68 protein-coding genes, 1 tRNA gene and 2 pseudogenes (2 of these 71 cut by a window edge) are annotated in these 115,343 nt (G+C 70.7%); 36 read left to right on the plus strand and 35 right to left on the minus strand.

Annotated elements, in window-relative coordinates; genetic code table 11:
* Positions 1-497, minus strand: a pseudogene (locus tag FOF48_RS11220) (aldo/keto reductase); it reaches 469 nt to the left of the window's first position.
* A gap of 251 nt (positions 498-748) precedes the next feature.
* Positions 749-1,528 carry a glucose 1-dehydrogenase gene (locus tag FOF48_RS11225; protein WP_235685504.1) on the minus strand — a complete coding sequence of 260 codons (780 nt, stop codon included), beginning with the start codon at positions 1,526-1,528 and terminating at the stop codon, positions 749-751.
* A gap of 291 nt (positions 1,529-1,819) precedes the next feature.
* Here FOF48_RS11225 and FOF48_RS11230 point away from each other — a divergent pair, with 291 nt between their 5' ends.
* Together FOF48_RS11230 and FOF48_RS11235 are read left to right on the plus strand one after the other, a co-directional pair.
* Entirely contained in the window at positions 1,820-2,512 is a 693-nt protein-coding gene (locus tag FOF48_RS11230; protein ID WP_143900779.1) for a DUF1361 domain-containing protein, read from the plus strand.
* 637 nt (positions 2,513-3,149) lie between these two features.
* Positions 3,150-6,497 carry an Ig-like domain-containing protein gene (locus tag FOF48_RS11235; protein ID WP_143900781.1) on the plus strand — a complete coding sequence of 1,116 codons (3,348 nt, stop codon included), beginning with the start codon at positions 3,150-3,152 and terminating at the stop codon, positions 6,495-6,497.
* A gap of 79 nt (positions 6,498-6,576) precedes the next feature.
* Here the strand turns inward: FOF48_RS11235 and FOF48_RS11240 are convergent, their stop codons facing one another.
* Positions 6,577-7,290: a DUF4476 domain-containing protein gene (locus tag FOF48_RS11240; protein ID WP_143900783.1), complete on the minus strand. Its 714-nt coding sequence runs from the start codon at positions 7,288-7,290 to the stop codon at positions 6,577-6,579.
* A 981-nt stretch (positions 7,291-8,271) separates the two neighbouring features.
* Here FOF48_RS11240 and FOF48_RS11245 point away from each other — a divergent pair.
* Entirely contained in the window at positions 8,272-9,861 is a 1,590-nt protein-coding gene (locus FOF48_RS11245; RefSeq protein WP_143900785.1) for an MBL fold metallo-hydrolase, read from the plus strand.
* Between the two features lie 40 nt (positions 9,862-9,901).
* On the opposite strand, the gene FOF48_RS11250 is transcribed toward FOF48_RS11245, so the two are convergent.
* Together FOF48_RS11250 and FOF48_RS11255 are read right to left on the minus strand one after the other, a co-directional pair.
* Entirely contained in the window at positions 9,902-12,301 is a 2,400-nt protein-coding gene (locus FOF48_RS11250; RefSeq protein WP_143900787.1) for a M20/M25/M40 family metallo-hydrolase, read from the minus strand.
* Positions 12,302-12,548: 247 nt separating this feature from the next.
* Complete coding sequence (locus tag FOF48_RS11255; RefSeq protein WP_161664584.1) at positions 12,549-14,225, minus strand: protease pro-enzyme activation domain-containing protein; 1,677 nt, start codon at positions 14,223-14,225, stop codon at positions 12,549-12,551.
* Positions 14,226-14,317: 92 nt separating this feature from the next.
* Here FOF48_RS11255 and FOF48_RS11260 point away from each other — a divergent pair, with 92 nt between their 5' ends.
* The 4 genes from FOF48_RS11260 to FOF48_RS11275 are packed head-to-tail and all read left to right on the plus strand — an operon-like array spanning position 14,318 to position 21,016.
* Positions 14,318-16,498, plus strand: a complete 2,181-nt coding sequence (locus FOF48_RS11260; RefSeq protein ID WP_143900791.1) for a TOMM precursor leader peptide-binding protein — start codon at positions 14,318-14,320, stop codon at positions 16,496-16,498.
* An 8-nt stretch (positions 16,499-16,506) separates the two neighbouring features.
* Positions 16,507-18,459, plus strand: a complete 1,953-nt coding sequence (locus FOF48_RS11265) for a radical SAM protein (protein ID WP_143900793.1) — start codon at positions 16,507-16,509, stop codon at positions 18,457-18,459.
* 3 nt (positions 18,460-18,462) lie between these two features.
* Positions 18,463-19,620, plus strand: a complete 1,158-nt coding sequence (locus FOF48_RS11270; RefSeq protein WP_143900795.1) for an amidohydrolase family protein — start codon at positions 18,463-18,465, stop codon at positions 19,618-19,620.
* Between the two features lie 10 nt (positions 19,621-19,630).
* Positions 19,631-21,016, plus strand: a complete 1,386-nt coding sequence (locus tag FOF48_RS11275; protein WP_143900797.1) for a SagB family peptide dehydrogenase — start codon at positions 19,631-19,633, stop codon at positions 21,014-21,016.
* A gap of 41 nt (positions 21,017-21,057) precedes the next feature.
* Here FOF48_RS11275 and FOF48_RS11280 read toward each other — a convergent pair whose 3' ends face one another.
* The 6 genes from FOF48_RS11280 to cysD form a co-directional block, all read right to left on the minus strand.
* Positions 21,058-21,477, minus strand: a complete 420-nt coding sequence (locus tag FOF48_RS11280) for a BMA_0021/BMA_0022 family TOMM bacteriocin (protein ID WP_143900799.1) — start codon at positions 21,475-21,477, stop codon at positions 21,058-21,060.
* Between the two features lies 1 nt (position 21,478).
* Complete coding sequence (locus FOF48_RS11285; RefSeq protein ID WP_255442067.1) at positions 21,479-25,570, minus strand: TOMM system kinase/cyclase fusion protein; 4,092 nt, start codon at positions 25,568-25,570, stop codon at positions 21,479-21,481.
* Positions 25,571-25,578: 8 nt separating this feature from the next.
* Positions 25,579-27,369 carry an FHA domain-containing protein gene (locus tag FOF48_RS11290; protein WP_143902100.1) on the minus strand — a complete coding sequence of 597 codons (1,791 nt, stop codon included), beginning with the start codon at positions 27,367-27,369 and terminating at the stop codon, positions 25,579-25,581.
* Between the two features lie 141 nt (positions 27,370-27,510).
* The gene (gene cysC, locus FOF48_RS11295) at positions 27,511-28,071 is read right to left on the minus strand and encodes an adenylyl-sulfate kinase (protein ID WP_143900803.1); all 561 of its coding nucleotides are present in this window, start codon (positions 28,069-28,071) and stop codon (positions 27,511-27,513) included.
* Positions 28,072-28,083: 12 nt separating this feature from the next.
* Positions 28,084-29,349, minus strand: coding sequence for a sulfate adenylyltransferase subunit 1 (locus FOF48_RS11300; RefSeq protein ID WP_143900805.1), 1,266 nt, complete (start codon positions 29,347-29,349; stop codon positions 28,084-28,086).
* Complete coding sequence (cysD, locus tag FOF48_RS11305; protein ID WP_221938228.1) at positions 29,349-30,254, minus strand: sulfate adenylyltransferase subunit CysD; 906 nt, start codon at positions 30,252-30,254, stop codon at positions 29,349-29,351. Before cysD ends, FOF48_RS11300 begins: the two co-directional genes overlap by 1 nt.
* Before the next feature lie 225 nt (positions 30,255-30,479).
* Here cysD and FOF48_RS11310 point away from each other — a divergent pair, with 225 nt between their 5' ends.
* Both FOF48_RS11310 and FOF48_RS11315 read left to right on the plus strand, forming a co-directional pair.
* Entirely contained in the window at positions 30,480-31,250 is a 771-nt protein-coding gene (locus tag FOF48_RS11310; protein ID WP_143900809.1) for a thioesterase II family protein, read from the plus strand.
* A 73-nt stretch (positions 31,251-31,323) separates the two neighbouring features.
* Positions 31,324-32,076, plus strand: a complete 753-nt coding sequence (locus FOF48_RS11315; protein WP_143900811.1) for a hypothetical protein — start codon at positions 31,324-31,326, stop codon at positions 32,074-32,076.
* Positions 32,077-32,080: 4 nt separating this feature from the next.
* Here FOF48_RS11315 and FOF48_RS11320 read toward each other — a convergent pair whose 3' ends face one another.
* Positions 32,081-32,863, minus strand: a complete 783-nt coding sequence (locus tag FOF48_RS11320) for a 4'-phosphopantetheinyl transferase superfamily protein (RefSeq protein WP_186001869.1) — start codon at positions 32,861-32,863, stop codon at positions 32,081-32,083.
* A 29-nt stretch (positions 32,864-32,892) separates the two neighbouring features.
* Here FOF48_RS11320 and FOF48_RS11325 point away from each other — a divergent pair, with 29 nt between their 5' ends.
* The 10 genes from FOF48_RS11325 to uraH all read left to right on the plus strand — a co-directional run bounded on the left by FOF48_RS11325 (position 32,893) and on the right by uraH (position 43,515).
* Positions 32,893-34,194 (plus strand): phosphatase domain-containing protein, encoded by a 1,302-nt coding sequence (locus tag FOF48_RS11325; RefSeq protein ID WP_255442068.1) that lies wholly within the window; start codon positions 32,893-32,895, stop codon positions 34,192-34,194.
* Positions 34,195-34,437: 243 nt separating this feature from the next.
* Positions 34,438-35,697: a glycosyltransferase family 2 protein gene (locus FOF48_RS11330; protein WP_143900814.1), complete on the plus strand. Its 1,260-nt coding sequence runs from the start codon at positions 34,438-34,440 to the stop codon at positions 35,695-35,697.
* A complete protein-coding gene (locus FOF48_RS11335; protein ID WP_143900816.1) occupies positions 35,694-36,794 on the plus strand; it encodes a hypothetical protein in 1,101 nt (366 codons plus the stop codon). Before FOF48_RS11330 ends, FOF48_RS11335 begins: the two co-directional genes overlap by 4 nt.
* A gap of 31 nt (positions 36,795-36,825) precedes the next feature.
* Entirely contained in the window at positions 36,826-37,956 is a 1,131-nt protein-coding gene (locus FOF48_RS11340) for a hypothetical protein (protein ID WP_143900819.1), read from the plus strand.
* Positions 37,957-38,066: 110 nt separating this feature from the next.
* Positions 38,067-38,744: a hypothetical protein gene (locus tag FOF48_RS11345; RefSeq protein WP_255442069.1), complete on the plus strand. Its 678-nt coding sequence runs from the start codon at positions 38,067-38,069 to the stop codon at positions 38,742-38,744.
* A gap of 88 nt (positions 38,745-38,832) precedes the next feature.
* On the plus strand, positions 38,833-40,275 hold the full coding sequence (locus FOF48_RS11350; protein ID WP_143900821.1) for an FAD/NAD(P)-binding protein: 1,443 nt from the start codon (positions 38,833-38,835) through the stop codon (positions 40,273-40,275).
* A complete protein-coding gene (gene allB, locus FOF48_RS11355; RefSeq protein WP_143900823.1) occupies positions 40,272-41,618 on the plus strand; it encodes an allantoinase AllB in 1,347 nt (448 codons plus the stop codon). Before FOF48_RS11350 ends, allB begins: the two co-directional genes overlap by 4 nt.
* 27 nt (positions 41,619-41,645) lie before the next feature.
* Positions 41,646-42,668, plus strand: coding sequence for an allantoicase (alc, locus tag FOF48_RS11360; protein ID WP_143900825.1), 1,023 nt, complete (start codon positions 41,646-41,648; stop codon positions 42,666-42,668).
* Positions 42,665-43,177, plus strand: coding sequence for a 2-oxo-4-hydroxy-4-carboxy-5-ureidoimidazoline decarboxylase (gene uraD / locus FOF48_RS11365; protein ID WP_143900827.1), 513 nt, complete (start codon positions 42,665-42,667; stop codon positions 43,175-43,177). Before alc ends, uraD begins: the two co-directional genes overlap by 4 nt.
* Complete coding sequence (gene uraH / locus FOF48_RS11370) at positions 43,174-43,515, plus strand: hydroxyisourate hydrolase (RefSeq protein ID WP_143900828.1); 342 nt, start codon at positions 43,174-43,176, stop codon at positions 43,513-43,515. The genes uraD and uraH overlap by 4 nt, the downstream gene beginning before the upstream one ends.
* Positions 43,516-43,517: 2 nt before the next feature.
* Here uraH and FOF48_RS11375 read toward each other — a convergent pair whose 3' ends face one another.
* Together FOF48_RS11375 and FOF48_RS11380 are read right to left on the minus strand one after the other, a co-directional pair.
* Entirely contained in the window at positions 43,518-45,170 is a 1,653-nt protein-coding gene (locus FOF48_RS11375) for a Rieske 2Fe-2S domain-containing protein (protein WP_143900829.1), read from the minus strand.
* Positions 45,171-45,415: 245 nt separating this feature from the next.
* Positions 45,416-46,459, minus strand: coding sequence for a carbohydrate-binding protein (locus tag FOF48_RS11380; RefSeq protein WP_143900830.1), 1,044 nt, complete (start codon positions 46,457-46,459; stop codon positions 45,416-45,418).
* A gap of 467 nt (positions 46,460-46,926) precedes the next feature.
* On the opposite strand from FOF48_RS11380, the gene FOF48_RS11385 reads away from it, so the two are divergent.
* The gene (locus FOF48_RS11385; RefSeq protein ID WP_370456583.1) at positions 46,927-47,856 is read left to right on the plus strand and encodes a TerC family protein; all 930 of its coding nucleotides are present in this window, start codon (positions 46,927-46,929) and stop codon (positions 47,854-47,856) included.
* A 120-nt stretch (positions 47,857-47,976) separates the two neighbouring features.
* On the opposite strand, the gene FOF48_RS11390 is transcribed toward FOF48_RS11385, so the two are convergent.
* The 7 genes from FOF48_RS11390 to FOF48_RS11420 form a co-directional block, all read right to left on the minus strand.
* On the minus strand, positions 47,977-48,267 hold the full coding sequence (locus FOF48_RS11390; protein WP_186001870.1) for a hypothetical protein: 291 nt from the start codon (positions 48,265-48,267) through the stop codon (positions 47,977-47,979).
* Positions 48,268-48,506: 239 nt separating this feature from the next.
* Positions 48,507-48,578, minus strand: a tRNA-Val gene (locus FOF48_RS11395).
* An 82-nt stretch (positions 48,579-48,660) separates the two neighbouring features.
* Entirely contained in the window at positions 48,661-48,945 is a 285-nt protein-coding gene (locus FOF48_RS11400) for a hypothetical protein (RefSeq protein ID WP_143900832.1), read from the minus strand.
* Positions 48,946-48,962: 17 nt separating this feature from the next.
* Positions 48,963-49,388, minus strand: a complete 426-nt coding sequence (locus FOF48_RS11405) for a hypothetical protein (RefSeq protein ID WP_143900833.1) — start codon at positions 49,386-49,388, stop codon at positions 48,963-48,965.
* Between the two features lie 9 nt (positions 49,389-49,397).
* Positions 49,398-51,020 (minus strand): Hsp70 family protein, encoded by a 1,623-nt coding sequence (locus FOF48_RS11410; RefSeq protein ID WP_143900834.1) that lies wholly within the window; start codon positions 51,018-51,020, stop codon positions 49,398-49,400.
* Between the two features lie 155 nt (positions 51,021-51,175).
* On the minus strand, positions 51,176-53,242 hold the full coding sequence (locus tag FOF48_RS11415; protein WP_143900835.1) for an ATP-dependent helicase: 2,067 nt from the start codon (positions 53,240-53,242) through the stop codon (positions 51,176-51,178).
* Positions 53,243-53,287: 45 nt separating this feature from the next.
* A complete protein-coding gene (locus tag FOF48_RS11420; RefSeq protein ID WP_143900836.1) occupies positions 53,288-54,976 on the minus strand; it encodes a HEAT repeat domain-containing protein in 1,689 nt (562 codons plus the stop codon).
* A gap of 134 nt (positions 54,977-55,110) precedes the next feature.
* Between FOF48_RS11420 and FOF48_RS11425 the strand changes: the two genes are divergently transcribed.
* Positions 55,111-55,977 carry a CHAP domain-containing protein gene (locus FOF48_RS11425; RefSeq protein ID WP_143900837.1) on the plus strand — a complete coding sequence of 289 codons (867 nt, stop codon included), beginning with the start codon at positions 55,111-55,113 and terminating at the stop codon, positions 55,975-55,977.
* Positions 55,978-56,014: 37 nt separating this feature from the next.
* Here FOF48_RS11425 and FOF48_RS11430 read toward each other — a convergent pair whose 3' ends face one another.
* From FOF48_RS11430 to FOF48_RS11445, 5 genes and pseudogenes are all read right to left on the minus strand, one after another.
* On the minus strand, positions 56,015-57,205 hold the full coding sequence (locus FOF48_RS11430; RefSeq protein ID WP_143900838.1) for a glycosyltransferase family 2 protein: 1,191 nt from the start codon (positions 57,203-57,205) through the stop codon (positions 56,015-56,017).
* A gap of 155 nt (positions 57,206-57,360) precedes the next feature.
* Entirely contained in the window at positions 57,361-58,767 is a 1,407-nt protein-coding gene (locus FOF48_RS37015) for a hypothetical protein (RefSeq protein WP_235685509.1), read from the minus strand.
* A 744-nt stretch (positions 58,768-59,511) separates the two neighbouring features.
* Positions 59,512-59,610: pseudogene (locus FOF48_RS37715) on the minus strand (zinc-ribbon domain-containing protein); the annotation flags it as partial.
* A 9-nt stretch (positions 59,611-59,619) separates the two neighbouring features.
* Entirely contained in the window at positions 59,620-60,003 is a 384-nt protein-coding gene (locus FOF48_RS11440) for a helix-hairpin-helix domain-containing protein (protein WP_255442073.1), read from the minus strand.
* Positions 60,004-60,041: 38 nt separating this feature from the next.
* On the minus strand, positions 60,042-61,319 hold the full coding sequence (locus FOF48_RS11445; RefSeq protein WP_143902111.1) for an aspartate kinase: 1,278 nt from the start codon (positions 61,317-61,319) through the stop codon (positions 60,042-60,044).
* 145 nt (positions 61,320-61,464) lie between these two features.
* On the opposite strand from FOF48_RS11445, the gene hutH reads away from it, so the two are divergent.
* From hutH to FOF48_RS11465, 4 genes are all read left to right on the plus strand, one after another.
* Positions 61,465-62,991 (plus strand): histidine ammonia-lyase, encoded by a 1,527-nt coding sequence (gene hutH / locus FOF48_RS11450; RefSeq protein WP_143900840.1) that lies wholly within the window; start codon positions 61,465-61,467, stop codon positions 62,989-62,991.
* Positions 62,992-63,293: 302 nt separating this feature from the next.
* Positions 63,294-79,736 (plus strand): SDR family NAD(P)-dependent oxidoreductase, encoded by a 16,443-nt coding sequence (locus FOF48_RS11455; protein WP_143900841.1) that lies wholly within the window; start codon positions 63,294-63,296, stop codon positions 79,734-79,736.
* A 24-nt stretch (positions 79,737-79,760) separates the two neighbouring features.
* Complete coding sequence (locus FOF48_RS11460) at positions 79,761-80,561, plus strand: hypothetical protein (RefSeq protein WP_143900842.1); 801 nt, start codon at positions 79,761-79,763, stop codon at positions 80,559-80,561.
* The gene (locus FOF48_RS11465) at positions 80,558-82,192 is read left to right on the plus strand and encodes an FAD-dependent monooxygenase (RefSeq protein ID WP_143900843.1); all 1,635 of its coding nucleotides are present in this window, start codon (positions 80,558-80,560) and stop codon (positions 82,190-82,192) included. Before FOF48_RS11460 ends, FOF48_RS11465 begins: the two co-directional genes overlap by 4 nt.
* A 24-nt stretch (positions 82,193-82,216) precedes the next feature.
* Here the strand turns inward: FOF48_RS11465 and fabD are convergent, their stop codons facing one another.
* Positions 82,217-84,505: an ACP S-malonyltransferase gene (gene fabD / locus FOF48_RS37020; RefSeq protein ID WP_143900844.1), complete on the minus strand. Its 2,289-nt coding sequence runs from the start codon at positions 84,503-84,505 to the stop codon at positions 82,217-82,219.
* A 131-nt stretch (positions 84,506-84,636) separates the two neighbouring features.
* Between fabD and FOF48_RS11475 the strand changes: the two genes are divergently transcribed.
* Positions 84,637-85,854, plus strand: a complete 1,218-nt coding sequence (locus tag FOF48_RS11475; protein ID WP_161664603.1) for a cytochrome P450 — start codon at positions 84,637-84,639, stop codon at positions 85,852-85,854.
* A 25-nt stretch (positions 85,855-85,879) separates the two neighbouring features.
* Here the strand turns inward: FOF48_RS11475 and FOF48_RS11480 are convergent, their stop codons facing one another.
* Positions 85,880-91,189: a beta-ketoacyl synthase N-terminal-like domain-containing protein gene (locus tag FOF48_RS11480; protein WP_370456567.1), complete on the minus strand. Its 5,310-nt coding sequence runs from the start codon at positions 91,187-91,189 to the stop codon at positions 85,880-85,882.
* A 455-nt stretch (positions 91,190-91,644) separates the two neighbouring features.
* On the opposite strand from FOF48_RS11480, the gene FOF48_RS11485 reads away from it, so the two are divergent.
* Entirely contained in the window at positions 91,645-92,730 is a 1,086-nt protein-coding gene (locus FOF48_RS11485) for a serine hydrolase (RefSeq protein ID WP_186001871.1), read from the plus strand.
* A gap of 2 nt (positions 92,731-92,732) precedes the next feature.
* Positions 92,733-94,118, plus strand: coding sequence for a serine hydrolase (locus FOF48_RS11490; RefSeq protein WP_186001872.1), 1,386 nt, complete (start codon positions 92,733-92,735; stop codon positions 94,116-94,118).
* Positions 94,119-94,179: 61 nt separating this feature from the next.
* On the opposite strand, the gene FOF48_RS11495 is transcribed toward FOF48_RS11490, so the two are convergent.
* Positions 94,180-94,695 (minus strand): OmpA family protein, encoded by a 516-nt coding sequence (locus tag FOF48_RS11495; protein ID WP_143900849.1) that lies wholly within the window; start codon positions 94,693-94,695, stop codon positions 94,180-94,182.
* Positions 94,696-94,987: 292 nt separating this feature from the next.
* Here FOF48_RS11495 and FOF48_RS11500 point away from each other — a divergent pair, with 292 nt between their 5' ends.
* Positions 94,988-95,863: a flagellar motor protein MotB gene (locus FOF48_RS11500; RefSeq protein WP_143900850.1), complete on the plus strand. Its 876-nt coding sequence runs from the start codon at positions 94,988-94,990 to the stop codon at positions 95,861-95,863.
* Positions 95,864-95,944: 81 nt separating this feature from the next.
* On the opposite strand, the gene FOF48_RS11505 is transcribed toward FOF48_RS11500, so the two are convergent.
* A complete protein-coding gene (locus tag FOF48_RS11505) occupies positions 95,945-96,856 on the minus strand; it encodes a LysR family transcriptional regulator (protein ID WP_143900851.1) in 912 nt (303 codons plus the stop codon).
* A 168-nt stretch (positions 96,857-97,024) separates the two neighbouring features.
* On the opposite strand from FOF48_RS11505, the gene FOF48_RS11510 reads away from it, so the two are divergent.
* Together FOF48_RS11510 and FOF48_RS11515 are read left to right on the plus strand one after the other, a co-directional pair.
* The gene (locus FOF48_RS11510; RefSeq protein ID WP_255442074.1) at positions 97,025-97,828 is read left to right on the plus strand and encodes an inositol monophosphatase family protein; all 804 of its coding nucleotides are present in this window, start codon (positions 97,025-97,027) and stop codon (positions 97,826-97,828) included.
* Entirely contained in the window at positions 97,829-98,506 is a 678-nt protein-coding gene (locus FOF48_RS11515) for an NADPH-dependent F420 reductase (RefSeq protein ID WP_255442076.1), read from the plus strand.
* 47 nt (positions 98,507-98,553) lie between these two features.
* Here FOF48_RS11515 and FOF48_RS11520 read toward each other — a convergent pair whose 3' ends face one another.
* The 3 genes from FOF48_RS11520 to FOF48_RS11530 all read right to left on the minus strand — a co-directional run bounded on the left by FOF48_RS11520 (position 98,554) and on the right by FOF48_RS11530 (position 104,860).
* Positions 98,554-99,501, minus strand: coding sequence for a DUF808 domain-containing protein (locus tag FOF48_RS11520; protein ID WP_143900854.1), 948 nt, complete (start codon positions 99,499-99,501; stop codon positions 98,554-98,556).
* Positions 99,502-99,643: 142 nt separating this feature from the next.
* Positions 99,644-103,810, minus strand: coding sequence for an MG2 domain-containing protein (locus FOF48_RS11525; protein ID WP_143900855.1), 4,167 nt, complete (start codon positions 103,808-103,810; stop codon positions 99,644-99,646).
* Positions 103,811-103,945: 135 nt separating this feature from the next.
* On the minus strand, positions 103,946-104,860 hold the full coding sequence (locus FOF48_RS11530; protein WP_235685513.1) for a LysR family transcriptional regulator: 915 nt from the start codon (positions 104,858-104,860) through the stop codon (positions 103,946-103,948).
* Between the two features lie 127 nt (positions 104,861-104,987).
* Here FOF48_RS11530 and FOF48_RS11535 point away from each other — a divergent pair, with 127 nt between their 5' ends.
* From FOF48_RS11535 to FOF48_RS11550, 4 genes are all read left to right on the plus strand, one after another.
* The gene (locus FOF48_RS11535) at positions 104,988-105,908 is read left to right on the plus strand and encodes a pyridoxal-phosphate dependent enzyme (protein ID WP_143900857.1); all 921 of its coding nucleotides are present in this window, start codon (positions 104,988-104,990) and stop codon (positions 105,906-105,908) included.
* Between the two features lie 312 nt (positions 105,909-106,220).
* A complete protein-coding gene (locus FOF48_RS11540; RefSeq protein ID WP_161664611.1) occupies positions 106,221-107,132 on the plus strand; it encodes a right-handed parallel beta-helix repeat-containing protein in 912 nt (303 codons plus the stop codon).
* 7 nt (positions 107,133-107,139) lie between these two features.
* Positions 107,140-109,008 (plus strand): Ig-like domain repeat protein, encoded by a 1,869-nt coding sequence (locus FOF48_RS11545; RefSeq protein ID WP_143900861.1) that lies wholly within the window; start codon positions 107,140-107,142, stop codon positions 109,006-109,008.
* Between the two features lie 432 nt (positions 109,009-109,440).
* Complete coding sequence (locus FOF48_RS11550; RefSeq protein ID WP_186001873.1) at positions 109,441-110,799, plus strand: carboxypeptidase-like regulatory domain-containing protein; 1,359 nt, start codon at positions 109,441-109,443, stop codon at positions 110,797-110,799.
* Positions 110,800-110,861: 62 nt separating this feature from the next.
* Here the strand turns inward: FOF48_RS11550 and FOF48_RS11555 are convergent, their stop codons facing one another.
* The gene (locus tag FOF48_RS11555) at positions 110,862-111,197 is read right to left on the minus strand and encodes a putative quinol monooxygenase (protein ID WP_143900865.1); all 336 of its coding nucleotides are present in this window, start codon (positions 111,195-111,197) and stop codon (positions 110,862-110,864) included.
* Between the two features lie 78 nt (positions 111,198-111,275).
* Entirely contained in the window at positions 111,276-112,370 is a 1,095-nt protein-coding gene (locus FOF48_RS11560; RefSeq protein WP_143900866.1) for a hypothetical protein, read from the minus strand.
* Between the two features lie 182 nt (positions 112,371-112,552).
* Here FOF48_RS11560 and FOF48_RS11565 point away from each other — a divergent pair, with 182 nt between their 5' ends.
* Positions 112,553-115,343, plus strand: partial view of a tetratricopeptide repeat protein gene (locus FOF48_RS11565; protein WP_143900868.1) — the 5' portion only. The gene runs 2,282 nt beyond the window's last position; only the first 2,791 of its 5,073 coding nucleotides appear in the window; the start codon lies at positions 112,553-112,555; its stop codon lies beyond the right edge, outside the window.

Here is a 115,343-nt window from a genome sequence, read left to right on the forward strand (position 1 = left end):
TGGACCGCGGTCACCGGCTGAACCGCATGGGCCCGACGGATGGTCTGCGCGCCAACTTCGCAGAGTCCAAACCGCTTCACCTTGCCCTCTTGAATCAGGTCCTTCACCACACCGGCGACGTCTTCGATCGGCACCTCAGGGTCGACGCGATGTTGGTAGTAGAGGTCAATCGCTTCGACGCGGAGGCGCTTGAGCGAGGCCTCCGCGGCCTTTCGAATGCCGTCGGGCCGGCTGTTCATCTGTCCTTCGAGATGCTTGCCGTCGACGATGCGGTGGCCGAACTTCGTCGTGACCCAGACGCGACCTCGGTACGGCGCAAGCGCCTCTCCCGCGAGCTATTCGTTGATGAACGGGCCGTACACCTCAGCGGTGTCGAAGAGCGTGACGCCACGCTCCACGGCCTGACGAATCAGGGCGATCATGGCGCTCCGCTCGGGGGCAACGCCACGATGATGGTTCAGCCCCATGCATCCAAAGCCAAGCGCGGACACCTCCATGCGGAAACGCCCCGAGCCCAGTCCGCGGCGTTCGCTGATGACCGCCAGGCTCAAGGCCGACGACTGGGGCGATGGAAAACGCCCCGACGAGACCTGCTCGCTCCGGGAGGCGGAGAGGGACGGCGCCGCGCATGCAGCGGTTCCGAGAATCGCTCCCGTGAGCAAGGCACGGCGCTCCAGCCGCCGTGAGTCGTCACGCTGATCGCTGTCCATGTAGATGCCTCCGTGTTGTTGACGATGGGGTCTGAAGCTCAGTGCGCCGTGAATCCGCCGTCGACGGCGAGCGCATGACCGATGACAAAGCTCGCTCCCGGGCCGCAGAGCCAGAGCACCGCCGAGGCGATCTCCTCGGGGCGCCCGAGCCGGCCAATAGGCTGGTCACGAAGGATCTCCTTCATCGCGGCCGGCTCTTTCTCCAGCATCCCCGCGACCATGGGCGTCTCGATGACGCCCGGACAGACGGCGTTGATCCGGATGCCCTTCGACGCGACCTCGAGCGCCGCGCTCTTGGTCATGCCAATCACGCCGAACTTCGACGCGTGGTAGGTCGCACGCCCCGGGATGCCGATGAGCCCACCGATGGACGAGCAGTTGACAATGGCGCCGCTCCCCTGTGCTTGCATCCGCACCAGCTCGTGCTTCATGCAGTTCCAGACGCCGCGCAGGTTGGTGGCCTGGATTCGTTCGAACTGGGCGCCCTCCTCGTCGACGACATCGGTCGCCGGACCCTGAATGCCTGCGTTGTTGAAGGCCGCATCGAGTCGCCCGAAGGACGACACCGTGCGCTCGACGAGCGCCTTGACCTGCGCCTCATCGGACACGTCACATCGCACGAAGAGGGTCTTGTCGCGCCACGTGCTGAACTGTTCAGTCACGACCCGGGCCGCGTCTTCACGGATGTCCGCGAGCACGACGGCCGCGCCCGCCTCGGCGAAGGCTCGTGCGGTCGCCAGGCCGATCCCCGAGCCCGCCCCCGTTACCAACGCCACCTTCCCTTCGAACCACGAACGCATTGACGCATCGCTATTCATTTGGACTCCTTCACGAGGCTCACGAACAAACGAATAGGCGCGACGGCGGAGGCACACTAGGTGCGCTCGGACTGAAGGCCCCTTAAGCCCCGCTGGACAATCCTCGACGGGGCTCGCGGTGCATCTCGAACCCGCTCGCGAGGGTCGCGTCGCCAGCAGGTTGGCCCGCGGATTGCTCCAGGTCGGCCTCTCGGATGGCTCCGGCGACGGACCTCCGGGTCAACGCCCTGCCTGGGGCCGCCCACCGTGGCCATTCCGCCACGGCGCGCGGCTCGCTCGCCACACGCCACCATGCCTCGACCCCACCCCACCCTCCTCTCCGTCCTGCACCGCCACGGGCTGCTGCCCGCGACCCTGTGCAGCGTCCTCGCCGTGGGCCTGCTGGCCTTTCGACTCGAATGGAGCGAGCGCGCCAGCTTCGCCTTCCTGACGTGGAACCTGTTCCTGGCGTGGGCGCCCTACTCCCTGGCCTTGCTCGCACGGGTGCTCATGGTGCGGGGCCTCGGGCGGACCTGGCTCCTGGCACCGCTGGCCCTCGCCTGGCTCGCGCTCTTTCCCAACGCGCCCTACCTCGTCACCGACTTCATCCACCTGCACCCACGCCCCGTGGTGCCGCTCTGGTTCGACGCGGCCCTCCTGGCGCTGTTCGCCGCCACCGGGTGGTTGCTCGGCCTGCTGTCGCTGGAGATCTGGAAGCAGTGGCTGGAGGCGCGGTGGGGCCGGACGGCGGCGTGGGGCTTCGTTGGCGTCACCTCGCTCCTGTGTGGCTACGGCATCTACCTGGGCCGGGTGGAGCGCTGGAACAGTTGGGACGTGCTGACGGATCCGGGACGCCTCTTGGCCACCATCGCCTCCCACGCGAGCGCCCCCCTGTCCCATCCCTATCTTCCGAGCATCACCGTCTTCTTCGCCCTGCTGATCCCCCTGTCCTACGCAGGCTACGAGGCGCTCACCTCCCGCCTGTTCTCTTCATCCACTCGCTGAAGCGGCGTGTCATCCGCCGGAGGAACTCCTGGGCCGGCGTCCATGGCACCTGTTCGTCGCGCCCCTCCAAAAAAACAATCACATCCAAATGGTCTCATGATTTCATCACGGGCCGCTTTTCAGGCACTCCCCGCGAACAGCCCTGGTAAAGCCAGCGCACTCAACGTCTGGCATTCACCGACCCCGGCGCCAGAGGGCTCCGGGGTCCCTCGCGGGATGTCCTCTGATCATGCCTCGCCCCTCCGCCGCCTTGTCGCGGTCACTCCTCGGAGTGCTCGTCGCCGTGACACTGCTCTCCTGTCTGTCCTCTTCCACGCCAGAGAAGGATCCGCCAGAGGTGGCGCCATCATCGCCTCTCACGACCCAGGCTCCCTTTGATGTCTCCGCGGTCATGCGACAGGTCCACTTCGCCTTCCGGCCCGACGGACAGGCGTGGAGCGGGGGCCACTCCACCTACGCTGTGACGGCAGGACCCGAGGGGCTGACACTGTCGCCCTTCATGTCCCCTGGCGCGGTGCCCCCCGCGCAGCGCGCCCCTGCGCAGAGAGCGAACACGAAGGGTGCGCCGCTCAGGCTGGGCGCCATGCGCTGGCATCGTGGAGTCCAGGGCGCCGCGCAGAGGGCGGAGCCGGGACGATTGGAGCGAACCGGAGACCTCACCCTGGTTCGGGACGGCGTCGTCGAGCACCTGCGCAACACGGAGGACGGCCTTCAGCAGGAATGGGTCTTCTCCTCGGCGCCCACGGGCGCGGGGGAGCTGGTGCTGACGCTGCCCGCGAAGGGGTTGACCTATGTCGGAGCCACGGAGAAGGGCCTCCACTTCAAGGATGAGCAAACAGGGCTGGGGGTTCGCTACGGCCATGCGGCCTGGGTAGAGGCTTCCGGCCGAAGCACGCCGCTCCAGGCGTGGTACGTCGCGGGAACCCTCCAGCTCCGCGTACCCACGGAAGTGGTGTCCTCGTCCGTGTTCCCCGCCACCGTGGCGCCCGTCATCTCTCCGGAGTTCGGCATGGATCAGCCCGTGCCAGGGCCGCAGACCTCACTCCATGAAAAGCCGGCCGTGGCGTCGAATGGCGCTGACTCCCTCGTCGTTTGGGAGGACTACCGAGAGGGCATCATGCAGGTCTACGGGACCCGCGTGTCGAACTCCGGGGCGGTGCTGGACTCCTGGGGCCTCGACATCTCTCGCGGCACCAGTTCCGTCTCCGATGTCTCCGTGGCCTCCAACGGTACGGACTACCTGGTCGCCTGGATTGACCGCACCGGGACCACCACTCGCGCCATGGCCGCGCGGGTGACCGGAGGAGGAGGGCTGCCAGACACCGCGCCGTTCATCCTCACCCAGCAGCACTCGTACTCCCCAGCCGTGGCGTCCAATGGGACGGCCTACTTCGTCACGTGGATTGGCACCAACGGGGTGTTCGGTTCACGGGTGACAAGCGCGGGTGGCGTCGAGGATCCGATGGGGATCGCCATCTCCACGTCGGCGGGCGCGAAGAGCCGGCCCGCCGCGGCCTCCAACGGCACGGACTATTTCGTGGTCTGGGAGGATGAGCGCAACGACGGAGTGGGCGACATCTTCGGGGCACGGATCTCCGGCCTGGGCGCCGTGCTGGACGCGCAAGGAGTCGCGCTGGCCACGGGGACGCATTCACAGCGGACGCCCTCGGTGGCCTCCAATGGCAGTGACTACCTCGTTGCCTGGAAGGACACGGTCAATGACGAGTCGGACATCTTCGGGACGCGGGTGACAAGCACGGGTGCGGTGCTGGACGGCCCCGGGTTCGCGATCTCCACCGCCGAAAAGATGCAGGCCAATCCATCCGTTGCTTCAAACGGGGAGGACTATTTCGTTGTCTGGACGGACAATCGCTCGGGCTACAACGGCCTCCGTGGGACACGCGTCACGAATGCGGGGACCGTGGTCGATGTGGCCGGACAGGCCCTCTCCCCGAGCGGCGACTCTCCGGCGGTGGCCTTCAACGGGACGGACTACTTCATCGCCTGGGAGAGCGGTTGGGACGCCTTCGGGATGAGGGTGACGCAAGCAGGCGCCATCCTCGATTCAACGGGGATCATCCTCGCCATGGCGGCCAGCACACAGACCGCACCCGTGGTGGCATCGAATGGCACGGACTTCCTTGTCGTCTGGTACGACCGGCGCAATCTCGGGGAGAGCATCGTCGGCGTGCGGGTCGACCCCCGGGGCGAGGTCCTGGATCCGTCGGGACTCGAGATCGCCTTGGGAATGGCCGAAGGGATGGCCTACTACCACCCCACGGTGGCGTCCAATGGGACCGACTACCTGGTTGGATGGGTGGGCTTTGACTATCCACAGGGTCGGATTCTCGGTACACGGATTACCCGCACAGGCGAGGTGGTGAATCCACGGGGCCGTCCCCTCTCCCCCGCGCCCCTTGAGGACGCCACCTCCCCCAAGCTGGCCTCCAATGGCACGGACTACCTCCTCGTCTTCGAGGCGTCCGAGGAGCAGTGGACCCCCCGATTCCTCGCGGGAGTGCGGGTCTCTGGAGCAGGCGAAGCCCTGGATGCCTCGGCATTCCTCATCACCCCCTCCCTCGGTGAATACGACACCCATGCCGTGGCGTCCAACGGCAAGGACTATCTCGTCGCCTGGTCGGCGACCGGCAGCAGTGATTGGGACATCCATGCCTCGCGGGTGACGAGCACGGGAGCGGTGCTGGACCCTGAGGGACTGGTCATCTCCGCGGAGCGATACAACCAGCGATTCCCTTCGGTGGCTTCGAATGGAACGGACTACCTGGTCGCATGGGCAGGCTTCAGCGGGAGGAACATTCCCCATATCTATGGAGCCCGGGTGACGAGCGCAGGGGCACGGCTCGACCCAGCGGGGTTCGTCATCGCCACGGAGCGCTACCAGCGCTACCCCTCGGTGGCCTCGATGGGGACGGAATACCTGGTCACATGGCAGGACAGCGTGGTGAGCAGCCCTGACTCCAATGTCTACGGGGCGCGGGTCACGAGCGCGGGCATCGTTCGTGAGCCTCAGGGGTTTGTCATCGCGGGGAGCACTGACAACGAAGAGACGCCCGCGGTGGTGTTTCTGGGATCCGGCAGGACGGCCCTCGTCGCCTACTCGCACGACGACAGGACCGCGCCCTACTGGGGCTACCGGATCCGAGGACGGCTCGTGACATTCAATGACAACCGTCCGCCCGCGGCCGTGGGACAGTCCGTGTCCACGCCAGTGGATACCCCCCTGGCCCTGACGCTCCAGGGCACGGATCCGGATGGACAGAGCGTGACCTATCAACTCTTGACGCCGCCCCAGCACGGCACGCTGACTGGCTTTGGAGTCAACCCGACCTATCAGCCCGCGGCCCGCTACTCCGGCCCGGACAGCTTCTCCTTCCGTGTGTCGGATGGAGAGTTCTTCTCCGCCGTCGCCACCGTCTCCATCCAGGTGACGAACATCCAGCATCCGCCGTCCGCGCCCGTGCTCATCTCGCCGGAGGCGGACGCCCACCTGACAGGAGGGCTCGTCACGTTCCGGTGGGGCGCTTCCACGAATGTCGATGGTGATGCCCTCGCCTACGACCTGGAGATCCTCCAGGAGGGCACCCGCCTTCGCCTGTACAGGACGACGGAGACGACCAGGACCCTGGCCGTGAACGAGGCGCTCGCCGTGGGGAGCTACTCCTGGCGCGTGAGCGCCGTGGGTCCCCAAGGTGCCTCCAGCACCCCATCCCCCGAGCGAGGCTTCTCCGTCGTCGACGAGGCCCCTCAGGATGGCGGCAGCGGCACGGATGGCGGTGAGCCCGACGGTGGGTCCGACGCAGGGTCCGTGGACGCGGGCGTTCCGGATGCCGGCGCTCCCGTGGATGAGACGCCCGAGCCAGCGTCGGGCTGCGGTTGCAACCCCGTCGCCGGTTCGACGCCCACGGCGCCCCTCTTCCTGGCGGCGCTCGGGGCGTGGGTGCGGTGGTCCCGCCGCCGCCGCTGAAGCAGTAAACGCGCCGCCCCCTGCCTCGTTCACACGAGCAGGGGGCGGGAAGGTTCGGAGGGCGCTGGAGCGCTCCCGTCTACTGCTCCGTGATGAGGTCGGTGTACTCGCTGCCGCTGATGGAGTTCCTCCACTTGGACGAGAAGCCCAGCGCGTGCTGCGGATCCACCACGTGGGGCGCGGCCATCTTCGCCACGTCCAGGCGGGTGATTTCATTGTGGAACAGATCCAACACCAGGCCGAACTGCGCCGCGGTCAGGTAGACCCGCCGGAGCATCTTGCCCGCCTTCTCCTCCCGGACGATCTCGTTGTTCTCGCTCTTGAGCGACTGGTAGAAGCCGCGCCAGGTGCTGGCGTCCATCGGGAACTGTCCGTCCCGCCGCATGTTGCAGCCTTCGTCCGAAGGCGTGCCACAGTCGCGGTACGAAGGCTCGGCGTGGACCTCGCGCCCCCCCATCCGCTCCCCGTGGTCACGTCCCGAGTGCGTCGTCGTCCGCGTCTCCGTCGTCGTCCGCGTCTCCGTCATCGTCCCGCCCGTCACCTTCACGTCCATCCGGGTGCCGCCGCCGCGCACCTTCACGGTGGCCCCCTCCTCGCCGTCCATGCCCGACGCCCTGACCTTCACGGAGGCCCCCTCCTCGCCGTCCATGCCCGTCGCCCGGATGTTGATGCGCGCCGAAGGCATGTCCTGATCATCGACGTCCACCTGCATGTTCACCTCCGCCCCCTGGGCGAAGGAGAGGGACGAGAACAGCAGGGATGAGGCAAGCGCTGCGCGAACCATCGGGTGCATCGAAGCTCCTGGAGTCAAAGCGGATGAGGGGACGCCTGAAGGGCGTCACTGCCGCCGTCGCCCTCTCCACGGCCCCACGGTACATTTATTCAACGGAAGTGGACGGTTTAGATGCGACAAGCCCGCGAGGGGGGGCACGGACCGGGGGGACCGATGCCCGCGGCGGCCAGGGTCCTCCCCCAGCCTGCGTCGTTTCGCTCCAGGCGGGCATCGCGGGGCCCCACGTCCAATCCCTTGCGTCCCCCGGTGCCCCAGGAATAACAAACGTTTGTTTTCACCAGAGCCATGGCGAGCATCCATGTCCTCAGTGTCTCTCCCCCGGCCGGGGACACTGGAGACAGGGGGGAGCGATGTCATGAACGCTGGGAAGCGGGTGTGCTTCGGGTTGGTGGTGATGGGCTCCTCATTGGCACCGGGCGCGCGGGCGCGGCGGAGCTGGGGGGCCCGGTCCCTCGCGGGAGTCCTCCAGTGGGCCTTCCCGCTCACCGGGCCGAATGAGGAGTTCGGAAAGGTCGTCAGCGCCCGGGATGGAGGGACGCCGTGGCTCGACACTCCGGGCGCTGGCGCTCGCCCACGATGATGCCCAGGGCCGAAGCTCCCCGAGGGTCGACGCTGCGCTGGCGAGCCGCCGCTCCGCCTGGACACCCAGCGAGGGCGAGGGTGGCAGAAGGCACGCGAAAACGAGAATATGCAGCCTTGCTGGTGATTATGCCGAGGACGCCACAATCCATGAACCATTGACTTCAGTGCCATCAGCCATGGAGCGGCTCCTCCGGCAGGGCGTTCAACACCGCCCAGCCGGAGGATGAAGAAAGACCGGCCATCCCAGAACGTCAGCACCTTGAAGTCAGCGCGGGATTCATCAAAATGGGCGCGATGCGCATGCTTCCGGAGTTCCCCGGATGCCTGCCTGCCTCCATCGGCAGCCCCATTTCCTCCGCCCGGGTCGAACCTCTCCGGGCACCCCTCGCGAGACCCTCCATGCTCGACCGCCCGATGTACCTGAAGCCCGATGTCGCCATCGAGCCGCTGTTCAACCAGTGGTACGTCTGGTGGTACCTCATCTCCCCCGCCACCGCGCCGCTGTTCGTGTCCCGACTGCACCTGAAGCTGATGCAGTCGTTCGTCGCGAACCCGGACGTGCACGTCGCCGCGCTCCAGAACCCGGCGCTGATGGGTGGCCCCTTCATCAACCACCCCGTCTCGCGCGTGGGCGACGTGAAGGCGCTCCTCGACCGCACCACCCGCGACCACGCGGACATGCTGGCCTACACCAAGGCCGTATCGGACCTGGAGCAGCTGCTCGCCAGCTCCAAGGGTGAGTCGCTGGAGCCGCTGTACGCCAAGGTGCCGGACCTGCTCCGCGGCTACGTGGAGCTCAACTACGACCTCGCCCACCGAGCCAACGCCCGCATCATGGAGCCGCTGCTCTACCGCAGCAGCCTCTACAAGGAGTCGTCGCAGAGCATCTCGCTGATGCGCGTCTCCGGGGACGCGCGCAAGTACGTCTTCAGCACGCCTCGCCTGGAGGGCGACTCGCCCCTGTGGCTCCAGGTGCCCTTCCGGCACGAAGGCATCGACGCCCTCTTCCGCATGCGCCACACCCCGGGCAGCCCCGGGCAGGTCGCGGAGATGCTCGGGGTGCCCTCGTCGGCCGCGGAGGCCTTCGCGGACCTCTTCACGGAGACGGCGCCGCGCAAGCCAGAGCCGTACACCGGCCCGGGCGTGCGCGTGCGCTACTTCGGCCACGCGTGCGTGCTGATGGAGACGCGCGAGGTGTCCGTCCTCACCGACCCCGTCATCAGCTACGAGTTCCCCACGGAGCAGGGGCGCTTCACGCACGCGGACCTGCCGGAGAAGATCGACTACGTCCTCATCACCCACGGTCACGCCGACCACCTGATGATGGAGACGCTGCTGCAGCTTCGCCACCGCATCGGCACCATCGTCGTGCCCCGCGCGAACGCGTACTCGCTGGCGGATCCGTCGCTGCGGCTGGTGTTGGAGCAGACGGGCTTCCGCAACGTGGTGGAGATCGACGACCTTCAGGAGATCCGCATCCCCGGCGGTTCGCTGATGGGCATCCCCTTCATTGGAGAGCACAGCGACCTGGCCGTGCAGGCGAAGACGGCGCACCTGGTGCGTCTGGCCGGCCGGTCCCTGCTGATGGCCGCGGACTCCAACGCGCTGGAGCCGCGCCTGTACCAGCACCTCACGCAGTTGGTGGGCCCGCTGGATGCGCTCTACCTGGGCATGGAGTGCGAGGGCGGCCCGATGAGCTGGATGTACGGCCCGCTGCTCAGCCAGCCGCTGCCGCGCAAGATGGACCAGTCGCGGCGGCTCAACGGCTCCGACAGCGCCCGCGCCACGGAGATCCTCAACCACCTCAAGCCGAACGAGGTGTTCATCTACGCCATGGGCCAGGAGCCCTGGCTGCGCCACGTCATGGTGCTCCAGTACGACGAGACCGCGCCCCAGATGATCGAATCGAACAAGTTCATCGACGTCTGCCGCGCCCGGAACATCCACGCGGAGCGCCCCTTCCTCCGCATGGAGCGCATCCTGGAGTGACGTGGTGGAGGTGTGACGCCCGGCGGACGACGCCGGGCCGTCAGGGGGTCGGGCCAGGAGCCACCGGGGTGGCCGCGGCCTCCAGCCGCAGCGTCCGCGTCACCCGCATCCCCTCATCCAGGCCCTCTCCGAAGGGCACGGACATGCTGGCCTCCGGCCGCGCGGGCAGCCCCCGCGTCACCGACGGAGGCACCGCGTAGGTGTGCTCCCCCACCCTCACGGTGGGATTGCCGTCCGCCGTCAGCTCCAGCTCCAGGTCGAAGCCCCCGGCGGGCGGAACCCAGTAGCGGAGGAGGACGCCCTGGGCCGCGTTGCGCGTTCGCAGCGCCTCGCCCGTGGCCTGCTGACCCGCCAGCCGCGCGGACAGGACCGCATCCCCCGGCAGCACCTGCACGTCCACGAAGGCCGCGTCCGGATGGGCGGCGGTAATGCGGAGCGACACCTTCCGGCGCCCTCCTTCCAGGGGCTCCACCCGCGAGTCGACCGTGGGGCCCCGAGGCGCGTCCTCCAGCGCGGGCGCGGGCGCGGTCCAGAACGGCCCCTTCACCTCCGGCAACGCGTCCACGGCTTCATGCGCCGGGCCGCTTCCAAGGTACGCCCGCGTCCAGTCGTTGAGCACGGCATCCGAAGTCACCCAGCGCGCGGTCCGCGTGTCCGCGTCCACCAGGTACAGCAGGCCCGTGGGGCGCGGGTGCTCCGCGTCGAAGCGCTGGCCGACGGCCAGCGACCCCAGCAGCCCCAGGCCCACCAGCGCCGCGCCCCCCGACGCCCACGGCAATCCCCTGCCCCAAAGCCAGACCCAGCCGGGCGCCAGCAGCGAGATGCCGAGCACCAACAGGTCGGAGGGCACCGCGGCCCGCTCCAGCGGGAGCACCGTGAAGAAGGTGGCGAGCACGGACGGCAGCAACAGCAGGAGCGGCAGCGCCGCCAATCCCCACAGCGGCACATGCCACGGGGTGAGCGGCTCCGGCCCACGGCCTCCCAGCCACAGCAGCAGCAGGACCATGCCCGCGAGCGGCCAGAGGAACAGCCCGCTCGCGCCCGGCAGCACGATGCTCACGAGGACGCAGATCACCGCCCACGGCACGCAGCCGCCCGCGGCCACCTCCAGGACCGGCGCCCGCCGCCGGATGAACAGCACGACGCCCATCACCGCCATCACCAACAGCACCACCGCCAGGACGAACCGCGCGTTGTCCTGCGTCTCCGAACGGTTGACCGCGCGGAACGCGGGCTGGAGCGCGCGCAGCAGGGGCCACGCGACCCGCGCGAGGCTGCTGGCCAGGAAGCCCACGAACACGAGCAGCAGCGCCTCCCGCACCACGGCCCACAGGCGCAGCTGCTTGCGCTGACGGGCCCGGATGACCGCGAACACGAACAGCAGTCCCCAGAACGCCGCCAGGGGGACGGCCCACGCTCTCGGGTAGTGGACGCGCACCGGCCCGGCATTGAAGTAGATGAGCTCTTCGCCCTCCGGAACGGACGCCTCGCGGGAGATGCGCCGGGTGAGCGCGAGCAGCGTGTCGCCCTGCTGCTGGAGGAGCCCGTCGGACACCGCGTCCACGGTCTCCCGCCGCGTGTGATAGGCCTGCGTCCCCTCCACGTTGGCGAAGTTCAGCCCCTGCCAGCCTCCCTGTCTCAGCGCCGTGAAGTCCGTGGCGTTGTGCATGCGCTGGTAGACCGCCGTGAAGAGCGAACCGGCGCCGACGTCCGGGGCCTCCTCGGCGAGCCTGCGCACGAGCCAGCCACCGCCCGGAGAGACCTCGAACATCAGGAGCGGCCCCGCGTCGCCGCGCGCATCCACGTTGAGGACCACGCCCGTCTCGCGGGCCCAGGGGTGGGAGGCCGCGAAGGCGGTGCTGCCCAGCAGGTGCTGCTCCTCCGCGTCCGTGAAGAGGACCACCACGTCGCCAGCGAGCGCGGGCCCCTGCTGGAGCGCCCGCGCCACCTCCAGGATGGACGCGACGGCGGCCCCGTTGTCGGACGCCCCCGGGCCCGTGGGCACGGAGTCGTAATGGGCCACGACCATCACGGTCGTGCCCTTCGCCCCCTCCTTCGCCCGCAGCCGCCCCACGACGTTCTCCACGGTCGCGGCGGGCCGGGGCACGCCCTGCGCGGGTGCGAAGACGGGCTCGCGCTGGAGCTGGACCTCCGCGCCTGCGTCCCGCAGGCGGGCTTGCAGATAGTCCCGCACCTCCGCGTGGCGCGGCGTTCCAATGGCGTGGGGGCCGGCGCCAATGAAGCGCAGGTGCTCCCGGGCGCGTGCGGCGGAGAAGCGCTCCGCCGGAGCGGTGGCGGTCAGCGGCTCCGGCAGCGGGCTTCCGCGAAGGACGAGCAGGAGCACGCCCAGGCCCAGCACCGCGGTCCCAAGCCGCGCCACCCAAGCCGCGCGGTGAGAGGCACTTCGTTCCAGGGCCGCGGTCGCGGCGGTGTCGCTCATGGTTCAGTCCTTCAGGCGCCATCCCTTCAGCAGGGGGCGCGGGTGTTCGCGGATCACCGCCGGGGTCCCCGCCGCGCCAACGCACGCACCACCGGGGGCACCGCTCCCAGCGGACCGAAGGACCGCGGAGTCCCCGACGGAGGGGGGCCATCACGCGGCCACTCTACGTCACCCCGGATTCCGCGGACACGCCACTGTCACGCGACGGGGGCCGGGCGGCGCGGGCCCCGGCGGGTGCTCGAAGTCTTCAGTGCTTGCGGCGCTGGAGCTTGCGCAGCCCCTTGAGCAGCGCCTCTCCATCCGGCGAGCCCAGGCCGGTGCACGCGTTCCACAGCGCGTCCTCGCGGGCGAAGTACGCGCCGTTGCCGCCGTGGGTGATGCGGCGGACGACGGGCTCGCCCTCCGCGACGAGCGCGTACAGCCGGGGATGGAGGAAACCCACGCGCTGGCCCAGGGACTCGTTGAGGAGGACGACGAGCGAGGCCCACATGGGCGCGGCGGCGCTGGTGCCCGCGGCGACGCCCTTCTGCCCCTTGAAGTAGATTTGGTAACCGGTGTGGAGGTCGGCGTTGGCCGCGACGTCCGGCACGCCTCGGCCCGACGTGGACGAAACGAACTCGAACACCCCGCTCGTCCATGACGTCATCACCTGGTGCGGCACGTTCATCCCGCGCTGGTAGGGAGGCAGCGCGTTCATGGCGCTGACCCCGCCGCTGCTCGCGCCCGCGGACGCGGAGGCCCCCAGCGCGCCCATCGACATGACCTCCCCCAGCCGGTTCCACACCCGCTCGTGGAGGATGGCGTCCCCGGCGGCCTGAAGCGTCGTGCCGCCGCAGCCCAGCACCAGCGCGCTCGCGGCCGGGTAGCTCGTCGCGGCCAGGGTGATGGCCCGCGTGGGAGAGCCGCCCGGCACGGGCACCTGCGAGCCCAGGTCCCCGGAGGCCGCGCACACGGTGATGCCCAGCAGCGCCGCCTCGCGGAAGAGCCGCTCGAAGGCCGCTTCATCGCCCTGCTGGATGAGCGAGCCTTCGTAGAAGGACCAGCTGGTGGTGAGCACCGACGGCAGGTTCTCCCGGTCGCTGATCGCCATGGCCAGGACGCGGTGGTAGTCGGTCAGCGAGTAGTCCTTCGAGCCCGCGTTGTAGACGACCACGCGCGCCTTCGGACACAGCGCGGACACCAGCTCCACGTCCAGGGTGACTTCCGCGTTGGAGGCCGTGCTCAAGGTCGGCTTGTTGGGCCCCACCGTCACCGGGGGCTCGCGCTCCACACCCATCCACGCGAGGTACGCGTCCAGGTCTTCGGGGCGATATCCGCCCGTCAGCTCGATGACGCCCACGCACTGGCCAGCGCCCTGCGTCGCGGGATAGCGGTACATGCGCGCCACGTCCGGCGGTGGGTAGGAGCGCAGACCGGCCTGCGCCGCCGCCTCCACCGGCACGGGCAGCGCCGACATGCTGTGCGTGACGAGCGGACGCGTGTCCAGGCCGAACACCCACTCCACCACGCCGTGCAAGGAGCGCGGGAGCTCGACGGGCTTCGTGTGGCTCAGGTAGGACGCGTCGCCGTGCCGGTAGCGCCACAGGTCCACGCCGAAGGCCTTCCGGACCGCGGCCGCGTCCCCCTCGAGGCGCACGAGGCATCGGTCGCGCTGGACGGACGCGACGCGCAGGGCGTGGGACTTCGCGAAGCGCTGGAGGGTGGCCAGGTCCTTCGAGGACATGCCGTACTTCGCCTCGAACTCCTCGTGGGTGAGCGCGCGGCGCGGAGGATCCACGCACAGCTGCTCCACCGTGGGCAGGGGCGAGCCGTGGCGCACCACCAGCGTCACCTCCACGAGGCCGGTGGCACCGCGGCGCCGGAGCGGCGGGTGCATGGACTCCGGAGACACACGCGCGCTCGTCGACAGGGAGATGCGGGCCATGCGCGGCGTTCTACCACGCGCGTCCGTGCCCCCTTCGCGGCGGCCGATCATATCCACCGGCACGGGGCCCGGGTAGGCTCGCCCGCCTGCCCATGGACCGAGTCCTCCGCCTCAAGCCCCACCTGCGTGCCGAGGTGATCGACTCGCGGCGCGTCTTCCTCGTCGGGGAGCGCGCCCAGTTCCTGCTGGAGGGCGAGCTGCACGCGAGCATCGTGCCCCTGCTGGATGGCCAGCGCTCCGTGGCGCAGGTCATCTCCACCCTGGTGGGACGGGCCTCCGCCCCGGAGGTGCTCTACGCGCTGTCGCTCCTGGAGGAGCGCGGACACGTGGAGGAGGCGCACGACGTCTTCGACGCCGGGGTCGCCGGCTTCTGGGAGTCCCTGGGCCTGGACGCGGCGGTCGCGGCCGGGCGGCTCCTGGACACGGCCGTCGCGGTGCGCGCCGTGGAAGGCGAGGACGGAGCGCGGCTGGAGGATGCGCTCGCGGACGCGGGCCTGGACGTGCGCGAGGACGCGGACCGCCACGTGCTGCTGGTGGACGACTACCTGTCACCCGAGGCGGAGGTGCTCGCCCGCGAGGCCCGGCACGCGGGCGCCGCGTTCCTGCCCGTGAAGGTGTCCGGCACGGCGTGCCATGCGGGGCCCGTCGTCGGGCCTGGGGATGGCGCCTGCTGGGCGTGCCTCACCGCGCGGCTGCTGGACAACCGCCCCATCGAGAAATACCTCGCGCGGCGCGGGAGCCCGGCCCGCCCGCCCCGCACGGGCCTGCCCACCACCGCGCAGGCGGGACTCTCTTTCGCCGCGACGCTCGTGGCCCGCTGGGTGGTGAGCGGGACGACCGGCGTGGACTTCTCGCGGCTGTGGACGCTCGACTTCTCCACCTGGAAGCTGGAGCCGCACGCGGTGAGTCGGCGCCCGCAGTGCCCGGAGTGCGGCGACCCGGCCTGGCTGGACGCGCGCGCGAAGCAGCCGCTGGTGCTGGCCTCGCGCCCCAAGCGCTTCACGGACGACGGCGGCCACCGCATCCTCACGCCCGAGGAGACCTGGGAGCGGCACCGTCACCTGATCAGCCCCGTGACAGGCGTGGTGAGCGACCTGCGCGCGGTGCCGGGCGACGCGCCCCTGGGCCACATCCAGTCCGCCGTCTTCCGCGTGTGCCCGTGGACGGACGCGCCCGCCTCCGACGACTTCCACCGCGTGGCCAGCGGCAAGGGCCGCACGGAGGCCCAGGCCCGCGCGGGCGCGCTGTGCGAGGCCCTGGAGCGCCACAGCGCCGTGTTCCAGGGCGACGAGCCCCGCGTCCACGCCACCGCCTCCTCCCTGGGCCCGCGCGCCGTGCACCCGGACGCGCTCCAGCACTTCAGCCCCGCGCAGCTCCAGGCCAGGACCGAAGGCGGCGCGCGCCGCGACGCGCGCACGGCGGTGCCCCAGCCCTACGCGGATCAACCCATGGACTGGAGCCCCGCGTGGTCGCTCACGCATGGCGAGCGCAAGTACGTGCCCACGTCGTTCGCGTACCTCTTCGCGCCCGCGCCCCCGGGCGGCCCGTTCTGCCTCTTCAACTCCAACGGGAACGCCGCGGGCAACTGCGTGGAGGAGGCCATCCTCCAGGGCTTCCTGGAGCTGGTGGAGCGCGATGCGGTGGCGCTCTGGTGGTACAACCGCCTGCGCCGCCCCCGGGTGGACCTGCACGGCTTCGGCGATCCGTGGTTCACCTCCGTGGAGGCGCACTACCAATCGCTGGGCCTGCGCTCATGGGTGCTCGACCTCACGCACGACCTGGGCATCCCGGTGTTCGTCGCGCTCGTCTGGTCGCCGGAGCGCGGCCGGGCCTGGGCCGGGTGCGGCAGTCACTTCGACGCGAAGCTCGCCGTGCAGCGCGCGCTCACGGAGGTGGCCCAGTGCTACGACCCGAAGGACACGTCCCCGTCGCCCTGGGACACCGGCGCGCACGAGGACCCCTCCTGGCTCTTCCCGGAGGAGACGGCCGCCGCGCGAGGCGCCGCGGACTTCCCGCGCGTGTGGCACGGCGACCTGCGGGACGACGTGGCCGAGTGCGTGGCGCGGGCCGCGCGCGTGGGCCTGGAAACGCTGGTGGTGGAACAATCCCGGCCGGACGTAGGCGTCTCGGCGGTGAAGGTCGTCGTCCCGGGCCTGCGGCACTTCTGGCCCCGGCTGGGTCCCGGGCGGCTGTATGACGTCCCCGTGCGGATGGGGTGGCTCTCGGCCCCGCTGACCGAAGCGCAGCTCAACCCCGTGCCGTTCTCTTTCTGAACCGGTCCATGGCCCCGTCCTCCCCCGTCCAGCCGCGCGTCCTGCTCGTCCAGTGTGGACCGGACCGGCGCCACGTGGACCGCGAGACGGAGGACTTCGATCCCGAGCGCGGACTCGTGAAGCGCGCGACCATGACGCCGCTGGCCTGCGCGACGCTCGCGGCGCTCACGCCCGCCCCCTTCAGCGTGGACATCTGGGACGAGGAGCTGCACGGGCAGATCCGCGCGGACACGGTGCTCCCCGACTACGACATCGTCGGCGTGTCGGTGATGTACTCCGCGCTCACGTACCAGGCGCGCTTCCTGGGCGGCTTCTTCCGCGACCAGGGCGCCACGGTGGTCGCGGGCGGCCCCGCCGTCTCCGCGGCGCCGGAGGACTACCGGGGCTTCTTCGACGCCCTCTTCGTCAACGAAGCCGAGCGGACCTGGCCGCGCTTCCTCGCCGACTACCTCCAGGGCGAGTACGCGCCCGAGTACCGGCAGATCGACAAGCCGGCGATGAGCGAGAGCCCCATGCCGCGCTGGGACGCCGTCGCGGCGGACTTCCCGCGCTACGCCTGGGGCTCCGTGCAGACCACGCGGGGCTGTCCGTTCGACTGCGCGTTCTGCGACGTCATCTACCTCTACGGCCGCAAGCAGCGGCACAAGCCCGTGGACCGGGTGCTGGAGGAGGTGCGCGGCCACGCGGCGCTGGGGGCGGAGGGCGTCTTCTTCGCGGACGACGAGTTCATCGGCGACGCGGCGTACGCGAAGGAGGTGCTCGCGGGGCTGGTGCCGCTCAACCGCGCCCTGCCCCGCCCGCTGCGCTTCTTCACCCAGGTGACGATGAACCTGAGCCGCGACGCCGCGCTGCTGGAAGGGATGGCGGACGCCAACTTCTACACCGTCGTGCTGGGCATCGAGTCCTTCGACCCCGCCGCGCTCAAGGAAGCGCAGAAGCATCAGAACGTGCGCGCGGACCTGATGGGCGACCTGCTGCGCATTCAAGCCCACGGCGTCGGGCCCCGGGGCAGCTTCATCGTCGGGTTCGACCACGACACGCCGGCCGTCTTCGACTCGCTGCACGCCAACATCCAGCGCGCCCACCTGCCGTGGGTGGTGGTCGCGCCCCTCCAGGCTCCGCGCGGCACGAAGCTGTGGACGCGGCTGCGCGCGGAGGGCCGCCTCGCCACGCCCCGCAAGGCGCACGCGAAGGATCGAGGGGCCATCGTGCTCAACGTGATGCCCCTGGGCATGACGCGGCCCCAGCTGCTCGAGGGCTTCCGCGACCTGGTGGAGCGGCTGTCCACGTGGGACGCGGCCTGTGAGCGCATCCGGGCGTTCATCGCCGGCATCGAGCGCCCACCGCGCGTGCGGGAGCCCGAGTGGCCGGAGCCCGTCACCGACCGCTTCCTGCGCGAGGCCACCGCCTCGTGGGCCCTGACGCCCGGGGAGCGGACGGCCATCGGCGACACGCTCTCGGGCATCCGCCGCGCCGCGCCCGCGATGCTGCCGCGCGCGGTGTTCTTCCTCGCGCGCAACCAGAACGAGCGCCGCCGGCACGAACGCCTCTTCACGGACTTCGACGCCGTGCTGGCCCTGGAGCGCCAGGGCGACCTCGTCCCGGACACGCAGCCCGTGTACGTGCCGGCCCCCTTCGCCACCGCGCTGCGCGACGTGTTCCCGGACCTCTACGTGCGCCTGAGCCGCGACCTGCCCGACCGCCGCGACGTCCCCGAGGCCTCGCGAGACGTCCTGGTGGACTTCGTCGCCCGCTGGGGCGAGGGCTTCCAGGCGCTCCAGCCGCAGCACCACGAGTTCCTGCGCGAGCTGTGCGACCGCGCCGTGGAGGCCCGCGGAGGACACCCGGGCGCCCTGGAGTCCGGGGAGGAGCAGGCCCTGCGCACCCAGGCGCGCCGCACCGGCCTGCTGGAAGCGCTGCTCAAGGACGTGCGCGACGAGCTCGCGAGCTGGGGACCCTGACGCATGCGCGACGGCCTTCGCATCTTCGACGCGGACCGGCACGTCCTGGAGCCCCTGGGCCTCTGGGCGGAACAGCTGGAGCCCGCGCTGCGCAAGCACGCGCCCCGGCCCGGACGCCTCCCGGACGAACCCCTCCAGGCGCGGCTGGAGCGGCTGGGCGCCCTGGGCCTGGTGCCCGTGCAGCCGCTCCCGGAGGTCCACGGCAAGCCGCTGTGGAACCACATGCCGGAGCGCGCGTGGGTGGAGTTCTCCGCGCGCGCGTACGCGCAGCTGGGCCGCAACGAGCTGCTCCAGCGGCCCGACGTGTACCTGGCCCAGATGGACCGCGACGGCGTGGACATGGCGGCCCTCTTCCCCACCCATGCCCTGCTGCTGGAGGGCTTGTGGCCCCTGAAGCCGTCCGTGGCCACCGCGTTCGCGTCCGTCTACAACACCTGGCTGCACGGCTTCTGCGCGCACCAGCCGGAGCGCCTGCGGGGCGTGGGGCTCATCAGCCGGCACGAACCGGAGGCCATGGTGGCGGAGGCGCGCCGGGTGGCGGGCTTCGGCTGGCGCGCGGTGATGGTGCGCCCCAACCCCATCGGCGGCCGGCTCCTGTCCGACGCCGCCTACGAGCCCTTCTGGGCGGAGTGCGAGGCCCGCTCCCTCGCCGTCGTGCTGCACGGCAGCGGCCATGTCTACGTGCCCTCCGCGGGCGCGGACCGCTTCGACACCCGCTTCGCCAACCACGCCTGCGCCCACCCCATGGAGCTGATGATGGGGCTGCTCGCGCTCCTCCAGGGAGGCGTGCTGGAGCGCCACCCCGCGCTGCGCATCGGCGCGATGGAGGCCGGCTGCGGCTGGCTGCCGTACTGGGCCTGGCGTCTGGACGAGGAGTACCGGGCGGTGGGCGCGGAGGTCGCCGCCACCGTCCGGCAGCCGCCATCCGCCTACCTGCGCCGCCACTGCTTCGTCTCCGTGGAGCCGGATGAACCCTACCTGCCTGACGTGGTGCGGCACCTCCCCGAGGAGCGGCTGCTCTTCGGAAGCGACTTCCCGCATCTGGACCACGGAGAGGATGTGCTGGGTTCCCTGCTGTCATTGCGTGACGCAATGACCGAAAGTCGTCTACGAAAGGTTCTCTGGGAAAACCCGACCCGGTTCTACGGTGTGGAACCGTGAGGCCGCTCGCATGAGATTGTCGCTCGCCGAAGGCGTGGCGCTGCGTTGCCCCGACGCGGAGGACGCGCGCGTGGAGGGCCCTGGCCGCTCGCTGCGGCTGGGCCCGCTGGCCCCGGGTGTGCGCGCCGTCTTCGAGTCGCTCGCGGACGGGGGCATCCACGAGTCGGAGGTGCCGACCACCGCGGGCTCGGACACGACGCTCGCGTGGTACTGGCTGGACCTGGCCAGCGACGGCGGCCTCCTGTCGTGGACGGTGGAGGAGCGGGGCAACCTGTTGCTGACGTTGACGCCGGCCTCCGCGTCCTTCCTGCGCCACCGCGCGACCTTCGACGCGACGGTGCCGCTGCAGCTGTCGCGCTTCGCGCACACGCGCATGGCGGAGGGCCGCGCGGTGCTGGACTGCCCCACCGTGCACGCCACCGCGGCGGTGCATGACCGGCGCGTGGTGTCGCTGCTGTTCGACATGGCCCGCCCCACGCTGCTGGCGCGGCTCAACCAGTTCAACACCGGCATCGAGTCCTTCACGCTCCGGGAGCTGGTGCGGCTGCTGGCGGAGACGGGCATCCTGGTGCCGGACGGCCTGGACGTGCCGGCGTCGGAGGAGACGCTCACCGCCCTGCGCCAGTGGGAGCCGCACGACCTGCTCTTCCACCTGCGCTCGCGGGGCTGGGGCCACCAGACGCGCGCGGGGGCCACCTACCGCTTCCGGGGCGAGCTGCCCAACCCGCCCGCCCTCAAGCCGCCGGTGACCCAGGAGGCGGTGGAGCTGTACCGCCCGGACGTGGAGGCCTTGCGCGCCGGGGACCGCACCTTCACCGAGGTGCTGGAGGCCCGCCGCAGCCTGAGGGGCCGGGGCGCGTCCCCGCTCACGGTGCGCCAGCTGGGGGAGCTGCTCTTCCGCGCCGCGCGCGTGCGCGACGTGCGCACCACGCAGGACGGAGAGGTGACGGACCGGCCCTACCCGGGCGCGGGCGCGGTGTACGCGCTGGAGCTGTACCCGCTCGTCGGCGAGTGCCAGGGGCTGGCGCCGGGCGCCTACCACTACGATCCGCTGGGCCACCGGCTGGAGCGGCTGTGCGGCCCCACGCCGGAGTTCCACGCGCTGCTGGACGAGGCCCGCGCGCCGGTGGAGCCCTTCGAGCGGCCGGAGGTGCTGATGGTGGTGGCCGCGCGCGTGCCCCGGCTCGCCTGGAAGTACGAGACGCTGGCGTACGCCCTGGTGCTGCAGGACACCGGAGCCCTGGTGCAGACGCTCTACCTGGTGTCCACCGCGCTGGGCCTGAGGCCCTACGCGCTGGGGCGCAGCGACCCGGACTTCTTCCAGCGCGTGGCGGGCGTGGACGGCTTCGGGGAGGCCTCCGTGGGCGCCTTCGCGGTGTCGGGGGGAGACCCGTAGGCCTCATCCCCCGGACCCCACCGGGCCTCACGGGAAGGCGGTCAGCAGCAGGGGCTGCCGCAGCAGTGCGAACGGTTGTACGTGTCCGTGAGGCTGGAGAGGGCGACGGCGTGGTCCGCCACGTTGGCCGGCTTCTTGGGCAGGGGCAGCTCCACCTCCGCGCTGTGAAGCAGCCAGTCGGAGGCCTTGGCCGTGTCCTGCGCGGTGGCGGGGACGACCTTCAGGTGGATGCCCGCGGGCAGCTCGAAGTCGAAGCGCTGCTTGAGGGCGTGGCGCGGGTCCTCCTGGAGGGCCTTCTCGAACGCGGGCTCCTTCCACGCGAGCGCGACGGCGCGCATCCACACGGCCTGCCAGTCATTCACCGTGGCCTGGGCCCCCGCCTTGCGCGGGAGCTTGCGCGCCACGGGACGGGCCCTGGCCGGCGCGGGCACGGCCTTCGACTCCGGCTTCTTCTTGCTCATGTCAGCAATCTCCTCCCAGCGCCGCCAGCAGCGCCCGGGCCTCCGAGACGGGCGGGGTCGCCAGCCCCTCGGTGAAGGTACTGTAGACCGTTTGCAACCGCAGCCGGGCTTCTTCCTGCCGCCCCGTCGCCTGGAGCACCCGCGCCAGCGCGGTGACGGCCTGGAGCTCGCGCATCCGGGCCCCCTGCGCCTGGGCCCCCTCCGCCGCCTGCCGGAAGCACGCCTCCCCGGCGGGGGCCGTGGGCCCGTCACGCCGCAGCAACACCTGGCCCTTGACGCGCAGCAGCTTCGACTCGTGATAGCCCTCGCCCAGGGCCTGGGCCCGCTGCCGGCCGCGCTCCACCGTGTCGAGCGCCGCGTCCACATGGCCCAGCTCCAGCTCCAGCTCCGCGAGGATGGCGTAGTAGGCCGGCTGGTCCATCTCCGTGCCGAAGGCCTCCCGCATGGCCACGCCCCGCCGCGTCGCCTCCAGGTCCTTCACCGCCCACCCCCGCAGGATGCCCACATAGGCGGACTGCTCCAGCAGGCCATGGCGGTGCGACAGCTCCGCGTGCTGGTGGATGAGCTGAAGCGCCTCCGTCCGGTCGCCGTGCTCCTGGGCCATCAGCAGCAGGTAGATGAACGACAGGCCAATGCTGGTGCCGTGGTTCAGCTCCCGGCCCCACGCCACCGCGGCCTCGCCGTGCGCCTTCGCCTGGTCCGCGAAGCCCAGCAGCCACAGCCCCCGGCACAGCACGGACTCGCCGCCCACCCGGGTGTCCTGCCCGTAGAGGATGCGGTGCATCCGGTGCGCCACCGGGTCGAACAGCGACAGGCACCGCTCCGCCCTCGCCTTCGCCTCGCCCAGCCGGCCCTCGAGCAGTTCGATGTTGGACAGGATGGTGAGCGCCACCGCCTCCTGCCCCGTGTCGCCGGTGCGGCGCGCCAGCTCCACCAGCCGGTCGAGCAGGCCGCGCACCCGGCGCTGGTCTCCCCCCAGGTGGTAGTAGATGGAGAGGATCCACAGGGTCGGGGCCGCGTACGGGCTCTCCCCCACCGTGAGGAGCAGCTCCAGCGAGCGCTCGGCCACGGTGCGCAGCTCCTGCGAGCGCCAGCCCTGCGTGGACATCAGCGCCGGCGCGAGCACGCCGTTGAGGCTCAGCTCCAGCTGCGCGCGCTCCAGCGGGTCCTCGATGGCCTCCAGCCAGGACAGGCCCAGCCGCGCGAACAGGATGGCCTCCACGTAGGCGGAGCGCACCAGCGCGTTGAAGGCGGCCTTCTGCGCGTAGCCGATGGCCTTGCGCTTGAGGTTCGCGGACGACAGGTGGTGCGCGAGCAGATCCGGCCGCGACTCCACGACGTCCGGGAAGTGCGCCTCCAGCGCCTCCGCTGTCTTCGCGTGCATCTGCTGGCGGTACCGCTTGAGCATGGAGTCGTAGGCCGCGTCGCGCACCAGCGCGTGCTTGAAGAGGTACACGGGCCCCTTCGGCCGGCGCTTGCGGTGCAGCAGCCCCGCCCCCACCAGCCGCTCCAGGTCCGCCTCCAGCGCCTCGGGCGTGAGGGGGCTCACGTGGCGCAGCAGCTCGTGCGTCAGCTCGCGCCCCAGCACGGACGCCACCTGCGCGGTCTCCTTGCCGCGGCCCAGCCGGTCCAACCTTGCGACGAGCAGGTCGCGCAAGGTGCCCGGCACCGCGGGGCCCGCCTTGCCGGCCTCCAGCGCGAAGCGGCCCTCGCGCTCCACCAGCGCGCCGGACTCGCGAAGCGAGCGGACCAGCTCCTCGACGAACAGGGGGATGCCGTCCGTGCGCGAGGCGATCTCCTCCAGCGCCTCGGGAGACAGCGGGCCTCCCGCGGCGGCGGTGGCCAGCCGCTCCACCTCGCCGCGCGCGAGGGCCCCCAGCCCCACCTGCGTCACCGAGGACGCGGGCCACGGCGGCTCGAACTCCGGCCGCGCGCTGAACACCGCGAGCAGGCGCGACGAGGACACCTCCGCCACCAGCTCCTTGAGCAGCTCCAGCGTGGACGGGTCCGCCCAGTGCAGATCCTCCAGCGCCAGCACCACCGGCTGGCGCTCCGCCAACGCGGCGAGGAACGCCAGCAGCGCGTGGCGCGTGAGCTCCCGGTGCTTCAGCGGTGACACGTCCAGCGGAGCCCAGCGCTCCGGCGGCAGCGGCAGCGACAGCAGCGGCGCGAACAGCGGCAGCGTCTCCGCCAGGTCGAAGCTGTAGCCGGAAAGCAGCGCCTCCAGTCCCTTCAGCCGGCCTTCGGGCGGCAGGTCGCGGTGGGGGTCCAGCATCCGCGTGAGCAGATCCACCACGGGGAAGTACGCCTGACTGGAGCTGTCCGCCGTGCAGCGCGCCTCCAGCCACGTGTGCGGCTCCACGCCCAGCCGGTCGCCCAGCTCGCGGGTGAGGCGCGACTTGCCGATGCCCGGCTCACCGGACACGAGCACCGCCTGCCCCTGCCCGGCGCGCACCTGCTCCCAGCGCGCCAGCAGCAGCTCCAGCTCCCGCGCGCGGCCCACCAGGGACAGCGCGTCGTCCTCGCCGCTCCACGTGGCGTCCGCGCCCTGGAGCACGAACGTCTCCAGGCCGGGCGGCAGCAGCTCGTCGGGGGATGTGGGGACCGGCTCCAGCGGGAAGTGCTTGCGCACCAGCTGCTGCGTGTCCCCGGTGACGAGGATGGCGCCCGAGGGCGCGGAGGTGGACAGGCGGAAGGCCAGCTTGGGCGTGGTGCCCACCACGAAGCCCAGCCCGGACAGCGTCGGGTCCCGCTGTTCGCGCGACACCACGAGCCCGGTGTGCAGGCCCACGCGGATCTCCACCCGCGTGCCGTGCTCGGACTCGATGGCGCGGCCCCGGCGGCGCACCTCGGCCACCATGTCCAGCGCCGCCTGCGCGGCCCGCCGCGCGTCGTCCTCCCGCGCCGCCGGGTAGCCGAAGTAGAAGAGGACGATGTCGCCCAGGGCGCTGGCGATGTGGCCGTTGTAGCGCCGGGCGATTTCAATGCAGACCTCCTGCTGGGCGCCCAGCACGTGGTCCAGCTCCTCGATGTCCACCGGGCCCGGCGCCGTCTGGGTGGCGGACAGCGTGCAGCACACCACCGTCAACTGCCGGCGCTCGCCCTCCGCCCACCTCCGGCCACGCGTGGACAGGGCGTTGGGCGTGCGGCTGGACAGCTCCACCGTCGCCGTCTCCGCGTTGGGCGCCGCGGGCTGGATGCGCACGGGCGTGGGCCGGCGCGGCAGGTTGGAGACGTCCACCGCCTCCAGCTGGCGCAGCAGCACCTCCGCGGTCACGGTGCGCTGCGAAGGATCCTTGGCGGTGACGCGCTGGAGCAGCTTGCCCAGCGGGTGCGCGGCGATGACCGGGGGAACGGGCACCGGCTCCGCGGAGAGCTGCTGGAAGATGACCTCCGCGACGGTGGCGCCCTCGAAGACGCGCCGGCCGGTGAGGCACTCCAGGAACACCAGGCCCCAGGCGTACAGGTCCGAGCGCGGCGTGGGCGCCTGCCCGCGCAGCTGCTCCGGCGCCGCGTACGACGGCGTGCCCAGCGATTCGTTGGTGGAGGTGATGCGCGGCTGCGCATCCGCGCGCGCCAGCTCCTCCGTCACCGACCCGATGCCGAAGTCCAGCACCAGCGCGTTGCGGCGCGCGCCCGTGGGCACCACCATGACGTTCGCGGGCTTCAGGTCGCGGTGCACCACGTTCTGCGCGTGCGCGCACGCCAGCGCGTCCAGCAGCTGGAGCATCAGGTGGCGCGCCTCCACCGGATCCAGCACGCCCTCCTCCGCGAGCACCTGCGCCAGGTTCCTGCCCGGGACGAACTCGAAGATGGAGTAGACGGCGCCGCCCTGCGCGCGCCCGGAGTCGATGAGGCGCACGATGTTCGGGTGGTGCATCTGCGCGCACAGCTTCATCTCGCGCTCGAACCGCGCGCTCCTGCGCTCCACCGACTCCGGCGTCGCGCCCTCCGTCAGCCGCAAGAGCTTCACCGCGACGCTCTGGCCGGTGGTCACCTGCCGGGCCTTGTAGACGCGGCCGAAGCCGCCCTCGCCCAGCTCGGACAGGATTTCGTAGCGGCCCTGGAAGGCGTCCAGCAGGTGGGGGTCCATGGGGTTCTTCATCGCGTTCCCGAGCCTCGCTCCATTGACGACCGTGCACCGCCCCGCCGGGGCAGCGTGATGACGAACTCCGTGAACTCGCCCGGCACCGACTCCATGCGGAAGGTGCCCTGATGGCCCTGGACGATGATGTCATGGCTGAGCGACAGCCCCAGCCCCGTCCCCTGCCCGGGCGGCTTCGTGGTGAAGAACGGGTCGAAGATTCTGCCCGCGCTCTCCGTGGGGATGCCGGGACCGTTGTCCCGCAGCCGCACTTCCACCTGATCCAAACGCGCCAGGGTGCGCACCTTGAGCACCGGCACGTACGCGGCGCCCTGTGCCTGTCGCTTCTGACGCATGGCGTAGAGCGCGTTGTCCACGATGTTGATGATGACGCGGCCGACCTCCGCGCGGATGAGCTCCAGGCGTCCGACGTCCGGGGCGTACTCCGCGTCCAGACGCACCGGCAGGGGCTCGCCGCGCATGCCGCCCTGGCCCAGGGCGACGCTCTCCGCGACCAGGGTGTTGAGGTCCACCTCCTCGCGCGGGCCGGGCGCGCGGCGCGCGTGCTGGAGCATGCCCTGGATGAGCGCGTCCGCGCGGCGGCCGTGCTCGTATATCTTCTGGACGTTGGTGCGCAGGCACGCGAGCGCCTCGTCCACGTCGCGCGCGGAGGCCGGCGTCAGCTGTCCCCGCTGCGGCTCCAGCACCCCGGCCAGGTCCTCCGTGAGGCCCACCGACAGGCCGGCGAAGTTGCTGATGAAGTTGAGCGGGTTGCGCAGCTCGTGCGCCATGCCGCCCACCATGGCCGCCAGCGAGGCCAGCTTCGCGTCCATGATGAGCTGCATCCGCTGCACCGTCTCCTCTTCGATGCGGCGATAGAGCCGGGCGTTCTCCAGCGCGAGCGCGGCCTGTCCCGCGAACGCGACGAGGAAGTCCAGGTCGTCCTCGGAGAAGCTCCGGGGCGCGGACACGTTGTCCACGTACAGCACGCCCAGCACCTCGTCGCGCGGCTTGAGCGGCACGCACATGGAGGCGCGGATGGAGCTGAAGATGACGGAGTCGGCCGCGCCCAGGCGCGGATCATTCACCGCGTCGGAGAACAGGGCCGCCACGCTGCGGCGCAGGACGAAGTCCACGATGTTCTGGCTGAAGATGGGGCCGCGCACGGCCGCGCCCTCCGCCGTCTTCGACACGCGCGGCTCCAGCTTCCCGGAGCCCTCGTCCAGGAGCAGGATGACGCCCCGGTCCACGGGGAGGATCTGGAACGCCAGGTCGAGCACCCGGCCGGGGAGCGCGTCCAGGTCGTCCGTGACGGACAGCAGCTTGGCCACCTCCTGGAGGAGGCGCATGCGCTCGCGGGCGCGCCGGGCCGCGCTGGCGGCCTCCTCGGCGGTTGGCTCCTGGCCGGACACGGCTTGCACCAGCGTCTTCAGCGGCACGCGGGTGAGCGCGCGCGTGAGCTGGGGACGGGGCTCGTCGGAGGCACCGGACGGCTCGCCAGGACGGCCGGGGGCCACCCCGGGCGGGGGGTCGCGGGTGAGCAGGAAGACGAGCTCGCCCAGGGTCAGCGTGTCGCCGGGGCGCAGCTCCTTGCGGCGGATCTGCACGCCGTTGACGAAGGTGCCGTTCTTGCTCTGCAGGTCGGTGACGATGAAGCGGCCGTCGGCGGACTCGATGCGGGCGTGTTGGCGCGACAGGCTGCGGTGCGGAATGCAGATGGCCTGATCGTCGGCGCGGCCAATGGTGATGGTCGCGTCCCCCAGGGGGTAGGTCAGCTCATCCGACTGACCGGGGTTGTAGACGAGCATCGGCACGGCGCGGACCCCCTCCAGTGTCGAAGCCTAGCCGAAAAGCCCCCGCGGCCACCCTGCCCTGCCCGCACGTCCCAGGGAGTCGTTCGCCGGGACAACGACGCATCCCGGCGCGAAGCGGAGGCCCACGGCGGTGTGCTAGGCGGCGCTCGCGGCGGGGACCAGCAGCCCCCGGTCCCGAAGCGTGTCGAGGATGCGCTCCAGCCCCGCCTCGACCGTCTCCGCGTCGGAGCGCACGATGATCTCCGGCGCTTCCGGCGGCTCGTAGGGATCCGACACGCCGGTGAAGTGGGGGATCTCCCCCGCCAGGGCCTTCTTGTAGAGCCCCTTCACGTCGCGGGCGATGAGGGCCTCCAGGCTGGCCTGGACGTAGACCTCCAGGAAGGGGATGCCGGCCTGGGTGGCCAGGGCCCGCACCTCGTCCCGGGAGCTCTTGTACGGAGAGATGGCGGCGGTGATGACGCCCACCTCGTGCCGGGCCAGCACGCGCGCCACGTAGCCGATGCGACGGACGTTCTCCTCGCGGTCCTCGCGGCTGAAGCCCAGGCCGCGGGACAGGTACGTGCGCACCTCGTCCCCGTCGAGCAGCTCCACGCGCTGCACGGGCGAGAGCTGGCGCGCCACCGCGGTGGACAGCGTGCTCTTGCCCGCGCCGGACATGCCAGTGAACCAGAGGATGAAGCCCGGACGCTGTTGCATCGCTGTCTGCTCCTACCTGTCCACCGCGGGACCGTTGATCATCCCCGCGCCCACGGTGGCGTTGGTGCTCTCGTCGATGAGGATGAAGCTGCCGGTGCTGCGGTTGCGCCGGTACTCGTCGAAGAAGAGCGGCACCGTCGTGCGCAGCGTCACCCGCCCCACTTCGTTGAGCTTCAGGCCCTGGCTCTGGTCGTCCCGGTGCAGGGTGTTGACGTCCAGCCGGTAGTGCAGCTGCTTCACCATCGCGCGCGCCATGCGGGTGGTGTGCTTGATGGCCAGCCGAGACCCGCTGTTCAGCTGCGTCTGGTCCGACAGCCAGCACACCATCGCGTCGATGTCCTGGCTCGCGACGGGAGGGTTGCCCGGGCGGCACAGCATGTCGCCGCGGCTGATATCCAGCTCCTCCTCCAGCGACACGTTCACCGACATGGGCGGGAACGCCTCCGTCAGCGGCTTGCCGGCCAGCTCCAGCGACTTGATGCGCGTGGTGAAGCCGGACGGCATCACCATCACCTCGTCGCCCGGCCGCATCACGCCGCCCAGGAGCTGCCCGGAGTACGCGCGGTAGTCGTGGAACTTCTTCGCGGACGCGGGCCGGATGACCCCCTGCACGGGGAAGCGCAGGTGGATGAGGTCGCGGTCGGACGCGATGTGCACGTTCTCCAGGTGGTGCAGGAGCGTGGGCCCCTGGTACCAGGGCATCCGCTCCGAGCGCGTCACCACGTTGTCCCCGCCCAGCGCGGAGATGGGGATGAACGACAGGTCCGTCACGTCCAGCTTCATGGAGAACTGGCGGAACTCCTCGCGGATGCGCTCGAAGACGCTCGCGTCGAAGTCCACCAGGTCCATCTTGTTCACGCACAGCACCAGGTGCGGCACGCGCAGCAGCGACGCGATGAAGGCATGCCGGCGCGTCTGCTCCAGCACGCCCTTGCGCGCGTCCACCAGGATGAGCGCCAGGTCCGCCGTGGACGCGCCCGTCACCATGTTGCGCGTGTACTGCAGGTGCCCGGGCGTGTCCGCGATGATGAACTTGCGCTTCACCGTGGAGAAGTAGCGGTACGCCACGTCGATGGTGATGCCCTGCTCGCGCTCGGCCTTGAGCCCGTCCAGCAGCAGCGCCAGGTTGACGTACTCGTCGCCCCGCGCGTGGCTGGTGCGCTCCACCGCGGCGAGCTGGTCCTCGAGGATGGACTTCGTGTCGAACAACAGCCGCCCGATGAGGGTGCTCTTGCCGTCATCCACGGAGCCCGCGGTCGCGAATCTCAGCAGTTCCACTAGAAGTATCCCTCGCGCTTGCGGTCTTCCATCGCCGTCTCACTGAACTTGTCGTCCGCGCGGCTCGCGCCGCGCTCGGTGACGCGGGACGCCTGCACCTCCGCGATGACCTGCTCCACCGTGGACGCGGTGGACTCCACGCAGGCGGTGCACGTCATGTCGCCCACCGTGCGGAAGCGCACCGTCTCCGTCGTCACCTGCTCCCCGGGCAGCATGGGCAGGAAGGGCGACCAGGCCATCAACATCCCGTCGCGCCGGAACACCTCGCGCCGGTGCGTGTAGTAGATGGACGGCAGCGCCACGTTCTCCCGGCCGATGTACTGCCAGATGTCCAGCTCGGTCCAGTTGGACAGCGGGAAGACCCGCAGGTGTTCGCCCCGGCGGTGGCGGCCGTTGTAGAGCGCCCACAGCTCCGGCCGCTGGTTCTTCGGATCCCACTGGCCGAACTCGTCGCGGAAGGAATACACGCGCTCCTTGGCGCGGGCCTTCTCCTCGTCGCGGCGGGCGCCACCGAAGACGGCGTTGAAGCCGTTCTTCTCGATGGCCTCCAACAGCGGCTGCGTCTGAAGGCGGTTGCGCGAAGCGCGGGGGCCGCGCTCCTCCGTCACCTTCCCCGCGTCGATGGACTCCTGGACCGACGCGACGATGAGCCGCGCGCCCAGCTCCGCCACCCGTTCGTCGCGATACTGGAGGACCTCCGGGAAGTTGTGCCCCGTATCCACGTGCATCAGCGGAAACGGCAGCGGCGCGGGCCAGAAGGCCTTCACCGCCAGGTGCAACATCACCGCGGAGTCCTTCCCACCCGAGAAGAGCAGCACCGGCCGATCCAGCTCCGCCGCGACTTCCCGGATGATGAAGATGGACTCGGCTTCCAGCGCCTCAAGATGTGAAAGCTCGTAGCTCACGGCCAAGCAAGGTACCACAACCGTCCCTCCACCCAACCGTGGCTGTGAAAGTTTCCGTGAGACACGCCAGATGAGACATGCGGGGGCCGGTGATGAAACACGACGGCCCGACCTGACGGGGTGGACGCCTTCACGGGGCCGCACTCCGGGTGGGTGGCGCGGGGGCTCGCGCAGTGTGCGGGAAGGCGTTCCGCCCCGACGGCACATGGTATAGACGGCCGCGTCATGGCAAGCGCTTCCACTCCTGTCCTGGATCGTTGGTTTCCGTCCCGCAAGCCGCAGCCCGAGCCTCGGCTGCGCCTGTTCTGCCTGCCGTTCGCCGGCGGGAGCGCGGCCATCTACACGCCCTGGAGCATGGCGCTGCCCACGGGCGTGGAGCTGTGCGCGGTGCAGCTGCCCGGCCGCGAGCGGCGCCTGATGGAGCCGGCGCTCAAGTCGCTGCCGGAGCTGATGGCGGTGCTGATGCCGGCGCTGACGCCGCTGATGGACCGGCCCTTCGCGCTGTTCGGCTACAGCATGGGGGCGCGCATCGGCCTGGAGGTGGCGCGGACGCTGAAGCGCCAGGGCGGGCCCCAGCCCCTGGGCTTCATCGCGGCGGCGGCGCCCCCGCCGGCGCACAACGAGCGGGAGGCCATCCACAAGCTGGACGACCCGGGCTTCATCGCGAAGCTGCGCGACTACGACGGCACGCCGGAGGAGGTCCTTCAACACAAGGAGCTGCTGGAGCTCATCCTCCCCACGCTGCGCGCGGACTTCGCGCTGGCCTGGTCCGAGGACGGCAAGGACGCGGTCCCCCTGGACATCCCGCTGTCCGTGTACGCGGGCAAGGGGGACAAGCACGTGGGCCTGGACACGATGGAGCACTGGCGCGCGGAGTCCACCGCCGACGTGCGCATCCGCCACTTCGAGGGGGGCCACTTCTTCATCCGCACGCACGGGCCGCCGGTGCTGGCCGCCGTGCGCGAGGACCTGACGCGCTGGATGACGACCCCCTAGGCCTCCGCGGAGGACGGGCCCTTCGCCCTCCGGCCGCTCGCGCGTGAAGCCGGGCCGGCGGATACTTCCGCGCATGGCTCAGCACCGCATCCATGCCGGGACGGACATCGCGTGCGTGGGAATCTGGGACGCGGGGCTCCCCCCTTCGGAGCGCCCCCTCTCGGACAAGATGCTGGACGCGAGCGCGGCGCGCGGAGAGCTGCTCGCCATCCACACCAGCGCGGACGGCGGCTACCTCCTCCAGGTCCACGTCGACGAGCCGTTCGTTCCGCCGGCCTCGCCGCCGTTCGAGACGCTCGGACGCGAGTTCGGGCTCCACCTGGGGTCGGGAAGCGCGCTGGCGGGTGGGTGCGAGGACTTTCGCAGTCCCCGCCCCCAGATCACGTCCGCGGATGACCGGTTCCAGGTCGAGCCGTCCTGGTATCGCGTCCGGGTCCACCTCAACCGGATGGAGTCGGACGAGGACGAGCAGCGCGCCCATGAGGAAGCCGCGCGGGCCCTGACCGAGGAGGAGCTCGCGCGGTACCGCTCGCAGGGGAAGGCCCTCCGCACCAACGCCCTCATCACCGGGGCGGCGGTCGCCACCGTCGTGGCCACCGTGCTCTTGCGAGGCGGGCTCGTCCTCGGCGCGGCCGCCGCGCTCATCGCCGCCGCGACGGGCTGGAGGCGCCTGCGCGTCAAGCGGGAGGGATACGACGCGCTCCACGTGCGCTACCAGCGCGCCCTCGATGCGGCCACCCCGCCGGACATCGTCCTGGAGTTGTACCGCGCCGAGGGTCCCCTTCCAGGGGGCAGCGTGGCGCTGGACGACGCGACCTTCACCTGATCCGCTAGGCCGTCACGATGCGCGGGGGCGCGTCACCGGAGAGCGGCACGGTGTGCTGCCAGCGCACCGTGAGCGCCCCACCGCGGGGCCTGCGGAAGGCCACCGCTGCCTGGTGACGGGCGGACGGCCGGTGCTGCATGAACTGCCACACGTCCGGCAGGTCCTGCATCCGAGGGTCGAAGCTGATGCGCGGCATCTGCCCCGGCACCAGGTCGAAGGCGAATTGATCCAGCGGCAGCGACAGGCCCGCGCCCCTCGCCTTGATGTAGGCCTCCTTCAGGGTCCAGTACTCGAAGAAGCGCTCGCGCTGGCGCTCCTTCGGCAGGGAGCGCAGCGCCTGCACCTCCGCGCGCGCGAAGTAGTGGTCGGCGATCTCCACGCTCTCCCCGGGGCGCTCCGCGTCCTCGATGTCCGCGCCCAGGTCCACGTCCCGGCCCACCGCGACCAGCGCCATGCCGTCGGTGTGGCTCAGGTTGAAGCGCAGCCACTGCCCCTCCGGACCGGCGATGGCCGGGCGCCCGTATTCGTTGGGGACGAAGCGCCACGCCTCTGGCGCGACGGGCGCGTAGCGAGACAGGGTCAGCCGCACCAGCGCGTGCGACACCAGGTACTGACGCTGGTGGCGCTCGAAGTGGAAGCGCCGCTGCCGCTCGCGCTCGCCACCGTCCAGCAGGGCCTTGTAGGCCTCCAGCAGGCGCGGGTCGTCGATGCGCTCGGGCTCGACGAGCCACACGTGGACCTCGTCGGAACCCAGGGCCAGGGGCGAGAAGGAAGAGGACACCGTCATGCCGCGCAGGGAAGCAGGAACCGCCGCGCATGTCACGGGGGCTGGTCCGCCCGTGCCGGGGCCGCGTAGGCTCCGCGGGCCGCGCGCTCGCGCCGGGCCTGTCGCACCTGGGGGAGAACAGCCGCATGGACCTGTCCGCCGCGACGACCAAGCTCCAGGCGCTGCGCCGGGACATGAACGGCCACACGGACCGGACCGACGAGCGCCGCATCCTGGACCTGCTGGAGGGCGCCACCGGCGAGGAGCTGAACTTCCTGCTCGCCAACGTGGATCTGGTGCGGCTGCTGTCGGACCTGGACGACCGGCTCCTGGGCCCCGACCACCGCACCGCGCTCCTGGAGCTGCTGTGCGCGCGCCGGGCGGCGGAGCTGTCCCTGCCGGTGCGCGCGTCGCTGGCCACCGCGCTCCAGAAGGGCGCCACGCGCGCGAAGGCGGAAGCGCGGCTGCGCGACCTGTTCCTGGGCCTGAAGGGCCGCGAGCTGACCGCGTTCAAGAACCTGCTCGACGCGGGCGGCGACTCCCACGACCTGCACCATCTTGTGTTCGACGACGTGGACGACCCGGCGGTGCGCGAGGCGCTGCTCACCCACTTCCAGCGGGAGGCCGCGGCCTTTCCCAGCGGTGAGAACAAGGTCCTGAGCGACATCGACGACACGTTCTTCCGCAACTGGGTCGACCCGCGCTATCCGCCGAAGACGGTGTACCCAGGGGTGCTCGCGTTCTACCAGGAGCTGGACCGGGGGCCGGGCATCATCCCGGGCCGCGCGGGCGACCTCGTCTTCGTGAGCGCCCGGCCCCGCGATCCGCTGGGCCTCATCGAGAACGCCACGCTGGAGTCCCTGCGCGAGCGCGGCGTCCCTCTGTCGGTGATGCTCTCCGGCAGCTTCTTCCATCTCGTGGGCAACACGCGCATCGCTCAGAAGAAGTTCGAGAACTTCGAACAGTACGCCCGCCTCTTCCCCGAATACGGCTTCGTCTTCGTGGGCGACAGCGGCCAGGGCGATGTGGAGTTCGGCGCCCGCATGCGGGCCACCCACCCCCAGGCGGTGCGCGCCGTGTTCATCCACGACGTGGTGGCGACCCCGCGGCCGGTGCGCGACGAGTGGCGCGCACGGCACCTCTTCTTCTTCGACACGTACGTGGGCGCCGCGGTGGAGGCCTTCCACGCGGGCGTCATTTCCCGCGACGGGGTGGACCGCATCGCCGCCGCCGCGAGCGAAGCCCTGGCGGCCATTGCCTTCCCCTCCCCCGCGCGGCGCCATGAGCGAGAAGCGGAGCTGGCCCACGACCTCGCCCGGGCCCAGGCGCTTCCCCGCGCGTCGGCTGTCTGAAGGTCGACCCGGGACGGCCCGGGCCGCATGGCTCGGAGCGTGAGCATCCTGGCCCCCAAGCCCGGGGTGGCGCCCACTTCCCATCAGCCGCCACGTCCGAGGGTCCCGGGCAGTTGGCGTGCTGCTTGAGGAGCCCCAACCTTGCCACCGCTTCACAGGGGTGGAGCGGGCCGTCTGGGGACGGAAGGAAGGGCTCCGGCGAGGCCGGGGCCCTTCCGGGGCGTGAAAAGGCACGCGGGTCCGATGGAACTGTTTCCCATCCATTTGTTGTTCATCGTCGTCCTGATGAACCGCTACATCCTCGGCCCCTTCCTCCGGCGGCTGAAGGGTCAGCGGTTCGAACGGGTTGATGACACCTACCGTCCCCGGGTCGCCATCATCATCCCCCTCTTCAACGAGGGCGAAGGCATCTTCCACACGGTGCGGGCGCTGCTGGCACAGGACTACCCCCGCGAGCTCACGGAGATCATCGTCGTGGATGATTGCTCACGCGACGACAGCGTCGCGTGGGCGACCAAGGCCGCGGAGGGGCACCCCAACGTCCGGGTGATGCGCAACCCGGAGAACATGGGCAAGCGCAAGGGCATCAACCGGGGCGTCCGCGCCGCGACGAACGCGGAGATCATCGTCTCGGTGGACTCCGACGTGCTGGTGGACAGGAGCGCCGTGCGCCAGCTCATCCGCCGCTTCGTCCACCCGAACGTCGCCGCCGTGGGCGGACGCACCTTCGTCAGCAACCGTCATCAGAACTGGATGACGCGGATGATTGAAATCAAGTTCCACTTCGCCCAGTGCTGGCTGAAGGACCTGGAGCGCTCCTTCCGTCAGGTGATGTGCCTGTCCGGCTGTCTCACCGCGTACCGCCGGACGGTGCTGCTCCAGTTGGAGCCCATCCTGGAGACGCGCGCCATCGCGGGCGTCCCCATCAAGTACGGCGAGGACCGCTTCCTCACGCGGCAGATCGTCAAGCACGACTACGAGACGGTCTACACGCTGGACGCGTACTGCTTCACCGCCGCGCCCTCCAACCTGACGGGCTACTTCTCCCAACAACTGCGCTGGCGACGCTCCAACCTGGTGGACCTGCTCTCCGGCCTGTCACACGCGTGGCGCCTGCACCCGGTCATCACCGTGCACTACGTGTCGCAGCTGGCCCTGCTCCTGTCGTACCCCGTGGTCATCGTCCACAACCTGCTCAACGGCGAGTTCTGGGACATCCTCTCGTTCCACTTCCTGGTGATTGGCCTGCTCGGCTTCGTCTACCGGATCGAGACGCGCAACCTGCCGGAGGACCGGCGCGTGGCTGGGGCGAGCTTCCTGCCCATGGCCCTGCTCATGCCGGTGACGTACGCGCTCTTCACCCCCCTGGCCCTGCTGACGCTCGACTCCGGGAGCTGGGAGACGCGCGGCAGTCCCACCACGGCGCCCGCGCCCTCCCCTGTCGCCAATCCCGCCCCCGCGAAGCTCACCTCCAACTCCGCAGGAGAGGGAACCTCGTCATGAATCAGCAGATCGCCAACCGGCTCAACTCCGTCGCCGTGTCCACCTACAAGGTCATGGGCTCGGTGCTCCTGGGGTTGATCCTGGTGGGCCTGATGTCCTTCCTCGCCGTGCAGGGCTTCTTCCTGGCGAGCAGCGGCTGGGTGACGCCCACCATCCTGTCGCCCACGGATCCCAACGTCCTCCAGCTCAACGCGCAGGCGGCGCAGCAGGAGTCGGAGCGCGACGCGCTCATGGCCAAGCGGCGGGAGACCGCCGACCGGCTGCAAGAGGCCGAGCGCACCGCGGCCACGGAGCGGTCCTTCCAGCAGCGCTTCCTCGTGGCCCTCCGGGGCGAGAAGATCTCCCGCGAACGGCTGTCGCGGCGGCTGTCCGCGCTGCGCCAGGAGTACCTGCGCGCGGGCGGGGAGATCGCCGAATCCAACCGCGCCTACAGCGGCCTGGCGCGCACGCGCACGAGCGCGCTCTTTGGCGCGAAGCTGCTGGAGCGCGAGGACGTGCTCACCGTCAACCACCACCTGGCGCAGATGGCGCAGAGCAACCTGTCGCTCGCGCAGGAGACGGTGGACCTGGACATGCGGCTGGACACGCTCCGGCGCGAGCGCCAGGGACTCACCGCCGCGGAGAACGGCCTGGGCCAGGACGATGCGCCGGAGGGCCTGACGACGGACACGCTGCTGCTGGAGCGTGAGTACACGCAGTCGGTGCTCGCGCTGGCGCGCGCGGAGGCCCAGCGAAAGAGCCTGGAGGAGGACGTGCGCGCCCTGGACGATCGCATCCGGCGCTTCAACCAGCTGCTGCTGGTGCTGCACGGCTCGCCCTACCTGAAGGCCCTGGAGCAGAACCTCACCGTGGCCTTCGTGCCCTACGAGAACCTGACCAACGCACGCGCCGGCACCCCGCTCTACACCTGCGCGCTGAAGCTGCTGTGGTGCCGCGAGGTGGGCGTGGTGGGGCCCGTCCTGGAGGGTGAGGTCAGCCAGCAGCACCCCATCCGCCAGTACCACTTGCGAGGCGTGATGGTGGAACTCCAGCTTCGCGATGCTCCCAGCGCACGAGAGCCGCTGCTCCACCTGGGCCACCCCCCGTTGATGTTGTGAGCCCTTCTTGAGAATGGAAATGGAGCGGAGGATGCGGACGAGCTTCGCGACAGGAGCCCTGCTGGGCCTTGGGCTGTGGGCGAACATGGCCGCGGCGGCCGGGGAAGAAGGGACGGTGCGGACCCACGCCGACCCGGCGCGTGGTTACTGCGAGCGCGTGCGCGGCACGTCCCGCGCGGAGGCCGCGCTGGAGCTGGCGCCGGAGGTGTTCGCCAGCATCGGCGCGGTGAACGCGGGCGACGCGCAGGGCGGCTCGGACGAGACCCCGCTGGGCTCGCCCAAGCTGCGGGTGACGGCGGGGCTGGGCTATGACTTCGTGGGCATCTACCGCGGACGCACGTTGCACTCCCGCGCGGAGGCCGAGTGCCGGCGCTACCAGGCGCTCGCCGCGCTCCAGAGCGCCGTGGAACAGGGGGCGCGGCTGGGCGAGGCGGCGGCGCTGGACGCCCGGGCCCAGGCGCTGGCCACCTCCCTGCCTCGCGCGGAGGCGCTGGTGGCCGCTGTGCGGGACGACCTGGTCGGCGGTGGCGCCACGCTGGAGGAGCTCAACGCGCTCCAGGTGCGCCTGGACCACCTGCGCTCGCTCGCCCGCGACACCATCCGCGCCCGGGAGCAGCTGGCGCTCCAGCCGGGGCCGCCCGCGGGCCAGTCCCTGGGCGCGCTCCTCACCGCCTTCGAGGCCGCGGATGATCAGGTGGAGGCGTTGACGGGAGGCCTGCGCAAGGCACGGGCATGGCGGGTGAGCGCGCGCGGCGGCTACGACGAGGTCTTCAACGTCGACCAGAAGACGCCGCTCTTCGGCCAGCTCACGCTGGGCTACAACCTGGGCAACCTGTGGCAGGGCAAGGCCAACGCGCAGGCGCGCGAGGGCCGCCGCCAGGAGGCGCGCGACGCGGTGGACGGCGCGCCCCGGCAGGTGCGGCAGCTGCTGGGCGAGCTGCGCATCTCCGAGCGGACCGAGCAGCAGCGGCTGGGCGAGGTGTCCACGCTGGTGTCGGACCTCCAGGGGCAGCTGCGCGAGGTGGAGCAGCTGGAGACGCATCAGGTGCGCCGCTTCCGGGACTACCTCCACCTGGAGCTGGCGCGGCTCCAGGCCGAGCAGGCCTACCTGGGCGCGCACCTGGAGACGCTCCGGTCCCTGCTCGCGGGAGCGGACTCGTGAGAGAAGCCCGGCAACGGCGGCTGGTTGCGTTCGGAACGTCGGGCGTCTTGATGCTGTGGGCGGGCGGGCTGCTCCTGAGCCACGGCGCGTGTAGCGGAACGAGGTCTTCCATGAAGCCACCGGTGACCTCCCGCGAGCCGGCACCGCCCGCGCGCCCTCCGCCCCCGGGAGACGGCAGGTGGGCGTCCGTCACGCGGGAGCAGCTGCACATCACGCAGGGCGCGGTCGCGGAGCAGGCGCAGGCGCGGCTCGTCGCGGAAGGGACGCAGTTCACCATCGAGGGCCCCCGCCAGCGCGCGGTCATTCCAGAGACGACGGGCGACGACGTGGAGCTGCGCTTCACCTGGCTGGGCGTCACCGACAAGGTGATTCCCCTGGCCTCCGGCGAGCTGCGGGAACAGGTGGGCCTCAAGCTGCGCGCGCAGGACGGCTGCAACGTCATCTACGCCATGTGGCGCATCGCCCCTTCGGCGGGCATCGTGGTCAACTTCAAGCGCAACCCCGACGACCACCAGAGCGGCGAGTGCGGCAACGCCGGCTACACCACCATCCGCCCGCGCTTCATGGAGCCGCTGGACAAGCTGGCCCAGGGGGATGCGCACTCGCTGCGCGCCCGCATCGCCGCGGACGTGCTGACGGTCTACGCGGACGGCATCCGCGTCTGGGAAGGCATCCTCCCCGCCGACGCCCTCTCCCTGGAGGGCCCCGCCGGGATGCGCACCGACAACGCGCGCGTGCGCTTCGAACTGCTCGTCCCCCAGGCGGCCGGGCCCACCTCTCATCTCTGAAGGGGGCTGTCAGGAAGTACCCCAGACCGGGCGAATCTCCGGCCAGCCCCCCTTGCGTGGGAAATCCGGGCGTGGGTTCCTGCGATGGATGCACGACCGCGACTCGCTGGTTTCGTTGCTCCGTCCCCCTCAGGGCCTGGATGCGCTGGAAGACGCGCTCCGCCGGGACCTGGACATCCTCGCCTATCCGTCCCGGAGCTGGGTGCCGCCCCGCTCCGCGCCGGACGGACGCCCCATCCTGGACGCGCTCATCGTGGGCGGAGGCCAGAGCGGGCTGGGCGCCGCGTTCGGGCTGATGCGCGAGCGGGTGACGAACCTCCGCGTGCTGGACGACGGCAGGGATGGGTTCCACGGCCCCTGGAAGACGTTCGCGCGGATGCTCACCCTGCGCACGCCCAAGTACCTCACCGGTCCGGACTACAACATCCCCAACCTCTCCTTCCGCGCCTGGTACGAGGCGCAGCACGGCGAGGAGGGCTTCCGGCAGGTGGCCCTCATCCCGAAGGAGCTGTGGGCGGACTACCTGCTCTGGTACCGCCGCGTGCTCGGCATCCCCGTGACGTGCGGCACGAAGGCCGGCGCGCTGCACTGGCGCGCGGACCTGGACTGCTTCGAGGTGCCCGCCACCCACGCCGGCGAGACGCAGACGCTGCTCGCGCGCAAGGTGGTGCTGGCCACCGGCATCGACGGCTCCGGCCGCTGGGAGGCGCCCCCGGAGGTGCGCGCCCTGCCGCGCTCGCTCTGGGCGCACACGCATGACCCCATCGACTTCGAGGCCCTGCGGGGCAAGCGCGTCGGGGTGCTGGGCGCGGGGGCGTCCGCGTTCGACAACGCGTCGGTGGCGCTGGAGACAGGCGCGGGACAGGTGGACCTGTTCTACCGGCGCAAGAAGCTGCCCAACGTGAACCCCTACCGCTGGGCGGAGTTCGCGGGCTTCCTGCGCCACCACGGCGACCTGCCGGACGCCCAGCGCTGGCGCTTCATCCGGCAGATCATCGAGATGGGCCAGCTGCCGCCGCGCGACACCTTCGAGCGCGCCCGCCGCCACCCCCATTTCCACCTGCACGCGGCCAGCCCCTGGGTGGAGGTGCGGGAGCAGGAGGGACAGGCCGTCGTGCACACCCCGCATGCGACGCACACGTTCGACTTCCTCATCATCGCGTCCGGCTTCACCACGGACCTGTCGCTGCGCCCGGAGCTGGCGGAGCTGCACCCGCACATCGCGCTGTGGCAGGACCGCTTCACGCCGCCGGAGAACGAGCAGCACGCGGACCTGCTGCGCCACCCGTACCTGGGCCCCGCCTTCCAGTTCCAGGAGAAGCGGCCGGGCACGGCGCCCTGGATTGGCGGCGTGTTCAACTACACCTTCGGGTGCCTGCTCTCGCTGGGCTTTGGCGGCGCGAGCATCTCCGGCATGAAGTACAGCCTGCCCCGGCTGGTGGGCGGCATCACCCAACAGCTCTACCTGGATGACAGCGAGCGCCACTTCCGCGCGCTCGCGGACTACGCCCTGACGGAGTTCGAGCCGTGAGTTCTTCCCTGACGGTGTTTCGCAGCGAGCGCGTGGTGACGCCCGAAGGCACGCGCGCCGCGGCGGTGGTGGTGCGCGACGGGCGCATCGAAGGCATCCACGCGACGGTGGACGTGCCCAGGGACGCGCAGGTGGTGGACCTGGGCCGGGACGCGCTGCTGCCCGGCATCGTGGACAGCCACGCGCACATCAACGAGCCCGGCCGCACGGACTGGGAAGGCTTCGCCACGGCGACCGCGGCGGCGGCGGCGGGCGGCATCACCACCGTGGTGGACATGCCGCTCAACTCCATCCCGGCGACCACCTCGCTGGGCGCGCTGCGCACCAAGGCCGAGGCCGCGGCGGGCCAGTGCGCCATCGACTACGGCCTGTGGGGCGGCGTCATCCCGGGCAACGCGGGCGAACTCCAGGCGATGGTCGACGCGGGCGCCCCCGGCTTCAAGTGCTTCCTCGTGCACTCGGGCGTGGACGAGTTCCCCGCCGCCACGCGCGAGGTGCTGGACGTGGCGATGCCCCTCCTGGCGAAGGCGGGCGTGCCGCTGCTGGTGCACGCCGAGCTGACCGACCACGAGCCCCCCTTCGCGGGCGACGTGCGCGCCTACGCCAGCTACCTGGCGTCGCGCCCCGCCGCGTGGGAGGTGGACGCCATCCGGATGATGATCGACCTGTGCCGGAAGCACCGGGCGCCCGTGCACATCGTCCACCTGTCCGCGGCGGACGCGCTGGACGACATCGCGAAGGCGAAGGCAGAAGGGCTGCCCTTCACGGTGGAGACGTGCCCGCATTACCTGACCTTCAGCGCGGAGGAGATTGAAGCGGGCGCCACGCATTTCAAGTGCGCCCCGCCCATCCGCGAGGCGGCGAACCGCGAGCGGCTGTGGAGCGCGGTGAAGAGCGGCCTCATCGACCTGGTGGTCTCGGACCACTCGCCCTGCACCCCCGCGCTCAAGAAGCTGGAGGCCGGGGACTTCTCCGGCGCCTGGGGCGGCATCGCCGGGTTGCAGCTGAGCGTGTCGGCGGTGTGGACGGGCATGCGTGCCCATGGGCTGGGCCTGGACGTGCTGGTGGAGCGCATGGCGCACCGCACCGCGAAGCTGGCCGGTCTGTCGGGGCGCAAGGGGGCCCTGAAGCCCGGGCTGGACGCGGACTTCGTCGTCTTCGCCCCGGAGGCGCGCTTCAAGGTGGCCCCGGAGGACATCCGCCACCGGCACCGGCTGACGCCCTATGCGGGACGTGAGCTGGAGGGCCGCGTGATGAGGACATACCTGCGCGGCCAGCGTATCTTCGACGCCACCGAGGGACTGACGGGCCCGCGCATCGGGCAGTGGCTGCCGCGCGGCTAGCCCCAGCAGTCCGGGAGAGGAAAACCGATGCAAGCCGAAGCACCCGGGGCGATGCACGTCGCCTTCGCCGACCTGATTGACCTCGCCGCACGCAAGGTGGGTGGCAGAGCCCTCCTGGCCAACGATGAGTTCTTCGCGCCCAAGGAAGCGATGCTGGAGCCCGGGCGCGGCGTCTTCATCGCGGACAAGTACACGGAGCGCGGCAAGTGGATGGACGGCTGGGAGACGCGCCGCAAGCGCGTGCCCGGCTACGACTGGTGCATCGTGAAGCTGGGCCTGCCCGGCGCCATCCACGGCATCGACGTGGACACGAACCACTTCCTCGGCAACTTCCCGGAGTACGCCTCCCTGGAGGCGTGCGAGGTGGACGGGGACCCGACGCCGGAGTCGCTGGCGGAGGACGTGTCGCGCTGGACGGAGCTGGTGCCGAAGTCGCGGCTGCGGGGCGGCTCCCGCAACCTCTTCGCGGTGGCGAACGAGCGGCGCTTCACCCACGTGCGCCTCAACATCTTCCCGGACGGCGGCGTCGCGCGCCTGCGCGTGCACGGGCAGGTGCTGCCGGACTGGCACGCGCTGAAGAAGGCGGGGCTGGTGGACCTGGCGGCGGCGGCGAACGGCGGCTCCGTCGTCACGTGCAACGATCAGTTCTTCGGCACCAAGGACAACCTCATCTTCCCGGGCCGCGCGGCGAACATGGGCGAGGGCTGGGAGACGCGCCGCAAGCGCGTGCCGGGCTTCGACTGGATCGTCGTGAAGCTGGCCACGGCGGGCACGCTGCGCCGCGCGGAGGTGGACACCCACTACTTCAAGGGCAACTTCCCGGACCGCTGCTCGCTGGAGGGCATCCACCTGGAGGAGCCGCTGCTGGACTTCGCCAACGCGACGAACCTGGCGTGGAAGGAGCTCTTGCCGCAGTCGAAGCTCCAGGCGGACCACTGCCACGTCTTCGAGAAGGAGCTGAAGGACGTGGGCCCCATCACCCACGTGCGCCTCAACATCTTCCCGGACGGCGGCGTCAGCAGGCTGCGCCTCTTCGGAGAGCCGGCGTGAGCACACCGCTGGAGCGCCTGAACACCGCGACGACGGAGGAGGCCACCCAGGCGCTCACCCGCTGCTGCGGCAGCACGCGCTGGGTGCGGCGGATGCTGGCCGTCCGCCCCTTCCGCGACGCGGAGCACCTGTACGCGGAGGCCGCCGACGCCTGGGCGCTCACGGGGCCGGAGGACTGGAAGGAGGCCTTCACGCACCACCCGCGCATCGGCGACGTGGCGAAGCTGCGGGAGAAGTTCGCCTCCACCGCGCAGTGGTCATCCCAGGAGCAGCAGGGCGTGGCCGCCGCGGGCGAGCGCGTGCTGGAGGCGCTGGCCCAGGGCAACCGCGACTACGAGGCCCGCTACGGCTTCATCTTCCTGGTCTGCGCCACGGGCAAGAGCGCGGCCCAGATGCTCGAGCTGCTCCAGGGCCGCATGGACCACGCCCCCGACGTGGAGCTGCGCATCGCGGCCGGGGAGCAGGCGAAGATCACCCGCATCCGACTGGAGAAGCTCCTCGCGTCATGAGCACCCTCAGCACGCATGTCCTCGACACGAGCACGGGCCGCCCCGCCGAAGGACTCTCCCTGGTCCTGGAGGCGAAGGCGGGCGAGTCCTTCCAGGAGCGCTCCCGCGGCGTCACCAACGCGGATGGCCGGGTGAAGGACCTGTCGGGCGCGAACACGAAGCTCGAGCCCGGCGTGTACCGCCTCACCTTCGACACCGGGGCCTGGTTCCAGGCCCGGGGCCAGCGGGGCTTCTACCCGTACGTGCAGGTGGTGTTCGAGGTCACCGCGACCGACGAGCACTACCACGTCCCGCTGCTCCTGAGCCCCTTCGGCTTCTCCACCTACCGGGGAAGCTGAAGTCAGACGCGCGCCGGTTCGGCGGAGGCCTTGTCCACGGAGGTGTGCGGTTCGGCCGGGGCCTTGTCGCCGCCCCGGTCCGTCCTGCCGCCCTCCGGCTTGTCCACGACGGGCTCCGCGCAGAGCGTGGACTTGTTCGTCTTGCACGCGCCGCCGTTCTGCAAATCAAACTGCCAGCGGTGGCGCGGGCACACCACGTAGCGGCCCTCCTCCACCCACCCCTCCGCGAGGTCCGCCCCCTGGTGTGGGCAGAAGCGCTGGATGGAGAAGCGCTGGCCGCCGGCCTCCACCACGGTGCGCTCCTTCTGGGACTCCGTGGCGCGGATGCCGTCGCAGAACTCGCGGATGTCCTCCACCTCCACGCCCAGGAAGCCGTGGAGCACCGGCTCGTACACGTCCGGGTTGCGGGACAGGCGCAGCCGGAAGGACAGGAGGAAGTCCTCCCAGTTCAGCTTCCGGTCCAGCACGCGCACGATGTCGCTGGCGCTCACCTTCATCGCGTAGCGGGTGGTGTCGCGCATCTCCGGCACCACGTCCACGCGGCGCTGCTTGAAGTCCACGCGCAGCAGCCGCGTCGGGGCCTCCGTCAGCTCCACGTAGAAGGGCATGCCCACGCGCTCGTGCAGGTCCAACAGGTCCAGCTTGCGCTGCAGCTCCACCCGCAGGCGCCCGAGGATGTCCTCCACCTCCTCGCGCATCAGGTTGCGGCGGCGCTCGCGGAAGACGTGCGCCATGTCCTTCGCGTACTTCTGGAGGTAGTCCCGGAAGTTCTCCGTCGTCACGCGCTCCGGCGCCTGGGAGACGTACTCCAGCGTGCCCGCGTCCAGCACGTCCCCGGGCATGGGCTCCAGGTAGCGCGTGGGCGCGGTGGGCAGGCGCTTCTCCAGGAAGGAGAAGAGGGTCGGCGCGCGCGGGAAGATGTTCACGTCCTCGAAGTTGAGGGAGAAGAGCGATGGGTCCAGGAAGGCCGCGGGCCCCGCCGCCGCGACATAGGCGCGGGGCTGCACCGCCTCCAGCGCGCGCGCGACCGCCTCGAACTTGCTGTCGCGCTTCTTCAGGGAGATGGCCGAGTACGTCTCGCGCGGATACTCGTAGCAGGTGGGGTGCCAGATGGCGCCGGAGAACTGCGCGGAGAAGACGTCGATGGGGCCCTCCTCCGCGATGACCCGCACCAGGCGGTCATGCATCTTGCAGTCGTTGATGTTGAGGAAGCACTGCCCGTCGCCGCGCACCATCACGCTGGAGTCGCGGTTGGTGCCCTGCTCGGACACGAAGAGCTTGATGTAGCCCCCCTTGATGGGGATCTCGCGCGAGTCCTCGCACGCGATGACGCGCTTGCACCCGTACTTCGCGAAGATGTCCTGCAGCTCCGAGCGCTTGAACTTCGGCACCAGCACGGTGAAGTCGCGCTGGGCGATGGTGGCCAGGAACTCCGGATCGAAGTGGTCCTTGTGCTCGTGGCTGACGTAGAGGAAGCGCTCCTTGCCCGGCGTCTCCAGGAGCTCCCGCACGTGGGGCGCCAGGTGGTGGTTGCGCGGCAGCTGCATCCACGCCGAGTCGAAGGCCCCCTGGGGCGTGAGCCACGGGTCCATGACGACGAGCGCCCCAGCGGTCTCCACCGCGAAGCCCGCATGACCCAGGAAGGTGATCCGCATGAACGTCGTCCCTCGAATGAAAGGGGCGGCCGGGAGGACCGCGCCCACGGGTGGAAGACCGCGGGCGGCAGTGGCCCCGGCGCCAGCTAGGCTGCGAAGCTAGGGCGTCTCCCGCCACCGGCATCCCGGCGCCGGCCTCGTGTCGGAAAGCCCACGCAACCCGCGTCGGCCCGACGACAAAAAGGGAGGGAGGCCCCCCGAGGCCCCCCTCCCCTTTCACTTCCGCGCGGCGGCGTCCGGCCCGACTAGGGCTGGATCTCCCGGACGCTCAGCCACTTGAAGTCCACGTCCTGGGCGCTGTCCCACCGGAACGTGGCGATGGGGCCGCCCCAGGTGATCGGCATGGCGCCCACGGAGCCGCCGCAGTGCTGCGCGTCCCCGCCCCAGTCACCCGCGTCCGTCACGTCGTAGACCTTGGTCCACGTGACCTTGTCCGCGTTGTCGTTGAGGTACAGCTCCAGCTTCACCGCCTCCGCGCCCTTCGCGTCCGGCACGTTGCGCATCACCGCCTTGAAGCCCACCCAGCGGCCCAGCAGCGAAGTGGTCGCCGTCTTGTAGGGCGTCTGGTCATACGACACGTGCCAGGTCTCCTTCTCCCAGCGCACGCGGCCGTCGTAGTGCAGACCGCCCTTGTAGCTGCTGCCCTCACAGCCGGAGTGGTCGTCGTTGTGCTTCCCACCGCGCGCGTACCAGGCGAAGTTGTCCTGGATGTCGGCCACCGCGTTGACCTTCACGAAGCCGGTCATCTCGATGTTCTTCCAGTCGTTCGGCGCCTGCATGTAGCCGCGGCTCGCCAGCGTGTCGCGGTCGTAGGTGGCGATCTGCTTCGGGTCGTACCCCGTGGACGTGTAGGCGCTCATCCGGACCTTCGTGCTCTTCATCTTCCAGGAGCCGTCGGCGTTGCGGGTGATGGTGTCCTGGGGCACGAAGCGCGCGTCCGCCGTCGCGTTGTCCGCCAGCGTCCAGGACTCGCCGTCCGGCTTGGACGGATAGAGCATCGTCACGCCAAAGGCATCCACGCCCTGAGCCCCCAGGTTCGGCCCTGAGGGCTCGGTGGGCGTCGGCGTGGGCGTCGGAGTAGGCGTCGGCGTGGGCTCCGACGGAACAGGCTCGGTCGTGCCCTCGTCCGGCACGGGGGAAGGCACGGGCGCCGTGGGGTCCGTGGGGGCTGGCGCGGGAGTGCTCACCTCGTCGGTCGGGGTCGGATTACCGTCAGGGCTCGCGCTGCAGCCCAAGGTATGGAGCGCCAACAGCAGGGCGCTGGACGTGAGGACGAATCGGTTCCGCATCAGGGAGGGGGTTTCCGTGGACGGGGGCCACGGGGCGGGCAGCAGCCGTGACGCCTTCGCCGACGGCCGACTTCACCCGCGCACGCCTCCAGGGCTCACGGGCCGGGGGAGGAGCGAGCGCCTGGCTGGGTCCCAGTGGCCCGGTGAAAAACAATCTCAGCCGGGGCCTCTGAAAACCCTGAGGGGAGTGAACACTTCCCGTCACTCCCCCTGCGTCCGAAGCCCCTGGACGACCGCCTCCCCCCGTGGTCCGCACACCTGCCCTGGGGGATGCTTCTGTTTTTCCGAAGCTTCGCGTCCGGATTCCCTATTTGCCGAAGTTTTCGCGCGCTCCTATTTGAGAGGGGTTGGTTCCCCGTCGTGAGGGGGGCGGCCCCCCGTGCCTCCCCCAGGTGAACACCTTGGACTCCATACAAACCGTCGGCAGTCCCGCCTTGTGGGGCGGCTTCATCGCCTTTGTCTTCGCGATGCTCGCGCTGGACCTGGGTGTCTTCCACCGCAAGGCCCACGCGGTGAGCTTCAAGGAGGCGGGGGCCTGGAGCGCGGTGTGGGTGAGCCTGGCGCTGACGTTCAACGGCTTCCTGTGGTGGCGCTATGGCGCCGGGCCGGGCATGGAGTTCCTCACCGGCTACCTCATCGAGAAGTCGCTCTCCGTCGACAACATCTTCGTCTTCGTCGTCATCTTCTCCGCGATGAAGGTCCCGGCGCTCTACCAGCACCGGGTGCTCTTCTGGGGCATCCTGAGCGCGCTGGTGCTGCGCGCCGCGATGATCTTCGCGGGCGTGGCGATGCTGGAGCGCTTCCACTGGCTCATCTACGTCTTCGGCGCGTTCCTCATCCTCACCGGCGTGAAGCTCTTCGTGCAGCGCAACGCGGAGGAGCACCCGGAGGACGGCTGGCTGATGCGCACCGCCCGCCGCGTCATCCCCTCCACGCCGCGCTTCGACGGGCAGCGCTTCCTCACCGTGGAGAACGGCCGGAAGCTGGCGACGCCGCTGTTGATGGCGCTGATGCTGGTGGAGGCGTCGGACGTGCTCTTCGCGCTGGACTCCATCCCGGCCATCTTCGCGGTGACGCGCGACCCGTTCATCGTCTTCACGTCGAACATCTTCGCCATCCTGGGCCTGCGCTCGCTCTTCTTCCTGATGGCCGGGGCGATGGAGAAGTTCACCTACCTGAAGGTGGGCCTGTCCGGCGTGCTCGTCTTCGTGGGCGCGAAGATGGCGCTGGTGGACGTGGTGCACCTGTCGCCCGCGGTGTCCCTGGGCGTCATCGGGCTGGTGCTGGGCGCCAGCATCGTGGCCTCGCTGGTGAAGGCCCGCCACACGCCGCCGGAAGTCACGCCGCCGGGTCCGAAGGAAGGTTCGCCGGAGGCACCTGCCGCGACCAAGGCCTGAGCGCGCGGCGCCGGTCGCCGAAAGTTTGTGAAGGACGTGGGTCCCATGGGGTGTGGGGCTCCGGGCCCGGGCCCCCGAAGCGCGTGGGGGCTCGGGTCTTTTTTCACGGGCCCGGCCACATCAATGGACCCGCGACAGCTCCATGAACTCCAGCCAGGAGCGGATGGCGGCCTCGAACTCCTCCAGGGGCAGGTCCTGGGAGCGCCCGGGGATGGTGTCCTCGCTGTGGATGGAGGCCCGCGCGCGGTTGAGCTCCAGGCTCCAGGCGTCACCGGTGACGTCCCAGCGCTCGCGCTTGCCCTGCCGCAGGGCCACCAACAGCCGCAGCATCCCCTGCGCCCGGTTCGGATCCGGCCGCAGCTCATAGGCGAGGTAGTCCGCCAGCACGTCGTCGGGCGGCAGGCCACTCACGACCGCCCGTCCCTGCTGATCCCACGTGAAGCGCAATGTCCTGGGCACGGCCGTGACGGTCCCACAACCGGTGGATCGCGGACACGTGCCACCCAGGGCGATTCCACCGGAACCCGACACTGCGGCCCCTCGCGCGTGCGGCACCCAACGGCGCCCTCCGCCCTCGGAACGGCGACTGTCGGGCGGTGGAAAAGAGAAAGGCCGTGAGCCCTTGAGGGACTCACGGCCTTTCTTTGAAGTGGGCGCGGCAGGTTTCGAACCTGCGACCCCTGCCGTGTGAAGGCAGTGCTCTACCGCTGAGCTACGCGCCCGACTGGGTGCTGCCCGCTGCCACCGCTGCGCAACGAACGCGGCGATAAGTGCCATCCGCCCGCGCGAGTGTCAACGCAATTCCTAGGGGGATTCTTCCGACAGCTCCGCCAGCTTCTCGTCCAGCTCGCGCAGGCGGCGCTTGAGGCCCGCGAGCTGCTTGCCCACGGCCTTGAAGTCGCTCCGGGGCGCGAAGTGCAGGGCCTTCATCACTTCGTCCTGGCCCCGGTCCAGGGCCTGCTTGCCGCGCTGGACCCGGCCAATGGCCTCGGCCACGGCCAGGGCGCGCTTCTCGTCGGCCATGAGCTTCTCCATGGCCCTGTTGGAGAACCCCAGCGCCTGCCTCTTCAAGTCGTCCCGGATGCCCATGGAGGTGTCCTTCCGGCTCAGGGGCCGTCGGGGAACTCGGTCTTCAGCGCGGCGAAGACGCGGTCCGCGATGCCCTTGTAGCGCATGCGTTCGATGAGCGGCTGCAGGTCGCCCCGCATGGAGATGCGGCGCTTGAGCACCGCCTCCACCGGATCCAGCGTGCCCAGCAGCAGCTGCTTCCAGACAGAATAGGGCGCGCGGGCCAGGTACACCGGCTCCAGCTCGTCCAGGTCGTCGGGATCCGACAGCACGCGGGCCCGCTGGATGTTGCAGTCCCCGGGCACCACGTGGACGACGAAGGACTTGTCCAGCTTGCCCTTCTCCGCCTCGATGATGGCCCCGAAGTCGCCCTTCCAGCCCTTGCCGGCGATGGCGCACTCGGGATCTGCGTTGGTGAGCCGGACGGCCTCGTCCAGCCATTCCTTCGACGGAAACTTCGGCATCGCGCCTCCCTACCCCCTGCGGAAGATGCTCTTGATGCTGGAGAAGAGGCCGCGGTCGTCGCTCGTCGCGCTGCTGCTCGACGGGGCGGCCTGCGCGTTGCGCGAGGCGACTTCCTGCAGTGCCTTCTTCAGCTGCTCCGGCGTATCGCGGGTGGCCAGATCCACCTTGCGCGACATGCCGCTGGCGTCCTCCACCTGCACCTGGAGGAGACACTCCTCGGTGAGGCGGAAGTCGATCTTCCGGCCCGCGGACGCGGCCGGCACGCGCACCGTGCCCAGGTACTCGTTGTCCACCATCAGGTCGCTGTCGCCCTGGTAGATGTCCAGCTCGATGAAGGGCGAGCCCGGATCCTTGGGCGGCGGCAGGCGGAAGCTCTTCACCAGCGGGATGAGCGAGTTCTTCTCGATGATGCGCTTCACGCGGCCGTTGGGCATCGCGTAGCCAATGGGCATGGACAGCGCGTCCAGCAGCGTCACCGCGTCGATGCTGCCCAGCGAGTCGCCCAGGAGCGCCGCGCCCAGGGCCACGCACTCGTCCGGGTGCACGCCCTTGCGCGGCGCCTTGCCGAAGTGGGCCTGGATCTTCTGCTGCACCAGCGGCATGCGGCTCTGGCCGCCCACCAGGATGATCTCGTCGATCTCCGAGCGGGAGATGCCCTTCTCCGCGAGCACGCGGTCGCAGATGTCGAAGGTGCGGTCCACCAGGTCGCCCGTGAGGTTGTTGAGATAGTCGCGGGTGAGCGGGATGCGCAGGTCCAGCGGCTTGCCCTTGCGCTCTTCGATGTAGGGCAGGTCGATGACGACGTTCGGGATGAGCGTCAGGTCGATCTTCGCCGCCTCTGCGGCGTTCTTGATGCGCTGCAGGGCGATGGGGTGGTCCGCGAGGTCGACCTTGGTCTCGTCGCGGAAGCGCTCCAGCACGTACTCCATGATGCGGTTGTCGAAGTCCGCGCCCCCCAGGAACGAGTCGCCGCCGGTGGCCAGCACCTCGAAGACATTGCCGGCCAGGTGCAGCACGCTGACGTCGAAGGTGCCGCCGCCCAGGTCATAGACGAGGACCTTCTGATCCAGGCCCCGGTTGAAGCCGTACGCGAGCGCCGCGGCGGTGGGCTCGTTGACGATGCGCTTGACGTCGAAGCCGGCCAGGCGCCCGGCCTCCTTCACCGCGTTGCGCTGGTTGTCGTTGTAGTAGGCCGGGACGGAGATGACGGCCGCGTCGATGGGGCCGCCCAGGAACTGCTCGGCGATCGTCTTCAGCTGCGACAGCACGAAGCTGGAGACCTGCGGCAGCGTGTAGAGCTTGCCGCCCATCGTCACCGCGGCGTCCCCGTTGGGGTCCTCCACGATGTCGTAGGGGAAGTACCCCTTGAGGTCCTCCACCGCCTTCGAATGGTACTTGCGGCCGATGAGCCGCTTGGTGCCCCAGAGCGTATTCTTGGGGTTGGTCACCATCTGGTCCTTGGCGACGCCGCCGACCAGCAGGTCGTCCTTGGCCGACAACGCCACCACGGAGGGCAGGATGAGGTTGCCTCGGTCCGTGGGGACGATCTTCGGGATGCGGTTGCGCACGGACGCCACCAAGGTGTTGGTGGTGCCCAGGTCAATCCCGACGATGCGAGGTCTGTCCGCCATGAAGGTCAACGTGCGCTGCTCAGGGGGAGGCCGCGCCCGTTCTCACTCTCTAGCACGTCATGCCGTCGCGTGCGCGTTTCTAGGCGGACGCTTCCTCCCTGGCTGTAGTTTCAACCGGCCGGCACGCCAAGGGCCCTGGCTCCTGGCCGTTCCGCTCACGGCTCCGGGTCCGGATCCGGCCCCAGCTCGCGGACGCGGATCGGCCCGTCTGGCTCCGGGGGCGGAAGCGCCTCGCACACCGCGTCAGGCCCCGAGGGCAGCTCGGACAGGAAGCGCGAGGGCGTGAGGAGCAGCCGCCCGTCCTCCCGGGGCAGCGAGGTGTGGGGGTAGACGAGCCAGAGCGCTTCCCGGGCCCGGGTGACGGCGACGTAGAAGAGGCGGCGCTCCTCCTCCTCTTCCTCGGGCGCGAGCGTGACGCGAGAGAGGGGGAAGCGGCCGTCGGTGAGCCCCAGGACGAAGACGGTCCGCCACTCCAGGCCCTTGGCCTGGTGGACCGTGGTCAGGGTGAGCACGTCGTCGGGCGCCCCCCCCTCCCCGCCTCCGTCCAGGGCCGCCCGGGCGGAGAACTCGGAGACCAGGGCGATGTCGGACAGGAAGCGGGGCACGTCCTCGAAGCGCCCGGCGAACTCCTGGAGCTGGCGCAGGTCCTCCGCGTGGGTCTCCACCACGTCCGGGCCGGCCGGAACCTCGCGCGCCGCCAGCACCTCCGCGAGCAGCGCGCCCGGTCCACGGGGGCCCCCGGCCGACAGCGAGGACATCAGCGACTGGAAGCGCTGGAACCCCGCCTGGGCCTTGCGCGGCACGTGCGCCTGTACGTCCGCGTGCGCCAGCGCGTCCGCCACGGGCAGCTCCGGGGGCAGCGCGGCCAGGGCGGTCCACAGGTGCTCGGTGCTGGCCGAGCCCACGCCGCGAAGCCGCCGCGCGAGCCGCTTGAAGGCCAGCTCGTCCGCGCGGTTGTGCGCCCAGCGCAGGTGCGCGAGCGCGTCCTTCACGTGCGTCTGTTCGAAGAAGCGCACCCCGGAGCGCACGCGGAACGGCAGGCCGTGACGGGCCAGCTCCAGCTGGAGCTCCAGCGAGTGCAGGTGGGCGCGGTAGAGCACCGCCATGGACTCCAGCCGGTGGCCCTCCGCGCGCAGCGCGAGGACGCGCCCGGTGACGAAGCCAGCCTGGGCCTTCACGTCGCGGGTGGGGACCACCTGGGGCACGGGGCCCGGCGGGCCGTCGGACTGGAGCGCCTTGGGGAACTGCCGGGTGTTGCGCGCGATGACCGCGTTGGCCAGCCGCAGCACCTGCGGCGTGGAGCGGTAGTTGCGCGTGAGGGGGTAGATGCCGCAGCCGGGGTAGCGCTGGGGGAAGTCGATGATGTTGGTGAACGCCGCGCCCCGGAAGCTGTAGATGGACTGGCAGTCGTCGCCCACGACGGTGACGTTCTTGCGCTCGCCCGCGAGCAGGTCCACGAGGTCGCCCTGGAGGCGGTTGGTGTCCTGGTACTCGTCCACCAGCACGCCCTGGAAGCGCGCCGTGAGCTCCGCGCGGACGGACGGATGCTCCTCCAGCAGGCGCTTCAGGTGCGCGAGCAGGTCGTCGTAGTCCATCAGGTGCAGCTGCGCCTTGCGCTGCTGGAAGCGGCGCGCGGTGGCGAACACCTCGGGGGCGACCGGGAGCAGGTGCCGCCGCCGCTCCACCAGCACCTCCGACACCGGCTGCTGAAGGTTGGTGGCGAGCGACACCAGGTCCAGGAGCGCGTCCGGACGCGGGAAGCGCTTGTCGCTGCGCAGCTTGCGCTCGGCGAGGCACGTGGCCATCAGGTCGCGCGCGTCCTCGCGATCCAACACCGTGAAGCCGGTGGAGAACCCCAGCGCGCCCGCGTGCTGGCGCAGCAGCACGTGCGCCGCGTGGTGGAAGGTGCCGCCCATCAGGCGGCCCACGTCCGCGAAGCCGCCCGCCAGCTCCTCCACGCGGCGGAGCATCTCCCTCGCGGCCTTGTTGGTGAAGGTGAGCAGCAGCAGCGCCGCGGGCGGGACGCCCCGCTCCAGCATGCGCGCCACGCGGTACGTGAGCGTGCGCGTCTTGCCGGAGCCCGCCCCGGCGATGACGAGCACCGGCCCCTCCCCCGCCTCCACCGCCGCGCGCTGCGCGTCGTTGAGCGCGCCCTCCAGGTCCAGACGGCGTGCGGGCGCTCCGGCGGGGACGGCGAGGTTCAGCGGAGAGGGCGCGGCCATGGGGGGCGGGACTCTAACCGCCGCGACCGGGTGCGCCAGTCCGTCTCAGGGAGGGGTGGATCCGGCCAACCGGGAGGCCGCCACGGCCCGGACCTCCGGGGAGGGATCGCGCTCGCGTGCCAGCTCCATCAAGAGCGTGCCCACCGGCTTCGGCAGCTTCGCGCTCGACGCCTGCTGGAGCGCCTGGGTGCGCTCCTTCACTCCCTGCGACAGGCGCTCGGCCACCTGTTGATCCGCGCAGGTCCGGACGCCGGGGTGCTGCTGGCGCAGGAGCAGCTCCGCGTCCGCGAGCTTCGCCTCGGAGAGGCGCACCGCGTCCTGGGCGGCGCGCTCGAAGGTGGCCAGGTCCTCCGGGAACTCCGTCTTCATCCCTCGGGCGCGGGTGATGGCCTGGGCGGCGAAGCGCGCGTCCACCACCGCGGCGCAAAGCTGGCGGGCCGCCGCCAGGGGCACCCCGCCCTCCTCGGACACCGCCTCCTCGCGCGCGGTCGTCTGGGCCCACACCGCCAGCTGACGGGCGGCCACCGCGGCGGAGAAGGCCTGGCGGCGCTGTTCGCGCAGCTGCACCCAGCGCCAGAGGATCAGCGGATCCGTGCCGCCCGCCTCATAGACGCGCTGGTACTGGCTGGCGGCCTGCTCCACCTGGCCGCTCAGGTCCAGGAGCACCGCGACCGTCAGGTACAGCTCCGAGCTGGTGGCGCGCTCGCGCAGGGACTCCAGCCGGACGGCGACCTCGTAGGCCGCCACCGGGGCGGGCAGCGCGGAGAGCACCGAGCGAAGGGCCTCGAGCGCGTTCTGGCGGATCAACGGATTGCGCGCCGTGCGCAGGGCCTCCAGCAGCGGATCCACCGCGCGCACCGACACGTGCTGGCCCAGCTCCTCCGCCGCCTGCCAGCGGTCCAGCGGATCCGGCGCGACGAGGGCGCGCTTCAGGTCCTCCAGGTCGCGCAGGTAGTGGCCCGCCTGCATCGCACGGGCGGCCGGCTCGGTGCGGGCCAGGGCGCCCTGCTCGGCCCGGGCCCGGGCCAGGCGCGCGGAGAAGCCCGTCAGCTTCGGCCCCAGCGGGTGGGTCTTCACCTTCGCCTCGGCCTCGTCCACGAGCCCGGAGACGAGCAGCCCCTCCACCTCCAGCTCCAGCAGCTTGACGCGGACCTCCTCGCGGTGGACGCCCGCGGTGAAGTCGCGCAGGTAGGCGAAGAGCTTCCCGGCGTCGCGGGCCTGGGCGTAGCTCTCGTCGTCCAGCTTGCGCTCCAGCTCCTCGCGGCGCGCGCCGGAGGGCTCGACCTGCAGGAGCTGCGTCACGCGCTGGAGGTCGGTGGTCGTCTGGGTGTCGCGCTCCTGGACCCCCTGGAGCCGGGTCCGCGCCTCTTCCTTGTGGCTGCCGTCGGGGTGCTCCGCCAGGAACTGCCGCCACCCGGACTCCGTGTCCGCCGCCTTCGCGGCGTTGAAGCGCAGGCCCTCCAGCAGCGACTGCGCCACCCGCCGCTGCGGCGCGTCCGGATACGTCTCCAGGAAGCGCTTGTAGGCGATGACCGAGTGCAGCCGCTTCGCCTCGTCGAACTCCAGCCCCTCGATGCGCCCCTGCGCCGTCGTGGCCTCGGGATCATCCGGGTGCTCGCGAAGGAAGGTCTGATAGGCCTGCACGGTGTCCTGCTCGCTGGCGCGCTCGAAGGACGTGTGCGAGCAACCAGTGGCCAGGAGCACGAGGGCGAGGGCGCGGCGGAAGGTGGGCATTCCCCTCCAGCAATACCCCACCCGCCCCCTGTCGAAAACCCGAGCCGCCCCGCCCGGTTGCCTGGGTGGTTTTCTTGCCTACACCGCCGGACGGGGGGAGCCTGTGCCCCAGGACGCTACAGGAAGAGGTGGCCATGAAGCTGGGCGCGTGGATGGCGATGCTGGCGATGACGACGGGCTGTGCGACCGGCTCCCCCACGGGGGCCTGGGTGGCATCGGATCCGGTGCGCTACCGCTCCGCTTCCCCGCCGGCCTTCCCGCGCGCCGCCCTGTCCTCGGAGGTGGCGTCCCGCGAGAGCCCGCGCCCGGCCGCCGGGCGCCCGCCGAAGGCCCCCGCGAGCAAGAGCCCGGCGGTGGCGAAGGCCCCCACGGCCCCGGCGAAGGCGCGGCTCCCCGTCACGCCCGTGAAGCAGACGACGGCGAGCCCCGCCCCCGAAGCCAATCCGCGCGAGCGCGTGCTGGCCACGGCGCGCGCGCTGGTGGGCCAATCCACGGTGCAGGTGAATGGCCGGCGCTATCCCGCGGACTGCACGGCGCTCATCGAGGCCACCTACGCCCAGGCGGGGCTGACCTTCCGGGGCACGCTGAAGCCCGGAGACAACGGGGTCACCGCGCTCTACCGCTACGCCCGCGCCAACGGCCGCGTCTACACGGACGGGCGCCCGGTGCCCGGCGACCTGGTGTTCTTCCGCGAGACGTATGATCAGAACCGCGACGGGCGCCGCAACGACGGCCTCACCCACGTGGGGCTGGTGGACGGTGTGGACTCGGACGGCACCGTCACCGTCATCCACCGGGTGAAGCGCGGCGTGGTGCGCTACCGGATGAACCTGGCGCGCCCCCATCTGCCCCGCGACCCGAAGACGGGCGAAGTGCTCAACGACATCCTGCGAAGCCCCGGCCCCGGCCAGCCGAACGTGCTCACCGGCCAGCTCTTCGCCGCGTTCGGCAGCGTGCTGCCGCCGGGGTCCGCGAAGCCCATGGCCGTCGCGGCCCGGTAGCTCGCGGTCACCCGACGGCGACCGGCGCCCGCGAAGGTCAGGTGGAGGTCGGCACGCGGGCCGTGCGGTCCCACGCGGCGCGCTGCGAGTTGCGCAGGAAGCGCCAGAACCCCACGGCGATCGCCATGTTCATGGTCACGAAGTAGTAGGCCACGGAGGCCGCCTTCTTCGCCGCGCCGCGCTTGAAGACACCCGACCTGCCCAGGTACGCGAGGGCGTAGAAGAACGTCTGTCCCGCGAACGTCACCCAGTAGAAGGTCCTGTCGAGCAGGAACAGGTTGGCCACGAACGCCGCCACCATCAGCGCGGGCGCGCACCAGCGCAGCAGCTTGTGCGACCAGAACGCGAACGCGGGGAAGCCCGCCGTGGGCAGGAGCAGCCCGGGCACGAGGCGCAGGCTCTGGAAGTTGCCCGCCGCGATGCGAGCGCGCCGGCCGAACTCCTTGCCGTAGTCCTCCGTCGTCTCCTCGTGGGCGACGGCCGCCTCCTCGTACATGACCTTGTAGCCGCTCTCCAGGATGCGCAGCGGAATCACGAAGTCATCCACGATGGTGGACGGAGGCAGCTGGGTGAAGAGCGAGCGCCGGATGGCATAGAGCCCGCCGTTGGCCCCCACCACCGCGCCGCGCCGGCCCTCGTACATCTTGATGAGGGACTCGTAGCTCCAGTAGGCGCTCTCCTCGTAGTCCTGCTTCGTGGGGTTGTAGAGGCGCAGCTTGCCGCAGACGGCTCCCACCTCCGGGTCCTCGAAGTGGCGCACCAGCTTCCACACGGCGTCCGCGTCGATCATCGTGTTCGCATCCGACAGGAGCACGATGTCGCCGCGAGCCGACGGGATGCAGCGGTTGAGCACCGTCGTCTTGCCGGCGCGGGGCGCCGGAGACAAGCGCACGCGCGAATCCGGGCACTGCTGCACGAGCCCGTCCGTGCCATCCGTGGAGCCGTCCGAACCGATGAGCACTTCGAAGCGGTCCGCCGGGTACTCCAGCGCCAGGCTGTTCCGCAGCTTCTGCTCGATGCAGCTCGCCTCGTTGTAGGCGGCCACCACCAGGCTGACCGACGGCGGCGCTCCGGCCGTGCCCCCTGCCAGGGTGGCCGCCCCCGCGCGCGGCCTCCGCTTGCCCTGAAGGGCTTGGGCCACTCCATCCAGGGCGAACAGGCTCAAGGGATAGAGAAAATATGTGTGCACGAGCGCCAGCGACGCGCACCAGAAGAAGACCTCCGCCATCGACCCACCCTCCGAACCCCGAGTCCTCGACACCCAGGGACAAAGCAAGGCGCGTGCCTTGGCTTCCAGAGGGGCTTCAGGGCGAGAGGGCCAACGAGCGCTGGCGGAGGACTGGAGTTTCTCCAGGGTCGCTGGGAGCGGAGCCGGTCAGCGCTTCAGGGCTCGGATTCGGACGCGGGAACCTCGGCGAGCATGCGCCGGGCCAGCTCGTGCTTGCCGTTGAACGCCAGGGTCTCGTCGAGCAGCTTCCGGGCCGTGTCGGCATCACCCTGACGAAGGGCCAGCCGCGCGCCCAGCACGTAGGTGCGCATGAGGGTGCGGTCCTGCGAGCGCAGCGCGTCCAGCTCCTCGGACACGGCCTTGAGGGTCGCGGCGGGCGAGCCGGAGCTGAGGGCGAACTCAGCGCGGGCGAGCACGCTCCACGCCGGTGCGAGCTCCGTCTGGCGCAGGCGCTCCGCGAGGGCCAGCGCATTGGGGGCCCCCGTCACCGCGGCGAAGAGCGCGTGGGCCTTGAGCCGCGCGGCCACGGTGGCGGCGGGCTCCACCTCCGGCGCGGCGCGCACGGACTCCATCAGCGTGTCGAGCTCCTTGCGCCGCGTGACGATGTCGTCGCGCAGCGGCTGCATGTCGCGCTCGACGACGCGAACGTCATCCCGCAGCGCGTTCGCGCGGTTCACCCAGTCCACTGGAGTCTTCGACGCGGTGACCGCATCGAGCTCCCGCTTGAGCTTCTCCAGCCGGATGCGCAGCTGGTCGAACTCGGCGTACTGGTCGCCCAACTGGAGGGTGAGGGCCACGGCGAGCTCGGCCTGGACCTCGGCGTATTTCGGATGGGCGGTGACCAGGGTCTGGAGGGTCTGGATGGCCTGTTCGCGCGACGAAGGATCATCGCGGCGCAGGAGCACCACGGCCCGGTCCTTCTGCTCCACGGCCTCCGCGGGCATGGCGGCGTTGCGGTCGCGGAAGGCGGGATACGCCAGGTACCCGGCCAGCGCGATGCCGGCGAGCACCGCGAGGACGAGGAGCACCCGGGGAAGCAGGGGAGACGACCCGGAGCTGTACTCGATGAGCGCGGGTTCGGAGCGCGCGGCCCCGAGCAGCTCCGGTGGCGGCTCACGGGGGGAATTGCGCGGAGGAAGCGCCCGGTCCAGGCCGCCCCCGAGCAGGGAGTCTCCGGAGGAGGTCGCGGAGGACTTCAGGGGCTCCGCGCGCGCGAAGGGCGCGTCGTCAGGCAGGGAGACGCTGACGGTCGGCCCTGACATCGCCCACGGCGCGTCGTGATGACCTTCCGGAGCGAGCTTGGAGCGCTGGCTCGCGGCACCGGACCAGGGCGGATCCTGCGGGTCGCCCGCCGGTGAGATGTTCTCGAAGGACCGGGGGGCCGCGCGGGACGCGGGAGGCTCCGCGGGGCCGGACACCGCGCCAAACGCCCGCGTCGATGCCATGGGCGCCGCGCCGCCCGTCGAGGGCCCCTCGACCGCACCGAACGCGCGGGTCGAATCCACGGACTCCGCCGGAGCGGGCACCGCGCTGTACGAACCCGAGGAGGACGGTCCCGACACGGCACCGAACGCACGGGTGGACCTGACCGAGGAGGACTCAGCCCCCTGGGAATCCTGGGGACCCGACACTGCGCCGAACGAACGGGTGGAGCCGCTGCTCGAATCGAAGCTCCCCGAGGGAGCCCCGCTGGGACCCGAGACCGCGCCAAAGGCCCGCGTCGCCCCCCCTGCTTCCGACTGCGCTCCGGGGACCGCCCCCGTCGGGCGCGCGGCCCCACCCGGCTCCGCGAGCCGGAACGGACCGGACGACGACGCGGAGACGGCACCGAAGGCGCGCGTCGCCCCGCCAGGAGCCGCGCTCCCGGCAGCCTGCGCTGGCGAGGCTTGCCGCTGCGGCCCCGGACCCACCGGCGCAGCCGCGCCCCCGCCCGGCGGCCCGACGCCCCCGCTGAACGCGGGGCCCGGTGCCCCGAAAGTCCGCGCGGGCGCCGCCGCCTGTGGCGGGTGCACTCCGGAGGCCGGAGGGCCCACGGGAGGCCGGGGCTGAGAGGCGACCGGCGCGATGGAGGGGGGCGGAGGGACGACGCCGGATGAAGTCAGCGGCCCCGACTCCGGCGTCGGCCGCGGAACGAAGGAGCCGGGAGCGGTCGTCGTGCCCGCGAACAGCTGCGTGGACTTCAGGCTGGATGCGCCCTCACCGCCGAAGCTCGCCGTGGACGACGGAGCCCCCGCGCGGTCCATGGCACCCGCCGGTGGAAGCTTCGGCGCGGAGGGCACCACGCCGGTCGGCGAAGCGATGAAGACGTGGCCGCATTGCGTGCACAGCACCGAAGCGCCACCGGGCGGCAGGAGTCGGGCATCCAGCACGTACTGCATCGAGCATTCCGGGCAGGCGATCTTCACCGGCTGTGCTTACCATACGCCCCCCGTGGCCGCCGCCGGGTCCAGCACGGTGGCTGCCCGGAGGGTCTCCAACTTGGCAGCGCCAACGCCGGGCACCGCGTCCACGTCATCCCAGCTCGTGAACCGGCCGCCCTGATCCTCGCGAGCCGTCACCAGCCTCCGGGCCAGGTCACGGCCCACACCGGGCAACAGGGCCAGCTCCGCCTCGGACGCGGCGTTGAGGTCCAGCTTGAGCCCCAGGGCGAGCGCCTGGGCTCCCGTGGGCACGCTCCCAGGGCCGCACGTGGCCAGCCCCGCCGCATCCAACCGGACGGACTCCGGCGGGCAGTCGAGCGAGGGCCCCGACTCTGGCCACCGCGCCCGGGCCACGAAGCCCAGGGCGAGCAGCCCCAACGACAGCGCCGCGAGCGCGGACGTGCGCCCCCAGCGCCTCAGGCCTTCTGCCCCTTCAGCGCGTCCACTTCGGACACGGTGGGCGTGGCCGTCACGGCCGGCGGCGCATCCAGCCCGAAGGCCGTGTGCAGCGCGCGCACCGCCAGCTCCGTGTACTTCGTGTGGATGACACACGAGGTCTTGATCTCCGACGTGGAGATGAGCTGGATGTTGATGCCTTCCTGAGAGAGCGTCTGGAACATCCGCGCCGCGACGCCCGAGTGGTTGCGCATGCCCACGCCGACGATGGACACCTTGGCGATGGCGTCATCCACCTCGACGCCGGTCGCGCCCACCTCCTGCGCGGCCAGCTTCACGACCTCGTGGGCCTTGGCGAAGTCGGACTTGGCGACGGTGAAGGTGACGTCGGTGCGCCCCTCGCGGGACAGGTTCTGCACGATGAGGTCCACCACGATGTGCTTCGCGTCGAGCGCCCCGAAGAGCTTCGCCGCGGCGCCCGGCTGATCCGGCACGCCCACCACGGTGATCTTCGCCTCGTTCCGGTCGTAGGCGACCCCTCGAACCAGCACGTCCTCCATGGATGCGTCCTCCTCACAGACGAGCGTGCCCGGATCCTCGGTGAAGGACGACTTCACCCACAGGGGCACCTTGTACTTCATGGCGAATTCCACCGAGCGGATCTGCAACACCTTGGCGCCCAGGCTGGCCAGCTCCAGCATCTCCTCGTAGGTGATGCGGTCCAGCTTCTTCGCGGCCGGGCACACGTTGGGGTCGGTGGTGTAGACGCCGTCGACGTCCGTATAGATTTCACACGCGTCCGCCTTGAGCGCGGCGGCCAGGGCGACGCCGGTGGTGTCGGAGCCCCCGCGTCCCAGCGTGGTGACGCTGCCCGTCTCGTCCACGCCCTGGAAGCCGGCGACGACGACGATCTGCCCCCGCTTCAAGGCGGCGCGGATGGGCTCCGCGTCGATGCTCTTGATGCGCGCCTTGGAGAAGGTGCTGTCGGTGACGATGCGCACCTGGTGGCCGAGGAAGCTCACGGCCTCTCCGCCCTGCGCCTGGATGGCCATGGCCACGAGGCCAATGGACACCTGCTCGCCGGTGGCGACGACGACGTCCTGTTCGCGCTCGTTCGGCCGGTCGGTGATCTGCGCGACGAGCTTGAGCAGGCGGTTGGTCTCGCCGGACATGGCGGACACGACCACGACGACGTCATGGCCCGCCTTCTGGGCGGCGATGCAGCGGCGCGCGACGTTCTTCATGCGCTCGGTGTCACCCACCGAGGTACCGCCGTACTTCTGGACGATGAGGGCCAAGGGGCTCACGACCTCCCTGCACGGACGGGCGCAGGCTATATGAGCGCCGGGCCCCGGGTGTAAAGGGCCTCTCAACCAAGCCGCCGCGAATCCGCTAGCGTTCGCGGCCCCACGTCTTCAAGCCGCATTCCTGGAGCACCCAGACATGTCCCGCCCCCGCCTCCTCATCGATGGTGACACCCTGAAGCTGGAGGAGATCCTCCAGGTCTCCCGCCACGAGCTCACGGTGGAGCTCGCCCCCGAAGCCGCCAGGCGGGTGCAGGCCTCCCGAACGCTGGTGGACCGGGTGGCCGCGGGTGACACCCCGTCGTACGGCATCAACACCGGCTTCGGAACGCTCGCGGAGGTGCGCATCGACCGAAAGGACCTGCGCGACCTGCAGCGCAACCTCATCCTGTCGCACGCCTGTGGCGTGGGGAATCCGCTGCCGCTGCCGGAGGCGCGCGTCCTGCTGCTGCTGCGCTGCAACGTGCTGGCGAAGGGCTTCAGCGGCATCCGGATGGAGACGCTGGGGCTGGCCCTGGACATGCTCAACCGCGACGTGGTGCCGGTGGTGCCCGAGCGGGGCAGCGTGGGCGCCTCCGGTGACCTGGCGCCGCTGGCGCACCTGGCGCTGGTGTTGATTGGCGAGGGCGAGGCGTTCTTCGAGGGCGTGCGGATGCCGTCGAAGCAGGCGCTGGAGAAGGCGGGCCTGAAGCCGGTGGTGTTGGAGGCGAAGGAAGGCCTGACGCTGATCAACGGCACGCAGGCGATGTGCGCGGTGGGGACGCTCACGCAGCTGCGCTCGGAGCTGCTGGCGGACGTGGCGGACATCGCGGGCGCGATGACGGTGGAGGGCCTGTTGGGCAGCCACAAGCCGTTCCTGCCGGAGATCCACGCGGTGCGTCCGCACGCGGGCCAGAAGGCCGTGGCGGAGCACCTGCGGCGGATCCTGAAGGGCAGCGATCTGGTGGAGACGCACGTCAATTGCAGCAAGGTGCAGGACCCCTACAGCCTCCGGTGCATTCCGCAGGTGCACGGCTCCGCGCGAGAGGGATTGGCGTTCGCGCGCCGCATCCTGGAGGTGGAGGTGAACAGCGGCACGGACAACCCGCTGGTGTTCGCGGACACGGAGAACATCATCTCCGGCGGCAACTTCCACGGTCAGCCCATCTCCCTGGCGATGGACGTGGTGGCCATGTCGCTCACGCAGCTGTCGTCCATCAGCGAGCGGCGCGTGGAGCAGATGGTGAACCCCTCCCTGTCGGGGCTGCCCGCCTTCCTCGCGAAGAACAGCGGGCTCAACTCCGGGTTCATGATCGCCCAGGTGACGGCGGCGGCCCTGGTGGCGGAGTCGCGCATCCTGAGCCACCCGGCGTCGGTGGACTCCATCCCCTCCTCCGCGGGCCGCGAGGATCACGTGTCCATGGGCATGACGGCCGCGCTCAAGGGCCGTCAGGTGTCTGAGTTCACGCGCTCATGTCTGGCGATTGAAGTCCTGGTCGCGGCGCAGGCGCTGGACTTCCGTCAGCCGGTGAAGCCCGGCAAGGGCGTCCTGGCGGCGTACGAGCTGGTGCGCAGCAAGGTCCCGCACATGGACCGCGACCGCGAGCTGCATCACGACATCTCGGCGGTCACGGCGCTGGTGGAGTCCGGGGCGCTGCGCGAGGCCGTGCGGTCCGCCACGGCCTGAGCCCTCTCGCTCAGCCGCGGGCCGGACCCGGAAGTTCCGGCGTCCGGCCCTGGCTCGGCACCCCGTGAAACATCGCGGTGCCAAATCCCAGGACGAGGTGCGCATCGCGCTGTCATCAGGACAGGCATGTCTCGCCAATTTTCCTGGGAACCTCCTCTCAAATTCAAGCATTCCGCGAATGCAGCACCAGACGGGGCGTGTCCCGCCCTCGGAGCCGCACTTATTGCGGATCTATTCACTCTCCCCTGTCTCAAGGAGTCAGAGCATTGATCTAGGCTGCCGGGTCTCCAGGACAAGACACCGTGCCCGACTTGCTACACGCGTTCGAGTGCAGCACCACGATCAGCCACGAAGACCCGCTCGTCCGGGATCACCGGGTCCACGGCGTGCGAATCCTGCCAGGGGTGGTCTTCCTGGATCTCGTGCTCCGCGCCCTGAAAGCCCAGGGGTTCGACACACCGTCGATTGAGCTGCGGAATGTGCTGTTCAGTGAGCCCATCGCCACCACGGAGCAGTTCGACCGGCGCGTGCGCCTGCGCTTCGTCCCGCAGGACGCGGAGGCCCGGCACTGGCGGGTGACGGCGGAGAGCAGCCCCGTTCCCTCCGGGAGCGACGGCCCGGCAGGGGTCGGGGTCGTCGAGAACTTCCGCTGCGAGTTCCAGGTCACCCGTGAGCCGTTCGAGGGCCGGCTCGACGTGGATGCCTTGCTGAAACAAGCCACGCGCACCACGGACGTGGACGACGCCTATGTCTACGCGCGCGGCGCGGCCATCGAACACCTCGAGTTCATGAAGGGCCAGGGACAGCTCTACTTCCACGAGGGCGGAGTGCTGGCCGCGCTCCAGCTGAGCAGGCCCGCGCGGGAACACCTGGAGGACTTCCTCCTCCATCCAGTCCTCCTGGACAGCTCCACGCTCCTGCCGTTCCTCTTCATGCAACAGCGGCCGGAGCTGGCCCTCCAGCCATTCATCCCCATCCACATCGAGTCGTTCCGTGCGGTGCGCGCGCTGGGCGAACGCGTGTTCGTCCATGTGCGTGAATCCAGCACCGGACTGGTGGCGGACGACCTCTTTCACAGCGACATCGACTTCTATTCGCGGGAGGGGCAACGCCTCGCATCCCTCCGAAAGCTGTCCACCAAGCGCATCCGCTCCGAAGCCCTCATCTCCCGCTTGCGACGCCCGGAAGGCGAAGCGCGTGCTCCGGAGCCACGCGCCGCGCCCGCCGCGCCCGCGACAGCCGCGAGTGACGCTCCCATCCTGGACTACCTGCGAGGCCTGCTCGCCTCTGAATTGTCGGTGGCCCCCGAGTCGCTCGACGAGACGGAGAACTTCTACTCCCAGGGACTGGATTCAACCCACCTGCTGCGAGTCGTGCGGCGGCTGGAGCAAGACCTCGCGTGCAAGCTCTACCCGACGCTGCTGTTCGAGCACAGCACCCTGCGCGAGCTGGCGGACTACCTCTCGCGGCATCATGCGCAGGGCGTGGCGGGGCTCGCCCCCAGACAGCCCCCCGCGGGCCGCGCCGAGACGCCTGCTCCCGTGCGACATGAAGTCCTCGTCCCCGCGGCCCCTTCACCGCGCACGCGCTTGGACGAACCCATCGCCATCATCGGGCTCGCGGGACGCTATCCGCAGGCTGCGGACCTGGACGCGTTCTGGGACAACCTCCAAGCCGGACGGGACTGCATCACGGAGGTCCCCAAGGAGCGCTGGAATCACGACCGCTGGTTCGATCCGAACGGCAAGCGCCCGGGCACCACCCAGGGCAAGTGGGGCGGGTTCCTTCAAGGCATCGACCAGTTCGACGCGCGCCTGTTCAACCTCTCGCCGCGCGAGGTCGAGCTCATGGATCCCCAGGAGCGGCTGTTCCTGGAGACGGCCTGGCAGGCGTTGGAAGACTCGGGCCAACCGGGCGGGGCCCTTCGAGGCCAGCGCGTGGGCGTGTTCGTGGGCGTGATGTGGGGGCAGTACGCGCTGCTGGGCTTGGAGGAGACCCTCAAGGGGCACCCCGTCGCGCCCTCGTCATTCGCATCGTCCATCGCGAACCGCGTCTCCTACTTCTTCGACTTCCGCGGCCCCAGCCTGTCCCTGGACACGATGTGCTCCTCGTCGCTGACCGCGCTGCACCTCGCCCGCGAGAGCCTGCTGCGCGGTGAGTGCGAACAGGCGCTGGTCGGCGGCGTCAACCTCATGCTGCACCCGAGCAAGTACGTGTTCCTCAGCGAGCACCGCATGCTCTCCAGTGACGGCCGGTGTCGCGCGTTCGGCGAGGGCGGCAGCGGCTACGTCCCGGGCGAGGGCGTGGGCGCGGTCCTGCTCAAGCCCCTCTCGCGCGCCGAGGCCGACGGGGACTTCATCCACGGCGTCATCCGCACGACCGCGGTCAACCATGGCGGCCGCTCCAACGGCTACACCGTCCCGGATCCCGACGTTCACGCCACGCTCATCTCCGAGGCGCTGGAGCGGTCGGGCGTCGAGCCTGGGACGGTCGGATACATCGAGGCGCACGGGACCGGCACGAGCCTGGGCGATCCCATCGAGATCTCCGGCCTGGGCAAGGCCTTCAGGGGCAGGACGGCTCCGGAGTGGAGCTGCGCCATCGGGTCGGTGAAGTCGAACGTCGGGCACCTGGAAGCCGCCGCGGGGATCGCCGGCATCACCAAGGTGCTGCTCCAGTTGCGCCACCGCAAGCTCGCCCCGTCGCTGCATGCGCGCCAGCTCAATCCCTTCATCGACTTCGCGAGCACGCCCTTCCGCGTCCAACAGGAGCTGAGCGACTGGCCCGCGCCAACGACCCTCGCGGGGCAGCCCGCCCCCAGGCGCGCGGGCCTGAGCTCATTTGGCGCGGGCGGAGCCAATGCCCACGTCATCCTCGAGGAGTACGTGGCCCCTCGGGCCGACGCACCACCTCCCGAGCGGCCACGACTGGTCGTCCTGTCCGCGCTCAAGGAGGACCGGCTCCGCCCCTACGCCGAACGGCTCCTGCGGGTCCTGGACCGGCAGGCCGCCCCCGGCGGCACGGCTCCCCGTGCCAGCCTGAGCCAGATCGCCTACTCGTCGCAGATTCGCGGCGAGCCCATGCCCGCGCGGCTCGCCTTCGTCGCCTCGAGCCTGGAGGCGCTGCGCGTACAACTGCGGAGCTACCTGGAGGGGACCTCCCTCCCAGCGGACTGCTTCCAGGGGACGGGCAGGGCCGCGCCCTCCACCGCGTCGCTGTCCGCGCGCGGGACGGAGGCCCCGGCGCTGCGCGAACTCGCCGCGCGCTGGGTGGAGGGCCAGGACGTGGACTGGTCCACGCTCCATCCCGAAGGCCGCCCCCGGCGGCACCCGCTCCCGACCTATCCCTTCGCGTGGCGCTCGTACTGGCTGCCGCGCACGGAGCACGTGGCCACCTCCGGCGGCGCCCCTCGGCGGCTTCACCCGCTGCTGGGACTCAACACCTCCACGTTCGCGGCCGTGCGCTTCTCCACGGCGTTCTCCGCCACGGAGCCGCTGCTCGCCGACCACCGCGTCCGTGGGCAGCCGGTGCTCCCGGGAGTCGTGTGTCTGGAGATGGCCCTCGCCGCGGCCCGACTGGCGGGCGCCGGGCCTGTCCACGGCCTTCGCGACATCACCTGGGCGAGCCCTGGGGTGCCGTCGTCAGACACCGCGACCCTCGACGTGTCCCTCGAACTCCAGCAGGAGGGCGAGCATCTGGGCTTCCGCCTCGTCGGAGCGACCGGGCAGCTCCACGCCCAGGGTCGGCTGTCGCGCAAGGAGAGCTCCGGGCAGAGGGAGTCGCGCCCGGCACCCGGTGACATCCAGGCGCGCTGCCCGCGCCTGCTGTCCGCGGAGGACTGCTACCGCCTCCTCGCCTCGCGGGGACTGGAGTACGGCGAGTCCCTGCGCCCCATCCGCGCGCTCCACGTGGGACATGACGAGGCGCTCGCCGCGTTGCACCTGCCCACGGCCCCCGCACCGGTGGACGTCACCCTCCCCCCCGGCCTGTTGGACGGTGCCCTGCAAGCCGTCATCGGCCTCCTCGCGCAGGAACCGGAGGGCGGTGTCGCGGCTGCGGAGCGGACCTGGCTTCCGTTCTCCCTGACGGCGGTGCACCTGCACCGGCCCCTGCCCCCCGAGTGCTTCGTCCACGTCACGCGCAAGGCGCGGCGCAAGGACGTGGAGACCTTCGAGCTGTGTCTGCTCGATGGCGCGGGGACGGTGCTCGTGCGGATGGAGGACTTCGCGATCCGAGAGGTTCGTGGACCGGCGCGCGAGCACCTCCGCGTCCTGGGCGAAGCCTGGGTGCCCGAACCACTGGAGCGCACCTCCAACGAGGCGACCGGTGCCCTGCTGCTCTTCGACCACGACACCGTCCTGCGCGACGGGCTTCGCGGAGGGACCCCACGGCCCGTGATCCTCGTGAAGCCGGGGACGGGCTTCCGCTCGCTCGGCGACGGCGTCTACGAGATCGCGCCCGCGCGCACCGAGGACGCCACGCTGCTGCTCCAGGCCCTGCGACAGGAGGGCCGCGTCCCCACGGCCGTGATTCACGCCTGGACCGCGCTGCACGGCTCCGGACCGGATCAGCAATCCCTGGAGCAGGTGCTGGAGCAGGGCCTCCAGGCGCTGATCAGCTTCACCCGGACCTGGCTCCAGTCCCGGCCCGTGCCCTCGCTCCAGTTGCTGTGCGTGGAGGCTGGTGACGAGACCTCGTCACCCCATGCCGCGCTCTCGGGATTCTGCAAGACGATCAACCGCGAGCATGGCGCCCTGCGATACCGAGTCGTCCGACTCGGGGACGGCGTCACGCGCCCGGCCTGGGAGCTGTTGCTCCAGGAGCTCTCCCTGCCCCACGCGGCGGATGACTTGATCCGACTGGACCGGACGGGGCGCGCCCGGCTCCGCATGCAACGGCTGTCGCTGCCCGACGCGGACTCCACGCCCCTGCTTCGACACCGGGGCGTCTACCTCATCACGGGGGGGCGGGGCGGGCTGGGCCTGCTCTTCGCCCGCTTCCTCGCCCAACGCTTCCAGGCGCGGCTCGTCCTCGCCGGACGGGCTCCGGAGGACGCGGCCGTCCGTGACCAACTCCAGACACTCGCCGCCGACGGCGCGGAGGCCGTGTACCTGCGCGCGGACGTGTCTCGCGAGGATGAAGCGCAAGCGCTCGTCAACGCGACCGTGAGTCGCTTCGGCGCGCTCCACGGCGTCATCCACTCCGCCGGGGTGTTGCGCGATGCCATGGTCGCCCACAAGCGCCCCGAGGACGTGACCGAGGTCCTGCGGCCCAAGGTCCATGGCGCCCTCCACCTCGACCTCGCGACACGGCAGCTACCGCTCGACTTCTTCGTCCTGTTCTCCTCCCTGGCCGGAGTCATCGGCAACGTGGGGCAGTGCGACTACGCCTTCGCCAACCGGTACCTCGACCAGCTCGCAAGAAGGCGCGCGGCCCAGGTCGCACGGGGCCAGCGCCACGGACGTTCGCTCTCCATCGCCTGGCCCCTGTGGCGCGAGGGCGGCATGCGCGTGGACGCGCAAGTCGAACAGCACCTGCTGCGGACGCTGGGCATGAAGCCGCTGGGCACACGGGCGGGACTCGACTTCTTCGTGCGGGCACTGCACGCCACGGAGCCCGTGATGGCCGTCGTGGAGGGCGACCTCGCGGCCATCGATGAAGCCTTCGCGCTGATCCAGGCCCCCGCGTCCGCCCCGCTCCCGCCATCTTCCGAGGCCGCACCCGCTGACATGGAAGCGGTCCTGGCGACGGTCGCGGAGGTCCTTCGCGTGGACCCCGCGGAGGTGGATCCCGATGCGAGCCTGGAGGATCACGGCTTCGATCCCACCACGCTCGCGGTGCTGAGCACCCGACTGGGTGAGCGGATGGGCCGCGCCTTGAGTTCGCGCCAGCTGGCGGAACACGCCTCCGTGCGCGCCCTTTGCCAGACGCTCGCCGCGGTGGCGCTGCCCCGCCCATCCGTGCCCGCGCCCGCCGCACCGCCGTCCCCGAGGTCCGAACCCCAGCCCGTGGCCCCGAACGGACTCCTGCGCGACCGGGTGCGCGCCCAGGTCATGGGGACCGCGGCGTCGATCCTCAAGATGGACGTCGGGGATGTGGATCCGGACACGGACCTGCGCGACTTCGGCTTCGACTCCATCTCCATGACCCAGCTGGCCAACCGGCTGCGTGAACAGCTCGGCGTGGATCTCACTGCCGCGATGCTCTTCGAGCATGACCGGTTGGGGGCCCTCGTCGAGCATCTGCTCGCCACGCATCGGGAGGCCCTGAGCGCACGGTTTCCGGAGGAGCGGGCACCGCCCTCGAAGCCCTCGGTGGAAGTGACCGCCGCCCCGGAGCCCCCCAAGCCCCAGCCCCCTGCGCGCACCGCTCCCCCCAAGTCCGTGGCGGGCTCATCGGAGCCCATCGCGATCATCGGCATGGGCGGACTCTTCGCCCAATCCCCCGAGCTGGGCGCCTTCTGGCGGAACCTCGAGCAGGGGCGCGATTTGATCGCGGAGATCCCCCCAGAGCGGTGGGACTGGCGCGCGCTCGAAGGCAACCCGCTGACCGAGCCGAATCGGACCCGCGTCAGGTGGGGCAGCTTCATCGACCCGGTGGAGCACTTCGACGCGGCCTTCTTCCGCATCACGCCCCGCGAGGCGGCGCTGATGGACCCCCAGCACCGCCTGTTCCTCCAGCTGGCGTGGAACACCCTGGAGGACGCTGGCTACCGGCCCTCCTCCCTCGCGGGCAGCGACACGGGGGTGTTCGTGGGAATCGGCACGACCGACTACCACGACCTGTTGAGGGACTTCGGCATCGCCGCGGACGCGCACACCGCCACGGGCAAGGCGCACTCCGTGCTGCCCAACCGGCTCTCCTTCCTGCTCGATCTGCACGGCCCCAGCCTCCCGGTGGAGACGGCGTGCTCCAGCTCGCTGGTCGCCATCCACCACGCGGTCCAGGCCCTGCGCTCGGGTCAGTGCACGCTGGCGCTCGTCGGCGGCGTCAACCTGCTGCTCAGCCCGCAGCTGTATTTCGCGTTCAGCCGCGCGGGCATGCTGAGCGAGGACGGACGCTGCAAGACGTTCGACGCCTCCGCCAACGGCTACGTCCGCGGTGAGGGCCTGGGCGCCCTGCTGCTCAAGCCCCTGTCGCGCGCCGAGGCCGACGGGGACACCATCCACGCGGTCATTCGTGGAACGGCCATCAACCACGGCGGACGCGCCCAGGCGCTGACCGCCCCCAACCCCAAGTCCCAGGCGGACCTGCTGGTGGCCGCCTACGAGGACGCCCGGGTGGATCCGGCGACCGTCGGCTACATCGAAGCGCACGGGACGGGCACCTCCCTGGGAGACCCCATCGAGATCTCCGGCCTGCGCATGGCCTTCGAGCGGCTCTATCCGCGCTGGCAGCGGCCCCCGCCTTCGCGGCCCCACTGCGCGCTCGGCTCGGTCAAGACCAACATCGGACATCTGGAGACGGCCGCCGGCATCGCGGGGGTCCTCAAGGTGGCGCTCGCGCTGCGTCACCGCACCCTCCCCGCCAGCCTCCACTTCCAGCAGCCCAACCCCCAGCTGCGGCTGGAGGGTGGCCCGTTCTACGTCAACGCGACCACCCGGCCATGGCCCGCGCCGCTCGACGACGCAGGCGTGGAGGGGCTCCGGCGCGCCGGCGTGAGCTCCTTTGGGTTCGGCGGCACCAACGCCCACGTCGTCCTGGAGGAGTACCGCGCGGCGCCCCGGCCCCCCCGGACCGCCACGCGGCCCCAACTGGTGGTGCTCTCCGCTCGCGATCCGGCCCTGCTGCGGACCACCGCCGAGCGGCTGCGCGAGGCCCTGCGCAACCCGGCGGCGCCGCACCTGGAAGATCTGGCCTACACGCTCACCGTGGGACGCGAGGTCCTGGATGAGCGGCTGGCCACCGTGGTGCGCGACCTCGATGAACTCGCCGCGCGGCTCGATGGATGGCTCGGACGCGGCACCGCCGAACACGTGCATGTCGGGAGCGCGGACGGAGCGCGGCTGCATGAGTCGCTTCTGGGCGGCGCCGCTGGCGCGGCCTTCCTGGAGGCGTTGTTCACCGGAGGGGAGCTCGACCGGCTCGCCCGGCTCTGGGTGAGCGGAGCCACGTCCGACCTGTCGCGGCTCTACCCGCTCCCGTCACGGCGCGTGTCCCTGCCCGGCTCACCCTTCGCCCAGACGCGGCACTGGCTGCTGCCCGGTCCGGCGGATCGGCTGTACGTGACGGGCGCGGCGACAGCGCCCATCGCGGTCCCTGAAACAGCGGCTCCGCGCGACGCCACTCCGCTGGAGGCCGACGGGACCTGGCGCGGCGCGCTCCAGTTCCTGACCCAGGCGCTGGCGACCACGGCGCGGCTCGATCCAGCGACCCTCCGTCCCACGGCCGACTTCGAGAGCTACGGGATGAACTCCATCCTCATCGCCGAGCTCCACCAGAAGCTCGAGGCGGCGTTCGGCAAGCTCCCGATCACCCTGTTCTTCAAATACAAGAACCTCGCGGACCTGGCGGCCTACCTGGGCCAGGAACACGGCGCGCAGCTCCAGCGGCTCACGCGGCAGGCCCCGGGGCCCTCCGCGACGACCGCGCCGCCCCCCGAGGGACCGCCCCCGCCCGCCGCGCGCGTGGGGCCCCCGGAGCAGCGCCCACGCTCCTCGCCGATGCCTCGGGACAGCGTCGCGGATGGGGACATCGCCATCATCGGGATGAGCGGCCGCTATCCCCAGGCGGAGGACCTGGAGCACTACTGGCGCAACCTGGAGACGGGCAAGGACTGCATCGAGGAGATCCCCACGGAGCGTTGGGACTACCGCCCCCTGTTCGATGCCACACGCCAGGAGCCGGGCTCCATCTATGCGAAGTGGGGCGGCTTCCTGGACCGCGTGGACCGCTTCGATGCGGCCTTCTTCCAGATCTCTCCGCTGATCGCCCGCTACATGGACCCCCAGGAGCGCCTCTTCCTGGAGACCGCCTGGGCCTGCATGGAGGACGCGGGCTACACGCGCGCGGGGCTGGCGAAGGCGGACGCGGGAGATCAACGCGCGCCCGTGGGCGTGTTCGTCGGAGCCACGTACAACGAATACGCCCTCTTCGGCGCGCAGGAGTGGTCGCGAGGCCACCGCATCCCGTTCAGCACCCAATCCTTCTCCATCGCCAACCGGGTCTCCTACGCGCTCAACCTGAGCGGGCCCAGCCTCACGCTGGACACCGCCTGCTCCTCGTCGCTCAACGCCATCCACCTCGCGTGCGAGAGCCTGCGCTCCGGCGCATGCGAGGTGGCGCTGGCGGGCGGCGTGAACCTGTCGCTGCACCCGAGCAAGTACGTGATGCTCTGCGCCAACCGCTTCGCGTCGAGCGACGGGCGCTGCCGCAGCTTCGCCGCGGGGGGCGATGGCTATGTCCCCGGCGAGGGCGTGGGGGCCGTCCTGCTCAAGCCCCTGGCCATGGCGCTGCGCGACGGGGACACCATCCACGCGGTCATCAAGGGCAGCGCGCACAACCACGACGGGAAGACCCATGGCTACACGGTGCCCAACCCCGTGGCGCAGACCGAGGTCATCTCCACGGCCCTGAGACGTGCCGGGGTGGATGCCCGGACCCTCGGCTACGTGGAAGCGCACGGGACGGGCACCAGCCTGGGCGACCCCATCGAGGTCACGGGGCTGACGGATGCGTTCCGGAGCCACACACCGGACCGGGGCTTCTGCGCCATCGGCTCGGTCAAGGCCAGCATCGGCCACCTGGAGTCGGCCGCCGGCATCGCGCAGCTCCACAAGGTCCTCTTGCAGATGAGGCACCGCCGGCTGGCGCCCACCCTCATCCATGGGGGGCAGCTCAATCCGCACATCGACTTCGCGAGCACGCCCTTCCGCGTCCAACGCGAAGCCACGCCGTGGCACTCACGGCCCGGAGAGCCCCTGCGCGCCGGCATCAGCAGCTTCGGCGCGGGCGGCGTCAACGTGCACCTCGTCGTCGAATCCTGGGAAGGGCCCGCGCTCCGGAGCTTCCCGCTCCCGGCCCGGCCCCAGGTCCTCGTGCTGTCCGCCCGCACGCCGGAGCGGCTGCGCGTCCAGGCGCGGCGGCTGCTCGATTGGCTCGAGGCCCGGCCAGACTGGGGCCTGGGTGAGTTCGAAGCGCTCGCGTTCACGCTGCAACAGGGGCGCGAGGCGATGTCCGCCCGGCTCGCCTTCGTGGCCTCGGACCTGGTCATCACCCGCGAGAGGTTGCGCGTCTACGTGGCGCACGCGGAGGACTCCGTGGCGCTCCGAGCCCAGGGCCTCTTCACCGCCACCCTCTCCCCATCGCACGTGGCGGACGCCGCGCCCCCCGAGTCCGAGCTGCTGGCGCTCGTCGCCCGGCATGAGCACGCCACGCTCGCGCGCACCTGGGCCGAAGGCACGCCCTGGCCCTGGCGGGCCCTGTACCGGGAGCACCCGCCGCGCCGGCTCCGCCTCCCGACCTACCCCTTCGCCGGAGAGCGCCACTGGATTGAATCCTCGGGACCAGCGCCCACGCCGCCGCCTCCGGGGGCCCCCCCCGCCCCCACGTCCCCCGAGCCGCGACACCGCCAGTCGATGCGGGAGCAGTTGGCGCACGCCCCCCAGGCCGAGCGGCACGCGCTCTTGATCAGCCTGCTCGGCGAAGCGGTGGCCCGCGTCCTGGCCTATGCGCCCTCCACGCAGCCGTCGCCGGAGGAGGGCTTCTTCGATCTGGGGATGGAGTCGGTGCAGGCCACGCAGCTCGTGGAGCACCTGGAGGGCGAGCTCGGGATCGACCTCTACCCCACGCTCGCGTTCGATCACCCCACCCTGCGGGCACTCGCGGACTTCCTCCTCGAACGGCTCCCCGCCGTGGCCGAGGCGCCCGCCGCGCGCCGCGCCGAAGCTCCAGCGGAAGTGGTGCTCGCGCGCCAGGAGTGGCGTGACGCACCCTGCACGGAGTCCCCCGGCCGCGCCCCTCGCGGCGTCCTGCTCGTCGGAGGGAGCGAGGCCCACGCCAGGGCCTTCCGCGAACACCTGCACGCGCAGGGCGTGGAGGTGCCGGTGGTGGGGGCGCGCCTGGGTCAGCGCTTCGACGCGACCGGCGCGGAACCCGAGTTCGATCCCGCCGACGCGCGGCAGGTGCAACAGCTCCTCGCCGCGCTGAGCGGACGGGGGCTCCAACCCAGTCACGTGTTCCATCTCGGCGCGCTCGACGCGGACTTCGGGAAGGACCCCACCCTCGGCTTCGCGCAGCTGTTGGGGATCGCGCAGGGCATGCTCGCGCACACGTCCGATGGGGCGATGCGTCTGGGGTATCTGCACGCCACGGTGGACGGCACGCATCGACCCGCCCACGCCGCCCTGGGTGGGTTCTGCCGCGCGCTCGGCCTGGAGGCGCCACGGCTGGGCTTCCAGACCCTGGCACTGGGCCCGGAGTCCTCCGCGCCTTCCGAGGTGGCGCGGCTGGCGCTGGCCAACAGCGGCCAGGACGACGTCGAGATCCGGTACGTGGCGGATCGGCGTCAGGTGCGTGAGCTGGTGGAGCCACCCCATGCGCCTCCACGCCCCTCGCCGCTGCGACAGGGCGGGGCCTACCTGCTCACCGGCGGAGCGGGCGGACTGGGCCTGCTGCTGGCCGAGCATCTGGTGCGCACCGTCCAGGCGAGGATCGCGCTCATGGGCCGAGGCGAACTCGACGAGGCCCGGCGCCTGCGGCTGGAGGCGCTGCGCGGGACGGGCGCCCAGGTGTTCTACATCCGCGCGGATGTGAGCGACCGGGACTCGGCCGCGCGGGGGCTCCTCGAGGCCTGTGAGCGACTGGGGACGGTGCACGGCATCATCCACGCGGCGGGGGCGACGCGAGACTCACTCGTCGCGGCCAAGGACCCGGCGCAGTGGGCGGCGGTGCTCGGCCCCAAGGTGCACGGCACGCTGCACCTGGATGAGGCCAGCCGCCACCTGCCCTTGGACTTCTTCGCGCTGTTCTCCTCCACGGCCGCCATCACGGGGAACGTAGGCCAGAGCGACTACGCCTTCGCCAACGCCTTCCTCGACGCGTTCGCCGAGGAGCGCGAGGCGCGACGGGCACGAGGAGAACGGCGGGGCCGCACGGTGTCGTTCAACTGGCCGTTGTGGGCCGAGGGCGGCATGCGGGTGGACGCCAGCACGCTGCGCTTCATGGAGCGCCGGGGCGGACTCACGCCCCTGCCCACCGCGCTTGGGCTGTCGGTGTTCGAGGCGGGGCTGGCCCAGGACGACTGCCAGCGCGTGGTGTTCCATGGGGCCCGCGACGTCCTCGTGCAGCGGTTCGGCATCCGGGCCAAGGCCGTGGTGCCAGAAGCCGCCCCTCCCTCGCCCCCGCCCGCGCCAGCGGCCGGGCCACGTTCCTCGGCGCCCACGCCGGAAGGACGGGAGCCCATCGCCATCATCGGGATGGCCTGCCGGTTCCCCGGTGGGTGCGACAGCCCCGAGGCGCTGTGGCGGTTCCTCATGGAAGGCGGCGACGCCATCGTCGATGTCCCCAGGGAGCGGTGGGATCCCGAGGCCTTCTTCAACGCGGATCCCGATGCCGCCGGGCGCGTGTACGTGCGACAGGCAGGGTTCCTGAAGGAGGCGCCCGCGCTCTTCGACGCGCGGCTCTTCGGCATCTCTCCACGCGAAGCCATCGACATGGATCCCCAGCAGCGCCTGTTGCTGGAGGTGTCGTGGGAGGCCCTCGAGCGCGCGGGCCTCGCCCCCGACAGCCTCGCGGGCAGCCCCGTGGGAGTCTTCGTGGGGATGGGCAGCGCCGAGTACGGCCTGCTCCCTCGCGCAGCGGGACAGTTCAGCGCGTACAGCGCCACCGGGCTCGCGGCGAACATCGCCTCGGGGCGGATCTCCCACCGGCTGGGGCTCCAGGGGCCCGCGCTCACCGTGGACACCGCGTGCTCCTCATCGCTCATGGCCGTCCACCTGGCGTGCGACAGCCTGCTCCGAGGCGAGTCCACCGTGGCCCTGGCAGGCGGCGTCAACCTCATGTTGTCGCCGTATACGTTCGTCTCGCTGAGCCGGCTGCGCGCCCTGGCGCCGGATGGACGCTGCAAGACCTTCGACGCGTCCGCGGACGGCTATGGCCGCGCTGAAGGCGGCGGGATGATTGTCCTCAAGCGGCTGGCCGACGCGCGGCGGGACGGCGATCCCGTGCTGGCCGTGCTCCTGGGCTCCGCGGCGAATCATGACGGCGCGAGCAGCGGGCTGACCGTGCCCAACGGGCTCGCCCAGCAGGCGCTGCTGCGCAAGGCGCTGGAGTCGGCGCACCTGGAGCCCCAGCGCATCTCGTACGTGGAAGCCCACGGCACGGGCACCTCCCTGGGAGACCCCATCGAGATGCAGGCCCTGGGGACCGTGTACGGGCAGCGCCCGGCCTCCGCGGAGGCATTCACGGTCGGCGCGGTGAAGGCGCACCTGGGGCACCTGGAGGCCGCCGCGGGCATCGCCGGCCTCATCAAGACCGTGCTCTGCCTCCAACACCGGACGATTCCGAAGCAGCCCCACCTCCACCAGCTCAACCCCCACATCCGCCTGGAGCGCATGCGCGCCCGGCTCGCATGGGACACGCTGCGGTGGGACGGGGAAGGACGGGCGGCCGGCGTGAGCGCCTTCGGGTTCTCGGGGACGAACGTCCACGTCATCGTGGCCGAGCCCCCCGCTCCGCCCGCCCCCGTCGCTTCGCCTCCGCGGCCCGTGCACCTGCTCCCGCTGTCGGCCCGGGACGACGCCGCGCTGCGCGCCCAGGCCCGCGCCTGGCGGGAGTACCTGTCGCGAGAGCCGGAGCACCTGCTGGGCGCGGCGTGCACCGCCGCCGTGGCCGCGCGCAGCCACCTGGAGCACCGCGCCGCGGTGGTGGCCTCCGATGGCGCGGGACTCGCCGCCGGACTCCTGGCACTCGCCGAGGGCCACGGGGCCGGGGGCCTGCTTCGCGGCGTCGTCGAGCAGGCCGCCATCCCCCGGCTCGCGCTCGCCATTCCCCACGCGGGGGACCTGCGCGCCACCGTGGCGGCGCTCTCCCCCGTGGAGCCTGTCTTCGCGGCGGCCTTCGACGCGTGTGGCGCCGTCGTCGCGGAGCTGTCAGGCGGCTCCCCTCGCATGCTGGAGGCGCCGGAGGTCACCACCTTCCGCGCCCGATACGCCCTGCTCAAGCTGCTGGGGCACTGGGGCTATCAACCCGACGCACTGCTGGCGGACGGCCTGGGCCTCTACCTCGCGGCCTGCGAGGCCGGCGTGTTGGAGCTCCGGGATGCGCTGCGCTGCCTGTTGCGCGACCTGGGTGGGCTGGGCGCCTTCACCCTGGAGCCGGGGCAATTGACGGAGCCGCGCCTGCGCCTGCTGCACACGCGAACCGACGCGCTCATCGACGCCCGGAAGGCGGCTCGCGCCGACACGTGGACGCAGCCTGCCCTCGCGACGGGGGATTGGGAGGCGGCCCTCGCGGGGCTGGCTTCCACCGAGCGCCGGATCATCGTGGCGCTGGGCGACACGGAGCGCCCCTGGCTTCGCGCCACCTCGGACGAGGCGCCCTGGCGAACGCTCCTGGACTGCGTGGCGGACCTCTACACGCGGGGGCTCGCCCCGGCTCGACGCCCCTTCACCGAAGGACGGGCCCGGCCGGAACGTCCACCGCCGACCTACCCCTTCCAGCGCAAGCCCTACTGGCTGCCGACCCTGCCCGTGGAGGTCGCCCCCATCGGAACGGATGCCTCCGGTCCCCCCGTGTTCGACGGCACGCCGCTGCACTCACCCCGCCGTGAGCGCGAATTCGCATACCGGATCAGCTACGCGCGCCTGCCGGAGCTGGCGGACAACCACGGCGTCGCCCACGTCGGACACCTGCAGGAGCTCCTGACCCGCGCCATCCGCCAGCACCTGGACTTCACGTCATTCGCGCTTCGGGACGTGCGCTACCTGGTCGCGCTGCACGTGGATCCCCACGAGGAGCGCGAGGTGCGCCTCGGGGTGGAACCCCTGGAGGGGGGTCGCGCCCGGCTGCTGCTCCATGGCCGCGTGGATGAACGCGGTCCGTGGACCCTCCACGCCCAGGCGGTGCTGGAGCACGCCGCGTCCACTCCCGATGCCTCGGGCGCCCTTCCGAGCCTGGAGCAGGCCACCCGCTGGGACGGCGACACCTTCTACCGCCGGCTCGAAGCGCTGTCCTTCGACCTGGGGGAGAGCGTGAAGTGGGTGGACGCGGTGGACTTCCGCGAGGGTGAAGCCCTGGCCCGTTTCCGGCCGCGGCCCCGCGCGGAGCAGCCCTCGCACGCCCTGGGCTTCCATCCGGGCATCCTCGACGCGTGCGCGCAGCTGTTCGCCGTGGCGGGGGCGGCCCACCTCGATGAGCGCATGCGCTTCATGGTCGTGGGCTGGGAGTCCTTCCAGCTCCACCACGCCCCGGCGAGCGACACGCTCCTGTGCCACATCACGTTCCCCGAACCTCCCGACGCGAACGGGAACATCACCGGCCACTTCCGGCTCCTGGACGAAGCGAACCGACTCGTCGCCGAGGCCCGGGGACACCGGCTGCGACTGCTGAGCGCCGAACGGGTGGCGGCGCTCGAAAAGGCACTCCAGGACACGCCCCGGCCCCAGGGCCCTCGGTCCCATGAGGTGAGGGACGCGGCCGCCCAGCACGCGGCGGTCGTGGCGTTCCTGACCGGTCGTGCCGCGCATCACCTCCAGATGGAGCAGGACGCGGTGACGCCCCATGTGCCGCTGCGGGACCTGGGCCTGGACTCCATCACGGGGCTGTCCTTGCGACGGGACATCGAGGAGACCCTGTCGCTGCGGGTGCCCGCGGAGCTGCTGCTCGAAGGCCCGAGCATCGACAACCTCACCCGCGCCCTGTTGCGCGACCTCGCGCCAGCGGAGCGCGCTCCGGACGCCGTGCCCCCGGCGACGGCACCTCACTCCTGGTTCAGCCACGTGGTGCGCCGCCCGCGTCCTCGCGTGCGCCTGTTCTGCTTCCCCTATGGCGGCGGCGGCGCCTCGCTCTACCTGGACTGGGCGCGGCTGCTGCCCGAGCACATCGAGGTCTGGCCGATACAGCTCCCGGGACGCGAGACCCGCATCCACGAGCCGCCCCTGCACCGCCTGGAAGACCTGCTGCCCCAGCTCGAGTCCGCGCTGCGGCCCCACCTGGACCTGCCCTTCGCCTTCTATGGGCACAGCCTCGGCGCGCTGCTCGCGTACCTGCTCGCCAGCCGGCTCCGCGCCCGCGGCCTGCCCCAGCCCGAGCACCTCCTCGTGGGGGGGGCCAGCGCGCCCTTCCTGTCGCCCGGTCCGTTCCTGGAAGGGCTCCAACAGCGCTTCCGCGCGGCGGGCTTCCAGGGCGTGCCCGACCCCGGGACGCGCGAGCCCCTGGGGCCGCTGCTCGACATCGCGATGAACACGGCCGAGGGACGGGTGATGGCGGGCCGGGACACCGACTTCGCGCGAGCACTGCTGCCCATGATGCTCGCGGACCTGAAGTTGATGGAGGGCTACCGCTACCAGCCCGAAGCGCCCTTCGCGTTCCCCATCACCGTCATGCACGGCGCCTCCGATGACCGCATCACGGCCGAGGCCTCCTCGGCGTGGCGCGCGCTCACCCAGGGGGCGTTCCACCAGCACGTGACGCCGGGCGATCACTTCTTCCTTCGCCCGAACCAGGCCCAGGCCTGGCTCCTCCAGCGGATCGCCTCCGCCCTGCCTCCCCTCCTCCCGACGCAAGCCTCTCCCCTCTCCGCCTGACCCCTCATCCTCGGACGGCTCTCCATGCGACGCGCCCACCTCTTCGAATTCAACGACCTGCCATGGCTGCCTTCGCCCCTGCGCAAGACGATCATGGAGTTCCTGCACCACATGTCCGTACGGCTGCGGATGTATGACAATGGCTTCGACGCCCTCGCCCGGCTGATGGAGCAGAAGGGCCTCACGTCCATCCAGGCGATGTGCGCGGGGGACGGCGGGCTGATGCTGGCCCTGTCCCGGCACCTGGGCCGCGAGGACGTCCGCATCCAGCTGTCGGACAAGTACCCGTCGCTGGAGCGGTTCGCCGAAATCGAGCGTGAGAGCGCGGGCCAGGTGAGCCACGTCCAGGCGTCGGTGGACGTGCTGGACGTTCCCGAACACCTGTCGGGCCTGCGCCTCATCGTCAACGCCGTGCACCACTTCCAGCCCGGCGCGGTGCGGGGAATCCTGGCGGACGCGGTGGCCAAGCAGCAGCCCATCGTGTTCCTGGAGCCCGTCCAGCGCGACCTGCTGTCCGTGCTGCGCTTCAGCGCCGCGACGCCGTTCATCAGCGCCTGGTTGAGCCTGGGAGGCATCCGCCCCTTGAGCCTGCGCCGCGTGCTGCTGGGCTTCGTGGCCCCCGTGGGCGCGTTGTGCTTCCTCTTCGACGGCGTGGTCTCGCACCTGCGCGCCTACCACCTCCAGGAGTGGCAAGCGCTCATCCAGCAGGTCGACGGGCACGAGGGCTATGACTGGGATTTGCGGCAACTGACGGGGTTCATGGGCGCGCGCGTCTCCTTCCTGGCCGGCGTGCCGAAGCCGCGGACCCCGGTGCTGACGCCATGAGCGCCGCGGAGGTGTTGATCGTGGGGGCTGGCCCGGTGGGGCTGTGCCTCGCGCTCGCGCTCGACCAGCAGGGCGTCCGGGTGCGCATCATCGACAAGGAGCCCTCGTTCTCCGGCGAGTCCAAGGCCGTGACGCTCCAGCCCCGGACCCTGGAGATCTTCCAGACGCTGGGCGTCGCGGACCGGCTCATGAAGGACGGGGTGGTCAACCGCGTCATGAACATGCACGTCGGGCGTAAGCGCGTCACGGTGCTGCGCTACGACCGGCTGGAGAGCGCCTTCGCCTTCTACCTGCACCTGCACCAGGGCCAGACGGAGCGGGCGCTGGTCCAGGTGCTGGCAGACCGGGGCATCACCGTGGAGCGCTCCACCGCGCTGGAGGGCTTCCATCAGGACGCCGCGGGAGTGACGGCGCGGCTCGCGCGGACCGGGAGCGCGCCGGAGGAGGTCACGGTGCCGTACCTGGTGGGCTGCGATGGTGGCCACAGCCGGGTCCGCGCGGTGCTCGACCTGGCGTTCAGCGGCGCGCGGCATGACGACAACTGGATCATGACCGACGTGCGCATCCCCAACATGTCGCTCGCCCGCGACGAGCGCCACGGCTTCATCCTGGACCGGTTCCCCTTCGTGGTGCTGAACCTGGGCAACGACTACTACCGGCTCATCGCCGCGCGTCCCCCCGGGTCACCGCTTGCGGGGCAGGTGCCTACGCTGGAGGAGTTCCGCGAGATCATGACGCCGCTGGGCCTGGGACACTGGCGGCTGGAGGAGCCGCTGTGGCTCACCCACTACCATCCCAGCCAGCGGCTCGTTTCCCACTACCGGGTGGGGCGGGTCTTCGTGGCGGGGGACGCGGCCCACGTGAACACCCCCATCGCCGCGCAGGGACTCAACACGGGGGTGCTGGATGCGGTCAACCTGGCGTGGAAGCTCCGCCTCGCGGTCCGGGGCAAGGCGAGCACCGCCCTGCTCGACAGCTACCACGCGGAGCGCCACGCCGCCGCCGTGACGATGTTCGCCCAGAACGACCGGCTCACCACGCTCGTCTTTGGCACCAATCCCCTGCTGCGCTTCCTGGCGCGCAAGCAGTTGCACCTGCTCAACATCCCCGCGTTGAACCTGAAGAACGTCCTGGGGACCTCGCAGCTCGACCTGCATTACCGCCACAGCCCGGTGGTGCAGCCAGCGCTCGACGCCTCCGGCACCCGCGCCGCCCGTGCCGCGTTCGCCCCAGGCCGGGCCCAGCCCGGAGATCGCGCGCCGCACTGTGTCTTGCACGCGGAGAGGTCCACCCCGCTCTACGAGGTCCTCCGGGCGACCCACCACACGCTCCTCATCCTGGGCGGTGAGACGCCCGACCCGGCGCGGATGCGGGCCATGGCCGAGCACGCCCGCGCGAAACACGGCGAGTGGCTCACGTCCCACTTCGTGTTTCACGGGCAGGTCGCGCCCGGCTTCGACGGTGGAGGGCTGGGCACGACCTGGCGGGACGTGGATGGGAAGGCCCACCGGGCCCTGGGCGCGAAAGGCGCGGGCTGCGTGTTGATCCGCCCCGACGCCTACATCGCCGCGCGCTTCCCCCTGGATGCGTCAGGGAGCCTGGACACCTATTTCAACGCCCTCCTGCACTGAGGGCCCACGGCGGGGGGACGCGGCTCAGGTCCCCCCGCGCATCACCTGGAAGCGCTCCTCCAGCCAGCCCGCCGTCGCCTCCATGAGCTTGTCGCCAATGGCATCCACGTGCCGGTCGCGCCACGAGGCCAGGGGTGTCCCACGGACCCACTGGTTGAACGCGCCCATCGCGGGCCCGCAGTGGACCTGGTAGTCGGTGCGCTGCTCGCGGCTCCCGCGCAAGGCCAGGCGCGAGGTGTGGACGAAGTACCAGCGGAACACGAGGGCCATCTTCTTCCGGGGGTTGCGCTCGGCGCGCTCCAGCTCCGCGGGGTCGGCGCGCAGGTAGTGCTGCCGCGTCTCCTCCCAGACCTCCTCGAAGCCGCGACGGAAGACCTTCTCCTGGAGCTGCTTCCGGGTCTCCGCGTCCAGGGCCTCCAGGGAGGGATGTTGTTGGTAGAGCGCGTAGAGGCGGTTGGCGCGCGCCGGAAAGAGGAGCCCCTTGCGCACCACCTGGATCTTCGCCCCCAGCTCGAACATGTCGCCCGCGGGAGCGCACGTCACGTCCTGCACGTCCAGCGTCTCCAGCAGATCCTTCACGGGCTCGCTGGTCCCGGCCTCCACGGTGCACTGGTTGATGGACCCCGTCACGATGAAGTCCGCGCCCATCAGGAACGCCGCCGCCGCCGCGTGGGGGGTTCCGATGCCCCCCGCCGCCCCCAGGCGGATGCGGGCCGGGTAGCGGTGCAGGGCCATCATCCGGTCGCGCAGCAAGCTCATCGCCGGGAACAGGGCACTGGCGACGCCCTGGTCCGTGTGACCTCCGGAGTCGGACTCCACGCAGACGTCCCCGGCCATGGGCAGCTCGAGCGCGAGCCGGGCCTCCTCCGGGGTGAGCTGTCCGGCGCGGACGAGCCCATCGAGCAGGGCCTGGGGAGGCGGCGACATGAAGGCCTCCGCGACCTCCGGCCGGGACACCTTGGCGATGAGCCGGTTCGGCGCCTCGATCTGACCGTCCTCGCGCCGCCGCACGCCCGTCATGCGGAAGCGCACGAGGGCCGGGGTCAATTGCAGGAACGCCGACGCCTCGACGTTGCGGACACCCCGGCGAAGGAAGAGGTCGACCAGCCGCGCCTCGCGTTCGGGGCGTTCAGGGCTGTGCAACAGGTTCATGCCGTAGGCCTCGCCCGGACGCAGCGCGGCCTGGATGGCCAGGAGCTCCTCCTCGATGCGCTCGAGCGGAACCCCGCCGGTCCCGAAGAACCCCAGCAACCCCGCGCGTCCCATGCGCACCACCAGTTCCCGGGAGGAGATGCCCTTGTACATGGAGCCCGCCACGTAGGAGAGGCGCACGCCATAGGCCTCACGGAAGGCCTTGCTGCCCAGCGTCCCGGCGCGCACCCCCGGCTCGCGCGCGGGCGTGGGCGCGCGGACCGGGGAGGGCGCCTCCAACCTGGGAGGAGGCGCCACGACGGGCACGCTCGCGGTCATGCCCGCGGGGGTCGCCTGACGAATCTGCCCGATGAGCCCCGTGAGCACCCGGCCGTGCCCTACCTCCACGAACTCCTGCTCCCCCTGGGCGAGGAGGGAGCGCACGCTCTGCGTCCACCGCACCGGCGAGTCGATCTGCCGGGCCAGCAGCTCCGGCACCCGCGCGTCCTCGTAGGGCCGGGCCTCCACGTTGGAGATGACCGGGAAGCGCAGCGGCGCGAAGGAGAACTCCCGCAGGAAGGCCGCGAAGGCGTCGCGCGCGGGCCGCATGTACCGGGAATGGAACGCGGCGCTCACCTTGAGCAGGACGACGTTGGCGCCCACCGCGCGCAGCTCGGGCGCCACCCGCTCCAGGTCCTCGCGCGGTCCGGACATCACCTGCTGGGTGGGCGTGTTGTCATTGGCCAGGTCCAGGGTGCGCACCCCCAGCCGCTCCAGCACTTCGAGGATGCGCTCCCCGGACAGGCCCACCACCGCGGCCATGCCACCTCCGCTCGCCTGGGCCATCACCTCCCCGCGCTTGCGGACCAGGAGGACGCCGGTCGCGAAGTCGAAGGCACCCGCGGCGAACAGCGCGTTGTACTCCCCCAGGCTGTGCCCCATGGCATACTCGGGATCGCGTCCATGGCGCGCCCGCTGCTCCAGCCATGCGAGCGCATTCAGGACGAACAGCGCGGGCTGGGTATACCGCGTCTCATCCAGACGCGCGTCCTGGCAGACCTCCGCCAGCCGATACCCCAAGAGGGCGTCCGCCTGGGCCGCCAACCCCGGGTGTCTCGCGAGCAGATCCCCACCCATTCCCCGCTTCTGAGAACCCTGTCCAGGAAACACGAACGTCGTCATGTGTCACTCCCGTTTCCGTACGTCCGATGCTCGGTCTGCCGCTTCTCCTGGGTTATCATGTTCACGGCCGTGAGCCCATTCAGGGCCTTGTCCACGCTCTGTGCCCGCCGCTCTCCAGAGGAAACCATCCCATGAGCCAAGACGCGAAGCTGCATGTCAACATCCTGAGCCCGGAGTTCAACGTCAATCCCTACCCTTTCTACAAGCAGCTGCGTGAGCAGGAGCCTGTGTATTGGAGCGAGGAGACGCGACACTGGCTGCTCACCCGGTATGAAGATGTCCAGGTAGCCCTGAAGGACACGACGCGCTTCTCCAGCCAGAGCAGCGAGACCTTCGTCGTGAACGATGAGTTCATGAAACACCTGCGGCCCATCATCACCCACTTCTCCATGTGGGCCGTGATGAAGGACAACCCCGAGCACAAGCGGCTGCGCGGCCTCATCAACCAGGCCTTCCGCCCCGACAACGTCAAGGACATCCACCAGCGGGCCCAGCAGACCGCGAACTGGTTGATTGACCAGGTCTACGACAAGGGGGAGATGGACTTCGTCAATGACTATGCCTACGCGCTGCCCGCGATGCTCTTCTCGGTGGAGATCCTGGGCATGAACCGCGACGACCTGCCCACGTTCAAGTCCTGGAGCGTGGACCTCGCGCGGGCGACGGGCCGCATCGACAGCCTGGAGGTGATGTTGAAGGGGCAGGACGCGCTGTTGAAGATGACTGAATACATCACGCGCGCCATCAACGACCGCCTGGAGCGCCCGCGCGAGGACTTCATCTCCTACCTCGTCAAGGCGTGGCGCGAGGACAACAAGCTCACGCTGGAGGAGGTGGTGGCCCAGATGGTGCTGCTGCTCGCCGGCGGCCACACCACCACGCAGAACGTCATCAGCACGGGCCTGCTCGCGCTCTTCAAGCACCCCGAGCAGCTGGAGCGGCTGAGGCAGAACCCGCAGATCAACCGGGCCGCGGGCGAGGAGCTCTACCGCTTCACCTCCCCTGCCCAGGCGCCCACCCGCATCGCGGCGTGTGACTTCGAGCTGGGTGGCAAGCAGATCAAGAAGGGCCAGGGCATCATGCCCATGGTGGCCGCGGCCAACCGCGACCCCGCCTACTTCGACCAGCCGGACTCGCTGGACCTCACGCGTGAGAAGAATCCGCACCTGGGTTTCGGCACGGGCATCCACGTCTGCCCGGGCGCCTTCCTCGCGCGCGCGGAGATCCCCGTCGGCTTCGAAACGCTCATGCGGCGCATCCCGAACATCCGCCCCAAGCACGACGCCGAGGACTGGAACATGAACCTCAGCTTCCGGGGTCTGTCCACGTTCCCCCTGGTCTGGAGCTGAGGCTCCCCATCCGCCTCCCATGGCGTCAGCCCGTCGCGCCGAACTCCAGCGCGACGAGCTTCCGCCGCGAGGGAGGTTCCGCGTGCGAAGCAAGGGTTGAGGGCGCGCGGCCGGACGGAGCCTCCAGCCAGTAGCGCTGGCGCGTGAAGTCCACGGGAGACAGGGGCGCGCGCAGGGGCTGCTGCCCCGCGGGCGCCTCGCTCACGAGCGCATGCGCGTTGGTCCCGCCAAAGCCAAACGCGCTGAGCCCCGCGCGGCGCACCCCGAAGCGCGGCTCCCAGGGCCGCAGCGTGGTGTTGGGAAAGAGCGGCGAGGACTCGAAGTGGAAGCGCGGGTTGGGCGTCGCGCAGTGCAGCGTGGGGGGCAGCTCGCGGTGCATCAAGGAGAGCACCACCTTGATGAAGCCCGCGACCCCCGCCGCGCTCAGCAGGTGTCCGAAGTTGCTCTTCACGGTCCCCACCGCGCACGAGCCCGGAGCGACGCCCGCCGGGGTGAGCACCTCGGTGAGCGCCTTCAGCTCGATGGGGTCGCCGAGCATGGTCCCGGTGCCGTGCGCCTCCACGTAGCCGAGCGTCCGGGGGTCGACGCCGCCCAAGCGCAGCGCCTCCTCGATGACGGCGCGCTGTCCCGCGGGGTTGGGGGTCGTCACGCCCATGGTGTGCCCGTCGTTGTTGACGGCGGTCGCGTCGATGACGCCGTAGATGCGGTCTCCGTCCGCCAGGGCCCTGCTCAGCGGCTTGAGCAGGACCGCTCCCGCGCCCTCCCCGGGCACGAAGCCATCCGCGCGCTCGTCGAAGGTCTTGCACCGGCCATCCCGCGACAGCGCGCGGCTCTCGCTGAGCGTCAGGTAGACAGCCTCGTCGAGCAGGATGTCCACCCCGCCGGCCATCGCCAGCTCCGACTCTCCGGAGCGCAGGCTCTGGCACGCCAGGTGGATGGCGACGAGCGACGAAGAGCACGCGGTGTCCACCACCAGGCCCGGTCCCTTCAAGTCGAGGAAGTGGGACACGTGCGCGGCGATGAAATTCTGTCCCGAGCCGATGACACCATTGCGAGTGGGGGCCGGCATGCGCTCGGCATAGCCACTCATCCGCGAGCCGACGAACACACCCACGCGCCGGCCCGACACCTCACGCGGCGCATAGCCCGCGTGGCGGAGGCATTGGACGCTGGCCTCCAGGAACTGGCGCATCAGGGGATCGATGCAGGGGGCATCCTCCCGGGAGATGTGGAAGTAGTCCGGATCAAAGAGTTCGATGCCCTCGATGAAACCGCCCCACCGGCTGATGCTCCGCCCGGGCTGATGCGTGGGAGCGTGGAAGTCCGCGATCCTCCAGCGTGAGGCAGGCACCTCGGTGATGAGGTCACGCCCTTCGCGCAGCACGCGCCAATACGCATCCAGGTCGGGCGACCCTGGGAAGTGACAGGCCATGCCAATCACGGCGATGGGCTCCAGGGCCCCGGGAGCGGTCGGGGTCTCAGTCACCGGGGAGATGGGCGAGGGGGGCGGAGGCGCCGGCGGCTCTGGAGTCCGGGCGAGGGTCCGGACCTCCAGGGGGCGAGCCACGGGAGGCATGGCCTTCTCATGGGCCGCCAGCACGGCCTCGGGGTACGCGTCCACGAGCTGACCCGCGAGCGTCGTCAGCGTCCGGTGCAACAAGGGGAGCGACGGATCCAGCTTCACCCCCAGCCACTCATCCAGATGCGTCACCACTTCAATGACGAGGATCGAGTCGAGCCCCAGCTGCTCGAAGTCCGCTTCGGGGTTGATCCGCTCCTGCGGAAGCTGGAGCTCCCGCGCGAACAACTGACGCAGCCACCGCACGGTGAAGGCTCGGAGCTCCGCGTCCGTGGAGAAGCAGGGAGCAGGCGCCACCGGCGCGGGAGGTGCGACGGGCGAAGAGGGTTCAACCGGGGAAAGCGCTTCGACCGGCGGACTCGTGCGCGCCACGTCGCGGGCGGGTTGCGGACGGTGCGGCGTTCGCAGCAGGGCGTCGGGCGCGAAGAGGCTCGGCTCGACCACCGCGGGCAGGAGCACGGCTCGCGAGGAGGCCATCGTCGCATCCAGCAGCGACAGGCCGTCCGAGGTGGAGTGCGCCATCAGGCCCAGGGATTGATAGGCCGGGCTCTTCACCTCTCCCATGCCCACGTCCTTCCAGTTGGGCCAGACGATGGACTGATGGGAGACATGGCCCTTGGCGCGCCGGTGTTCGACCCACAGGTTCATGAACGCGTTGGCGGCCGAGTAATCCAGGATGCCGACCGCCAACGACGGCACCAGGGACGAGACCGAGGAGAACACGACGAAGAACTCGAGCGCATCCGCGGCGAGCGCATGCTCCAGCGTGAGCAGCCCCTCGACCTTGGGCTCGAGCACCTTGAGCCACTGCCCCAGGGGCTTGCTGGTGAACGCGGGCGGCGTGAAGAAGACCGCTCCGGCGGAGTGGATGCAGCCCGCGATGGGGCCCAGGGACGCGCGGACCTCGTTGAAGAGCGACACCAGCGCGGCGGAGTCCGTCAGCGCACCGCAGTGGACCCGAAGACGGACGCCCCGGGCCTTCAGGGCCCACAAGGGGGTGAGGCGCTCCCGCAGCGCCGGAGCGCAGCCCGGATCCGCCAGGAGCGCGTCCCATTGCTCCTGAGGAGGCAAGGGCTGCAAGCCCATGAGGACCAGCCGACGCGCGCCATGAGCCACCAGGTGCTGGGCGACCTCCAGGCCAATGCCACGCACCCCGCCCGTGATGACATACACCTTGTCGGCGGCCATGCGCGGCGCGGGACCGGGCGTGCCGAGCAGGGTGTGCAGCTGGGGGACGTAGCGGCGGCCCTTGCGGTGCAGGACCTCGCCACCGGAGTCCCGCTCACCATGCTCCTGACGGAGCAACGACTCCCATGCGCTGACGTCAGCCGGAACGCGCTCCAGGTCCACGGTGCGGGCATGCAGGTTCGGGAACTCCGCCCCGAGCTTGCCCACCAGCGCCGCCATCACCCCCCCGCCGAGATCCAACGGGCCGCTGCCCATGAAAGTGCGCAGGCCGCGGGTGAAGTGCAGCAGCGCGAAGGACTCCGTCCGGCTGCGCTTCAAGAGCGTCTGCAGCAAGCCGATCCGGCCGAACGTCTCCATCTTCCCAGGCGCGTCCCCGGCATCCTCCCGAGGCGCGGTCCGAAGGTCGGAGAGATCGATGATTCCCGCGAGCGGCCCGCGGCGGGCGTTGATCTCCTCCCCCAGTCGGACACCGGCCTCGTGGCGGTCGAAGTCGAGCAGCGCATCCACACCGGGAGCCGGACTCCCGCAGTTCGCGATGAGGAACATCCGGGTGTTTCGAAGGGACGCGAACACCTCTCGTGTCAGCGCAAGGGTCTCCTCGTTGACCAGCACGACCAGGGTGCCCTCCAACGACAGCGCCTCCGGAGCCCCCTGCCCTTCCACGGCACGCCACCCCTTCTCGAGCAGGAGCGCGTTCTCGGGGAGCAACGTCACCTGGGGCAGCTCCTCGGGGAGCTCCGGTGCGATGGACACCGGTTCCGGAGCAGACACGGCCGGCAGAGATCCCCGGACGACAGGGGCCTGGATCCAGCAGCGCTCGCGGTCGAACGGATAGGGAGGCAACGGGACGCACCGGTAGACCCCTTCCGGGAACAGGGCGGACCGCGCCAGGTCCACGCCAAGCACATACAGTTCGGCCGAGGCCTTGAGCGTGTCTCGCCAGACGGAGCCCGGCGTGCCCAGGTCGAGGTCGCGGAGCAGCCGTCCGTTCATTTCGCTCAGCAGGCCCCTGGAGGAAGCCGAGAGCCTGCCCGGACCGACGGGGCTCGCCTCCTGCCGTGCGGCGGGAGTGTCCCGGTACTGCGTCAGGAGGGCGATCAACTCCTGGAGGTCCGAGGCCACGAAGGCCGCGCGCCGCTCCAGCGCTCCGCGACCGCGCGCCAGGGTGAAGGCGACATCTCCCGGATGAGGCGCTTCGCCGTCCGCCAACGAGCGTCCCAGGGACGCGAGGAGCTCCGAGGCGATCCGCGCCAGCGCCGCATCGCTCCGCGCGGACAGGACGAACAGGTACGAGGGGCGCTCTGGCGCGGCCGCGCGAGGCAGGGCAGGCGGTGCCTCCTCCAACACGACGTAGCAGTCCGTGCCGCTCGGACTGAAGGCGCTGATGGCGGCCCGTCGCGGCGTCCCTTCCAGCCCCACCCAGGGGCAGGGCTTCGTGTCGACCCGGAAGGGCGTCCGCGCGAACCGGTCGGGATGCCCCTCCGCGAGTGAGTGGAGTGACGGCGGGAGCTGCTGGTGCTCGAAGGCGAGGAGGATCTTGAGGAGCCCCGCCATGCCCGCGGCCGGGCCGGCATGGCCCACGTTGCCCTCGGCCGAACCGATGGCGCAGAAGCCCGTGCGCGGCGTGCGCTCCTGGAAGACCCGCGCGAGGGCCGTGAGCTCCACTTCATCCTCGCGGCGGGCGCCGCTGCCGTGCGCCTCCACGTAGGAGAGCGTCTCGGGTTCGATGCCGGCTTGCAGGTGGACCGCGCGGATGAGGTCTGCGCGGCGGCGCGCGTCGTCGGAAGCAGGCGCGCCCGGAAGCCGCCCGCTCTGGACGCTGTCACTGCCTCGGATGACGCCGAGGATGCGGTCCCCGTCCGCGAGGGCCCGCTCCAGGGGCTTGAGGACCACCACGCCCACGCCCTCGGCGGGGATGATCCCCTCCGCCGCGCGGTGCATTCGCGCGGTGGCCATGACGAAGGCCCCGCCCGCCAGCGCCCACTCCAGGGAGCCTGCCCACAACTGCTGGCAGGCCAGATGGATGGCCACCAGTGACGACGCACACGCCGCGTCCACCACCAGGCCCGGCCCCTGGATGCCCAGCAGCCGGGACACCCGGGACAGGAGCAGAGAGGCATCGCTTCCCGTCAGGCGTTGGGAGCCCTCGTCCTGGATGCCGTCCCCGTAGTCCGACGGCCGGAGTCCCATGAACACACCCGCCCTGCGCCCCTCCCCCAAGGCGGGCAAGGCGGCTGATTCCAGGGCCAGCCAGCAGTGCTCCAACACCAGGCGCTGCTGGGGATCCATCCGCGCCGCGTCCCGAGCGGACAGTCCGAAGAAGGCCGGGTCGAAAGCCTCGACCCCGTCGACAAACCCACCCCGAAGCACGGAAGGGCTGTCAGTCAGGGCATCCAGCGTCCAGCGGTCCTGGGGAATCCCAGTCACCGAATCCACGCCCTGACACAGGTTGTTCCAGAAGGACTCCAGGTCTCGCGCCCCCGGAAAGCGCCCTGACATTCCGACGATGGCAATCGGACTGCGGGGGCCCCCGTTCACTCCACGCAGCGTGTTGTCAGCCTTCCCCACAGAGTCCTCTTTTCCCGGAAATTTCAAGGCTGAGTGTACTCAACGACTCTGACGCAATGCCACATGGGAAGTGTCTGAAAGTCATCAGCGCTGGCTCACGATGGCCGTGCGCCGCCGCGTCGATGAGCCGAATGGCCAGAAATCACGGGAGGTTGGCTTGCCTCGCGCCGCGGCTCGTGCGCCGCGTCGCGTTTCCACCCCGGGTGGACGCGGTGGGGCTCAGAACCCGGGGTCAGCTGTTCGCCACGGACCCACACGTCAACGGCGCCGCCCTGGTGAGGCAACACGGCCGGTCGCGCCTGATCTCCCTGCGCCGCGCAACCCTGAGGGTGGGGATGGCGCCCCCCTACGCTTCGTGAGGCATTGGCGTCCATGCAATCCGGGAGCGCCTCCCGCGTACCTTGGGCGCTGAGCGCCCTGGGACTGGACCCACCGCGCAGAGGAGCCTCATGTCCGTGAGCCACTTCAAACTCGCCTGCCTGGGGCTGTGGGTCAGCCTCGGCGTCGCGCTTCCAGCGCGGGCTGACGAGGGGATCGGGAAACGGGTCCGGCGGTTCGTCGCGGACACCCACTTCAACGGCGTCGTCCTGGTGGGGCAGGGCTCGCGCGCGGAGTACGTGGAGGCGTTTGGCGTCGGAGACGCCGCCGCGAAGCAACCCATCACCCGGAACAGCCGATTCTTCATGGGCTCGGTGAGCAAGTGGCTCACCTCCATCATCGCGCTGCGGCTGGTGGATGAAGGAACGCTGGCGCTCGACACGCCGCTCCTCACCTACCTTCCGGAGTACCGCGCGGACACGGGGAAGCAGCTCACCCTGCGCCATCTGATGAGCCACGGCAGCGGCCTGCCCAATGGCCTCATGGACGCGTACAAGAAGGATCCGGGCATCGAGAAGGAAACGCGTCCCCAGGCTGAAGCCGTGGCGCTCTACGCGAGCGGAGACCTCGTGTCCGCCCCTGGAGAGCGCTTTGATTACAACCTCTCGAACTGGATTCTCGTGCAGGCGGTCCTGGAGCGCGTCTCCGGACAGTCCTATGCGCGGCTCGCCCAGCGGCTCGTCTTCAAGCCACTGCGCATGGCTGACAGCGGCATCGCCGCGGGTGAAGCCGGAACGATTCCAAACCTGGCCCTGGGCTACCGGTCACTGGAGCCGAAGGTGGAGCGGCGCGTCTACACGCTGCCGAACTACCTCGTCGCGGGCGGAGGCTTCTACAGCACCGCCGACGACATGCTGCGCCTGAACCATGGGGTTCTCGCAGGGCAGCTGCTGTCCCCCGCGTCCAAGAAGGCCCTGTTCACCATCGAGCGGCCCGAGTCGTCCTACGCCCTGGGTGGACGGGTCCGGCGCATCGGCACGGAGGGAAAGGATGCACAGGACCTCGCATCGAATGATGGGACGTGCGGCGCCTATCGCACCCTCTCCTGGCGAGGCCTCGGGGACGGTCGCACGGTCGTGATCCTGAGCAGCCTGCGTCCTGATGACGAAAAGCTCTTCGCGTTCGCGGAATCCCTCCTGAGCCCCCCAAACAGCAAGAGATGACCATGCCCTTCCGACGATGCCTCTTCCTCCTGGCGCTGGTATGTGGGTCCCTGGCGCTTGCCGCACCGGACCCGGTGGACGCGTACGTGCGGGCGGAGATGGCGCGCAATCACATCCCCGCCGCGGCGGTCGCGGTCGTTCGCGACGGCAAGGTGATCAAGCAGCAGGTCTACGGGACGGCGAACCTGGAATGGAACGCCCCCGCGACGCCCCGTTCGTCGTTCCAGCTTGCCTCAGGCACCAAGATGTTCACCGCGGTGCTCCTGATGGACCTCGTGGGCCAGGGAAGGCTCCGCCTCGACGATCCGATCTCCCAATACATCACGGACATCCCACCGGCCTGGAGCCGGATCACCGTCCGCCAGCTGGCCAGTCACACGTCTGGCATGAAGCCGGGGCCTCCGAACGCGGACATCTCGGATGTCGCCGCGGCGGTCGAAGCGGAGAAGCAACGCCCGCTCGTCTCCGCGCCGGGTGAAAAGGCCGCCTACGGCTCCGAGGACTTCACCCTCCTGATCCACATCCTGGAGAAGGCCAGCGGCGTTCCGTACCGGCAGCTCCTCCGCGAGCGCATCACCGCGCCCCTCGGCATGTCCAACACCGGGTTCGACTCCGCCGCCAATGACGCGGAGCACATCGTCTTGACCAGTGACGTCATGCCCGGCCGGGTCGCGACCTACCAGTGGAAGGGCGACCACCAGCAGCAATACTGGTTCGTGTACCCCTATTACACGCTCGCGGCGGGCGGCCTGTTCTCCAGCATCACGGACATGTCCAGGTTCATGAGCGCGCTGATGACCGGCAAGCTGCTGAACGCGGAGCTGCGCACCGCCATGTTCACGCCCGCCACGCTCAACGACGGCACTCACGGGAAATTCGGCATCGCCTGGGCCGTGGGACGCTTTCAGGGCCGAACCGAGGTCGCGCACAGTGGGGGTCCGGCGCTGTCGGACACGGTCTACTACCCAGACGACAAGCTGGCCGTGGTCGTGCTGACGAACCAGCGGAACCTGTCCACGACGCTGGCGCATGGCGTGGCCCGCCTCTACCTGCCGCCCCCCTCCTTCTTGAACGACCCTGGCGTCACCGACTCCGAGCCGGCGCGGACCGAGAGGGTGAAGAGGGTGTTGGTGTCCCTGGCCCAGGGGAGCGCCGCCGCCAGCGACTTCTCCTCCCCCGCGAAGGAGGACCTCGCCGGCCTGAATCAGTGGATGCCGCTGGAGGTCAGTGGAATGCCCGCGCTGAGCCGCCTCGTCCTGCTGAGTGACTCCGCGGACCACCGGGCGCGGACCTACCGTGCCGTGTATGGCAAGGATCAGACCCGGCGCTGGTCTGTCACCTTCGATCCTTCCGGGCTGATCTCGGAAGTGGACGTGACGGTCGAATAAGGGCCGACACGCTTCAGCCACGGATGGGCGGCGCGACCCACGCCGCCCATCCTGAGTGGGCCTACAGCCGGACCTGGAGCTCGTAGCGGCGGTTCTTCGCCTTCTTCGCCTCGGTGTTGTCCGGCTTCACCAGGGGGCGCTCGGAGCCGAAGCCCACGGCGGTGATCTCTCCACGGGGGATGCCCCGAGCGACCAGCTCCTTGACGATGGCCTCCGCGCGCTGCTCGCTGAGCGACTTGTTCTTCGCGGCGTCGCCCGTCGAGTCGGTGTGACCGGAGACCTCGAACTTGTAGCCACTCACCCCGGCGGCGACGAGCTGCTTCTTGGCGTCGATGAGGACGTTGGTGAGCTTCTTGAGCTTCGCGTCGCAGCCGGGGGCCAGCTCCGCGGTGCCCGTCTTGAAGCTGCACTGGTTCTTGCGGCCCTCATCCGTCAGCTTCGTGTTGACGCGCTTCTCGACGGTGGACTTGCTGGCGTCGCCCGCGGCCTTCTTGATGGAATCGAAGGGGCTTTGCGCGGCGGCCACACCCGGAACGGCCAGCAGCGACACGGCGATGCAGAACGCCTTGAGCTTCATACGTAGGACTCCTCGGGGCTCCAGTGGAGGAAGGGAGCCGAGCCCCAAGGCTGCCGAGGGCGGCGCGTCCCGTCCAGCGCCAAGTCCCGGCGGTGTTGGACGCCTGCCTCCTCTTCTCGCGCACTCCCGGCGAACCTCGGGCGTCGCACGCGACCGTGGCGTGCGCGAACACCGGCTGCCCTCGCTGGAACATTGCACCCCCAGACACCTGCACGCACCCGGGTCGCCTTGAGGCGCACCCGGGGGATGTCCGTAGCGTGGCCTCGGTCCATTCCACCCCGGAGGTCGCGACATGGAGACGGAACGCGGAAGAGCCTGGGTGCCCTGGTTGGTGACGGCGCTGGTCACGGTGCTGGCGGGCATGGTGCTGTATCTGTCGCATCGCAGCTCGAACATCGCGGACGCCGCCGCCGCGGCGGCGACCACCCGGGCCAACGAGGCCGAGGCCGCGAAGCGGTCGCTCGAGTCGAAGCTGTCCGCGCTGGAGCTGGAGCGCACGAAGCTGACCGCCGAGAAGGAGCAGCTCAACACCGAGAAGGATCAGCTCAACCAGACGGTGCAGGAGCAGGAAGCGGAGCTGACCCGGCTCAAGGCCACCTACGAGGACCTGCAGGACAAGATGAAGAAGGAGATCGCCGAGGGTGCCATCCGCCTGACGCAGAACGGGGGCCGCATCCAGGTGGACCTCGTCGACAAGGTCCTCTTCGATTCAGGCGACGCCAGCATCAGCGCGCGCGGCCAGGAGGTCCTCACCCGGCTGGGCGGCGTGCTGTCCAAGGTGGATGACAAGCTCATCCAGGTGTCGGGACACACCGACGACTCACCGCCCTCGCAGAAGCTCCAGGCCACCTTCCCCACCAACTGGGAGCTGTCCGTCGCGCGCGCGGTCAACGTGGTGCGCTTCCTCCAGGACAAGGGAGGTGTGCCGGCGAAGCGCATGCTCGCGGCGGGCTACGGCGACACGCGGCCCCTGACGGCCAATGCCTCGCCGCAGGGTCGCGCTCGCAACCGTCGCATCGAGCTGTTGTTGATTCCGGAGCTGGCTGCCCGGCGCAACCCCGCCATCGCGAAGGCCGCCCCCGCGAAGGCCACCCCGGCCAAGGCCGCCCCCGTGAAGGCCGTCCCCGCGAAGGCCGTCATCGTGAAGAAGCCCCAGCGCGGCAAGTAGGCGCGAGGAGATCTCGGAAGCGGTCGCCCTCCGGGCAGTGCTGCGCCCTGCCCGGGGAGCGGCTTCGTCAGGACCGGCGGGTCAGAGGGGCCCGGCGGTCGTGAACTCCGCCAGCACGGCTTGCACCTGCTGGCGAAGCCAGCCGTGCGCACGGTCGGGCTCATGTCGCCGGTGCCATGCGGCCACGATGCGTAGCGCGGGGACGCTCACGGGCATCGGCAGGGACTTGAGCCGAAGCGCCTTGAGCATGTCGGAGCACATCCGCTCAGGCACCGCCACGAGCAGGTCGGTCTCGCTGGCGAAGCGAAGCGCCGCGGCGCTCGTAGGAGCAGAGGCGGCGACCCGCCGCGAGAGCCCCTGTGCGGCGAGGACGTCGTCCACGGGGTCGCGGAGGCGCCCGCGCCGGGACACGATGACGTGCTCCGCGTCGGCATAGGCGCGCGCGGTGAGCTTCCGCCCCGCCAGGGCATGTCGCGCGTGCAGGGCCACGACGAGTCGATCCTGGCCCAGGACCTGATGGGCGATGTCCCGGTGTGACGGCGTGGTCGCGCCGAGCTCGAGGTCCACGTTCCCCTGCCGCAGGTCGCTCGTGTCGGTGGGTGCCTCCGCCAGCAGCCGCAAGGTGACTCGCGGCGCCGCCTGGCGCATGCGCGCGAGAAGCCGCGCGCCGATGGCCGTGGCGATGGCGTCGTGACACTGGAGGGTGAACACACGCTCGAGCCGCGACAGGTCCAGCGCGTCGCGCTGGGCGAGCACCGCCTGGGTGCGCAGCACGATGGCATGCACCTCGTCGCGTACCGCCAGCGCGTAAGGCGTCGGCGTCATGTCGCGCCCCGTCCGCACGAAGATCGCGTCGCCCGTGAGGTCTCGGATGCGGCCCAGCGTGCGGCTCATGGCAGGCGACGTGACGTGCATCCGCCGGGCCGCGCCGCCGACGCTGCCCTCTTCGAGCAGCGCGTCCAAGGCCAGGAGCAGGTTCAGGTCCAGTTGCATGGAGGTAACTCGTCGAGTGAGCACATGTAACTGGTGGTTAATTCCGCGCGAACGCATCGTCAATGCATCCACTCGCAACGCCCTCCGGGGCTCTCCGAACGGAGCATGACGATGACCACCCTTGGAACCAGGTCCGACCCTGCCAGCCGCCTCGCCGCGGAAGCTCGAGTGAGCCGGAGTGACGGCGCGCTGCTCGCGGCGGCTGTCTCCGCCGTGCGCGCGGCGGGCGCGCGGATGCTCGAACGGTTCGAGCCGCTCACTCGGACGCCCCCCGACCGGGATGGCGTGGTGAAGGCCATCCTCGAGAACGACAGGGCGTCACTCGCGGTGGGCCGCGAGCTCCTGGAGGCGGCTCGCCCGGACGCGGGCTGGGTGGAGGACGAGCTGGAAGGGGGCGCGCTCCCCAGTGGGGAGTTCTGGGTCGTGGACCCCGTGGAGGGCAACGTCAACCACGTCCATGGCCTGACCGAGTGGGGCATCAGCGCGACGCTCGTGCGGGACAACGTCCCGGTCCTCACCGCGGTCCACGAGCCGGTCGCGGGCCGCCTCTACACCGCGGTGCGAGGTGCCGGAGTCGCCTACGTGAACGGCGTGCCGATGCGGCCGTCAGCCAAGACCGAACTCAAGGCCGCCATTGTCACGACCGGACAGGCGAAGCCCGGGGAGACGGGCGAGACCCACCGCCGTATCGGCCAGTCGGTGACGGCCATGCTGAACGCGGCGCTCGTGGTGCGGATGACCGTGCCGGCCACCTTCCAGCTAGGGCTGGTGGCGGCGGGGCACATCGACGGCTTCTGGCAGCACAGCGACGTGCGCTCGGGCCTCGTGGCGGGAGCCCTGCTCGTCGCCGAAGCCGGCGGCGTCGTGACGGACACGCGCGGCAAGCCTTGGACGCTCGCGAGCGAGGACTTCCTCGCGTGTGCGCCGGGGATTCATCGCGAAGCCGTCGAGGTCCTGCGCGCTCTCGCCTGAGTGTTGGCCCGTCTCGACTGGAAAGGAACAAGGAGCCCCATCATGAAGATCAGCATTCTTGGAGCAGGTCGCGTCGGCGGCGCGCTGGCGCGTGCGCTGGCTGGCAAGAAGCACGAGCTCACCGTTGGCACGCTCGCCCCCGCGAAGACAGCCGCCGCGTGGGAGGGACCGGCGGTGCGCCACGCCCCGGTCGAAGTGGCGGCCAGCGCGTCGCCGCTCGTCATCCACGCCACGCCCGGCGACACGGCGCTCGGGACCCTGACGGGGCTGCGCGAGCAGCTTCAGGGCAAGGTGCTCCTGGACGTGTCCAACGCGACGGTGCGACTGCCCAATGGGCTTCCGGGGGGACTTGCGCATCCGGGCACGAGCCTCGGGGAGAAGCTTCAGGAAGCGCTCCCGGAGACACGGGTGGTCAAGTCACTGAACACCATGCTGTTCAGCGTGATGACCGCCCCGGGCGCGCTCTCGACGCCCCCCACGGCGTTCATGAGCGGCGATGACGATGGCGCGAAGGGGCAGGTCGCCGCGCTTCTGGGCGAGCTGGGCTGGCGCCCGGAGTGGATCCTGGACCTGGGCGGCATCGAGACGGCACGAGCCACCGAGGCGATGATCCTGGTGGTGCCTCACGTGATTCGCCGACAGGGGTTCGCGCCGTTCGCGGTCAGCATCGTCCGCTGACCGCCGGTGCGGCGGCGCGTGGCACCGGCGGTTCCAACGGTGGCGTCCTATTCGTGCGCCTTCGCGCCGCGTCCCTTCACCACCTTCTTGCCCAGGGTGAGGAGCAGCACCAGCACGGCCCCGGCTCCCAGTCCCACCGAGGCATTGAGCAGCATGGGAGCGAGCCCGCCCAGGATGCTGCCCACCCCCGGCACGGCCGCGGCCCACGCGGTCAAGGACGTCTCCGCGTGGTGCAGGCCGGAGACGCCGTGCACGAGGATGCCGCCGCCCACCAGGAACATGGCGGCCGTACCCGCCACGGAGAGGAACTTCATCAGCCACGGCGCCGCGCGGAGGATGCCCGCGCCCAGGCTGCGCTGGAGGCCCCCAGGCTGGCGGGTGAGATACAGCCCCGCGTCATCCAGCTTCACGATGCCCGCCACCAGCCCATACACGCCCAGGGTCATGATGATGGCGACCCCCACCAGGACCGAGACGCGGGTGGCGAAGGCCGCGGTCGCCACGGTGCCCAGCGAGATGGCGATGATCTCCGCGGAGAGGATGAAGTCGGTGCGCACCGCCCCCTGGATCTTCTCCTTCTCCAGGGCCACCAGGTCCACGTTCGGATCCACCCTCGCCTCGCGCAGCTCGGCGCGCTGCTCGCCGCTCTTCTCCTTGCCGTGCAGGAACGAGTGCGCGAGCTTCTCGAAGCCCTCGAAGCAGAGGAAGGCGCCGCCCACCATCAGCAGCGGCGTCACCAGCCAGGGCGCCAGCGCGCTGATGGCCAGCGCCGCCGGCACCAGGATGGCCTTGTTGACCAGCGAGCCCTTCGCCACGGCCCACACCACCGGCAGCTCGCGGTCCGCGTTCACGCCCGTCACCTGCTGCGCGTTGAGCGCCAGGTCGTCTCCGAGCACACCCGCCGTCTTCTTCGCCGCCACCTTCGTCAGGACAGCGACGTCATCCAGGAGGGTCGCGATGTCATCGATGAGCGCAATCAGGCTACTGCCTGCCATGGTGGTCTTCCGGGCTGGAGGGTTGGGAAGTCGCCTTGCGGCCCGCTCGGCCTAGCACAAGCAGGGAGTCCGAGGCACGGCCTCGCCAGCTCCCCGCTCGGCGGGCCGCCCTTTCGCCTGAGGCGTCCGGAGACGCCCCCTGCTACGGCTTCGGAGCAATGGACACCTTCACGCCCTCGCTCCACGTTTTATGTTCATCCGCGTAATACAAGTACGCCCGGCTGGCCGGGCCCGTGTAGGTGCCGGGCACCGCGGCCACCAGGGACAGCGGCACGTCGATGCGCTGACGGGGCTCCATGCCGCGCCAGTACAGGACGACGTCGCGCCCCAGCACCTCGTACGCATCCACCACCTGCCGCTTCACCAGCTCCTTGAGCTGGTCATGCCGCACCTCCAGCCCGCCCGGCACGCCGAAGATGGCCACCGCCGTGGGCAGCCGTTGGCCTGTGCGGTTGGCGACCACCACCCGCGCCTCGGTGGGCTCGCCCTCGGTGAGGTCCGTCTTCGCCAGCGACACCTCCAGCGCCACGCGCGTCTCCTTCGAGCTGTCCGGCACGAGCGCGCTGTATGTGACTTCCACCGAGTACGGCAGCTCCGCGCCGTCCTCCATCCGCAGCTCCACGCGGCGCGAGCCCGGTCCGAGCAGCGCGCTCACGTCAGGCAGCTTGATGGCTTCCTGAGCGGAGCCGTCGAAGCGCACCGGCTCGCCCACCCGGCGGCCATCCACATAGACGCTCACCGTCCCGGGGGTGAGCTTCAGCGCGCGCGCCTTGTCGTAGGCGATGATGGCGCGCAGCGCGAGCACCGTGCTCTGCGTCGCCCCGTAGCGGCCCCCCTCGCTGGACTCCGCGAGGAACTTCATCGCGCGCTCCACGTTCCCCACGTAGGAGGGCTCGCGCATCCACGCCAGGGTCGCCAGCGCGGTGGTCTCGATCTTCAGCGTCGCCCCCTCGCTGCCCACGATGGATTGCGTCGCGCCGCCCACCGCGCCGTCGGTCCCCTGCGAGGAAGCGAGCCGGCCCATCAGCGCCCGGGCCTCGGCCGTGTCACCGGCGAGCGCCAGCGCGTTGGCCGCCAGCGCCACCACGTAGTTGTTGGTGCTCTTCGCCGCGGCGGCCTTCAGCGAGGCGACCTCGCGCGACAGCTCCTTCGCCTGCGCGGCCGGCTGGCTCGCGCTCTCCAGCAGCGTCCAGAGGATGTACGCGTTCGACGTGTCCGCGTCCTCCACCCACACGTGCAGCGCGCGGCGCTTGCGGTTGAAGCCGCCCTGCCCGTCCCGCTGCTGAAGGAGCCACTCGCGCGTGCGCTCCAGCATCGCGGTGTCCACTTCGCGCACCTGTCGCATGTCCGTGAAGTGCAGCAGGCCGAACGCGGTCAGCGCCTCATGGCCCGGGTTCTGCCCGAACCACTCAAAGCCCTTCTCGGACGTCTCGTAGCCCATCAGCCGCTGGTAGCCCCGCTCCAGCTTCTCTCGCGCGCTCGCCACCAGCTCGGGGTTCACGCCGGTGTGCGTCTGGAAGTACTGCTGCGCCATCGTCATCGGGTACGTCGTGGAGCTCGTCTGCTCGAAGCAGCCGGAGGGCTCTTGGATGAGACGGGCCAGCGACTCGGTCATGTTGGCCAGCGGACCGGGGTAGACGGCGATGGAGGTTTGCACGCTGCCGGGCACCACGCTCTCCGGGAGCACCACCGGGTGCGACGCCGGCCCCTTCGACGACAGCAGCCCGCCGAAGGACACGCGGCCCGGGAAGCCTCGGGGCTTGATGGACAACGTGCGGGTGACGACGTCCGTGTACTCGCCAGCGCGCGCCGTGAGCTTCACGTCGACCGGCCGCGCCTCATGGCCAATCTCCAGCGAGAAGAGCTGCCGGCCCCGCTCCAGCGCGGCCAGGTCCACCGTGTGGCCGCCCGCGACCTTCACATCCCCCTTCAGCTCAAGCGCCACCCCGGCCCCGGCCAGCCTCGCCTCCGTCCCATTCACCAGCGCCACCGGCAGGCGCACCACGTCGCCCGACGTCACCTCGAGGGGCAGCTTGGGCTCCGCGTAGAACGGCTGCACCGACTCCAGCTGTGCCACCGCCGAGCCGAGCGCGCCGTCACCGCCCACCGCGCCAGCGAACGCCTTGAACGTCGTGACCGAATCGCTCATCGCGAAGGACACCCGCGCCTCGCCGGTGCGGGCATCCGTGCGCACCCCGGCGTTCCAGTAGAGCGTCTCCGCGAAGTCCACCCGGTCCCCGGCCTTGCGGTTCGGTCGTACGGCGTGCGCGAACTCGCGGAGGTAGACCCACTGCCTGAGGGGGTGACTCTTGTCGGCGAAGCGCATGTCCCGCTTCGCGCGCCGGGCAAGCTCCTCCCTCGGCGCCTCCTCCTTCTCCTGGAGCATGCGGGCCGGGGGCGCCGCGGCAGCTGCTTCGGGAGCCGCGTCCGGAGGGGGCGCGGCGACCGGGGCCACGCCGAGGAACGCATCGGCCACGGGCCTGGCGGCGCCCTCTCCCATGGCGGCCTCCATGGCATCCTCGTCCGCGGCCTTGGCGCTCCGCGCCTCCATGACCTGCCCCAGCGCGGGCGCGAGTCTTGGACCATTGAAGGCGGCGACGCGTCCGCCCCCGCGGGTGGACGGTCGGGACGTGGGGACGGGCTCCTGCGGCCAGCGCACCGCGAGCACGCGCAGCGCCGCGTCACCCTGTCGGGCGAGAAAGCCCTGCGTATCCGTCAGCGCGAAGCGCCGCCAGCCCTGCGTCCCCAGGAGCAGGTCCACCGCCAGCTTCGACTTCGGATTCTTCGCGTCGAGGTAGAGCTGTGCATCGGCCAGCTCCTTCACCTCGGGCTCCAGCAGCACCATGACCGGGAGCTGCGGCGCCTGGTCGCGCTTCTCCTGGAGCTCCAGCACCGCGTCATCCGTGACGGTGAGCATCAGCAGCGCGGAGACCGGCCGGCCGTCGCGCGTCGTCCGGGCCGTGAGCTGCACCGGGCCGCCGGGCACGTAGCGTTCGCGGTCCGCCTTCAGCTCGACCGTCACTTCCTTCGCGGGCTGGCGGAACACCAGCCGCTCCGCGAGTGGCCGTCCGTCGTGGTCCCACACCGTGGCGACGAGCACACCGTCCGCCTCGCCCGGATCCAGGGTCACCGCCCCGCCCTGCGCGTCCCCGATCACCGCCGAGGCGACGCGCACCTCGCGCTGGCTCAGCGTCACCGTCGCGCGGCCCACGCCGGACAGGCCCACGGCGAGCTGCACCAGCCGTCCGGCGGGCACCACGTCCTCGCGCGAGCGGATGACAGCGCCCCTCGCCTTCACCTCCGGCAGCGGGAAGCGCCTCCGGATGCCCGACGGCGCGTCGATGATCAGCGCGTACCGCACGCCGGCCTGGGGGGTCAGCTCGAAGCGGCCACGACCTTCGTGCTCCGAGCGCGCCCGGGCGACCACCCGACCGGTGTCCACCTCCACCACGCGGCCCACGAGGTCCGCGGGCTTGCGCGCGGGCGTGCGCGCCTCGAAGTAGACGCGCGACGCGAGCCCCGCCACCAGGTCGCCACCCTCCGGGTACAGGGCCAGGTCCAACGTCTGGAGGAGGATGGGGATCGTCTTCGCGGCCGACTCCACCACGCCCCCATCCTCGATGGTGAAGGCCAGCGTGCCCTCGCCGCGCGCCATCGCCGCCGGGAGCGGGAAGCGCACCGTGCAGCGTCCCTTCCCGTCCACCGTGCACGGCACCTGCGCCACGGTCGCACCATCCACGAGGGCGGTGGCCGTCACCTTCGCGCCCTCGGGCACGCCGCCCTCCGCGCGCTTCACGTCCAGCGTGGCGGTGACGGTGTCACCCGGCCCATAGCCATCCCGGAGGAACTCAATCTGGGACTTGAGCCGTGGGGCCCGGTAGGCGCGCACGTCGAACTTCCGTTCCGCGGGGGCCGCGCCCGTCCATGGGTAGGTGACGCGCAGGGTGTACTCGCCGCCGGGCTGACCGGCGGGGATGGGCCAGGCGTATCCCCAGACGGCGTCCGAAGTGGAGACCGCGCTGGTGGTGACGACGTCCCCCTTGGGCCCCCGAACCTCCAACTGCGCCTGGAGCGAGCCCGCGTACGGCTTGCGGCTCAGGGCCTCCAGGACGAGGCCTCGCACCAGGACCTGCTCTCCCGGCCGGTAGAGCGGCTTGTCGGTGGTGACATGGGTCAGATACCGGTCCGCCCCGCCAAGAGAGCGCGTGGTGGCCCGGGCCGCGAGGACGCGGGGCGACAGCAACACGAGGAGGGCGGTGAACCCCAGGGATAGGAGCGCGCGCGAGGCACGCGGGACGTGGAGGGCCATGGCGTCACTCAACGGGCGAGCGCGCCAGAAGTTCTGGGCTCCCGGCCGGAACCTCCTGGCGCCCGCGGACGCGCCGTCCCGGGCCTCCCACCCGCGAGAGAATGGGCGACGCCGCGACCTCCAGCGTCGGCCTGCTCATCCATGAGGGGTCGCGCGCAGCGCCGCGAGGAACTGCTGCACGACCGGCGAGCCCGCCCGGCCGTCGTACACGAATTCGACGTCGAAGCGGCCGTCGAGCTCGTCAAGCGCGACCAGCCGCACCGTACGCGGGCACGTGGGTGCGATGCTCTCCGGCACGAACGCGTAGCCCATTCCTGCCGCGACGAGTCCGATAAGCGTCGGGATGTCGCGGCCGACCTGCGCGATGCGCGGCGTGAAGCCTGCCCGCCGGCACTGCTCGAACAAGAACCGGTGATGCGCGGCGGACCGGAGCGGGTCGAACCAGATGAACGGCGCGCCCGCGAGTTCGGCCAGCTGGCGAGGCGCGCGGAAGCGGCGGCCCGGCGTGGACAACATCGCGAGCACGAATCGGTCGCGCAGCAGCCGCATGCCTGACAGATGCGGCGCCTCGTCCTGTCGCCACGCCATGATTCCGCCATCGAGCTCGCCGCGTGAGATCGCGGCCGCCTGCTCGGCTGACAGCATTGGCGTGATCGACAGCATGACGTCCGGACAGGTGCTCCGGAAGGCCTTGAGGATGTTCGACACCATCGGCAACGGGAAGTAGTTCGGCAGCACGCCGAGACGCAGCTCACCGAGTTGGCCGGCCGCGCTGCGCAGCGCTCGTTCTCGGCTGCCCTGAAGTTCGGTCAGCAGGCGCGTCGCGTCCCGCAGGAAGCTCGCGCCAGCCGCCGTGAGGACGACGCCCGTCGAGCGGCGGATGAGGAGCGGCGTGCCGACCGCGTCCTCGAGCTCGCGGATCTGCCGGGAGAGCGCGGGTTGAACAATCCCGACCGCGCGGGCGCCGGCCATCATGCTCCCGGCCTCCGCGACCGCCACGAAGTAGCGCAGATGGCGCAGTTCGACCTGTCGCATCCGGTTCGTGTCCATTCCGTCGATATACCTGAAAGGCATGACAGGCCGTACTGGAGAGTATTGGAAAGCATGAGGCGCCAAGCCTAGGTTTCCCAGCATCACGGCCACCGCCCGCGTGTCGCGGACGTCCGTCGCACTTCCGATGCCACTCCATATCCAGACTCCCTACATCCGTTCGCAAGCGGCATCCCGCCGACTCGGCAAGGACGTCCACTTCAAGTTCGAGGCGATGCAGCCGTCCGGCTCGTTCAAGCTGCGCGGCGTCGGCGCGGTATGTGAGGCGCGGCGCGCGGCCGGCGCCCGACGTTTCGTGTCGTCGTCGGGCGGGAACGCGGGGATCGCGGTCGCCTATTCGGGGCGCGAACTCGGCGTGCCAGTGCTCGTCGTTGTTCCGGAGAGCACGTCCGCGCGCGCCCGCGACCTGATCCGTCTCGAGGGCGCGGAGTTGATCGTCCACGGCGCGTCCTGGTCAGAGGCGAACACGTTCGCGCGCTCCGTGAGCGGCCCGGATGACGCGTTCGTGCATCCCTTCGACGATCCTGAGCTGTGGCAGGGCCATTCAACGATGGTCGACGAAATGGCGGCAGCCGGACCGAAGCCAGACGCGGTCGTGCTGGCGGTTGGCGGCGGCGGCTTGCTGTGCGGCGTTCTCGAAGGGCTGGCTCGCAACGGCTGGCGCGATGTGCCGGTGGTCGCGGCCGAGACCCAGGGCGCGGACTGCTATGCGCGTTCAATCGCGCAGGGGCGGTCCGTCGAACTGCCTGCGATTACGAGCATCGCCACGTCGCTCGGGGCGAAGCGTCCTTGCGACGCGGCGCTTGAGTGGGCGACGCGTCATGCTGTCGAGAACATCGTTGTCTCCGATGCGGCGGCAGTGGCCGCCTCGCTGCGGTTTCTCGACGAGCACCGGATCCTGGTGGAGCCCGCCTGCGGGGCCGCGCTGGCCGCGCTCGACGCGGACTCGTCGGTCCTTGCCGCCGCGTCACGCATCGCGGTGATCGTCTGCGGTGGCGTCACGGCCACGGTGGAGCGGCTGCAGGCATTGCACAGCCAGGAGCGCTGACCTCGCCCGTGCCAGCTTCGACCCGCCAGGTCATCGCGCGCTTCGCCGCCGGAGCCCGCAGAATCCACCCGAGGCGGGCATGCAACAATTCCAGGACAAACCCAATTACAAGCCGACCAATGATACCGAGCAATGGTGACGCGTGGCGCCCCGTGAACCCAGCGAAAGCCGTCTCATGGTCATGGGACCCCGCGGCCTCGCGGAGAGCCGGGCCCGCTGAAGACGATGAGACAGTGATACACGGAGTGCGGTGCTCTTGGTCCCTTGCGACAAAGAGGTCTAGTTTGCCGACCCATGTCCTCTGGAAGCTTGATGCCGCGTCGCCGTCTTGGAATCACCGTGGTGCCCGCCCTGCTGTGCCTGCTCGTGAGCTCGGTGGCTTGGGGCCAGGCGACGCGCACCTGGATCTCCGGTGTGGGAGATGACGCGAACCCGTGCAGCCGCACCGCTCCTTGCAAGACCTTCGCGGGCGCCATCAGCAAGACGGCGACGGGCGGGGAGCTCGACGCGATGGATCCCGGCGGCTTCGGCGCGCTGACCATCACCAAGTCCATCACCGTCGATGGCGGCCCGAATGCCGGCGGCATCCTGAACGCGGGGACCCACGGCATCGTCGTGAACGCGCCTGGCGCGGTCGTGATCCTGCGCAACCTCACGATCCAGGGGACAGGGACTGGGCTGGATGGCATCCGGATCATGGCCGCGAGCCAGGTCCACATCGAGGGATGCACGCTGATGGGCTTCACCGGCTCTGGCATCCACGTCCTGGCCGATGCAGGCGCACCGAAGCTCTTCGTGCGGAACACGAGCATCAACGGCGCGTCCTCCAAGCCGCCCGCGGTGCCCACCGACACCACGGCGGGCATCCAGGTCGAGAGCGGAACGGCGATGATCGACCACGGCCAGATCATCGCGGCGATCACCGGCCTCGGCGCGCTGAACGGCGCGCAGGTCACGGTCAACGACACGACCTTCGCGGGCAACTCCGCGGAAGGCGTCCATGCCTTCGGTGGGGCGACCGTCACGCTGGAGCGCGGCGTGGTGGCGCAGAACAGCACCGGCATCAAGGCGGACGCGCCCGCGCTGGTGCGCATCTCCGACGTGATGGTGGGCCACAACACGAGCAAGGGGCTGGAGGGCAACGTGGCCACCTTCGGCAACAACCGCATCGCCGCTGGCAACGGCATCGACGGTACCCCCTCCACCACCCTCCCCCAGAACTGAGCGCGCGATGTCCGCTGCCCTGCGCCGCGCCTTCCTCGCGCTCCTCCTCTGCGCTTCACTTCCCGCGTTCGCCCAGGCGACGCGCACCTGGGTCTCCGGCGTGGGGGACGACGCGAACCCCTGCAGCCGCACCGCCCCCTGCAAGACCTTCGCGGGCGCCTTCGCCAAGACCGCCACGGGCGGAGAGATTGACGCCCTGGACATGGGCGGCTTTGGCGCCCTGACCATCACCCGGGCCATCACCATCGACGGAGGTCCGAATGCCGGTGGGGTGGCCGCCGCCGGGACCCCGGGCTTCACCATCAACGCGGGTCCGCAGGACGTGGTCATCCTGCGCCGGCTCAACATCATCAGCGTCACGCCCACCCCCAACTCCGTGGGCATCCAGTTCAACACCGGACGCGCGCTGCACGTGGAGCGCTCCCAGGTCCACGGCTTCCAGTCGGACGGCATCCGGTTCTCGCCCGCGGCGGAGGGCCAGCTCTTCCTCGATGGCGTGAAGGCCTTCGCCAACGGAGGGGCCGGGGTCCGCGTCGGCTCGACGGGCTCCCTCGCCACGGCCTTCGTCACCCACTCCACCGTGTCTGGGAACCAGCGAGGGCTCGAGCTCGGCGCGGGCGCCCTGGCCACCGTCCATGACCTCACGGCCTCCGGCAACACCGAGGCGGGCATCTGGATGCGGACGGAGTCAGGCGAGCACGCGGAGCTCAACGTGGAGCAGGCCCGGCTCGCGAACAACGGCGTGGGGCTGCAGGCGGCCTCGGTGGGCAGCGGCAGCCGCGCGCTCATCCGCCTGTCGAAGGCGGCCGTGTCCTCCAATGTCCTGGCCACCACGCGGCTGGTCGGCACGGGCACCATCCTGTCTTTCGGCAACAACCGGATGGCGGGCGGCTCCACCCTGGCCTGCCCCGCGGGGACGCTGTCGCTGGAGCCCTTCGCGCTGACGACCACCGAGCGCGGCAGCACCTTCGCGCCCGTCGAGTTCTCGGTGCTGGGCGCCCTGGGCAGCGCCAGCTTCGCGGTCTCGGGGGCGCTTCCGCGCGGCCTCTCAATGGAAGGCGGCATCCTCGCCGGCATCCCCGAGGAGGGCGGCGACTATCCCCTCACGCTGAGCGTCACGGACGGCAACGGGTGCACCGTGTCGCGGAGCACCTCCCTGACCGTCACCTGCCAGCCCGCCGTGCTCGAGCCCGTCAGCATTCCCTCGGGGACCACGGGCCAGCCCTACACCGCGCCCGCCTTCACCCACACCGGTGGGGTCGGCGTCAGCACCTTCAACCTCGACGGTGCGCTGCCCATCGGGCTGGAGTTCAAGGACGGCGCGCTCGTGGGAATGCCCACGGAATATGGATCCTTCCCCCTCACCGTGACCGCCACGGACCCGGGCCGCTGCTCCGTGAGCGGTGCCTTCACCCTGGAGGTCGCACGCGCGGCCGACTTCCAGGAGACCCAGACCCAGCTCACGGCCTCGGCCAATCCCGCCCACGCCGGTGAACCCATCACCCTCACGGTCCGGGTCACGGGGGGACAAGGCGAGCCGTCGGGCACGGCGACCCTCTTGGATGGCGACACCGTCCTGGCGACGGTCGCGATCCAGGGGCGCGAAGCACGCCATACCCTCACGAGCCTCGAGTCAGGACATTACGTCCTGAGCGCGATCTACAGCGGAGACACGCGCTTCGGCGGCAGCAGGGCGACGCCGCTGGCCCTGGAGGTGCTCCCGAAGACGCCACCGGTCGTGACTCCCGAGGACCCCGCGGTCGTGACTCCCGAAGACAAGGGTTGTGGCTGCAGCGAGTCGGGGGCCTCTGGGGGAAGCGCGCTGCTGCTGCTCGCATGGGCCATCGGGCGCCGCCGCAGGCCCTCCGCCGCGTGATGGCGTTGCTGCTTCGGGGATGAGGTCGTCCCCGAAGCACCGAGGGCACCACGCCCGAGCAGGCCCCTCCCCGCGACCCGAGCCCCTGCGTCGACCACGGAGTCGTGGAGACACGAGCAATACAGTCGTGTCGATCAGGACTAGTCTTTCCGTCCTCGCCGAGAAGCAATCCACGCGGCGCGACAGGGGAGCAGCCACGCGATGAGAGCCAGGGCACGATGGATGGCCGCCGTTGGACTCGTGACGTCTCTGGGCGTCGCCGCGTTGCTGCATGGCGCCCTGACTCCCGAGCGCGCGTCGCCGCGAGGAGGAGATGGGGGCGAGCACCCGCTCACGGCGGTGCGGTCCACGCCCAGTCCCAGCCTGCCCGAGGTTGCGCCATCGCGAGGGGGCGCGCCGGATCCCTCGCCTGTCGAGCTCCAGGCTCCCACCATGAAGGGCCAGGGACAGGTCACCGTGCGGGTCCTCGACGCGACGGGCTCCCGGACGCTGTCTGGCGCCAGGGTCGCCATCATCCGCGAGTCCCGCATCGAATCGTGGACGGAGGCGACCACCTCGGATGACTCGGGTGCGGCCGTCTTCGCGCAGGCCCATGCGGGCCTGTTCGATGTCTGTGCCCGTGGGGCGAACCACGGCATGGCATGCGAGACGAACGTGGGACTCGTGGCGGGTGGGGAGCTCCGGGTCGAGTTGCGGCTGCCGAAGGGAGGCCACCTGGAGGGGCAGGTCTTCCTGCCGGACGGGAGTCCCGCCCAGGGCGTCATGCTGCGCATCGGAGAAGACGCGGACCTGTCCGCATGGACAGACACGGAAGGACGCTACCGGCTCTCGGGCCTCTCGAGTGGGCCGCATGTCGTGACCCTCACGACCCAGGAGGGCCCTGCGTTCCCCCGGCAGGTGATGATGGAGTCAGGGGAGGACGCGCGGCTGGATGTACGGCTGGCGGGCTTCACGGACGTCAAGGTCGTTCCCATTCGCACCGGTCCGCGGAAGGGGACCGTGGTGGACTCCGTGTATGCGGGCGCCGAGCTGAGTCGCCAGAAGGATGGGAGCTGGGCGGGCCGGGTCGAGGCGAGTGAGCGGAACATCAATCTCTATGTGTCGGGCGAGAGTGGCGGAGTCCAGGTCAGGGGCCACAAGGAGGTGACGCTGTCCCCAGGGATTCCCGCCGTCTTCCGTGTCCCTTTCGGCCCTTGGAAGCTCCCCGCTCTCATTTGGACGGACACACCGCGGCAGCGGTCACCTGGGCACTTCGAGCTGGCGGGGCATGTCGTGCTGGCGAATGGCAGACCCGCGGAGCACGTGCACCTGGTGAGGGCGAAGCCGTGGGATGGAACCGCCCGCTGCGGAAACACGCCTCCCTCCTACGAGCGCTTCCGGTTCGATGGCTCGGCGTTCGTGGTGCCCTTCCAGGAAGGAGAGGCAACGCTGTACGCGTGGACCGAGGATGGGCAGGCCGGCAGCGTCACCGTCACGGGCACCCAGAATGGCCGCGTCGAAGCGAACATCGTCCTGAAGAACACCGGGGGCATCACAGGGACCGTCGACGCCACGACCTTGAAGCCAGAGGATGTGGCCGGGGGACTGATCAGCCTGGACGACCGCGGGCCTCCGCCCACGCAGGTCGTCCACCCCGACGGCCGCTTCTTCGTCGCGGGGCTCGAGCCAGGGGAGCACTCCATGCGTGTCGAGTCGCGGCAGGGCGCCCCCCTCCGCGTCCTCATCACGGAGGGCAGGCTCACGAACCTGGGCAACGTGTCGCAGCCAGACCGCGCCGAATCGGGCCCTTGAGCGGGCTTCCCGGTGGACAGGGTGAGCGACGCCAGCTCAAGGCCGGAGCCGCTCAGGCGACGTCACAACGGCACATGGACCGCGACTCCCTCGCGGCCGGAAGCCCACTCGCGCAAGTACCGGTTGAGCTCCCCGAAGAATGACACCGTCACCAGTTCAGACACCGCGAAGAGTTCGCGGAGCAGCGAATCCACATGATTGTTATGTGTTTCGGCCGCAGCTGCGTCGACGTACTCCTCGACGATTGAGTAATGACCGGGCCGCTGCGTGACGAACCACTGGTAGCGCAGCGTTCCCGGCTCGGTCGCGGCGGCGGCTGCCAATGCCCGCGCAACCCGCAGGAACTCCGTCTCCCCGTCGGTCCGCACCCTGAATTCACAAAGCACCAGAAGGCTCATCCGCTTCTCTTAATCCACGAGGCCCCCGAATACACGGGGAACTCCCAGTGATGTGGTCAGCGCTGTCTCCAAGCCGGGTCAACGTTCTCCCGCCTGAACCCAGACGTGGCGCTCCAGCTTGGACCAGTTCTTCTGGGCCGCGGCGGAGAGCGTCGCGTGGCCCGGCGCTGAGATTTCCCGCTGATACTGTTGATACGCCTCTTGAGCCGTCGCGCCGTAGCCCATGACATACACGGTCAAGAACAACTCCGGTGAGAAGTTGTAACTGGCCGCGTTGTCCGGCTGCTCATAGACGACCGCGATCAGCGCGCCGCCGTCCTTCGGGAGGTGCTTCTCCACTCCGGCCATGAGCCTGTCCATGGCCTCCCGCATGCGCTTCGCGTTCACGGCGTCGACCAGCGCCCCCATCAGCCATCCCACGACGGCGCCGGACCACGCGTGGGACCGCGGCGCCGTCACCACCCGCACCTCGGTCGCCGTCCGATGCAGCGTCACCGCCGACACCTGGAGCGGCTGCTTCGGCGCCAGCATCCTCGGCGCCGTCGGCGTCACCAGCGGCTTCACCGCGACCACGTTGCGCGGCGGGGTCAGCGGCAGGGTGGGCCTCGGGACCTGGGAGCCCGCGGGCTTCGTCGCCCCCACCAGCCTCGTGCCCCCCAGGATGGCCTGCCCTGGCTTCTTGTTCTCCGCGTACTTCTGCGCCGGCTTGAACGACACGTGCCGCAGCTTCAGCTCCTGCACGTCGTCCGCGTAGCGGATCTCCGGCGGCTGCATCACGTGCCCGGCCATCACGTTCTCGCGGTGCACCTGCCCCATCAGCTTCTCGAACGTGCCGCTGCCCTTGTTGATGCTCCCGTCCACCAGCGCCAGCCGCACGTAGCCGTACCCGTACTGCTTCCCGCGCTCCTTCGAATACACGTGGTCCACGTCGTGCCCCGCAGGCACCGAACCGAACGCGCTCACCCAGGCCTTGCGGTAGCCCGGATATGACGGGTTCACCCACAATTGCAGGTCCCCCGCATAGCCGCGCACCACGAGCACGTCCTGGGCCTGGTAGCGCCCCAGGGCCTCACAGTGGCCGATGTACTTCTCCAGCGCCGCCTGATCCCTGGCGGCGATAGGAATTCGGGGATCAGGGGGCGGTGGGCTCACGGAGAGTGCGGAGCCAAGCACGTCGCTCCGCACGAGGGCAAACCGGCCTCCCCCTGCGTCCCGCCCCCCTCCGCCCGCCCGTCCGCCTGCCTTCCCAGCGCTCAAATCGTCAGGAAAGACGGGAAGTTGAGGGGCCAGCCGAGCGCGTGGTACGAACTCCCGTTCAGTCTCCCCTCAAAATCCTGTGTCTGGAGCCGGCTTCCATGAGCGAGCGCAATGACGTCACGCGGCCTTCGTCCTCCGCTGCGGTGCCTCCCCCCGGGGCGGCTGATCCAGCGGGCGCGGCGGCACAGACACTCGCCCAGAACGTGACCACCCTCCCCGCCGCCGCGCCCCAGGCCAGCGCCGAGGACGACGCCCGCGAGCGCATCGCGGCCATGGAGCGCGAGGCCAAGGCGCTCGCCACCACCGAACCGCAGACGGCCGCCCTCCTCTTCCATGAGGTCGGCCTGCTCTGGGAAGAGCCGCTCAAGAACCCCCGCAACGCTGCCGTCGCGTTCCAGAACGCGTACAAGCTGGCGCCCCGCTTCCTCGCCAACATCCGCGCCGCCCGCCGCCTCTTCGCCGACGTCGGCAACTGGCAGATGGTCGTCCAGCTCATCGACGCGGAGCTCATCGCCGCGGACGACCCGCGCCAGCAGGCCTCCCTCCTCTTCGAGAAGGGACAGATCCTCGAGGAGCGCCTGTCGCGCGACAACGACGCCGCGGATGCCCTGCGCCAGTCCCTGGACCGCAAGCCCACCGACGTCACGCTCCTCACCCAGCTCGAGTCCGTCTACGCCTCCCGCAACGATGCCGGCGCGCTGGTGGAGATCTACCGGCTGCTGGCCAGCGCCGTCGTCCCGCCCTCGCTGCGCGCCCACTACCTCACCTCCGCGGGCATGGTCCTGGAGGAGCGCCTCAAGCAGAAGGAGGCCGCCGCCGCCGTGTTCCGCGAGGCGTTCGCGCTCGACCGCACCGACCCGCTCCTCCAGGCCGCCATCAAGCGCGTCGCCGAGCGCGAGGGCCGCACCGACGAGCTGCTCGCCGCCCTCTTCGCCGAGGCCGAGGGCCAGGGCTCCCAGGGCGCCCCCGCCTACCTTCACATCGCCAAGGTCCACGACCGCCTGGGCCGCAAGGACGACGCCCTCTCCGCGCTGCTCGCCGCGCGCCGCGTGAGCCCGAATGAGCCGCTGGTCCTGAGCGCGCTCGCCGGCATCTACGAGACCCAGGGCCGCTTCGAGGAGCTGGCCGACGTGCTGCTCGCGTGGGTGGGCTCCATCAACGACGAGAGCGAGCTCGTCGCCATCAACCTGCGCCTCGCCGCGCTGTACGAGGACGACCTCAAGCGCGACCAGGAGGCCGCCGCCCGCTACCAGGCCATCATCGCCCGCATCCCCAGCCACGCCGCCGCGCTCGCGGGCCTGGGCAAGCTGTCCTACCGGATGAAGAACTGGGAGGGCCTCGTCGCCGTCTTCGACGCGGAGGTCACCGCCGCCGAGGACGCCAAGGGCAAGGCCGCGCGCATGTACAAGGCGGCGGAGATCCTGGAGGAGCGCCTGGGCCGCCAGGAGGACGCCATCGCGCGCTACAACGCGTGCCTCCAGCTGCAGCCCGGCTACCTCCCCGCGCAGAAGGCCCTCACCCGCCTCTACGAGCGCCAGGGCCGCTTCGCCGAGCTCGTGTCGATGTTCGAGCAGGACCTGCTCCAGACGTCCGACCGCGATCAGGTCATCACCACGCTCAACAAGATGGCGGTCATCTACGAGGACCGCCTGGGCGACCTGGATCACGCCATCGAGTGCATGAAGCGCATCCTCGACCTGGCGTCGGACCACCTGCCCACGCTGCGCAACCTGGCCCGCCTCTACGAGCGCGCCGGGCGCTTCCGCGAGCTGCTGGAGACCAACGACCTGGAGGCGTCGTTCGCCGGCGACACCAAGCAGGTCCTGTCGCTGCTCCACCGCAACGCGGAGATCCTCGACGAGCACCTGAAGGACCGCGTGGGCGCCATCACCGCGTATGAGCGCGTGCTCGCGCTGTCGCCCTCGTACCTCCCCGCGCTCAAGGCCCTGGGCCGGCTGTACGCGCAGGACGCCCGGTGGGAGAAGCTGATCGACATGTACCGGGCGGAGTCGGAGATCTCCCCCTCCACCGACGCGGCCGCCGCGCTCATCTACAAGATTGGCGAGCTGTACGAGCACCGCCTCAAGCAGGAGAACGAGGCCCTGGCGTCGTACCAGGAGGCGCTGATGCTGGCGCCCAGCTACTTCCCGGCGCTGCGCGCGCTGGCCCGCATCCACCGGGCCCACGGGGCCTGGGAGAGCCTGGTGGAGGTGCTGCGCGCGGACGCCGCCAACCGCACCGACCCGCTGGAGCGCGCCAACGCCCTCTACCAGGCCGCCGCCATCTGGGAGGACCAGCTGGGCCGTCCGGAGCTGGCCATCGACGGGTATCAGGAGGTGCTGCGCCTGACGCCGGGCCACGCCGCCACGCTGCGCGCGCTGGAGCGCCTGTACGTCGCGCAGGACAACGTGAAGGAGCTGGTCTCCATCCTCGACCGCGAGACGCAGGTGGGCCAGACGCCCTCGGCCAAGGTGACCGCGTACCTCAAGCTCGCGCGGCTGTACCTGGACCGCTTCCAGGAGCCGTCCCGCGCCGCGCAGTGCTGCGAGTCCGTGCTGGGCCTGGAGCCCGGCAACCTCACCGCCCTCACGCTGCTGGAGCGCATCCGCGCGTCGGACCGCCCGCGCCGCGCCGAGCTGCGCTCCCGCATCGCGGACCGCGTGACGGATCCGCGCCTGTCCAGCGCCCTGCGGCTGCTGGCCGCGGCGGACCAGGAGAAGGGCCCGCCCACCGAACGCACCCTGGAGGTCTACCAGCGCGCCTTCGACGCGGACCCCTCGGACGCCCGGCTCGCCACCAGCCTGGAGCGCGTGCTGCGCCTGAGCGGTGACACCGCCGGCCTGTCGCGCATGTACGGCATGCGGCTGGCCGTGACGACCGAGGCCACCG

Origin of the sequence: Corallococcus sp. Z5C101001, from assembly GCF_007352635.1 — a bacterium.
GTDB lineage: Bacteria > Myxococcota > Myxococcia > Myxococcales > Myxococcaceae > Corallococcus > Corallococcus silvisoli.

What these genes read in the sequence shown, in the direction of transcription:
- FOF48_RS11225 (WP_235685504.1), bottom strand. Translation starts at nt 1,528, where the DNA reads ATGAATAGCGATGCGTCAATGCGTTCGTGGTTCGAAGGGAAGGTGGCG.
- FOF48_RS11230 (WP_143900779.1), top strand. Translation starts at nt 1,820, where the DNA reads ATGCCTCGACCCCACCCCACCCTCCTCTCCGTCCTGCACCGCCACGGG.
- FOF48_RS11240 (WP_143900783.1), bottom strand. Translation starts at nt 7,290, where the DNA reads ATGCACCCGATGGTTCGCGCAGCGCTTGCCTCATCCCTGCTGTTCTCG.
- FOF48_RS11245 (WP_143900785.1), top strand. Translation starts at nt 8,272, where the DNA reads ATGCTCGACCGCCCGATGTACCTGAAGCCCGATGTCGCCATCGAGCCG.
- FOF48_RS11250 (WP_143900787.1), bottom strand. Translation starts at nt 12,301, where the DNA reads ATGAGCGACACCGCCGCGACCGCGGCCCTGGAACGAAGTGCCTCTCAC.
- FOF48_RS11255 (WP_161664584.1), bottom strand. Translation starts at nt 14,225, where the DNA reads ATGGCCCGCATCTCCCTGTCGACGAGCGCGCGTGTGTCTCCGGAGTCC.
- FOF48_RS11260 (WP_143900791.1), top strand. Translation starts at nt 14,318, where the DNA reads ATGGACCGAGTCCTCCGCCTCAAGCCCCACCTGCGTGCCGAGGTGATC.
- FOF48_RS11265 (WP_143900793.1), top strand. Translation starts at nt 16,507, where the DNA reads ATGGCCCCGTCCTCCCCCGTCCAGCCGCGCGTCCTGCTCGTCCAGTGT.
- FOF48_RS11270 (WP_143900795.1), top strand. Translation starts at nt 18,463, where the DNA reads ATGCGCGACGGCCTTCGCATCTTCGACGCGGACCGGCACGTCCTGGAG.
- FOF48_RS11275 (WP_143900797.1), top strand. Translation starts at nt 19,631, where the DNA reads ATGAGATTGTCGCTCGCCGAAGGCGTGGCGCTGCGTTGCCCCGACGCG.
- FOF48_RS11280 (WP_143900799.1), bottom strand. Translation starts at nt 21,477, where the DNA reads ATGAGCAAGAAGAAGCCGGAGTCGAAGGCCGTGCCCGCGCCGGCCAGG.
- FOF48_RS11285 (WP_255442067.1), bottom strand. Translation starts at nt 25,570, where the DNA reads ATGGACCCCCACCTGCTGGACGCCTTCCAGGGCCGCTACGAAATCCTG.
- FOF48_RS11290 (WP_143902100.1), bottom strand. Translation starts at nt 27,369, where the DNA reads ATGCTCGTCTACAACCCCGGTCAGTCGGATGAGCTGACCTACCCCCTG.
- cysC (WP_143900803.1), bottom strand. Translation starts at nt 28,071, where the DNA reads ATGCAACAGCGTCCGGGCTTCATCCTCTGGTTCACTGGCATGTCCGGC.
- FOF48_RS11310 (WP_143900809.1), top strand. Translation starts at nt 30,480, where the DNA reads ATGGCAAGCGCTTCCACTCCTGTCCTGGATCGTTGGTTTCCGTCCCGC.
- FOF48_RS11315 (WP_143900811.1), top strand. Translation starts at nt 31,324, where the DNA reads ATGGCTCAGCACCGCATCCATGCCGGGACGGACATCGCGTGCGTGGGA.
- FOF48_RS11320 (WP_186001869.1), bottom strand. Translation starts at nt 32,863, where the DNA reads ATGACGGTGTCCTCTTCCTTCTCGCCCCTGGCCCTGGGTTCCGACGAG.
- FOF48_RS11325 (WP_255442068.1), top strand. Translation starts at nt 32,893, where the DNA reads ATGTCACGGGGGCTGGTCCGCCCGTGCCGGGGCCGCGTAGGCTCCGCG.
- FOF48_RS11330 (WP_143900814.1), top strand. Translation starts at nt 34,438, where the DNA reads ATGGAACTGTTTCCCATCCATTTGTTGTTCATCGTCGTCCTGATGAAC.
- FOF48_RS11335 (WP_143900816.1), top strand. Translation starts at nt 35,694, where the DNA reads ATGAATCAGCAGATCGCCAACCGGCTCAACTCCGTCGCCGTGTCCACC.
- FOF48_RS11340 (WP_143900819.1), top strand. Translation starts at nt 36,826, where the DNA reads ATGCGGACGAGCTTCGCGACAGGAGCCCTGCTGGGCCTTGGGCTGTGG.
- FOF48_RS11345 (WP_255442069.1), top strand. Translation starts at nt 38,067, where the DNA reads ATGAAGCCACCGGTGACCTCCCGCGAGCCGGCACCGCCCGCGCGCCCT.
- FOF48_RS11350 (WP_143900821.1), top strand. Translation starts at nt 38,833, where the DNA reads ATGCACGACCGCGACTCGCTGGTTTCGTTGCTCCGTCCCCCTCAGGGC.
- alc (WP_143900825.1), top strand. Translation starts at nt 41,646, where the DNA reads ATGCAAGCCGAAGCACCCGGGGCGATGCACGTCGCCTTCGCCGACCTG.
- uraH (WP_143900828.1), top strand. Translation starts at nt 43,174, where the DNA reads ATGAGCACCCTCAGCACGCATGTCCTCGACACGAGCACGGGCCGCCCC.
- FOF48_RS11375 (WP_143900829.1), bottom strand. Translation starts at nt 45,170, where the DNA reads ATGCGGATCACCTTCCTGGGTCATGCGGGCTTCGCGGTGGAGACCGCT.
- FOF48_RS11380 (WP_143900830.1), bottom strand. Translation starts at nt 46,459, where the DNA reads ATGCGGAACCGATTCGTCCTCACGTCCAGCGCCCTGCTGTTGGCGCTC.
- FOF48_RS11385 (WP_370456583.1), top strand. Translation starts at nt 46,927, where the DNA reads ATGCTCGCGCTGGACCTGGGTGTCTTCCACCGCAAGGCCCACGCGGTG.
- FOF48_RS11400 (WP_143900832.1), bottom strand. Translation starts at nt 48,945, where the DNA reads ATGGGCATCCGGGACGACTTGAAGAGGCAGGCGCTGGGGTTCTCCAAC.
- FOF48_RS11405 (WP_143900833.1), bottom strand. Translation starts at nt 49,388, where the DNA reads ATGCCGAAGTTTCCGTCGAAGGAATGGCTGGACGAGGCCGTCCGGCTC.
- FOF48_RS11410 (WP_143900834.1), bottom strand. Translation starts at nt 51,020, where the DNA reads ATGGCGGACAGACCTCGCATCGTCGGGATTGACCTGGGCACCACCAAC.
- FOF48_RS11415 (WP_143900835.1), bottom strand. Translation starts at nt 53,242, where the DNA reads ATGGCCGCGCCCTCTCCGCTGAACCTCGCCGTCCCCGCCGGAGCGCCC.
- FOF48_RS11420 (WP_143900836.1), bottom strand. Translation starts at nt 54,976, where the DNA reads ATGCCCACCTTCCGCCGCGCCCTCGCCCTCGTGCTCCTGGCCACTGGT.
- FOF48_RS11425 (WP_143900837.1), top strand. Translation starts at nt 55,111, where the DNA reads ATGAAGCTGGGCGCGTGGATGGCGATGCTGGCGATGACGACGGGCTGT.
- FOF48_RS11430 (WP_143900838.1), bottom strand. Translation starts at nt 57,205, where the DNA reads ATGGCGGAGGTCTTCTTCTGGTGCGCGTCGCTGGCGCTCGTGCACACA.
- hutH (WP_143900840.1), top strand. Translation starts at nt 61,465, where the DNA reads ATGTCCCGCCCCCGCCTCCTCATCGATGGTGACACCCTGAAGCTGGAG.
- FOF48_RS11460 (WP_143900842.1), top strand. Translation starts at nt 79,761, where the DNA reads ATGCGACGCGCCCACCTCTTCGAATTCAACGACCTGCCATGGCTGCCT.
- FOF48_RS11465 (WP_143900843.1), top strand. Translation starts at nt 80,558, where the DNA reads ATGAGCGCCGCGGAGGTGTTGATCGTGGGGGCTGGCCCGGTGGGGCTG.
- fabD (WP_143900844.1), bottom strand. Translation starts at nt 84,505, where the DNA reads ATGACGACGTTCGTGTTTCCTGGACAGGGTTCTCAGAAGCGGGGAATG.
- FOF48_RS11475 (WP_161664603.1), top strand. Translation starts at nt 84,637, where the DNA reads ATGAGCCAAGACGCGAAGCTGCATGTCAACATCCTGAGCCCGGAGTTC.
- FOF48_RS11490 (WP_186001872.1), top strand. Translation starts at nt 92,733, where the DNA reads ATGCCCTTCCGACGATGCCTCTTCCTCCTGGCGCTGGTATGTGGGTCC.
- FOF48_RS11495 (WP_143900849.1), bottom strand. Translation starts at nt 94,695, where the DNA reads ATGAAGCTCAAGGCGTTCTGCATCGCCGTGTCGCTGCTGGCCGTTCCG.
- FOF48_RS11500 (WP_143900850.1), top strand. Translation starts at nt 94,988, where the DNA reads ATGGAGACGGAACGCGGAAGAGCCTGGGTGCCCTGGTTGGTGACGGCG.
- FOF48_RS11505 (WP_143900851.1), bottom strand. Translation starts at nt 96,856, where the DNA reads ATGCAACTGGACCTGAACCTGCTCCTGGCCTTGGACGCGCTGCTCGAA.
- FOF48_RS11520 (WP_143900854.1), bottom strand. Translation starts at nt 99,501, where the DNA reads ATGGCAGGCAGTAGCCTGATTGCGCTCATCGATGACATCGCGACCCTC.
- FOF48_RS11525 (WP_143900855.1), bottom strand. Translation starts at nt 103,810, where the DNA reads ATGGCCCTCCACGTCCCGCGTGCCTCGCGCGCGCTCCTATCCCTGGGG.
- FOF48_RS11530 (WP_235685513.1), bottom strand. Translation starts at nt 104,860, where the DNA reads ATGGACACGAACCGGATGCGACAGGTCGAACTGCGCCATCTGCGCTAC.
- FOF48_RS11535 (WP_143900857.1), top strand. Translation starts at nt 104,988, where the DNA reads ATGCCACTCCATATCCAGACTCCCTACATCCGTTCGCAAGCGGCATCC.
- FOF48_RS11540 (WP_161664611.1), top strand. Translation starts at nt 106,221, where the DNA reads ATGCCGCGTCGCCGTCTTGGAATCACCGTGGTGCCCGCCCTGCTGTGC.
- FOF48_RS11545 (WP_143900861.1), top strand. Translation starts at nt 107,140, where the DNA reads ATGTCCGCTGCCCTGCGCCGCGCCTTCCTCGCGCTCCTCCTCTGCGCT.
- FOF48_RS11550 (WP_186001873.1), top strand. Translation starts at nt 109,441, where the DNA reads ATGAAGGGCCAGGGACAGGTCACCGTGCGGGTCCTCGACGCGACGGGC.
- FOF48_RS11555 (WP_143900865.1), bottom strand. Translation starts at nt 111,197, where the DNA reads ATGAGCCTTCTGGTGCTTTGTGAATTCAGGGTGCGGACCGACGGGGAG.